Source organism: Psychromarinibacter sp. S121, from assembly GCF_049801035.1.
GTDB lineage: Bacteria > Pseudomonadota > Alphaproteobacteria > Rhodobacterales > Rhodobacteraceae > Psychromarinibacter.
This window is the reverse complement of sequence record NZ_JBNAGE010000004.1, coordinates 337,586-444,160: the sequence shown is the minus strand read 5'-3', so window position 1 is coordinate 444,160 and position 106,575 is coordinate 337,586. Positions and strand designations below refer to the sequence as shown.

At 66.1% G+C, this 106,575-nt stretch carries 105 protein-coding genes and 1 riboswitch (1 of these 106 running past the window's edge); of the genes, 48 read left to right on the top strand and 57 right to left on the bottom strand.

All coding sequences use genetic code 11. The annotated features are described in order from the left end of the window. From tuf to ACP156_RS20630, 4 genes are all read right to left on the bottom strand, one after another. Entirely contained in the window at positions 1-1,176 is a 1,176-nt protein-coding gene (gene tuf, locus ACP156_RS20645; RefSeq protein WP_425051883.1) for an elongation factor Tu, read from the bottom strand. Between the two features lie 118 nt (positions 1,177-1,294). After that, a complete protein-coding gene (locus ACP156_RS20640; protein ID WP_425053269.1) occupies positions 1,295-1,834 on the bottom strand; it encodes a hypothetical protein in 540 nt (179 codons plus the stop codon). 89 nt (positions 1,835-1,923) lie between these two features. Beyond that, positions 1,924-2,643, bottom strand: coding sequence for a hypothetical protein (locus tag ACP156_RS20635; RefSeq protein WP_425053268.1), 720 nt, complete (start codon positions 2,641-2,643; stop codon positions 1,924-1,926). Between the two features lie 9 nt (positions 2,644-2,652). Beyond that, positions 2,653-2,886, bottom strand: coding sequence for a hypothetical protein (locus tag ACP156_RS20630; RefSeq protein WP_425053267.1), 234 nt, complete (start codon positions 2,884-2,886; stop codon positions 2,653-2,655). A gap of 208 nt (positions 2,887-3,094) precedes the next feature. On the opposite strand from ACP156_RS20630, the gene ACP156_RS20625 reads away from it, so the two are divergent. From ACP156_RS20625 to ACP156_RS20615, 3 genes are all read left to right on the top strand, one after another. Further along, the gene (locus ACP156_RS20625; RefSeq protein ID WP_425053266.1) at positions 3,095-3,445 is read left to right on the top strand and encodes a hypothetical protein; all 351 of its coding nucleotides are present in this window, start codon (positions 3,095-3,097) and stop codon (positions 3,443-3,445) included. Positions 3,446-3,591: 146 nt separating this feature from the next. Further along, positions 3,592-4,230, top strand: a complete 639-nt coding sequence (locus tag ACP156_RS20620) for a ribonuclease HII (protein WP_425053265.1) — start codon at positions 3,592-3,594, stop codon at positions 4,228-4,230. A gap of 94 nt (positions 4,231-4,324) precedes the next feature. Further along, entirely contained in the window at positions 4,325-5,422 is a 1,098-nt protein-coding gene (locus tag ACP156_RS20615) for a site-specific DNA-methyltransferase (RefSeq protein ID WP_425053264.1), read from the top strand. A gap of 147 nt (positions 5,423-5,569) precedes the next feature. Here the strand turns inward: ACP156_RS20615 and tyrS are convergent, their stop codons facing one another. Continuing rightward, positions 5,570-6,823 (bottom strand): tyrosine--tRNA ligase, encoded by a 1,254-nt coding sequence (gene tyrS / locus ACP156_RS20610; protein WP_425053263.1) that lies wholly within the window; start codon positions 6,821-6,823, stop codon positions 5,570-5,572. A gap of 65 nt (positions 6,824-6,888) precedes the next feature. Between tyrS and ACP156_RS20605 the strand changes: the two genes are divergently transcribed. Beyond that, a complete protein-coding gene (locus ACP156_RS20605) occupies positions 6,889-7,989 on the top strand; it encodes an anhydro-N-acetylmuramic acid kinase (RefSeq protein WP_425053262.1) in 1,101 nt (366 codons plus the stop codon). A 3-nt stretch (positions 7,990-7,992) separates the two neighbouring features. Here ACP156_RS20605 and ACP156_RS20600 read toward each other — a convergent pair whose 3' ends face one another. Genes ACP156_RS20600 through ACP156_RS20590 form a run of 3 tightly spaced genes read right to left on the bottom strand, consistent with a single transcriptional unit; the run spans position 7,993 to position 10,381 of the window. Further along, entirely contained in the window at positions 7,993-9,132 is a 1,140-nt protein-coding gene (locus tag ACP156_RS20600; RefSeq protein ID WP_425053261.1) for a CaiB/BaiF CoA transferase family protein, read from the bottom strand. Positions 9,133-9,139: 7 nt separating this feature from the next. Then, positions 9,140-9,847 carry a DsbA family protein gene (locus ACP156_RS20595; protein ID WP_425053260.1) on the bottom strand — a complete coding sequence of 236 codons (708 nt, stop codon included), beginning with the start codon at positions 9,845-9,847 and terminating at the stop codon, positions 9,140-9,142. Positions 9,848-9,859: 12 nt separating this feature from the next. Continuing rightward, positions 9,860-10,381 carry a DUF721 domain-containing protein gene (locus ACP156_RS20590; protein WP_425053259.1) on the bottom strand — a complete coding sequence of 174 codons (522 nt, stop codon included), beginning with the start codon at positions 10,379-10,381 and terminating at the stop codon, positions 9,860-9,862. Between the two features lie 85 nt (positions 10,382-10,466). On the opposite strand from ACP156_RS20590, the gene mutY reads away from it, so the two are divergent. Both mutY and ACP156_RS20580 read left to right on the top strand, forming a co-directional pair. Continuing rightward, positions 10,467-11,519, top strand: a complete 1,053-nt coding sequence (mutY, locus tag ACP156_RS20585) for an A/G-specific adenine glycosylase (RefSeq protein ID WP_425053258.1) — start codon at positions 10,467-10,469, stop codon at positions 11,517-11,519. A gap of 175 nt (positions 11,520-11,694) precedes the next feature. Further along, entirely contained in the window at positions 11,695-12,828 is a 1,134-nt protein-coding gene (locus tag ACP156_RS20580) for an alkane 1-monooxygenase (RefSeq protein ID WP_425053257.1), read from the top strand. A 27-nt stretch (positions 12,829-12,855) separates the two neighbouring features. Here ACP156_RS20580 and ACP156_RS20575 read toward each other — a convergent pair whose 3' ends face one another. Both ACP156_RS20575 and mnmD read right to left on the bottom strand, forming a co-directional pair. Further along, complete coding sequence (locus tag ACP156_RS20575; RefSeq protein ID WP_425053256.1) at positions 12,856-13,749, bottom strand: DMT family transporter; 894 nt, start codon at positions 13,747-13,749, stop codon at positions 12,856-12,858. Next, complete coding sequence (gene mnmD / locus ACP156_RS20570) at positions 13,746-14,420, bottom strand: tRNA (5-methylaminomethyl-2-thiouridine)(34)-methyltransferase MnmD (protein WP_425053255.1); 675 nt, start codon at positions 14,418-14,420, stop codon at positions 13,746-13,748. Before mnmD ends, ACP156_RS20575 begins: the two co-directional genes overlap by 4 nt. Before the next feature lie 48 nt (positions 14,421-14,468). On the opposite strand from mnmD, the gene ACP156_RS20565 reads away from it, so the two are divergent. Continuing rightward, the gene (locus ACP156_RS20565) at positions 14,469-15,515 is read left to right on the top strand and encodes an NAD(P)/FAD-dependent oxidoreductase (protein WP_425053254.1); all 1,047 of its coding nucleotides are present in this window, start codon (positions 14,469-14,471) and stop codon (positions 15,513-15,515) included. On the opposite strand, the gene ACP156_RS20560 is transcribed toward ACP156_RS20565, so the two are convergent. Next, positions 15,512-16,360 carry an acyl dehydratase gene (locus ACP156_RS20560; RefSeq protein WP_425053253.1) on the bottom strand — a complete coding sequence of 283 codons (849 nt, stop codon included), beginning with the start codon at positions 16,358-16,360 and terminating at the stop codon, positions 15,512-15,514. The two genes, ACP156_RS20565 and ACP156_RS20560, sit on opposite strands and share 4 nt — an antisense overlap. A gap of 39 nt (positions 16,361-16,399) precedes the next feature. Between ACP156_RS20560 and ACP156_RS20555 the strand changes: the two genes are divergently transcribed. Continuing rightward, on the top strand, positions 16,400-16,792 hold the full coding sequence (locus tag ACP156_RS20555) for a VOC family protein (protein ID WP_425053252.1): 393 nt from the start codon (positions 16,400-16,402) through the stop codon (positions 16,790-16,792). Then, positions 16,785-17,522, top strand: a complete 738-nt coding sequence (locus ACP156_RS20550; RefSeq protein WP_425053251.1) for a TSUP family transporter — start codon at positions 16,785-16,787, stop codon at positions 17,520-17,522. Before ACP156_RS20555 ends, ACP156_RS20550 begins: the two co-directional genes overlap by 8 nt. On the opposite strand, the gene ACP156_RS20545 is transcribed toward ACP156_RS20550, so the two are convergent. Both ACP156_RS20545 and ACP156_RS20540 read right to left on the bottom strand, forming a co-directional pair. Continuing rightward, complete coding sequence (locus tag ACP156_RS20545; protein ID WP_425053250.1) at positions 17,519-17,818, bottom strand: hypothetical protein; 300 nt, start codon at positions 17,816-17,818, stop codon at positions 17,519-17,521. The two genes, ACP156_RS20550 and ACP156_RS20545, sit on opposite strands and share 4 nt — an antisense overlap. A 31-nt stretch (positions 17,819-17,849) precedes the next feature. Beyond that, complete coding sequence (locus ACP156_RS20540; RefSeq protein ID WP_425053249.1) at positions 17,850-18,413, bottom strand: NADPH-dependent FMN reductase; 564 nt, start codon at positions 18,411-18,413, stop codon at positions 17,850-17,852. Between the two features lie 123 nt (positions 18,414-18,536). Here ACP156_RS20540 and ACP156_RS20535 point away from each other — a divergent pair, with 123 nt between their 5' ends. Further along, a complete protein-coding gene (locus ACP156_RS20535; RefSeq protein ID WP_425053248.1) occupies positions 18,537-20,195 on the top strand; it encodes a thiamine pyrophosphate-binding protein in 1,659 nt (552 codons plus the stop codon). Positions 20,196-20,199: 4 nt separating this feature from the next. Here ACP156_RS20535 and ACP156_RS20530 read toward each other — a convergent pair whose 3' ends face one another. From ACP156_RS20530 to cobW, 9 genes are all read right to left on the bottom strand, one after another. Beyond that, positions 20,200-20,811 carry a hypothetical protein gene (locus ACP156_RS20530; protein ID WP_425053247.1) on the bottom strand — a complete coding sequence of 204 codons (612 nt, stop codon included), beginning with the start codon at positions 20,809-20,811 and terminating at the stop codon, positions 20,200-20,202. Next, positions 20,808-21,416 (bottom strand): HupE/UreJ family protein, encoded by a 609-nt coding sequence (locus tag ACP156_RS20525; RefSeq protein WP_425053246.1) that lies wholly within the window; start codon positions 21,414-21,416, stop codon positions 20,808-20,810. Before ACP156_RS20525 ends, ACP156_RS20530 begins: the two co-directional genes overlap by 4 nt. Before the next feature lie 165 nt (positions 21,417-21,581). Next, complete coding sequence (cobO, locus tag ACP156_RS20520; RefSeq protein WP_425053245.1) at positions 21,582-22,217, bottom strand: cob(I)yrinic acid a,c-diamide adenosyltransferase; 636 nt, start codon at positions 22,215-22,217, stop codon at positions 21,582-21,584. After that, positions 22,214-22,696, bottom strand: a complete 483-nt coding sequence (locus ACP156_RS20515) for a GNAT family N-acetyltransferase (protein WP_425053244.1) — start codon at positions 22,694-22,696, stop codon at positions 22,214-22,216. The genes cobO and ACP156_RS20515 overlap by 4 nt, the downstream gene beginning before the upstream one ends. A 55-nt stretch (positions 22,697-22,751) precedes the next feature. After that, entirely contained in the window at positions 22,752-23,966 is a 1,215-nt protein-coding gene (locus tag ACP156_RS20510) for a TsoY family (seleno)protein (RefSeq protein WP_425053243.1), read from the bottom strand. Between the two features lie 99 nt (positions 23,967-24,065). Beyond that, positions 24,066-24,485 carry a GNAT family N-acetyltransferase gene (locus tag ACP156_RS20505; RefSeq protein WP_425053242.1) on the bottom strand — a complete coding sequence of 140 codons (420 nt, stop codon included), beginning with the start codon at positions 24,483-24,485 and terminating at the stop codon, positions 24,066-24,068. Next, positions 24,482-28,207 (bottom strand): cobaltochelatase subunit CobN, encoded by a 3,726-nt coding sequence (gene cobN / locus ACP156_RS20500; RefSeq protein WP_425053241.1) that lies wholly within the window; start codon positions 28,205-28,207, stop codon positions 24,482-24,484. Before cobN ends, ACP156_RS20505 begins: the two co-directional genes overlap by 4 nt. Positions 28,208-28,273: 66 nt before the next feature. Beyond that, a complete protein-coding gene (locus tag ACP156_RS20495; protein ID WP_425053240.1) occupies positions 28,274-28,726 on the bottom strand; it encodes a GNAT family N-acetyltransferase in 453 nt (150 codons plus the stop codon). Continuing rightward, the gene (gene cobW / locus ACP156_RS20490) at positions 28,723-29,811 is read right to left on the bottom strand and encodes a cobalamin biosynthesis protein CobW (protein ID WP_425053239.1); all 1,089 of its coding nucleotides are present in this window, start codon (positions 29,809-29,811) and stop codon (positions 28,723-28,725) included. The genes ACP156_RS20495 and cobW overlap by 4 nt, the downstream gene beginning before the upstream one ends. Before the next feature lie 24 nt (positions 29,812-29,835). On the opposite strand from cobW, the gene ACP156_RS20485 reads away from it, so the two are divergent. Continuing rightward, positions 29,836-30,147 carry a DUF1636 family protein gene (locus ACP156_RS20485; protein ID WP_425053238.1) on the top strand — a complete coding sequence of 104 codons (312 nt, stop codon included), beginning with the start codon at positions 29,836-29,838 and terminating at the stop codon, positions 30,145-30,147. Here the strand turns inward: ACP156_RS20485 and ACP156_RS20480 are convergent. The 4 genes from ACP156_RS20480 to ACP156_RS20465 form a co-directional block, all read right to left on the bottom strand. Beyond that, positions 30,144-30,623 (bottom strand): hypothetical protein, encoded by a 480-nt coding sequence (locus ACP156_RS20480; RefSeq protein ID WP_425053237.1) that lies wholly within the window; start codon positions 30,621-30,623, stop codon positions 30,144-30,146. The genes ACP156_RS20485 and ACP156_RS20480 overlap by 4 nt on opposite strands. 65 nt (positions 30,624-30,688) lie before the next feature. Then, positions 30,689-31,384, bottom strand: a complete 696-nt coding sequence (locus ACP156_RS20475; RefSeq protein WP_425053236.1) for a CbtA family protein — start codon at positions 31,382-31,384, stop codon at positions 30,689-30,691. Positions 31,385-31,387: 3 nt separating this feature from the next. Then, the gene (locus tag ACP156_RS20470; protein WP_425053235.1) at positions 31,388-31,564 is read right to left on the bottom strand and encodes a CbtB domain-containing protein; all 177 of its coding nucleotides are present in this window, start codon (positions 31,562-31,564) and stop codon (positions 31,388-31,390) included. Positions 31,565-31,599: 35 nt separating this feature from the next. After that, positions 31,600-31,831, bottom strand: a riboswitch (cobalamin riboswitch). 17 nt (positions 31,832-31,848) lie between these two features. After that, entirely contained in the window at positions 31,849-32,847 is a 999-nt protein-coding gene (locus ACP156_RS20465; RefSeq protein ID WP_425053234.1) for a Hint domain-containing protein, read from the bottom strand. A gap of 212 nt (positions 32,848-33,059) precedes the next feature. Here ACP156_RS20465 and ACP156_RS20460 point away from each other — a divergent pair, with 212 nt between their 5' ends. The 4 genes from ACP156_RS20460 to ACP156_RS20445 all read left to right on the top strand — a co-directional run bounded on the left by ACP156_RS20460 (position 33,060) and on the right by ACP156_RS20445 (position 37,754). Next, positions 33,060-36,512: an AAA family ATPase gene (locus ACP156_RS20460; protein ID WP_425053233.1), complete on the top strand. Its 3,453-nt coding sequence runs from the start codon at positions 33,060-33,062 to the stop codon at positions 36,510-36,512. Positions 36,513-36,535: 23 nt separating this feature from the next. After that, positions 36,536-36,835 carry a DUF6958 family protein gene (locus ACP156_RS20455; RefSeq protein ID WP_425053232.1) on the top strand — a complete coding sequence of 100 codons (300 nt, stop codon included), beginning with the start codon at positions 36,536-36,538 and terminating at the stop codon, positions 36,833-36,835. A gap of 76 nt (positions 36,836-36,911) precedes the next feature. Then, a complete protein-coding gene (locus ACP156_RS20450; protein ID WP_425053231.1) occupies positions 36,912-37,064 on the top strand; it encodes a hypothetical protein in 153 nt (50 codons plus the stop codon). Positions 37,065-37,232: 168 nt separating this feature from the next. Continuing rightward, positions 37,233-37,754 (top strand): isoprenylcysteine carboxyl methyltransferase family protein, encoded by a 522-nt coding sequence (locus ACP156_RS20445; RefSeq protein WP_425053230.1) that lies wholly within the window; start codon positions 37,233-37,235, stop codon positions 37,752-37,754. A gap of 155 nt (positions 37,755-37,909) precedes the next feature. Here ACP156_RS20445 and ACP156_RS20440 read toward each other — a convergent pair whose 3' ends face one another. From ACP156_RS20440 to ACP156_RS20430, 3 genes are read right to left on the bottom strand one after another with little or no spacing between them, the layout of a single operon-like run. Further along, complete coding sequence (locus ACP156_RS20440; RefSeq protein WP_425053229.1) at positions 37,910-39,115, bottom strand: lytic murein transglycosylase; 1,206 nt, start codon at positions 39,113-39,115, stop codon at positions 37,910-37,912. A gap of 45 nt (positions 39,116-39,160) precedes the next feature. Continuing rightward, positions 39,161-40,075, bottom strand: coding sequence for an adenosylcobinamide-phosphate synthase CbiB (gene cbiB / locus ACP156_RS20435; RefSeq protein WP_425053228.1), 915 nt, complete (start codon positions 40,073-40,075; stop codon positions 39,161-39,163). Positions 40,076-40,091: 16 nt separating this feature from the next. Then, positions 40,092-40,457, bottom strand: a complete 366-nt coding sequence (locus ACP156_RS20430; protein ID WP_425053227.1) for a DUF1636 family protein — start codon at positions 40,455-40,457, stop codon at positions 40,092-40,094. A 184-nt stretch (positions 40,458-40,641) separates the two neighbouring features. Between ACP156_RS20430 and ACP156_RS20425 the strand changes: the two genes are divergently transcribed. Further along, positions 40,642-41,031: a response regulator transcription factor gene (locus ACP156_RS20425; protein WP_425053226.1), complete on the top strand. Its 390-nt coding sequence runs from the start codon at positions 40,642-40,644 to the stop codon at positions 41,029-41,031. A 14-nt stretch (positions 41,032-41,045) separates the two neighbouring features. On the opposite strand, the gene ACP156_RS20420 is transcribed toward ACP156_RS20425, so the two are convergent. Continuing rightward, positions 41,046-42,044, bottom strand: a complete 999-nt coding sequence (locus ACP156_RS20420) for a glutathione S-transferase family protein (RefSeq protein ID WP_425053225.1) — start codon at positions 42,042-42,044, stop codon at positions 41,046-41,048. Positions 42,045-42,366: 322 nt separating this feature from the next. Between ACP156_RS20420 and ACP156_RS20415 the strand changes: the two genes are divergently transcribed. The 8 genes from ACP156_RS20415 (at position 42,367) to ACP156_RS20380 (ending at position 49,627) form a co-directional block, all read left to right on the top strand. Further along, on the top strand, positions 42,367-42,597 hold the full coding sequence (locus ACP156_RS20415; RefSeq protein ID WP_425053224.1) for a DUF6732 family protein: 231 nt from the start codon (positions 42,367-42,369) through the stop codon (positions 42,595-42,597). A 5-nt stretch (positions 42,598-42,602) separates the two neighbouring features. Then, a complete protein-coding gene (locus tag ACP156_RS20410; protein ID WP_425053223.1) occupies positions 42,603-43,841 on the top strand; it encodes a sirohydrochlorin chelatase in 1,239 nt (412 codons plus the stop codon). 72 nt (positions 43,842-43,913) lie between these two features. After that, positions 43,914-44,552, top strand: coding sequence for a precorrin-8X methylmutase (locus ACP156_RS20405; RefSeq protein ID WP_425053278.1), 639 nt, complete (start codon positions 43,914-43,916; stop codon positions 44,550-44,552). Then, positions 44,549-45,748: a precorrin-6y C5,15-methyltransferase (decarboxylating) subunit CbiE gene (gene cbiE, locus ACP156_RS20400; protein ID WP_425053222.1), complete on the top strand. Its 1,200-nt coding sequence runs from the start codon at positions 44,549-44,551 to the stop codon at positions 45,746-45,748. The genes ACP156_RS20405 and cbiE overlap by 4 nt, the downstream gene beginning before the upstream one ends. A 58-nt stretch (positions 45,749-45,806) precedes the next feature. After that, the gene (gene cobI / locus ACP156_RS20395; protein ID WP_425053221.1) at positions 45,807-46,511 is read left to right on the top strand and encodes a precorrin-2 C(20)-methyltransferase; all 705 of its coding nucleotides are present in this window, start codon (positions 45,807-45,809) and stop codon (positions 46,509-46,511) included. Beyond that, a complete protein-coding gene (gene cobJ, locus ACP156_RS20390; RefSeq protein WP_425053219.1) occupies positions 46,502-48,319 on the top strand; it encodes a precorrin-3B C(17)-methyltransferase in 1,818 nt (605 codons plus the stop codon). The genes cobI and cobJ overlap by 10 nt, the downstream gene beginning before the upstream one ends. Positions 48,320-48,409: 90 nt before the next feature. After that, positions 48,410-49,180 (top strand): precorrin-4 C(11)-methyltransferase, encoded by a 771-nt coding sequence (cobM, locus tag ACP156_RS20385; RefSeq protein WP_425053218.1) that lies wholly within the window; start codon positions 48,410-48,412, stop codon positions 49,178-49,180. Positions 49,181-49,270: 90 nt separating this feature from the next. Then, a complete protein-coding gene (locus ACP156_RS20380; protein ID WP_425053217.1) occupies positions 49,271-49,627 on the top strand; it encodes a hypothetical protein in 357 nt (118 codons plus the stop codon). Between the two features lie 24 nt (positions 49,628-49,651). On the opposite strand, the gene ACP156_RS20375 is transcribed toward ACP156_RS20380, so the two are convergent. Further along, the gene (locus ACP156_RS20375) at positions 49,652-50,821 is read right to left on the bottom strand and encodes a MalY/PatB family protein (protein ID WP_425053216.1); all 1,170 of its coding nucleotides are present in this window, start codon (positions 50,819-50,821) and stop codon (positions 49,652-49,654) included. A 100-nt stretch (positions 50,822-50,921) separates the two neighbouring features. Between ACP156_RS20375 and def (ACP156_RS20370) the strand changes: the two genes are divergently transcribed. Genes def (ACP156_RS20370) through def (ACP156_RS20360) form a run of 3 tightly spaced genes read left to right on the top strand, consistent with a single transcriptional unit; the run spans position 50,922 to position 52,461 of the window. After that, a complete protein-coding gene (gene def / locus ACP156_RS20370) occupies positions 50,922-51,443 on the top strand; it encodes a peptide deformylase (RefSeq protein WP_425053215.1) in 522 nt (173 codons plus the stop codon). Next, a complete protein-coding gene (def, locus tag ACP156_RS20365; RefSeq protein WP_425053214.1) occupies positions 51,440-51,970 on the top strand; it encodes a peptide deformylase in 531 nt (176 codons plus the stop codon). The genes def (ACP156_RS20370) and def (ACP156_RS20365) overlap by 4 nt, the downstream gene beginning before the upstream one ends. Then, positions 51,967-52,461 (top strand): peptide deformylase, encoded by a 495-nt coding sequence (gene def, locus ACP156_RS20360; protein ID WP_425053213.1) that lies wholly within the window; start codon positions 51,967-51,969, stop codon positions 52,459-52,461. Before def (ACP156_RS20365) ends, def (ACP156_RS20360) begins: the two co-directional genes overlap by 4 nt. 19 nt (positions 52,462-52,480) lie before the next feature. Here the strand turns inward: def (ACP156_RS20360) and ACP156_RS20355 are convergent, their stop codons facing one another. Continuing rightward, the gene (locus ACP156_RS20355; protein WP_425053212.1) at positions 52,481-52,930 is read right to left on the bottom strand and encodes a DUF6428 family protein; all 450 of its coding nucleotides are present in this window, start codon (positions 52,928-52,930) and stop codon (positions 52,481-52,483) included. Between the two features lie 47 nt (positions 52,931-52,977). On the opposite strand from ACP156_RS20355, the gene ACP156_RS20350 reads away from it, so the two are divergent. From ACP156_RS20350 to ACP156_RS20340, 3 genes are all read left to right on the top strand, one after another. Continuing rightward, a complete protein-coding gene (locus ACP156_RS20350; protein ID WP_425053211.1) occupies positions 52,978-53,310 on the top strand; it encodes an ArsR/SmtB family transcription factor in 333 nt (110 codons plus the stop codon). A 3-nt stretch (positions 53,311-53,313) separates the two neighbouring features. Then, the gene (fmt, locus tag ACP156_RS20345; protein WP_425053210.1) at positions 53,314-54,213 is read left to right on the top strand and encodes a methionyl-tRNA formyltransferase; all 900 of its coding nucleotides are present in this window, start codon (positions 53,314-53,316) and stop codon (positions 54,211-54,213) included. Between the two features lie 259 nt (positions 54,214-54,472). After that, positions 54,473-55,771 carry a type IV secretory system conjugative DNA transfer family protein gene (locus tag ACP156_RS20340; RefSeq protein WP_425053209.1) on the top strand — a complete coding sequence of 433 codons (1,299 nt, stop codon included), beginning with the start codon at positions 54,473-54,475 and terminating at the stop codon, positions 55,769-55,771. A gap of 42 nt (positions 55,772-55,813) precedes the next feature. Here the strand turns inward: ACP156_RS20340 and ACP156_RS20335 are convergent, their stop codons facing one another. From ACP156_RS20335 to ACP156_RS20325, 3 genes are all read right to left on the bottom strand, one after another. Then, on the bottom strand, positions 55,814-58,312 hold the full coding sequence (locus tag ACP156_RS20335; protein ID WP_425053208.1) for a GcvT family protein: 2,499 nt from the start codon (positions 58,310-58,312) through the stop codon (positions 55,814-55,816). Positions 58,313-58,454: 142 nt separating this feature from the next. Then, positions 58,455-59,102, bottom strand: coding sequence for a hypothetical protein (locus ACP156_RS20330; RefSeq protein ID WP_425053207.1), 648 nt, complete (start codon positions 59,100-59,102; stop codon positions 58,455-58,457). Positions 59,103-59,293: 191 nt separating this feature from the next. After that, entirely contained in the window at positions 59,294-60,280 is a 987-nt protein-coding gene (locus ACP156_RS20325; protein ID WP_425053206.1) for a 2-hydroxyacid dehydrogenase, read from the bottom strand. Positions 60,281-60,428: 148 nt separating this feature from the next. On the opposite strand from ACP156_RS20325, the gene ACP156_RS20320 reads away from it, so the two are divergent. The 3 genes from ACP156_RS20320 (at position 60,429) to ACP156_RS20310 (ending at position 62,947) form a co-directional block, all read left to right on the top strand. Beyond that, positions 60,429-60,950 (top strand): SH3 domain-containing protein, encoded by a 522-nt coding sequence (locus ACP156_RS20320; RefSeq protein WP_425053205.1) that lies wholly within the window; start codon positions 60,429-60,431, stop codon positions 60,948-60,950. 3 nt (positions 60,951-60,953) lie between these two features. Then, complete coding sequence (locus ACP156_RS20315; protein WP_425053204.1) at positions 60,954-61,940, top strand: hypothetical protein; 987 nt, start codon at positions 60,954-60,956, stop codon at positions 61,938-61,940. Between the two features lie 86 nt (positions 61,941-62,026). After that, complete coding sequence (locus ACP156_RS20310; protein ID WP_425053203.1) at positions 62,027-62,947, top strand: cation diffusion facilitator family transporter; 921 nt, start codon at positions 62,027-62,029, stop codon at positions 62,945-62,947. 3 nt (positions 62,948-62,950) lie between these two features. Here ACP156_RS20310 and ACP156_RS20305 read toward each other — a convergent pair whose 3' ends face one another. From ACP156_RS20305 to ACP156_RS20295, 3 genes are all read right to left on the bottom strand, one after another. Then, complete coding sequence (locus ACP156_RS20305; protein WP_425053202.1) at positions 62,951-63,967, bottom strand: SH3 domain-containing protein; 1,017 nt, start codon at positions 63,965-63,967, stop codon at positions 62,951-62,953. 273 nt (positions 63,968-64,240) lie between these two features. Further along, positions 64,241-64,675: a hypothetical protein gene (locus ACP156_RS20300; RefSeq protein WP_425053201.1), complete on the bottom strand. Its 435-nt coding sequence runs from the start codon at positions 64,673-64,675 to the stop codon at positions 64,241-64,243. Between the two features lie 4 nt (positions 64,676-64,679). Continuing rightward, the gene (locus ACP156_RS20295) at positions 64,680-64,970 is read right to left on the bottom strand and encodes a hypothetical protein (protein ID WP_425053200.1); all 291 of its coding nucleotides are present in this window, start codon (positions 64,968-64,970) and stop codon (positions 64,680-64,682) included. Between the two features lie 175 nt (positions 64,971-65,145). On the opposite strand from ACP156_RS20295, the gene ACP156_RS20290 reads away from it, so the two are divergent. Next, positions 65,146-65,850: a response regulator gene (locus ACP156_RS20290; protein WP_425053199.1), complete on the top strand. Its 705-nt coding sequence runs from the start codon at positions 65,146-65,148 to the stop codon at positions 65,848-65,850. Next, positions 65,847-67,169 carry an ATP-binding protein gene (locus ACP156_RS20285; protein WP_425053198.1) on the top strand — a complete coding sequence of 441 codons (1,323 nt, stop codon included), beginning with the start codon at positions 65,847-65,849 and terminating at the stop codon, positions 67,167-67,169. The genes ACP156_RS20290 and ACP156_RS20285 overlap by 4 nt, the downstream gene beginning before the upstream one ends. Positions 67,170-67,180: 11 nt before the next feature. Here the strand turns inward: ACP156_RS20285 and ACP156_RS20280 are convergent, their stop codons facing one another. Then, positions 67,181-68,113, bottom strand: coding sequence for an aldo/keto reductase (locus ACP156_RS20280; RefSeq protein ID WP_425053197.1), 933 nt, complete (start codon positions 68,111-68,113; stop codon positions 67,181-67,183). A gap of 108 nt (positions 68,114-68,221) precedes the next feature. Between ACP156_RS20280 and ACP156_RS20275 the strand changes: the two genes are divergently transcribed. Together ACP156_RS20275 and ACP156_RS20270 are read left to right on the top strand one after the other, a co-directional pair. Beyond that, positions 68,222-68,569 carry an ArsR/SmtB family transcription factor gene (locus ACP156_RS20275; RefSeq protein ID WP_425053196.1) on the top strand — a complete coding sequence of 116 codons (348 nt, stop codon included), beginning with the start codon at positions 68,222-68,224 and terminating at the stop codon, positions 68,567-68,569. Beyond that, positions 68,559-68,981 (top strand): SRPBCC family protein, encoded by a 423-nt coding sequence (locus tag ACP156_RS20270; RefSeq protein ID WP_425053195.1) that lies wholly within the window; start codon positions 68,559-68,561, stop codon positions 68,979-68,981. The genes ACP156_RS20275 and ACP156_RS20270 overlap by 11 nt, the downstream gene beginning before the upstream one ends. Positions 68,982-69,062: 81 nt before the next feature. On the opposite strand, the gene ACP156_RS20265 is transcribed toward ACP156_RS20270, so the two are convergent. From ACP156_RS20265 to xdhA, 7 genes are all read right to left on the bottom strand, one after another. After that, a complete protein-coding gene (locus tag ACP156_RS20265) occupies positions 69,063-70,145 on the bottom strand; it encodes a BMP family ABC transporter substrate-binding protein (protein WP_425053194.1) in 1,083 nt (360 codons plus the stop codon). Between the two features lie 53 nt (positions 70,146-70,198). Further along, a complete protein-coding gene (locus tag ACP156_RS20260) occupies positions 70,199-71,131 on the bottom strand; it encodes an ABC transporter permease (RefSeq protein ID WP_425053193.1) in 933 nt (310 codons plus the stop codon). Positions 71,132-71,174: 43 nt separating this feature from the next. Continuing rightward, positions 71,175-72,260, bottom strand: coding sequence for an ABC transporter permease (locus ACP156_RS20255; RefSeq protein ID WP_425053277.1), 1,086 nt, complete (start codon positions 72,258-72,260; stop codon positions 71,175-71,177). A gap of 69 nt (positions 72,261-72,329) precedes the next feature. Then, positions 72,330-73,853: an ABC transporter ATP-binding protein gene (locus ACP156_RS20250; protein ID WP_425053192.1), complete on the bottom strand. Its 1,524-nt coding sequence runs from the start codon at positions 73,851-73,853 to the stop codon at positions 72,330-72,332. After that, positions 73,835-74,803 carry a xanthine dehydrogenase accessory protein XdhC gene (gene xdhC / locus ACP156_RS20245; RefSeq protein ID WP_425053191.1) on the bottom strand — a complete coding sequence of 323 codons (969 nt, stop codon included), beginning with the start codon at positions 74,801-74,803 and terminating at the stop codon, positions 73,835-73,837. The genes ACP156_RS20250 and xdhC overlap by 19 nt, the downstream gene beginning before the upstream one ends. Beyond that, the gene (gene xdhB, locus ACP156_RS20240) at positions 74,800-77,247 is read right to left on the bottom strand and encodes a xanthine dehydrogenase molybdopterin binding subunit (RefSeq protein ID WP_425053190.1); all 2,448 of its coding nucleotides are present in this window, start codon (positions 77,245-77,247) and stop codon (positions 74,800-74,802) included. The genes xdhC and xdhB overlap by 4 nt, the downstream gene beginning before the upstream one ends. Beyond that, positions 77,244-78,638: a xanthine dehydrogenase small subunit gene (gene xdhA, locus ACP156_RS20235; RefSeq protein ID WP_425053189.1), complete on the bottom strand. Its 1,395-nt coding sequence runs from the start codon at positions 78,636-78,638 to the stop codon at positions 77,244-77,246. The genes xdhB and xdhA overlap by 4 nt, the downstream gene beginning before the upstream one ends. A gap of 351 nt (positions 78,639-78,989) precedes the next feature. Here xdhA and ACP156_RS20230 point away from each other — a divergent pair, with 351 nt between their 5' ends. Further along, positions 78,990-79,805 carry a DUF6544 family protein gene (locus ACP156_RS20230; RefSeq protein WP_425053188.1) on the top strand — a complete coding sequence of 272 codons (816 nt, stop codon included), beginning with the start codon at positions 78,990-78,992 and terminating at the stop codon, positions 79,803-79,805. Positions 79,806-80,007: 202 nt separating this feature from the next. After that, a complete protein-coding gene (gene dnaE / locus ACP156_RS20225; protein WP_425053187.1) occupies positions 80,008-83,538 on the top strand; it encodes a DNA polymerase III subunit alpha in 3,531 nt (1,176 codons plus the stop codon). 72 nt (positions 83,539-83,610) lie between these two features. Here dnaE and ACP156_RS20220 read toward each other — a convergent pair whose 3' ends face one another. Continuing rightward, positions 83,611-83,820, bottom strand: coding sequence for a SlyX family protein (locus ACP156_RS20220; RefSeq protein ID WP_425053186.1), 210 nt, complete (start codon positions 83,818-83,820; stop codon positions 83,611-83,613). 112 nt (positions 83,821-83,932) lie between these two features. On the opposite strand from ACP156_RS20220, the gene hisS reads away from it, so the two are divergent. The 4 genes from hisS (at position 83,933) to ACP156_RS20200 (ending at position 88,285) form a co-directional block, all read left to right on the top strand. Further along, entirely contained in the window at positions 83,933-85,420 is a 1,488-nt protein-coding gene (hisS, locus tag ACP156_RS20215) for a histidine--tRNA ligase (RefSeq protein WP_425053185.1), read from the top strand. Continuing rightward, positions 85,420-86,520, top strand: a complete 1,101-nt coding sequence (locus ACP156_RS20210; protein ID WP_425053184.1) for an ATP phosphoribosyltransferase regulatory subunit — start codon at positions 85,420-85,422, stop codon at positions 86,518-86,520. Before hisS ends, ACP156_RS20210 begins: the two co-directional genes overlap by 1 nt. Next, on the top strand, positions 86,517-87,215 hold the full coding sequence (gene hisG / locus ACP156_RS20205; RefSeq protein ID WP_425053183.1) for an ATP phosphoribosyltransferase: 699 nt from the start codon (positions 86,517-86,519) through the stop codon (positions 87,213-87,215). The genes ACP156_RS20210 and hisG overlap by 4 nt, the downstream gene beginning before the upstream one ends. Positions 87,216-87,352: 137 nt before the next feature. After that, positions 87,353-88,285: a hypothetical protein gene (locus ACP156_RS20200; RefSeq protein ID WP_425053182.1), complete on the top strand. Its 933-nt coding sequence runs from the start codon at positions 87,353-87,355 to the stop codon at positions 88,283-88,285. 30 nt (positions 88,286-88,315) lie between these two features. Here ACP156_RS20200 and ACP156_RS20195 read toward each other — a convergent pair whose 3' ends face one another. Continuing rightward, complete coding sequence (locus tag ACP156_RS20195; protein ID WP_425053181.1) at positions 88,316-88,747, bottom strand: DUF1489 family protein; 432 nt, start codon at positions 88,745-88,747, stop codon at positions 88,316-88,318. Between the two features lie 108 nt (positions 88,748-88,855). Here ACP156_RS20195 and ACP156_RS20190 point away from each other — a divergent pair, with 108 nt between their 5' ends. Next, positions 88,856-91,147 (top strand): adenosylcobalamin-dependent ribonucleoside-diphosphate reductase, encoded by a 2,292-nt coding sequence (locus ACP156_RS20190; protein WP_425053180.1) that lies wholly within the window; start codon positions 88,856-88,858, stop codon positions 91,145-91,147. Between the two features lie 168 nt (positions 91,148-91,315). Here the strand turns inward: ACP156_RS20190 and ACP156_RS20185 are convergent, their stop codons facing one another. The 4 genes from ACP156_RS20185 to ACP156_RS20170 form a co-directional block, all read right to left on the bottom strand. Then, a complete protein-coding gene (locus tag ACP156_RS20185) occupies positions 91,316-91,540 on the bottom strand; it encodes a hypothetical protein (RefSeq protein ID WP_425053179.1) in 225 nt (74 codons plus the stop codon). 198 nt (positions 91,541-91,738) lie between these two features. Continuing rightward, on the bottom strand, positions 91,739-93,043 hold the full coding sequence (locus ACP156_RS20180; protein WP_425053178.1) for a hypothetical protein: 1,305 nt from the start codon (positions 93,041-93,043) through the stop codon (positions 91,739-91,741). Between the two features lie 94 nt (positions 93,044-93,137). Beyond that, positions 93,138-93,776, bottom strand: a complete 639-nt coding sequence (locus tag ACP156_RS20175; protein WP_425053177.1) for a polysaccharide biosynthesis/export family protein — start codon at positions 93,774-93,776, stop codon at positions 93,138-93,140. Positions 93,777-93,893: 117 nt separating this feature from the next. Next, positions 93,894-96,329: a tetratricopeptide repeat protein gene (locus ACP156_RS20170; protein WP_425053176.1), complete on the bottom strand. Its 2,436-nt coding sequence runs from the start codon at positions 96,327-96,329 to the stop codon at positions 93,894-93,896. A gap of 848 nt (positions 96,330-97,177) precedes the next feature. Here ACP156_RS20170 and ACP156_RS20165 point away from each other — a divergent pair. The 3 genes from ACP156_RS20165 to ACP156_RS20155 are packed head-to-tail and all read left to right on the top strand — an operon-like array spanning position 97,178 to position 100,481. Next, on the top strand, positions 97,178-98,080 hold the full coding sequence (locus ACP156_RS20165; protein WP_425053175.1) for an ExeA family protein: 903 nt from the start codon (positions 97,178-97,180) through the stop codon (positions 98,078-98,080). Continuing rightward, positions 98,073-99,635 carry a GumC family protein gene (locus tag ACP156_RS20160; RefSeq protein WP_425053174.1) on the top strand — a complete coding sequence of 521 codons (1,563 nt, stop codon included), beginning with the start codon at positions 98,073-98,075 and terminating at the stop codon, positions 99,633-99,635. The genes ACP156_RS20165 and ACP156_RS20160 overlap by 8 nt, the downstream gene beginning before the upstream one ends. A gap of 30 nt (positions 99,636-99,665) precedes the next feature. Then, positions 99,666-100,481, top strand: a complete 816-nt coding sequence (locus ACP156_RS20155) for a CpsD/CapB family tyrosine-protein kinase (RefSeq protein ID WP_425053173.1) — start codon at positions 99,666-99,668, stop codon at positions 100,479-100,481. Between the two features lie 34 nt (positions 100,482-100,515). On the opposite strand, the gene ACP156_RS20150 is transcribed toward ACP156_RS20155, so the two are convergent. From ACP156_RS20150 to ACP156_RS20135, 4 genes are all read right to left on the bottom strand, one after another. Continuing rightward, on the bottom strand, positions 100,516-101,196 hold the full coding sequence (locus tag ACP156_RS20150; protein ID WP_425053172.1) for a rhomboid family intramembrane serine protease: 681 nt from the start codon (positions 101,194-101,196) through the stop codon (positions 100,516-100,518). 87 nt (positions 101,197-101,283) lie between these two features. After that, positions 101,284-101,715, bottom strand: coding sequence for a hypothetical protein (locus ACP156_RS20145; RefSeq protein ID WP_425053171.1), 432 nt, complete (start codon positions 101,713-101,715; stop codon positions 101,284-101,286). Positions 101,716-101,894: 179 nt separating this feature from the next. Then, positions 101,895-102,869, bottom strand: a complete 975-nt coding sequence (locus tag ACP156_RS20140; RefSeq protein ID WP_425053170.1) for a glycosyltransferase family 2 protein — start codon at positions 102,867-102,869, stop codon at positions 101,895-101,897. Between the two features lie 4 nt (positions 102,870-102,873). Beyond that, positions 102,874-103,827, bottom strand: coding sequence for a glycosyltransferase (locus ACP156_RS20135; RefSeq protein ID WP_425053169.1), 954 nt, complete (start codon positions 103,825-103,827; stop codon positions 102,874-102,876). 227 nt (positions 103,828-104,054) lie between these two features. Here ACP156_RS20135 and ACP156_RS20130 point away from each other — a divergent pair, with 227 nt between their 5' ends. Beyond that, the gene (locus ACP156_RS20130) at positions 104,055-104,750 is read left to right on the top strand and encodes a sugar transferase (protein WP_425053168.1); all 696 of its coding nucleotides are present in this window, start codon (positions 104,055-104,057) and stop codon (positions 104,748-104,750) included. A 94-nt stretch (positions 104,751-104,844) separates the two neighbouring features. Here the strand turns inward: ACP156_RS20130 and ACP156_RS20125 are convergent, their stop codons facing one another. Then, positions 104,845-106,575, bottom strand: the final stretch of a protein-coding gene (locus ACP156_RS20125; RefSeq protein WP_425053167.1) for a cadherin-like domain-containing protein. 4,248 nt of this gene lie beyond the right edge of the window; only the last 1,731 of its 5,979 coding nucleotides appear in the window; its start codon lies off the right edge, out of view; its stop codon occupies positions 104,845-104,847.

Genomic DNA, 106,575 nt, shown 5'->3' with positions numbered 1-106,575 from the left:
TTACTCGATGATTTCCGACACGACGCCGGCGCCGACGGTGCGGCCGCCTTCACGGATGGCGAAGCGCAGGCCGTTTTCCATCGCGATCGGCGCGATCAGTTCAACCGTGAACGACACGTTGTCGCCCGGCATCACCATCTCGGTGCCGTCGGCCAGGGTCACGGTGCCGGTCACGTCCGTGGTCCGGAAGTAGAACTGCGGACGGTAGTTCGCGAAGAACGGGGTGTGACGGCCACCTTCCTCTTTGGTGAGGATGTAGGCCTCGGCCTTGAACTTCGTGTGCGGCTTCACCGAACCCGGCTTGCAGAGAACCTGGCCACGCTCGACGCCTTCACGGTCGATACCGCGCAGCAGCGCGCCGATGTTGTCGCCGGCTTCACCGCGATCCAGCAGCTTGCGGAACATTTCCACGCCGGTGCAGGTCGTCTTCTTGGTGTCCTTGATGCCGACGATTTCCAGTTCGTCGCCCACGTTCACCACGCCACGCTCGACACGGCCGGTCACAACGGTACCGCGGCCCGAGATCGAGAACACGTCTTCGATCGGCATCAGGAACGGCTGGTCCACAGCACGCTCGGGGGTCGGGATGTACTCATCGACGGCGGCGAGAAGTTCCTTGATCTTCTCTTCACCGATCTCCGGGTTGTCGCCGTTCATGGCGGCCAGAGCCGAACCCGCGATGATCGGAATGTCGTCGCCCGGGAACTCGTACGAGCTCAGCAGTTCGCGAACTTCCATCTCGACCAGCTCGAGCAGTTCCTCGTCGTCCACCTGGTCGACCTTGTTCAGGAACACGACCAGCGCCGGAACGCCGACCTGACGGGCCAGCAGGATGTGCTCGCGCGTCTGCGGCATCGGGCCGTCAGCGGCGTTCACGACCAGGATCGCGCCGTCCATCTGGGCGGCACCGGTGATCATGTTCTTCACGTAGTCGGCGTGGCCGGGGCAGTCGACGTGTGCGTAGTGACGGTTCTCGGTCTCGTATTCCACGTGAGCGGTCGAGATCGTGATGCCGCGGGCCTTCTCTTCCGGCGCGCCGTCGATCTGGTCATACGCACGGAAGTCACCGAAGTACTTCGTGATGGCCGCCGTCAGCGTCGTCTTGCCATGGTCAACGTGGCCAATCGTGCCGATGTTGACGTGCGGTTTGTTACGTTCAAACTTTTCCTTAGCCATCCTCAGGGCGCCTCGTAGTCAAAGGGGGCACCATGCCCCGGTCCAGTACGCGCGCTGACTTATTGGCTGGACAGCGGAAAATCAAGCGCATCTTCGGTGGAAAGGCGGGCGGGCCGCCTTATTCGTAGGGCGGGCGGAACCAGTCGGGGTTCTCTTCCATCCAGGTTTCGATCTGCTTGGCGGCCTGAGCCGACAGGATCTCGAGCAGACGCTCTTTCGTCGGGAAGGCGCCGGCACCGTTGTAGGCCGAGATCACGCTGATTTCGTGGGCTTCCTCGTTCAGCTTGCGGGCTAGCTGGTCGTCCCACAGCGTCACGGTCATCAGCAGGACCGATTTCAGCGACGGCACCAGCGGTACGCCGGCGTCGAGCGAGGTCAGGAAGTAGGCGTCGACGCTCATGCCAAGGTGGTACAGGCGGTCGCCCTGGTACCGGCCGAACCGGTCGTCGACCGCGCCCTCGATGGCCGCCTGCCATTCCGCCTCGGTCACTTCGATGGAGCCCGGACCGATCGAGGGTTTGCGGGCAACCACGAGATTATGGCCAAGCTTGAAGGCGCCTAGATCGACCGGCTTCTCGTCGAGGTCGCTGCGCGGGTCACAGCCCGCGAGGACAAGCGCCGCCACAAGGAATGCCAGTGTTTTCAAAGCTCGGTGCATGCCGACCCCTCTTGCCTGCGTTCCGACCCGATTATCCCAGCCCGCGGCGCGGTGCAACGCTGCGGCAAGCCCGGACAGGTCGCAGCGGATCAAATCATGCGGATGACCTTGCGGTCGATCGCCAGCATGTAGCCCTTGCGGGCGATGTTCTTCACCAGCATCTCGCTGACCATCTGGTTGCCCAGCGAATCCCGCAGCCGCTTGATCCGCGTGGCGCCGGACGCCTCGTCGCAGTCGGCGGCGTCGCGGCCCGAGATCATCGCCTCGATCTCGGCGCCCGTCAGCACGTCCTCGTCCATCCGGGCCTCGGCCAGCACCGCGAGCGTTTCGATGGCGGCGCCGGTCAGGGTGAACTCGAGGTTATCATTGAGATAGACCTTGTTCTCGTCGCGGCTGATCACCATCGATGATACCTGAAGACCCGAGCGTTCGAACTGGGCAATGCGCCGGTTGAGGGTGGCGATGGTCACAAGAAACACCAGCGCTGCGATCAGCAGCGCGGCGGCGAAGACCAGCAGCACGAACATGATCACCCGGTAGCTCGCCAACACCTCGGAGAAGGCGGCGCCGCTTTCGGCGAGGATGCCCAGAAGCGTGGTCTCGGCGCTCGAATCGGGCGAGGTCAGATCGTATTCAAGAAAAATGCGGTCGACGCGATCCACGAAGGCGGTCGCGGTCGGCAGGTTCATGAAGAGAAGCACCGCGGCGATCGCAAGGATGCCCACGATGGCGGCAAGCCCGAAGGCGACCACCCGGCCGCCGGAGCGCCGGGTGGTTGCGATGTCCTGCCCGTTGTCTGAACGGTTCATAGAGCGAATTTACCCGCCCGGTGTAACCTTGACTATAGCCAAGAGTTGCATGCCCTGGCTGGCCAGGGCGCTCTCGACGATGGGCGTGGCTGCGCCGACGTTGCAGGCATTGTCGGGGACCGACATGCGCGAGTGAACGTATTGGCTGCCCTTCTTCGCCTTGTACTCGACCGTACAGGCCGCCGAGGCGGCGGTGCCGATCAAGGCCAGTGCGAAGGCAAGTATGACGGTGTGCTGTTTCATAGGCTGATCTTTGCCCAGACCCGGCTGGTTATTCAATATCCGCAGGGGTTTCCGGTCTTTGTCATCGGATAACACGGTGGCGGAAAGGCGCTGTCATCGCATAACCGGGAGCCGATATTGCCTGACCGGAACGGGTCGTGGCGAGGTGGTGTTGTCCGCGGGACTGCCGAACGCATTCGGTACCGCAAACACCAGAAAGGACTGTCCGATGACCAAGAAGATTATCGCCACCGCCCTCGCCGCCAGCCTCGCACTGACCGCTGCCACCGTGTCGCCCGCCAGCGCTTTGGACCGCGGCGAAACCACCCGCCTTATCCTTGGCGTGGGTACGCTGTTCGCGCTGGGCCACCTGATTGGCGAAGGCACCAAGAACCGGTCCACCGTGACCCGCAACACCCCGCCGCAGCGCTACACGCCGCCGCGCTACAACAACCCGCCGCAGCGCCACAATCCGCCGCACCAGCGCAACAACGTCGTCCGCGTGCCGTCGCACTGCATCCATGGCCGCGGTGGCAACCGTTGGGTCGACTGGCAGTGCGCCAATCGCGCCGGCTACTGATCAACAGCAATAACCATCGAGCAGAGTGGTCCGGAGCCCCTTCCGGATCATGAAGGGAGAGCGGGTGCCTTTGCGGGGCGCCCGCTCTTTCCTTTTGCGGGGGGCTGGGCCCTTGTTTGCCGCCGCCCGATGGGTTTGATGGGGACATGCCCCGCGCCATTCCAGATTTCTCCCGCGAAGAGGCCGCACTTGCCCGTGGCGCCGTCTTTATCTGTGGTATCGACGAGGTGGGCCGCGGCCCGCTGGCCGGGCCCGTGACCGCCGCCGCCGTGCGGCTGGACCCCGCGCGCATCCCCGACGGCCTGACTGATTCCAAGCAACTGTCTGAGAAAGTGCGGACCCGGCTTGCCGCCGAGCTGGAAGAGTGTGCCGATGTGAGCATCGCGCATGCCTCGGTCGAGGAGATCGATGCGCTGAACATCTTCCATGCCTCGCAACTGGCCATGGTGCGCGCTGCCGAGGGGCTGAGTCGCGCCACGGATCTTGCGCTTGTGGACGGGAAATTCGTGCCGAAGGGCCTGACCTGTCCGGCAGAGGCAATCGTGAAAGGCGACTGCAAATCTCTTTCGATTTCAGCGGCTTCGATTGTGGCAAAAGTTTGTCGAGATCGTGTCATGTGGGATTTGGCGCAACAGCACCCCGGATACGGCTGGGAGCGCAACGCGGGCTACCCGACGAAAGAACACATCGCTGCGCTCCGAAATCTGGGCGTGACCCCACACCATAGGCGTAGTTTCCGACCTGTCCACAATATCTTGTATCAAGAGATTTCTGTAACCCCCTGATTCAATAAAGAATTTGACCGCGATTCGCCTTTGACTCAGACTTGTCCACAACAACATTCAGCGTCGTGGACAAGGCGCGGGGACAGAGGCAGCAATGGTCAAAACGATGAAGGGGGCAGCCGTGGAGTTGCCGCTTAACCAGATAATTGCGGGCGATTGCATCGAGGTGATGCGGTCTTTGCCCGAGGCGTCGGTGGACCTGATCTTTGCGGATCCGCCCTATAACCTGCAGCTCAAGTCAGAGCTGCACCGCCCCGACAACTCTCGTGTGGACGCGGTCGATGACGAGTGGGACCAGTTCTCCAGCTTTGCCGTCTACGACAAGTTCACACGTGACTGGCTTGCCGCCGCCAAGCGGCTGCTGAAGCCGAACGGCGCGATCTGGGTCATCGGCTCCTACCACAACGTGTTCCGTCTGGGTGCCGAGCTTCAGAACCAGGGCTTCTGGATCCTGAACGACGTGGTTTGGCGCAAGTCGAACCCGATGCCGAACTTCCGCGGCAAACGTCTGACCAACGCCCACGAGACGCTGATCTGGGCGTCGAAGGAAGAGGCCAGCAAATACACTTTCAACTACGAGGCGCTGAAGTCGCTGAACGAGGGCATCCAGATGCGCTCGGACTGGGTGCTGCCGATCTGTACCGGACACGAGCGCCTGAAGAACGACAGTGGCGACAAGGCGCATCCGACGCAAAAGCCGGAAAGCCTGCTGCACCGGGTGCTGGTCGGCACGACCAATCCGGGCGACGTGGTGCTTGATCCGTTCTTCGGAACCGGCACCACCGGCGCCGTCGCCAAGATGCTGGGCCGCGAGTTCATCGGCATCGAACGCGAGGCCGCCTATCGCGAGGTCGCGACGAAGCGGCTGGAGAAGGTCCGCAAGTACGACTCTACCGCGCTGGAAGTCAGCCGCGCCAAACGCGCCGAACCGCGTGTTCCCTTCGGCCAGCTGGTCGAGCGCGGCATGCTGCGTCCGGGAGAGGTGCTGGTCAGCCAGAACGGCAAGACGGCCAAGGTGCGCGCCGACGGCACGCTGGTCTCGGCCGAGGCGTCGGGCAGCATCCATCAGGTCGGGGCGGCTTTGGAAGGTGCGCCTTCGTGCAACGGCTGGACCTACTGGAACTTCCGCCGCGAAGGGCAGGTCGTCCCCATCGACGTGCTGCGCCAGCAGATCCGGTCCGAGATGCGCTGACCCGCAAGGTTATCCGAACAACAGAATACACGAACTACCGCCGGTGCCTGTGGCCCACCGCCACGGCACGACTGACCCCGCCGACCTTGTGTCGGCGGGGATTTTTTCTGTTCGGGATGGCTTGTTGGTCAGAAACCGAACGGGCGGTCAGCCGCCCAGTTTCACCAGCGCGTGCCGTTTCTTGCCCGCCGACAGCTTCACCGGAGAGGCCAGCGCGGTTGCATCCAGCATCAGCCCGGCGTCGGTCAGCGGTGCATCGTCGATGCGTGCGCCGTTGTCGGCGATCAGGCGCTTGGCTTCCTTGCCCGACTTCGCGAGGCCCGACTTGACGATCAGTTGCACGATCGAGATGCCGTCCCCGACCTCTTCGGCGGTCAGCGCAAGCGTCGGAAGGTCGTCGCCCACGCCGCCCTTCTCGAACACCTCGCGCGCGGTCGCCTCGGCGGCGGCGGCGGCCTCGGCCCCGTGGCACAGGGTCGTCACAGCGTTCGCCAGCACGATCTTAGCGTCGTTGATCTCGGACCCGCCAAGCGCGGCCAGCCGGTCGCATTCGTCCACCGGGATCTCGGTATAAAGCTTCATGAACCGGCCAACGTCGGCATCGGTGGTGTTGCGCCAGAACTGCCAGAATTCATAGGGTGACAGCATGTCGGCGTTCAGCCACATAGCGCCGCCCTGGCTTTTGCCCATCTTGCGCCCGTCCGAGGTGGTCAGCAGCGGAGTCGTCAGGCCGTAGATCTCGTGATCCAGCACGCGGCGGGTCAGGTCGATGCCGTTGACGATGTTGCCCCACTGGTCCGAGCCGCCCATCTGTAGCAGGCAGCCATACCGGCGGTTCAGCTCAAGAAAGTCGTAGGCCTGCAGGATCATGTAGTTGAATTCGAGGAACGACAGCGATTGCTCGCGGTCGAGGCGCGATTTCACCGACTCGAAAGACAGCATCCGGTTGACCGAGAAATGCCGCCCGATGTCGCGCAGGAACTCGAGGTAGTTCAGATCATCAAGCCACTCGGCGTTGTTCAGCATCAGCGCGTCGCTGTCGGCATCGCCATAGTCGAGGTACTTGGCGAACACCTGCTTCATGCTGGCGATGTTGTCGTCGATCGCCTCGGGCGTCAGCAGCGGGCGCTCGTCCGACCGGAAGGACGGGTCGCCGACCTTCGTGGTGCCGCCGCCCATCAGGGTGATCGGCTTGTGGCCGCATTTCTGGAACCAGCGCAGCAGCATGATGTTCAGCAGGTGACCTACGTGCAGCGACTGCGCGGTGGCGTCATAGCCGATATAAGCGGGGACCGTACCCGAGATCAGGGCCTCGTCGAGGCTTTGAAGATCGGTGCAATCGGCGAGGAAACCCCGCTCGATGATCACACCCAGGAAATCGGATTTCGGGTGGTAGGTCATTGCGTTTCGGTCCAGTGTTTCATGTGCGGCGCACTTGTACGCGCCAAGGGGGCAAAGGGGAAGGCATGAAGATCACCGCTCCGGTCTGGGTGCTTGGCACGATGTCGGGCACCTCGCTTGACGGCGTGGATGCGGCGATGGTCCTGACCGACGGGCAGCGGGTGAAGGCGTTCGGCGAGAGCCGATATCGCGCCTATTCCGACGCCGAGCGCGCCGTCCTGCGCGCCGCGCTGGGGATGTGGCCCGGCACCCCCGAGGTCGAGGCGGCGGCCGAGGTGGTCGAGACGGCGCATGCCGAACTGATGGCGCAGTTTCCGCAGGCCGAGTTGATCGCTTTCCACGGCCAGACGCTGGCGCACGACCCGCGCGGGCGCGGCACGCATCAGGCCGGGAACGGCGCGCTGCTGGCCGAGGTGCTGGGCAAGACCGTCGTTTGGGACTTCCGGTCCACCGATGTCGAGATGGGCGGCGAGGGCGCGCCGCTGGCGCCGTTCTATCACTTCGCCTGCGCCCGCCACATCGGCGCGCGCGAGCCGCTGGCGTTCCTGAACCTCGGGGGCGTGGGCAACGTGACGTGGGTCGACCCGGCGCAGCCCGGCCCCGATGTGCCGGGCGCCTGTCTTGCCTTCGATACCGGCCCCGCCAATGCTCCGCTGAACGACCTGATGCAGGCCCGGCGCGGGCTGGATCGCGACGAGGACGGCGCCTTGTCGGCTTCCGGTACGGTGGACGAGGGCGTCGTGGCTCGGTTCCTCGAACATCGCTATTTCTTGCGGATGCCGCCGAAATCGCTGGACCGGAACGACTTCCCTGACCTCGCGGGCGCTGTCGCGGACCTGTCCGACGCCGATGCCGCAGCGACGCTGGTGGCCTGCACGGTTGCGGCGGTCGCGCGGGGGATGGAGCATTGCCCCTCGCCGCCGTCGCAACTGCTGATCGCCGGTGGCGGACGGTACAACGGCGCGATGATGGCAGGGCTGGCCAAGGCGTTGCCCTGCCCGGTGGAACCGGTCGAGGCCGCAGGGCTGGATGGCGACATGCTGGAGGCGCAGGCGTTCGCCTATCTCGCCGCCCGCGTCGCGCGCGGTATGCCCACCAGCGCGCCCGGCACGACCGGGGTCGCCGCGCCGGTCGGTGGTGGCAAGATCAGCCGGGGCGACGAATAGGCGTCAGCCCTTTTTCAGCGAGGCCCGGATCGCGCTGCCGTGCTGGTCGAGCTTCGGCGAGGGCGCATCCAGCTTCGCCTCGGCGTCGGAGAACCGGAACGGTGGGCGCACCGAGGGCACGCCGTCCAGCGACATCTCAAGTCCGCGCGCCTGCACCTGCGGATCGGCGAAGACCTCGGCCATGTCGTTGATCGGCCCGGCGGGGATGCCTTTCGCCTCGCACCCTGCCAGCAGATCGGCCTTCGTCCACTTCGCCGTCTCTGCCATCAGCAAAGGCACCAGCACGTCGCGGTTCTCCACGCGGCCCGCGTTCGTGGCGTAGGGGGCGCCCGCGAGGTTCGTGACCCCCAGCAACTCGCAGAACCGGACGTATTGCGAGTCGTTGCCGACCGCGATGATGATGAAGCCGTCCGAGCAGTCGAACACCTGATAGGGGACGAGGTTCGGATGCGCGTTCCCCAACCGCACAGGCGCGATGCCCGTGGTCAGGTAGTTCATCGCCTGGTTCGCGGTGACCGCCGTCGCCACGTCCATCAGCGCCATGTCGATCCACTGACCCTTGCCGGTCGCGTGCCGTTGGTGAACGGCGGCGAGGATCGCGGTCGCGGCGTACATGCCGGTGAACACATCGGTGATCGCGACGCCGGTCTTTTGCGGCTGGCCGTCGGGTTCGCCGGTGATCGACATCAGTCCGGACATGCCTTGGATGATATAGTCATAGCCGGCGCGATGGGCATAAGGACCGTCCTGCCCGAAACCGGTGATCGAGCAATAGATCAACCCGGGGTTCAGTGCGGACAGGCTGGCATAGTCCAGACCGTATTTCACCAGCCCGCCGACCTTGAAGTTCTCGATCACCACGTCGGCGTCGGCCACCAGGGCGCGCACGGTTTCCTGACCCTCGGGGGTACGGAAATCGACGGCAATCGACTGTTTGCCCCGGTTGCAGCCATGGAAGTAACTGGCCGTCCGGTCGCCGTCGCGCTCGACGAAGGGCGGGCCCCAGCGGCGGGTATCGTCGCCTTCGGGGCTTTCGACCTTGATGACTTCCGCGCCAAGGTCGGACAGGCATTGGCCGGCCCAGGGGCCGGCCAGGATACGGGCGAGTTCGACGACCCGAAGGCCGTCCAGTGGTGCCGTCATCGCCGGATCATTCCGCCGGCAGCTTCTCGTCCAGCGCCGCGGCGAAGTCGTCGTAGTTCATGTTCGAGTACTTCTGCCCGTCGATGATGAACGACGGCGTCGAAGAGATGTCGTCCGCCTCGCGGTTCTGCTCGTACAGCGTCACCATGGCCTGCGCCATCTCGGCGTCCTGCAGGCATTCGTCGACCATGTCGGCCGACAGACCTGCGGTGCGGCCGATCTTCGACAGGTTGTCCGCGATGCCCGCGGGCGTGTCGGCGTTCAGCCAGTCGGACTGCTGCTCGAACACCATGTCCATGATCGCGAAGTAGCGCTTCTGCGACGCCTCAAGCTGTGCCGGATCGGCATCGGCACCGCGCGGCGCGCCGCAACGTGCCAGCATCCCGGCCCACAGGCCGAAGCGGTCGAAATACACTTCGCGGTAGATGAAGCGGACCTTGCCGGTGTCGATGTAGTTCTCTTTCAACTGGTCCAGCACGGTCAGGTGGAAGTTCTTGCAGTGCGGGCAGGTGGCCGAGGCGTACTCGATCACCGTGACCGGCGCATCGGGATCGCCAAGCGCCATCTCGGTCACGATCGAGGTGTCGACCTCGCCCTCTTGCGCCTGCGCCGCGCCAAAGGCGGTCAGTTCGGAACTGGAATTGCCGGTGGGCCAGAATACGGTGGCGCCGGCGGCCAGCACGAGGGCGGCGGCGAAGGGAAGGATCTTGTTCATCAGGGTCCTCGGTCAGTCTTTCTGTCGGGAGAGTACATTGGCGCCAAGCGCTTCAAGCGCGCGGCGCAGGGAATCGTCGGCGACGCTGGCGCTTGCCTCTGCGGCGCGCTGGCGAAGTTCGGGGGCGGGTTCGGGCTTTGGCTTTGCGGGGGCAGGGGCGAAAGCCGCCTGTCCCTCGGCAAAGCCGGTCGGCGCCGTTTGTGTGATCTTCAGCCGCGAGATCGCTGAATAGCCATAGCAGGCGTTCACCCGCTCGCGGATCTGGTCTTTCTGCATTTCCAGCATCGGGGCCTGCGCGCCGGTGGTCAGAACGGTAAGCGTCGCGCCAAACCCGCCGCGGCCATAGCTTACGTTGACCGGACGGCAGATCGCGGCGACATCCGCGCCCACGATTTCGGCCCAGTGGGTCAGCACACGCGACACGGCAAAGCCGCGTTTCTCGCCGACCTCGCGGATGCGCGTCGACAACAGGCCCGAGGCGCGCTCGAACCCGCGCTTGCGGCGGGGCGCCTTTCCGGACGGTCCTGTGGTCATCTCTGGCACTCCTCGGTCACGGCGCTATCCTAACGGGCGCGCCATGCGTGACGCCAGCCGAAAGCCTGCCGGGGAGCCATAAAGATTGCGTGACGAACAGCTCAGCCGTGTCCTGCTGGATTGGTACGACCGGCATGCCCGCGTGATGCCGTGGCGTGTCGGCCCGGCCGAGCGGCGCGAGGGCGTTCGGCCCGATCCCTATGCGGTCTGGATGTCCGAGGTCATGCTTCAACAGACCACCGTCGCCGCGGTGAGGGATTATTTCCACCGCTTCATGGCGCGCTGGCCCACGGTTCAGGCGCTGGCCGCCGCCGAGGACGGCGACGTGATGGCGGAATGGGCCGGGCTTGGCTATTACGCCCGCGCGCGGAACCTGCTGAAATGCGCCCGCGCGGTTGCGTCCGAGCATGGTGGCCGTTTTCCCGGCACGCGCGAAGGGCTGCTGACGCTGCCGGGCATCGGGCCGTACACCGCCTCGGCCATCGCCGCGATCGCCTTCGACGAACCGGCTGCCGTGGTCGATGGCAACGTCGAGCGGGTGATGGCGCGGCTGCACCTCGTCGAAACGCCGCTGCCCGCCGCGAAGCCGGAACTGACGGAACTGACGGCCAGGCTGACGCCCAGCGACCGGCCCGGCGACTATGCGCAGGCGGTGATGGATCTTGGTGCGACGGTCTGCACGCCCAAGTCGCCCGCCTGCGGTATCTGCCCGTGGATCGAGCCCTGCGCCGCCCGCGCCGAGGGGATGCAGGCCACGCTGCCGCGCAAGTCCCCGAAGAAGGCCAAGCCGACGCGGCTGGGCTATGCCTATCTTGCGCGCCGCACGGACGGGGCGTGGCTGCTGGAGCGGCGGCCGGATCGGGGCCTGCTGGGCGGCATGCTGGGCTGGCCCGGCAGCGAGTGGAACGACGATCCTGCCGAGGCTCCGCCGCTTGACGCCAAATGGCGCGATGTCGGCGCCGAGGTGCGGCACACGTTCACACATTTTCACCTTCGGCTTGCCCTGCGCGTGGCCGAGGTGCCCGAAGGCATTCGCGCCGACCGGGGCGCGTTTGTTCCCCGTGCCGAGTTCCGCCCCGCTGCGCTGCCTACGGTCATGCGCAAGGCCCACGACCTCGCCGTCACGGCGCTGGACTGAGCCCGCCACACCGCACCGCACCGCACACTCGCGGCTCGGGGTAGGCCAACCAAGCACTCCCTCCCCCCAAACAGGGGGGAGGACAGGAGGGGGCCACCACCGAAGCACCCCCCGATTGCCCCCCAATTACACCCCGGATATGCTCCACGGGAACCCGACCCCGGAGCCACCCGGCATGTCCTCTGCCCGCACCATCGGCGACCTACGCAGCGCGCTGCCGTTCTGGCTGTCGCTGGCGCTTGTCCCCCTGATCGCCGTCGCGGCGACGCAGGGCGGCTGGGCGCTGATCCTGCCGCCGCTGGGGACGTGGTGGCTGTACGGTGTCCTTGACGCGGTCATCGGGCTGAACGAGGAAAACCCCGACACCGAAACCGACGAGAGCCAGCTGTTCTGGTATCGGCTGATCACGATGATCTGGTTCCCGATCCAGGCCTGCGTGATCTACGGGGCGATCTGGTACGCCACCCACACCGGCCACCTTGCCACGTGGGAGAAGCTGGTGCTGTTCTTCGACGTGGGCATCATCTCGGGCACCGTCGGGATCGTCTATGCCCACGAGTTGTTGCACCAGAAGAACCGCGTCGAGCGCTGGCTGGGCGACCTGCTTCTGGCGACGGTGCTGTACAGCCATTTCCGAACCGAGCACCTGCTGGTCCATCACCGCCATGTGGGCACCCCGGCGGACGCGGTGACGGCAAAGTACAACGAGGGTTTCCACCGCTTCTTTTTTCGGGTGCTGGCCGAGTGCCCCGGCTCTGCATGGCGGGCCGAGAAACGGATGCTCGCCCGCAAGGGACTTGGGCCGCTGCACCGCTCGAACCCGTTCTGGCGCTATGCCGTCCTGCAACTGGCGGCGCTGGCGCTGGCGGTTGCGATTGGCGGCCTGGCGGGGCTGGGCCTTTTCCTGATGCAGGCGATCTCGGCGATCTGGCAGCTGGAACTGACCAACTACGTCGAACACTACGGGCTGACGCGGAAACACCTTGGCGGCGGTAAATACGAGCACGTGCTGCCCCGCCATTCGTGGAACGCGTCGCACAAGGCGTCGAACTGGCTGCTGATCAACCTGCAACGGCACTCTGACCACCACTACAAACCGTCGCGCCGCTTTCCGCTGTTGCAGACCTATACCGAGGAGGAAGCGCCGCAGCTGCCTTTCGGCTATCCGGTGATGGCGATGGTCGCGATGGTCCCGCCGGTGTGGCGCCGCGTGATGAACCCGAAAGTCCGCGACTGGCGCAGGCGGTTCTATCCCGAGATCGAAGACTGGACGCCCTACAAACAGGGCACCAACCCGGCCCCGGCCTGACCGGACCAGACCAGCCGGGCGCGCTTGTTACCGCGCCACGGCCCGGTCCTGCCGCTTCTTCGACTGATGTTCTCGCCACAGTGCGAACAGACCGGCGCCGACGATCACCGCAGCGCCAAGGGCGGTGGACGGCTCGATGGCCTCTCCGAACACCAGCACCCCCATCGTCGAGGCGAAGACCAGCTGGAAATACGCGAAAGGCTGGACCGAGGACGCCTCGGCCACCTCGTAGACCCGGATCAGCGTCCAGTGCCCCGCAGCGCCGGTGACGCACAGGATCGCCATCCAGACCCAGTCGCCGCCGGTCATCGGCTCCCAGAACCAGATGCCGACGAAGCTCATCAGCACCGCGCCCGCGACGCCGGTCCAGAAGAACGAGGTCGCGGCGCTGTCCTTGCGGGCCACGTAGCGGGTCAGCAGCCCGTACAGCGCGAACATCGCGGCCGAGCAAAGCGCGACCAGCGCCTGCGGCTCGAACACCCGCAGGCCGGGCTTCAGGATGATCAGCATTCCGACAAAGCCCGCGCCGACCGCGGCCCAGCGGCGCCAGCCGACTTTCTCGCCCAGCACCGGCCCCGACAGCGCCGCGATCAACAGCGGGTAGCAGGCGAAGATCGCGTGGCTTTCGACCAGGCCCAGCAGGGTGAAGGCCAGCACCATCACGCAGACCTCGCCCGCCAGCAGGATGCCCCGGAACACCTGCACCACCGGTTGCGTCGTGGCGGCGGCTTTGCGCAGTCCGCCGGCATTGCGCGAGGCGACGGTCATCACGAAGGCCGCGAAGAACCAGTAGCGGATCATCACCACCATGAAGACGTTGTAGTTGTCGGCAAGGTGGCGCGAGATGCCGTCCTGCACCGCGAAGATGAAGGTCGTCAGCACCATCAGCCAGATGCCGAGCTTGGTGTTCTGCACGCTCATGCCAGCCGCGCCACGGTCATGTGACGCTTGCGTCCGAACCCGGGGCGGCGTTCGACGGCAAAGCCCGCGTCGGCAAGGTTGCGCCGGACGAAGCCCGCGGCGGTATAGGTCGCGGCGGTTCCGCCGGGCGCGGTGTGGCGCGCGACCTGTTCCAGCAGCGGCGCTTCCCACAGTTCGGGGTTCTTTGCGGGCGAGAAGCCATCCAGAAACCACGCGTCCGCCGCGCCGTTCCATGCCGAAAGCGTTTCGCGCGCGTCGCCGATGACGACCTCGGCGCGCAGGCCGCCGGTCTCGATCACGGTCTCGCCACGCTCCCAAGCCGTCACCAGCGGCGCTGCGAGTTCGCCCAGTTCCGGAAAAGAGGCCAGCGCGCGCGACAGGTCGGCGGCGGGCAGGGGGAACGCCTCGAAGCTGGTAAAGCGCAGCGGGCCGGTGGCGCCCGACGCGCGCCACGCCTGAAGCGCGGTCAGCATGTTCAGTCCGGTGCCGAACCCCAGTTCGGCGATGTGGAACCCTTCGCGGAACCGCGCCGGAAGGTCGTTGCCGTCCAGAAAGACATGGCGCGTCTCTGCCAGTCCGTTATCCAGCGAATAGTACGGATCGTCGAACCGGGCCGACACGGGCACCGCGCCGTCGCGCCAAAGGGTTGCGGATGGATCGGGGGTCTGCATTTGAAGGGCCTAGCGGATTCGGCGCGACAATGCGGAAGGGAACGGGCAATGGCAATGGCGGACGTGACCGTGATGGGGGCCGGGATCTTCGGCGTCTCGGTGGCCTATGCCTGCGCCCGTCGTGGCGCGAAAGTGCAGGTGATCGAGACGCGCTGCCTTGCCGCCGGTTCCTCGGGCGGCATCGTCGGCGCGCTTGCGCCGCACGTGCCCGAGAACTGGAACCCGAAGAAGCAGTTCCAGCTTGAAAGCCTTCTGATGCAGCCGGCCTTCTGGGCTCGGGTCGAGGCGGAATCGAACGTGTCTTCCGGCTATGCCCGGCTTGGCCGGGTGCAGCCGCTGGCCGACGACCGTGCGGTGGAACTGGCCCGCCAGCGCGAAGTCACGGCGGCCGAGCTTTGGGGCGACGCGGCGGAATGGCGGGTGATCGACGCCGCCGAGGCGGGGGACTGGCGGCCCGAAAGCCCCACCGGCCTGTACGTCTGGGACAGCCTGACCGCCCGCGCCAGCCCGCGCGGCGCCTGCGCCAGCCTGTGGTGGGCCGCCTACAACGCGCATGGTGCGCGGCTGTCCTACGATCCGATGCCCGCGCGGGGCAAAGTCGTCTGGGCCACCGGCTACGAGGGTCTGGCCGAACTGTCGCAGGCGCTGGGCCGTAGCGTGGGAACCGGCGTGAAGGGGCAGGCCGTCGAGTTCAAACTCGATGCCGCCGACCGGCCGCAGATCTTCGCGGACGGCCTTCACATCGTGCCGCATCACAACGGCACGGTTGCAGTCGGGTCGACCAGCGAGCGGGACTTCGACGATCCCGAGTCGACGGACGACCAATGCGACGCGCTGATCGAGAAGGCGCGGGCCGTGTTTCCGCCCCTGCGCGACGCACCCGAGACGTTCCGGTGGGCCGGCGTTCGTCCACGCGCGCGCAGTCGCGCGCCCATGCTCGGGGCGTGGCCGGATCGCGAGGGGCATTTCATCGCCAACGGCGGCTTCAAGATCGGTTTCGGCATGGCGCCCAAGGTGGGCGAGGTCATGGCCGATCTGGTGCTGGAAGGACGCGATACGATCCCCGAGGGATTCCGGGTCGAGGACAGTCTCTAAGCCTCGGCGCCCAGATCCAGCGGGATGTGCCAGTTCACGCGCGTGAACTCGATGTCCATGCAAAGCCGCCCTTCCGCCGTGCGCACCAGCATCTTCCGCTCGCCCGTCAGGCAGAAATACACGGCTTCGTCGACCGTGACCGGCGACCGGGCGCGGAAGCTGAAGGCGCTGAGCGGGCCCAGCAGATCCTCGGCCATCGACAGGGCGCATTGGGCCAAGAGCGGCCCGTGCACCACCAGCCCGGAATAGCCCTCGACGTCCCGGGCATAGTCCGCGTCGTAGTGGATGCGGTGCCCGTTCAGCGTCAGGGCGGAATAGCGGAACAGAAGCACAGGGTCGAAGCGCTGTTCGAGAGCAAGAAATTCGCGCCCCTCGGCTTTAGGTGGCGCCACGTTCGCGCGCTGGTCGGGCGGGTCGCGATAGACAAGGTCCTGCCGCTCGGTGATGCACAGCCTGCCGTCCTGAACGATGTCATGCCGCAGGGTGACGAAACCCAGCCGCCCGGTCCGCCCCTCTTTCACCTCGGCGCGCTCGACGGTGCTGGTCTTCTCGGCCGGGTGCCCAAGCACCGGTGCCGAGTGGAACAAAAGCTGCCCTCCGGCCCACATCCGCATCGGCAGACCAAGGTTCGGGATCAGCCCGGGGCCGGTCGCCGGGTGCCCGTCGCGGCCAAGTGCTGCTGGACTTTGAGGGTCCCAGAAATAAATCTGGTGCCAGAAGGCGGGCATCGGGTCGCCCAGTCCCGGCGGCGCGCCGGGACGACCGAGCGCAAGATGCAGCGCGGTCGCGCGGGCCGGGTCGAGGCCGCACATGAAGGTCTGGGTTCTGCCGATGCTCTCGTGCATGTCGGTGAAAACCTACATGGCATGGAAGGAATTTGACAATTGTCAGTTATAGCGCTCGACCATCTTGTTCTGACCGTCGAGGACATCGACCGGACGGTCACATTCTATCGGGACGTGCTGGGCATGATGCCGGCGCCGTTCCACGACGCCGAAGGCGGCGAGCGCATGGCGCTTTCGTTCGGCGAACAGAAGATCAATTTGCATCAGGCCGGAGCCGAGTTCGAGCCGCGTGCAATCAAGGCCGCGCCGGGGACGGCTGACCTGTGTTTCCTGACCGAAGTGCAGCTTGAAACCTGGGTCGAGCATTTCGACCGACACCGCATTCCGCTTGTCGACGGCCCCGTGGCACGGACCGGCGCGACCGGGCCTTTGACCTCGGTCTACGTGCGTGACCCGGACGGCAACCTGATCGAAATCTCCGTGCGTGGCTGAGGTTGCGGCGCTGGGCCTTGGGGCTTGGCTGGTCTGCGCCTTCGCCGTGTTTTGCGGCACCTTCCTGCAACGGCTGACCGGGCAGGGCTTTGGCATGGTCGCTGCTCCGATCATCGCGCTGGTGGCGCCGGAATTCCTGCCCGCCGCCCTGTTGCTGCTTGGTACGGCGGTAGGGCTCGGCGCGACCGCCTTCGACCGGGGCGCGGTCGCGCGGGACGAATTGCCCGCAGGTTTCGCGGGCCGCGCGGTGGGCGCGGTGCTCGCGACCCTGATCGCGCTGGCGCTGCCCGACGCGGCGGCCTTCTCGGCGGTCGTGGCTCTGGTCGTTTATCTCGGGATCGCCCTGTCGCTTCTGGGTGTGCGGGTCGAGATCCGGCCCGCCACGCTGTTCCCGGCCGGAGTCGTTGCGGGGCTGATGGGAACGCTGACGGCGGTGGGCGCGCCGCCGATGGCGCTGTTGTATCAGCACGAAGAACAGCGCCGGTCGGCGGCGATGCAGAATACCTTTTTTGCGTGGGGCATGGTGGTGTCCATCGCCTCGCTTGCCGTGGCGGGGCTTGTGCGCTGGCCTCACGTCGTTCTGGCGGTGACTCTGCTGCCGGTTTCGCTGGTCGCGATCCGCGCCTCGCGCCCGATTGCGCGACGGGTGGCGCGGGCCAGCATCCGGCCCTACGCGCTGACGTTGGCGGGACTTGCGGCGACGGTGCTGCTGCTGAAGCAGATACTTTAGCGGGTCAGAGCCTCGACCGTGCCCGCCCGGACGGACAGCGGGTGGACGGCCAGCCGAGACGCGCGCGTTTCGGTCGTGGCGGGGCCCGCATAGGCCGCGCCGCCCAAAGCGACGGGCCAGTCGAGAACCAGCGGCGAGAACCCGGCGGGAGAGCGTTCGTTGCCGCTATGGTTCCCGGCAAGGAACAGCGCGCCGAACGCGGCGACTGCAACGATTTCGCGGATAAGGGAAGCGGGGCCGGACCCGGCCTTGGTCGTCATGCCTTCGGTGCCTTTCGAGCCCGTGGGGAAAGGCACGCCGATGCGCGCCCACCTCACGAACGCGCGATCAGGCCTGCGGGTTCCCTCGCAGCATGTCGATCTCCGATTTGAGTGCCTGCATCAGCGTCTCGACCGATTTCGCGTAGCGGTCGGACACCAGCCGGCCATCGTCGTCGAAGGCGTTCGACGAGTCCGCCACCGCGATGAACGGTCCCGGCACGATGCGCGGGCGGAACGGCGTCAGCGCGTGGCGCAGCATGTACTGTCCGACCTCGCCCCCGGCGCGGCCATCGTTGGCGGACATCACCGCGACCGGCTTGTTCGCCCACGGCCCGCCCTTGGTGCGGCTGACCCAGTCGAGCGCGTTCTTGATCACCCCGGTCACGGCACGGTTGTATTCCGGGCTGGAGATCACGACGCCGTCCGCCCCGGCGATCTGGTCCGACAGGGTCTGCGCGGCGGCAGGCACGCCTTCGGCCTCTTCGAGGTCGCCGTCGTAAAGCGGCAGACGCAGGTCGGCGATGGTCACGTCCGCCGCGCCGAACAGGCGAAACGCCTCTGCCAGAAGCTTGCGGTTGGTCGAGCCGGCGCGCAGCGCGCCCGAGATGCCAAGTAGCTTGTAGTCCGCCATGAAGGGTTCCTGTCCGGGCCGGGGTTATGAAGCGGATGATAAGGCGCGCCCGGCGCGGGGCAACTGCTTGCCGTTCCGGCAGGCCGGTGAAATGGTGGCGCCAACCGAGGACAGGAGGACGACATGGGGCAGGAGATCAGACACGGCGGACGGATACTTACGGATGCGCTGGCGGCGCATGGCGTGAGCCGCGTGTTCTCGGTGCCGGGCGAGAGCTTTCTAGCCGCGCTCGATGGGCTGTACGAAAGCGGAATTCAGAACATCGTCTGCCGTCACGAGGGCGGCGCGGCAATGATGGCCGATGCGATGGGCAAGATGACGGGACGGCCCGGCATCGCTTTCGTGACGCGCGGGCCGGGAGCAACGAATGCCTCGGCAGGTGTTCACGTGGCACAGCAGGACTCGACGCCGATGATCCTGTTCGTCGGCCAGATCGCGCGGAACCACCGCGACCGTGGCGCCTTTCAGGAAGTCGATTATCGCGCGATGTTCGGCACGGTTGCCAAGTGGGTGACCGAGATCGACCAGGTCGAGCGCATCCCCGAATACATCAACCGCGCCTTCCATGTCGCGATGTCGGGCCGCCCCGGCCCGGTGGTGCTGGCGCTGCCCGAGGACATGCTGTCCTCGACGGCGGAAGTTCCCGACCTGCCGCCGACCGCGACGCCCTCGGCGGGCGTGTCGGACGCGCAGGTGCAGGCGCTGCTGGATTTCCTCGGCAAGGCGAAGAAGCCGCTGGTGATCGCCGGTGGCCCGGGCTGGTCAGAGCAGGCCGCCCGCGATCTTCGGACCTTCGGCGAGGCGCAGGGCGTGCCGGTTACCGTGGCCTTCCGTCGGCAGGACTTCATCGACAACCGCTCGCCCGTCTACGCGGGCGACCTTGGCGTTGGGGCGAACCCCAAGCTGCTGGCGCGCGCGCGCGAGGCTGACGCGCTTCTGGTGCTGGGCAGCCGGATCGGCGACTGCGTCACGCAAGGGTATGAGCTGTGGGATCCGGCGGGTCCGGTGCCGCCGATCGCGCATGTGCATCCCGACCCGGACACTCCGGGCTCGGTCTATCGCTGCGATCTGGCGGTGACGGCACAGACCGCCGATGTCGTAGCCAAGCTGGCGCAGGCACCCAAGGCCGGGGACTGGGCCGACTGGACCGCCGCCGCTCGCGCCGACTACGAGGCATGGCAGACCCCGAAAGAGACGCCCGGCGCGGTGAAGCTGGAACAGGCGCTGCACTGGATGTCGAACAACCTGCCGGACGACGCGATGGTGACCAACGGGGCGGGGAACTATGCCGCGTTCCTGCATCGCTACTATCGCTTCCGCAGCTATCCAACGCAGGTCGCGCCGACTTCGGGTTCGATGGGCTACGGCTTTCCGGCGGCGGTCGCGGCCTCGTTGCAGTACCCGGACCGCGTCGTGATCTGCATGGCGGGCGACGGCTGTTTCCAGATGACGCTGAACGAAATGTCGACCGCGATGCAGTACGGCGCGAAGCCCATCGTGGTGGTCGCGAACAACGGCAAGTACGGCACAATTCGGATGCATCAGGAAAAGACCTATCCCGGCCGCGTCTCGGGGACCGAATGCCACAGCCCCGACTTCGCCGCCCTGGCTCGGGCCTATGGCGGGTTTGGCGTGACGGTGGAGAGCGACGCAGAGTTTCCGGCCGCGCTTGAGGCCGCAATCGCATCGGGCACCTTGGCGGTGATCGAACTGAAGCTGGACCCCGAGATGCTGACCACCGGCCAGACCGTCAGCGAGGTCCGCGCCGCCGCGATGGCGTAAGGCGTCAGGTAAGCAAGGGCCGCATCTCGAAGGCCAGCACCAATGCGCAAATCGCGGCGAGCCAGCTTGCCGCGACGCGCCAGCCGATGCTCAGCCAGTCGCGGGGCCAGCGTTCGAGCGTGGAAGCGACGAGCGCGGCTGGCGCGGCGACGGCGACGTTTGCGCCGAAGATCAGTCCGGCGTGGACGCCCAGCGGCAGCTCGAACAGGGCGTGGCCCTCGAAGCTGGACATCGTGGCGAGCAGCCCTGTCAGCGCGGCGAAACCCTGCGGAACCGGTGATGGCGGGTCCGGCTTCAGGGCCGCGAGCGCGCCGGTGACAAGGCCGAGCGCCAGTGCGGCGGCGGTTATTTCCGGCGGCATCAGGGGTGCAAGGAAAAGGCCCGCCGCCTGTCCGGCAAGCAACCACGGCCACACCGCGAGCATCCCGTCGCTGCGCCACCCGCCGACGAGTATCCCCAACGGCAGCAGGCACAGAACGATGGACGGCGCCGTAAGCGCCACGGCCACGCCTTGCGTGAACTGGTCGTAGATGCCGGACCCGCCCTCGAACGCATGCGCCGCGCCCGGGTCGGGGCGCAGCGCGAACAGGATCAGAAGTGGCGCGATGCGCCTCATGCGATGCCGGCGAGGAAGGCTCCACCGATGGCCGCGATGACCACGCCGGCCGCGCGGATCGCGTAGGTGCCCCACGGCAGTTTCGTCAGCAGGCCCAGCGCGATGCCGCACAGGTGCAAAAGCCCGGTGCCGATCACGAAGCCCACCGCGTAGGCGAAGGGGTTGGCGGCTTCGGGCAGCTCGGTGCCGTGCGCGTGGCCATGGAAGATCGCGAAGATGGCGACGATCACTGCGGCGATCCACAGCTCGGCCTTCACGGCGAAGGCGATCAGCAGGCCAAGCACGACGCCGGACAGCGCGATACCGGTCTCGACCGCCGGGATCGGAATGCCCATGACGCCAAGCGCGCCGCCGAAGGCCATGACCAGCGGGAAGACGATCGGCAGAAGCCAGATCGCGGGCGCGCCGAGGAAGGCGCCCCACAGGCCAACGGCGACCATGGCGATCACGTGGTCCCAGCCGAGGATCGGATGCGTGAAGCCCGACAGGAAGCCGCCGGTCACGCCTTCGCCGGTATGGGCTGCGGCGGCGCTGGCGACCAAGGCAAGGGCAACGCCAAGGGCGGCCCGGGTCAGTGTAGTGCGTGTGAGCGGACTATGAGGCATGTGGTTCTCCGTTTCATATCGTGGACCGCGCAGACGCCGCCCGGCCCGGTATTTTACCGGCACCATCATAGGGGTTACGCACGGTTCGGGGTTTTGGATCTGCCTCGCCGCCGGAACAGCCCGGCGCTGGGTCGGGTTACCGGTACCCGAGAATAGCGCGATGCGCTAGAACTCGACACCGATCTGCGCCTTGATGCCGGACCGGAACGGGTGCTTGACCAGCTCCATCTCGGTGACGAGATCGGCGATCTCGATCAGCTCGTCCTTGGCATTGCGGCCGGTCAGGACGACATGGGTCATCTCTGGTTTTTCGGTCTGAAGGAACGCCACGACCTCGGCGATGTCGATGTAGTCGTACCGCAGCGCGATGTTGATCTCGTCCAGCAGCACCATCCGGTTCGCCGGATCGCGGATCAGTTCTTTCGCCTTGGCCCACGCGGCCTGCGCCATCTCGATATCGCGGGACCGGTCCTGCGTTTCCCAGGTAAAGCCCTCGCCCATGGTGTGGAACTGGCAGACGTCCGAGAATCGGCTTTCGATCAGGTCGCGCTCGCCGGTGGACATGCCGCCCTTGATGAACTGCACCACGGCGCACGGCATGCCGTGGGCGATACAGCGGAAGATCATTCCGAAGGCGGCGGTCGACTTGCCCTTGCCCTTGCCGGTGTGGACGACGATCAGACCCTTCTCTTCGGTCTTGGTCGACATGATCTTGTCGCGGGCGGCCTTCTTCTTCGCCATCTTGGCGGCGTGGCGGCCATCGTCGCCGGGGGTTCCGTCGGTCTGGGTCTCTTCCGTCATTGCGCCGGTACTTCTCGTTCCATGGTGATGCTTGTCGGGCGGTCAAACCCTTCATGGGACGTGGTGCCGGTGATGGCAAACCCCAATGCGTTGAAAGTGGCGTGGTTTTCCGTCAGTTCGACGCGGGTCTGCAGCATCAGGACGGGCAGCGCCAGTTCCCGGGCGCGGGTTTCGGCCACCGCGACAAGCTTGCGCGCCAGCCCCCGCCCCCGGTGCGAGGCGGCGACGGCCAGCTTGCCGATATACATCGCGCTGGGCTTCGCCGTGAGGAAGGCGCAGGCCACGGGGCGGTTGTTGTCCTCGATTACCCAGACCTCGCCCAGCCGTGCCTGTTCGGCGATCAAAGCCTCGGTCAGGCCGTGCATCGACGAGGGCGGATCGATCCGGCCCTGCATATAGGCGAACTCGTACTGGATCAGCATCAGAATCGCGTGCCAGTCGTAGGGGTCCGCCGCACGGAATGGGGTGCCCTCTGCCATACCAGACAGAGGACACCCGATTTTAACGTTCTTCAAGCCTAAAGAGGGGTTTGCGCTATTCCGCCGGCAAGGCGACGCCGCCGCGCGGCTGGCCGAAGTGCCGCCGGTTCAGGCGGAACACCAGCCAGATCATCGCAAGCTGGAAGGCCAGCGCGATGGCGGTCAGCCCCCAGTACCCGGCCGAGAACTTGGCGACGAGACCATTGGCGACGAGGCCCTTGTTGATCCAGAAGTGCAGCATGACGCTCATCGCGACGCCGGGGCAGACCAGCGCGTAAGAGCCGGGAGACGCCTCGGTGCCGAAGACGAAGGCCGACAGATAGCCCTGACGTTTCATGACCGCGAGCCCCAGCAGCAGGAAGACGACCTGCACCGCCAGCATCCGGGTCAAAAAGACCAGCGTGTCGGCGGGCGTGGTGTGGCCGTCGAACGAAACGTGCAGACCGTGGTCCTGCCGCAGGAACATGATGCCCAGAACGGTCAGCAGCGGCACGATGATCATCAGCGTCGGGCCGGATTCGCGGGCGGTGCCATAGTGCAGCATCGCGTTGAAGCCGGTGATCGCGGCGACGATCGCATAAACGATGCCGGCCATCCCGAAGAAGGTCGAGCCGATCAGGCTGATGCCCTGAACCAGCGGGGTCGTGCTCATTGCGGCGGGCGCGGCGAAACCGACGGCGACCATGGTCAGAGAGAAGGCGGGCAGCAACTGCGCAAAGCTATTGTGCGCGGTCATGTCGAACAGGCCGCCCTTGGCGAGCACGCGGCCAAGGAAATCTCCGATCATCCGCAGCGCAATGACGCCGATGGCGAGGAAGGCGATCATGGCGAAGGGGAAGAGATACTCGACGATCCCCCACAGCCCCGGCACGAAGACCAGCCCAAGGATGAAACCCGCGTTGACGCCCATCGCCAGCGCCAGCGGCATGGCAAGAAGCTGGGTTTCGGCGTTCGAGTTCTTCAGCTTGGCGAAGGCTTCCGTCTTACGCAGCGCGGCATACTGGCGCAGGTTCCAGATCAGCGATTTGAAGTGCAGCACGGCGAAGACGGCGATCCCGGCCATGGCGATCACGATCATGCCCTGGGTGGTCGGACCGCCGGTGGAAAAGGCGGCGGCGATGTCCTCGAAGATCGGGACCGGACGACCGGGATGCGGCACCCAGAACATCAGGTACATGAAAAAGGTGACGGCAAGCCCGCCCGCACCCAGCGCGGCGAGGAAGTAGAGCGGCGAATAGATGTCCGCCGGACGGTGTGACGAGATGGCCATTGGAGCCTCCATATTCATATTCATGAATGTGAATATAGGAAGCCCGGGCCGCGTTACATTGATCTGCGTCAAACTGCCGTGCCACGGGGGGCGCGGCGGTCAGTCGAGCCGTTTGCGGAAGAAGTGGCGGCTGTGCCCGGTGGGCGTGTCATCCAGAGACCCGAATTCCTCGAAGCCAAGCTTGCGATAGAAGTCGGGCGCCTGAAACGAGTAGGTGTCCAGCCAGATGCCGGTGGCGCCGCGATCGCGCACTTCTGCCTCGATGCGCCCGATCAGTTGCTGCCCGATGCCACGGCCGCGGGCGGCCTCGGACACCGCAAGCAGGGTGACATAGGCCCAGCCCTGCGTCATCCGGGCGGTAATCCCGCCGAGGAACACGTCGCCGTCCCAAGCTTCGAACGCCATGTTGTCGATCACGAAGGGCAGGCCTTTCGCATCGGAATCCGCGTCGAGCAGGTTTTCGACGCGCGTGGCGGTCTCGGTCCTTGCAGCGGTGGTGTTCCGGATCTCAAGGCTCATTGGCGCAACCTTTCCAGCAGTCCACGGGCCGAGTTGGACCGGGGGGTCCACAGACCACGATCCATTGCCTCCTGCAACCGGTCGGCAATCTCGCGCAGCGCGGGCGCGTTGTGGTCCGCGATGAAGTCCCGGGTCGCCTCGTCCTCAAGGAATGCCGCATGCACGAGGTCGAAGTGATGGTCGCGCACCGCGCCGGTGGTGGCGGCGAAGGCGAAAAGGTAATCGACCGTCGCCGCGATCTCGAACGCGCCTTTGTAGCCATGGCGCTTGACGCCCTCGATCCACTTCGGGTTCACGACACGCGAGCGCACGACGCGGCCGATTTCTTCGTCCAGCGTGCGGATCACCGGACGTTCCGGGCGGGAATGGTCGTTGTGATAGACCGGACGCGCCTGTCCCTGAAGGTGCTGCACGGCAGCTGCCGCGCCGCCCTCGAACTGGTAATAATCGTCGCTGTCCAGCAGGTCGTGTTCGCGGTTGTCCTGGTTCTGGACGATGGCCTCGGCCTGACCCAGCCGCTTTTCCAGCGCATCGCGGGCAGGCGTGCCCTCGGCGCCCTCGCCGTAGGCGTAGCTGCCCCATGTCAGGTAGGCCTCGGCCAGATCGGCGGTGTCGTTCCAGATCCGTTCGTCGATCAGCGCCTGCAGTCCCGCGCCATAAGCCCCCGGTTTCGAACCGAAGACGCGGTGCTGCCCACCGGCGCCCTCGGTCCGGGCGCGGGCGGCGGCGGGGTTCATGTCGTCGGGTTCGTCCAGCGCCATGACCGCGCGGGCCGCCTTGTCGAACAGCGCGATCTGGTGCGGGAAGGCGTCGCGGAAGAAGCCCGAAACGCGCAGGGTGACGTCGACCCGGGGGCGGCCAAGGGCGGTGTGCGGGATGATCTCGTACCCCGTGACGCGGCGGCTGGCGGCGTCCCACGTGGGCTTTACGCCCATCAGCGCGAGACCTTGGGCGATGTCGTCGCCGCCGGTGCGCATGTTCGCAGTGCCCCACGCGGTCACAAGCATGGCGCGCGGCCAGTCGCCGTTGTCCTGAAGGTGGCGGTCGATCAGCAGGTTCGCGGATTTCCATCCCAGCGCCCAGGCGGCCTGCGTCGGCACCGCGCGGCTGTCGACCGAGAAGAAATTGCGCCCCGTCGGCAGCACGTCGGGCCGCCCGCGCGTCGGCGCGCCGGATGGACCGGGGGCAACGAACCTCCCGGACAATGCGGTCAGCAGCGCCTGACCCTCTGCGTCGCCGCACGCGGCGAGGGCGGGGCGCAGGCGGGTTTCGATTTCCTCAAGAACAAGGGCCGAGGCCGGTCCCGGTGCCTGCGGTCCGGCGTCCTGTCCCTCCTCCCGCAGGAGCGTCTGGGCGAGCAGTTCCAGACGCTCCACCGTATCGCCGTTCGTGCGCCAAGGGTCCGGTGACAGCCGAACCAGCGCCTTTGGAGTTTCGGCGACCGGGGCCGCCATGTCGCAATCGAGCGGATCCACGGTCAAGCCGAGATCCGACGACAACGCGCGCAGCAAAGACGCGTCTGTGCCTTTTCCGTCACCCCGCGGCGTGCGCGCCAGAGCGATGGCCAGATCGCGTTCCTGCTGCCCGGTCGGCGACTGCCCGAAGATATGCAGCCCGTCGCGGATCTGCGCCTCTTTCAGCTCGCACAGGTAGGCGTCGAGTTTCGCAAGGTCGGTCTCTTCGTCATCGCCGGTCATCCCCGCATCGCTGTCGATCCCGGTGGCCGAGGTCAGCGACAGGATCTCGCGCCGCAGATGCGCGATGCGGCGGGGGTCGACGCCGGCGGCTTCGAAATATTCGTCGACGAGCGCTTCAAGGTCCTTCAGCGGCCCGTAGGTCTCGGCGCGGGTCAGCGGCGGGGTCAGGTGGTTGACGATCACCGCCTGCGCGCGGCGCTTGGCCTGGGTGCCCTCGCCGGGGTCGTTGACGATGAACGGGTAGATATGCGGCACCGGGCCAAGCACCGCCTCGGGCAGGCACTGGTCCGACAGCGCCAGCGCCTTGCCGGGCAGCCATTCGAGGTTGCCGTGCTTGCCCATGTGCACGATGGCCTGCGCGCCCCAGTGATCGCGCAGCCAGATGTAGAAGGCGAGGTAGTTGTGTGGCGGGACGAGGTCCGGCGAATGGTAGGTTTCGGTCGGGTCGATGTTGTAGCCGCGCGCGGGCTGAAGGCCTATCACCACGTTGCCGAACCGGTGGATCGAAAGGTGAAAGCCGCCTTCGGCGGCTCGCTGCGCGGCAGGTATTTGGGAAGAGAAGAAGCGGTCGTCTTCCGGTTTGCCCCAACGGCTTTCGATCCGGCTGCGCACCTCCCACGGAAGCTGCTTGTAGTGGTCCAGATAGGTTTCCAGCGGCAGGATCTCGCCCCCATCGCGGTGGGCGCGGTCGGTGAGCCAGTTGGTAGGGCCGTCCATCAGGCGGCGCATCAGCGCGTCGCTGTCGGCAGGGATGCCGTCAAGGTCGTATCCGGCGTCGGCAAGCAGGTTCAGCACATGGACGGTGCCGGCGGGGGTGTCGAGGCCGACGCCGTTGGCAAGGCGGCCGTCCTTGTTGGGGTAGTTGGCAAGGACAAGGGCGGTTTTGCGCTGCGCTTCGGGGGTGCGTCGGAGCGTCGCCCAGTTGGCGGCGAGCCGCGCCACGAAGTCGATCCGGTCACCGCGGGCGCGGTAGGTGGCGATGGGGCATTCGGTGGCGTCGTCGAAGAACGCCTCTCCCTTGAAGGACACGGCGCGGGACAGGATGCGGCCATCGACCTCGGGCAGAGCCACGTTCATCGCGATGTCGCGGGCGGACAGGCCGGTCAGGCCGTCTTCCCACGCTTCCTCGGTCATGGCGGACAGGACCACCTGGAACACGGGCGCGGCGTTGGCGAAGGGTGCGGCAAGCGGGTTGGCCGCGCCGCCGCCTTCCGGCGTGCCGGTGGCGAAGGCGGTGCAGTTCAGGATGACGTCGGGCGGGGCCTCGGTGAACAGGTGTTCCAGCGTGGCGACCGATACCGGGTCTTTCAGGGACGCCACGAAGACCGGCATCGGATTCAGCCCGGCGCGCAGCAGGGACCGCGTCATCCGGTTGATCGGGTTCAGCCCGGCGCCCTGCACCAGTGCACGGTAGAAGATCATCGGCACGACGGGCGCGTCGGGTCGCCATGCGTCGCTGAGGGTGGCGAGGTCGGTCAGACCGGCGCCGGGCCAGTAGAGACCCGCCCGCAGAAGCGGTTTCGCGGGCGGCGGGGCATCGGACCCGTCCAGCATATGTTTCGTGTGGGCGAGGAAGTTGGCCGCGTTCTCCGGCCCGCCTTCGACGAGGTAGGACCAGAGCGCGTCGTAGTCGGCGTTGGACACGGTGGACAGGCGGCGCAGGTCGGCGTCGGGTTGGTCGTCGCCGGGCAGCAGCGCAAGGGGAACGCCTGCGTCATGACAGTGGGCTGCGTATTGTTCCACGCCGTAGCGCCAGTAGCCCATGCCGCCAAGGACGCGGGCGATGACAAGGCTGGACTTCGTTGCGCAGGCCTCGATATGCAGGTCGACCGACATCGGGTGGCGCAGGTGCATGATGCTGGCAAGGCGCAGGGTCGGGGCGTCCGCCATCGACCCGCGCGCTTCGGACAGCGCCGCAAGCTCGGTGTCGGCGGCGGACAGGAAGACGACGTCGGCGGGGGTCTGGTTCAGGTCGACCGGTTCGCTGTCATCGACGGTGCCGGGGGTGGCGGCGAGAAGGTGCATCGGGCGGGCCTTGCGCTTGCCGCAGGGCGCGGGGCCCCGGGCGGGAGTTTTGGCGGTGGGTCGCTGTCAGGGCAGCTTCTTCTGCATGAAGACACTGGAGCTGTTGGCTTCGTAGCCGCCAAACGGCCCGCAGGTTTTGAACCCGTGGCGGGCGTAAAGCTTGTGGGCCGCGTGCAGCAGATCGCCGGTCTCGAGCTTCAGCCACGGCAGACCGGCGGCGCGGGCCTCGTCCTCCAGCATTCGCATCAGGGCGTCGGCGGCGCCGGTGCCGCGCGCGCTTTCGGCAACGAACATCGACTTGATCTCGCCATAGCCGTCGCGCAGCGCCAGCGCGGCGCAACCGACGATGGCGTCGCCATCGCGGGCGGTGAAGAAGCGGATGTCATCGCCGCACAGCTGGTCGACCGAGAGAAAGTGGTTCTCCTCCGGTTCGAACAGCTCCTGCATCAGGGCGTGGCTGGCCTGAAGCAACGCGAGCGCCTGCGGGTGGCGCGGGTCGCCGGGTTCGACCGCGATCATGCCGGGGTGGTTTCCTGAAGCGCGGCTTCGATCGCGACACGGTCCAGACCGGCCTGGCCGATGACCACCAGCTTCGTCTCGCGCGGCTCGCTGGCGGCAAGCGGGCGGTCGAAGTAGGTATCGACGCGGGGGCCCACGGCCTGCAGCGTCAGGCGCATCGGCTTGCCGGCGACGGCGGCGAAGCCCTTGAGGCGCAGGATGTCGTGGGCGCGGATCACCTGAGCCACCTGTTCGGCGAAGGCCTTGGGGTCGGTGATTTCCGGGCGGGTCACCACGAAGCTGTCGAATTCGTCATGGCCGTGCTCGTGTTCGTGGTCGTGATGGTGGTCGTCATCCTCGTCGTCATCATGATGATGGTGGTGATGGTGAACTTCGTGCCGCGCAGAGATATCGGTCTCGGCGGCCTGGCCACGGCCCAGCAGGACATCGACCGGCAGCGCGCCCATCGAGGTCTTCACCACCTGCACCCCGGCGCGCGCATCGGAACCCAGCCGCGTCGCCAGCGCCTCGGCCGAGGCGGTGTCCAGCAGGTCGGTCTTGTTCACCACGATCATGTCGGCACAGGCGATCTGGTCCTCGAACAGCTCCGACAGCGGGGTTTCGTGGTCGAGGTTGTCGTCAATCGCACGCTGACGGTCGACGGCGGCGACGTCATGGGCGAAACGGCCCTCGGTCACGGCCTTGCCATCGACCACGGTGACAACGCCGTCGACGGTGACACGGGTGGAGATCTCGGGCCAGTTGAAGGCGCGGACCAGCGGCTGCGGCAAGGCGAGGCCCGAGGTCTCGATCACGATGTGGTCGGGGGGCGTGTCGCGGTCCAGCAGCTTTTGGAGGGTCGGCACGAAATCCTCGGCCACGGTGCAGCAGATGCAGCCATTCGACAGCTCCATCACGTCGTCGTCGGTGCAGGTCTCGTCACCGCAGCCTTTCAGGATATCGCCGTCGACGCCAAGGTCGCCGAACTCGTTGATGATCAGCGCGATGCGGCGGCCGTTGGCGTTGGCCAGCATGTGGCGGATCAGGGTGGTCTTGCCGGACCCGAGAAAGCCGGTAACGACGGTGGCGGGGATCTTGGCGGGCATTGCGGTCTCCGTTAATGGGATCCGATGGTCAGGTTGACGATCTGTGTAGGCTGCGAGGGTGGCAAGGCGCTTGCCGCCCGGCTGAGGGAAACGATGGACGACGTCGAGGTCGTGCATGCCGGCTGCTTGCAGGTCTGTGCAAGGTCGGCCGGAATGGCGGCGCAGGCCGAAGGGCGCGCGACATATGTCTTCGGCGGGCTGAGCGAGGCGGATGCCGATGATATCGCCAGGTTCGTGGCGGCATATCGTGTCGAACCCAAGGGCTGGATCGCGGACGCCCGGCCGCTGAGGCGGTTGCGACATTGCCTGGTGGCGCGTGTCCCGGCCATGCCCTAGGGCCTCAGCTGCACAGTGGCCGCAACGGGGTTGCCGTCCACGGACAGGGTTTCGTGGCTGTTGGCGTTCAGGGTCACGCGAATTTCCCGGGCATCCTCGGGCAGGCCGGACAGGTGATACCAAGGCCCGTAGACCCGGTTCAGTTTCACACCGTCGACATAGATATGGGCGTGGCCCTCACCCGGTGTATGAACCGCGTTCACGTCTTCCGGGGCAAAGCGGAAATGCTCGGTGACGATGTGAAGGTTCCATGCAGAGTCGCCTTCGGGAACGAGGTCCAGCGTCAGGGTCGGGGCCGGGTCGCCGGCGGGTAGCAGGGCATCGTGGTCGTGCGACATAGAGCTTGAGGTCATGTCGTGCGCCGTGTGGTCGCCGTGGTCGTGGCCGTCCAGGGTAATGCCCTGCGACGCAGCGTACAGAAAGCCGCCGCCGGTGCCGAAGAACAGGCCGATGACAAGCATCAACAGGGGTTTCATGGCGCGTATCCTTGACGAAAAAGCGCCGCCCGGTCGGAACCGGGCAGCGCGGCGTGTTCACGAGGTCAGGCCGGTTGCGGCGCGCCCTGTGTCTCTCGTTGCCAGAAGAAACCGGCAAAGCAGCCCAGCGTGACCCAGGCCGCCAGCCCGACGCCCAGTGCGCGGCCGGCGAACTCGCCGCCAAGCTCTGGCGGCACCGGTCCGGTGAACACCTCGGGCTGTGGCGCGCCGATGACATGCGGCGCCAGCAGCAACACGACGGCGGCGCCCCACGCGGCCCAGTTGCGACCGAAGGCAATCAACGCGACGGCGATGGCCGAGGCGGCAACGGTGCCGAACCACCAGATCTGACGCGCCACCACGTCGGCGGCGGCGACACCGGGCAGCTCCGGCGGCAGGCTGAAGGCCGGCGCAAAATGCACCGCGACGAACCCGCCGAGCCCCCACAGGATGCCGCGCCGCGCGTCGACCGAATGGCCGCGTTCGGAAGCAAGCGCCATGGCGCCGACCATGATGAAGGCATAGCCGGTATAGACCAGCACGGTGAACAACACGCTCAGCCCGTCGCGCATCAGGTCGATGCCGCCCACGTCCTGATGGGCCGGGACGGTGCTTTCGGACCCGAAGTGGATCAGGTCACCGCCCTCGTAAAGCTCTGCATGCAACAGGACCGGCTGGACGAAATACAGTTGCAGCGCGGCGGCAATCAGCCCCGCTGCAAACCCAGCGAACAACGCGCTGGTGAAGACCTTGCCGTACATGGATCAGTGGCAGGGAAAGCCGGTGGCGTGGCGCACGTCGTGAGCCGCGTCATGCAGGGTTTCCGCCTGGACGTGGCCGGTCACGAAGATGATTGCGCCGCCGATCAGCAGCGCGGCGATGAAAGCGCCGATGGCCGAACCGCTGGCTGTCTGGCTGGTCTGTGTCGCAGTCGCGTTCATGTCGTTCCTCCTCTTGCCGTCATCCCCGACGACAGTTTCAGGTTTCATGCACGGCTGGTCTCCTGGCTTCGCGGGTCACTGCGTCTCGCCGCCTTCCCGGGTCCGAATTGAACGGAAACCCAGTGGCATCGTGGCGGGACGCTCGCCGCTTACAGTCGCGGGGGCGGCTTCGGCTTCGGGCCCCGATGTGGGTCACCACGTTCCGAATTCCCAGTTAGGCCCTGCGTGCTTGGCACGACTGCGGGCACCGTACGCAACCTTTCTGCGCATGCGGGAACGGGGCGTCAAGGCGGATTGCGTTCCGTGTGCGTGTCCCGAGGCGGCGTATCGTGGAGAAGACGGCGTGCATCCCGCATCGACAGCAGGGGCCGGGCGGGTTTCGGGTCGGGGCCCATCAGTCGCCGTACCGCCTGCCGCGAGGCGGGGGATAATCCGGCCATGGCCTGAGGGCCGGGCCAGAAGGTTTCGCAGGCCAAACCCTCGGCCACGACCAGCGCATGACGACGCGTGACGAGATGGATCAGCGGGTCTGCCGCAGAAGCAGGCGCAGGGCCGATCCGTGGCCATGCGGTCAGCGCGCGGGCGGGAACCAGCGCGTCTAGGTCGGGAAGCCACACGCGGTGCTGGGCGCTTAGCAGCAAGCCGCGGGCGGGACGCCCCGGGCCCAGTGCGTCGGTCCGGAACCGTATGGGCCGCATCGCGGAATTGGCCGGGCTGCGCAGCACAAAGTCCAGCCGCGCCGTCCCGCCATCGAACAGGCGCAACTGTTCGCCGCCATTCAGCTGTGCGGCCGCGCGCCACCGTCCATCCGCCAACAGAATACGGCTGCGCGGACCGAAGCATGGTGGCCACATGCTGCTATAAGCGTTGATCCCGTAGGACCCGTCATACCGGCCGACCACTGTAAGTGGCACGCCGTCGGGCGGTTTCAGACCCTGCGGGACGAAGCCGTGGATCGTGAACGCGTCATTGGCGAGCGAGATGAATTGCAGGATATAGGTCTGCCCCCCGGCACCCTCGACATTCAGCACGTACTCGGATTCGATGATGGTCCCGGCCGTGTGGAACGCGCCGTCGAGCGTGTAATCTGCCGCCAGCGTCTGTTCCAGCCCGGCATCGTCGTCGAAGTACGTATTGGTGGTGTCTTCGACGAGCACCTCCTGAAAGGTGGCGCCGTTGGTCAGCGTGACGGTATCGGTCCCCAGCGCGAACTGGTACCCGCCGTTGTCGTTGAACCCGCTGACGTTGCTTGTCGAGATCTGGGAGATCTCGAAGAAATTCAAAGCATACTGTGGCATCACCCTTCGCACCCGGCTACGCACCAAGGGATATCCGGTCGCATATAATTCGACGTTAAAGCCGGTTGGGCGCGCGGCAATTTCTCAATATCTTGGGGATAACGGGCCCTTTCCCGCCACATGCAGCGCGTCAGCGTTGACTCATCTGCCACGCCCCGGAGAATGGCGGGAACGAGAATCAACCGGGCAGCAGTTCCTTGCGTTTCACACGAATCCGTCTCAACGGCTTCAAGAGCTTTGTCGATCCGACCGACCTGATGATTCAGGACGGGCTGACAGGGGTGGTCGGTCCGAACGGTTGCGGCAAGTCGAACCTGCTGGAGGCGCTGCGTTGGGTCATGGGGGAAAACCGACCGACCGCGATGCGCGGCGGTGGCATGGAAGACGTGATCTTCGCGGGTGCGGCAACCCGGCCCGCCCGGAACTTTGCCGAAGTGTCGCTGCATCTCGATAACTCGGACCGGCTGGCGCCCGCCGGGTTCAACGACAGCGACCTGCTGGAGATCACGCGCCGGATCACCCGCGACGCCGGTTCGGCGTACAAGGTGAACTCGAAAGACACCCGCGCGCGCGATGTGCAGATGATGTTCGCTGACGCCTCGACGGGGGCGCATTCGCCCGCGCTGGTGCGGCAGGGCCAGATCTCGGAACTGATCAACGCCAAGCCGAAGAACCGCCGGCGGGTGCTGGAGGATGCGGCCGGTATCGGGGGGCTGTACCAGCGGCGGCACGAGGCCGAACTGAAGCTGAACGGCGCCGAGCAGAACCTGCTGCGCGTCGATGACGTGATCGAACAGCTTGCCGGCCAGCTCTCGCAGCTTGCGCGTCAGGCGCGGCAGGCGGCGCGGTACCGCGAGATCGGGACGGCGCTGCGGCAGTCCGAAGGCATGCTGCTGTATCGCCGCTGGCGCGAAGCCGACGAGGCCCGACTGTCCGCCGAATCCGGCCTGCGCGAGCGGATCACTGCTGCAGCCGCCGCCGAGCGCGCCGCCGTGGCCGCGGCACAGGCCCGCGAGACGGCGGACGAGGCGCTGCCGCCGCTGCGCGAGGAAGAAGCCATCGCCGCCGCGATCTTGCAACGCCTTCTGGTGCAGCGCGATGCGCTGTCCGATCAGGAGGCGCGCGCGAAGGCGGCAATCGAAACGCTGACGGCGCGGATTGCGCAGTTGGGCCGCGACCTTGAACGCGAAGTGGCGCTGAACCGCGACGCGGGCGACTCCATCTCGCTGCTGAAGGAGGAGCAGGAGGAACTGGTCGCCGCGGGCGAGGGGCATGACGACGCGGTCGAGGAAGCCGCCGAGGCGGCGAAGGACGCGGCTCGGGTTCTGCAAGAGCGTGAAGACGCCCTGTCGGCGCTGACCGAGGAAGCTGCCCGCCTGTCGGCCCGGCACCAGTCGGCACAGCGCCTGCTGAATGACACGCGCAAGACGTTGGACCGCAACGAGACCGAGGCCGAACGCGCCCGCGAGGCGGTCGAAGCCGCGCGCGAGTCGCTTGAGGGGTCTGACGGAGCCTTCACCGCGGCGCAGGAGGCTTTGGAAGAAGCCACCGCGATGGCCGAAGAGGCCGAGACGCTGTTGACCGAGGCCGACGACGCCCGCGCCGAAGCGCAATCGCGCGAGGCGGACGCCCGCGCCGAATGGTCCGAAGCCGATGGCGAAGTCAGCGCCCTGCGCGCCGAGGCGAACGCGCTGTCGAAGCTGGTGCAGCGCGACACGTCCGAGGGCGGTGTCATCGACGCGCTGCGGGTGCAGTCGGGTTACGAGAAAGCGCTGGGCGCGGCGCTCGCCGACGATCTGCGCGCGCCCGAGATCGGGCCGGAAGGCGTGTCCGGCTGGGCGCATCTGCCCGGCTATCCGGCGCCGCAGGAATTGCCCGCCGGGGTCGCGGCGCTGTCGAACTACGTCACCGTTCCCGCCGTTCTGGCCCGCCGCGTCGGACAGGTCGGCGTGGTCGCGCCCGAGGACGGCGCGCGGTTGCAGGCGGACCTGAAGCCGGGGCAGCGGCTGGTGTCGACCGAGGGCGATCTGTGGCGCTGGGACGGCTTCCGCGCCGGTGCCGAGGACGCGCCCTCTGCCGCCGCGCTGCGGTTGCAGCAGCTGAACCGGCTTGAGGATTTGAAGCAGTCGCTGGAACAGGCCACCGCCCGCGCCGACGGCGCCGCCCGCGCGCACGAGATGCTGAAGAACCAGCTTCGCGACCTGACCGAGGCCGACCGTCGCGCCCGCGAAGCCCGCCGCACCGCGGATGGCCGCGTTGCCGATGCGAACCGCGCGCTGTCCCGCGCCGAGGCCGACCGCAACATCGCGGACGGCAAGCTTGAGACGGCTCAGCTTGCGGTGACCCGGCACGAGGACGAGGCGAACCGTGCCCGTCTGGCGCTGTCCGAGGCAGAGCGCGGAATGGCCGAACTGGGCGATCTCGACGCCGCGCGCGCGCAGGTCGAAGACGTCAAGATGACCGTCGAAGCCGCGCGTATGACGATGATGTCCCGCCGTGCCGCGCATGATGAACTGAAGCGCGAGGGCGAGGCCCGCTCCGGTCGTCTGCGCAGCGTCGAGAAGGACATTGCGGGCTGGCAGAAGCGTCTTGAGACGGCGGATACGCGGATCTCGGAACTTGCGGCGCGGAAGTCCGATTCAGAGGCCGAATTGGAAGAGGCGCAGGAAGTCCCCGCGCAGCTATCCATCGAGCGAGAGACGCTTACAGACGGCATCACCGAGGCAGAGGAGCGCCGCAACGCCGCGGCCGATGCGCTTGCGATAGCAGAGACCACGCAACGCGAAACCATCGCCGCCGAGCGCGACGCCGAGCGCGAGGCCGGTCAGGCCCGCGAGGCGCGCGCCGCCGCCGAAGCCCGCGCCGAGGCCGCGCGCGAGGCGGTTCAGACCGCCGCCGACCGGATCGAGGAAGCGCTTGAACTGACGCCGCAGACCCTTTTGGCGCAGCTGGAGACCGACCCGGACCAGATGCCCTCGGCCGAGAGTATCGAACACGAGGTGAACCGCCTGAAACGGCAGCGTGACGCGCTGGGTGCGGTGAACCTGCGGGCCGAGGAAGACGCCAAGGAAGTTCAGGAAGAGCACGACACGCTGGTCACCGAAAAGGCCGATCTGGAAGCCGCGATCTCGAAGCTGCGGACCGGGATTTCCAGTCTGAACAAAGAGGGTCGTGAACGGCTGCTGACGGCTTTCGAGCAGGTGAACTCGAACTTCTCGATGCTGTTCACTCACCTGTTCGGCGGTGGCGAGGCCAAGCTGGTTCTCGTGGAATCCGACGACCCGCTGGAAGCCGGGCTCGAGATCATGTGCCAGCCGCCGGGCAAGAAGCTGTCGACCCTGTCACTGCTGTCGGGTGGCGAGCAGACGCTGACCGCGCTGGCGCTGATCTTCGGCGTGTTCCTTGCGAACCCGGCGCCGATCTGCGTGCTCGACGAGGTCGACGCGCCGTTGGACGACGCCAACGTGACCCGGTTCTGCGACATGCTGGACGAGATGACGCGACGCGCGTCCACACGGTTCCTTTGCATCACGCACCACGCCGTGACGATGGCCCGGATGGACCGTCTGTTCGGCGTGACGATGCAGGAACAGGGGGTGTCGCAGCTGGTCTCTGTCGACCTGAAAAAGGCAGAGCAGATGGTCGCCTGACCGCGTACGGAGGAGGTGCCGCGTTGAGCGAAGACAAGATCGAGATCGAGAACGTCAACACGCCGGGCAAAACCACTCGTGTCGACCGGGCAAAGTTCGAAGACATGCGCGCGGCGCTTCTGGCGGTGCTTCCCGACGAAGCGCCGGGGATGAAGGTTCCCGACGCAAAGGCCGCTCTTTTGCCGAAGCTGTCGCAAGACCTGTTTCCCGGCGGAGACAAGGCTGGCTGGTGGCTGAAGGCGGTGCAGCTGGACCTCGAAGCGAAGCGGGTGATCGGGCGGGCCGAGAAACCGCCCGTGCGGCTATACCGCCTGCCTGAGTGAGCCGCGCTTGAGCCTTTCTTGAGTGTCCGACCCTTAACCTCCGGTTCACCGCGATACTTCGCGGGGATTGGAGGTGATGGGACTGAACGAAAATGCCTTTCGCAAATGGATGGTCGCGATTGCGTTCCTGACGCTGGTCGTCGCGATCGTCCGGCTCTGGATCGGCTTTGATGGGACCATGAAAGAGAGCCCCCGCAGAGCAGCAACTCTGCGGGGGCAATTTCAGTGACGAGACTGAACGCTTGGTAGCGCCTTTCGATATGCCCTCTTGTACCACAGAGCTTAAGCACCGGTAAATGTCGTGGGGCTGTCTTGGTAAATACAACGGCGGCTCCCACGCTGGATGAAACGCCTGCCACGCAGAAAGCTCAGCAAACCGACTGCGGAGGACGACCTTATGCCCCTTCCTGTTCTTATCTTCGTGCTCGCCGCGATTGCCCTGCGTTTCGCTTCGCTTGCCGTATCGATCCGCAACGAAAAGCACCTCAAGGCGGACGGTGCCGTGGAGTATGGCGCTAGAACAAGCATGGCTCTCGCCGCAGCGCATATTGCGTTCTACCTCGCGGCGATTGCGGAAAGCGTCTGGCGGGCAAAGCCTGTATCGCCGGTCACGTGGTCTGGCGTTGCGCTATACGTCCTGTCGATCTGTGCGCTTTGGTGGGTCATCGCGACCCTTGGGCGGTTCTGGACGGTGAAGCTGATCATCGCCCGCGATCATGCGCTGGTGACGAACCCCGTGTTCCTGAAGCTTCGCCATCCGAACTATTTCCTGAACATCCTGCCGGAACTTCTGGGCTTCGCGCTGGCGCTTCAGGCTTGGACGACTTTGGTCGCGGGGCTGCCGCTGTACGCAATCTTGCTGTGGCGCAGGATCGGGCAGGAAGAGCAGGTAATGCGCGCCCGGTTCGCGGGCTACTGACCTTCAAAAAGAAACCCGCGGAACCTTCTGGCGCCGCGGGTTCGGGACGTTCTCGGAGAGAGAGCGAAAACGTTCGTGTGTTGAGTGCTTTCTACCGACTGCTAGAAGTCGTGTAAAATTCTAACTGGTTTTGTGGTTAAGCCCCGGCATCCTTCCTACAGCCGATTCAGCAGCTCTCGGGTCGGCCATGCGTCGGCAGGCAGGCCCAGCCGCTTCTGTTCCGCCTGTACCGCGGCACGGGTCCCGGCACCGAGGATGCCGTCGATCTTTCCGACGTCATGCCCAAGCGCGGCCAGCTTCTGTTGCAGCGCCTTCATCTCGCCGTCGGACAGGCGCGGATCGGCGTTGCCGGGGTCATAGACCGGCGCACCCATCAGACGGGTCGCGAAATAGGCTGCCGTGGCGACGTAGACATAGCTTTGGTTCCACTCGAACAGCGCCTGGTAGTTCGGATAGATCATGAAGGCCGGGCCCTTGCGCCCCATAGGCATCATTAGCGTGCCATCCAGAGACGGCCCTTCCCACGCGCCAGAGCGGGGCACCACGCCCCAGGCTTCCCACTCGCCGATCGGGCGGTAGTGCTCTGGCTGCACGCCGGTTTCTTCCCACGGCATTTCGGGCGGCAGGACGACTTCCTGCATCCAGGGTTCGTTCGGGCGCCAGCCGAAGCTGCGCAGCATGTTCGCGCCGGAGAACAGCGCGTCGGCGACCGAGTGGTCAAGGTCGACATGCCCGTCGCCGTCACCGTCATAACCACGGTGCATGATGTCGAGCGGCAGCATCTGGACCTGCCCCACTTCGCCGGCCCATGCGCCTTGGGTTTCCAGCGGGAAATCGCCGCGGGCGTAAAGCTCCAGCGCACCGAAGACCTGCGGCTGGAATAGTTCCGGACGGCGGCAGTCGTGCGACAGCGTCATCAGCGTGTCGATGGTGTTGAAATCGCCGGTGAACGCGCCGAAGTCGGTCTCGAAAGCCCAGAACGACAGCAAGATACCGCGCGGCACACCCAGTTCGGCCTCGATCCGCGAAAAGATCGCGTCGTTCTTCTGGGACTCCTGCCGACCCCGGTCGAGCCGGTACTGGGCGATCAGACGGCGCGAGAAGTCGATGAAGTCGGAGTTGAAAATCCCCTGCGCGCGGTCGGCATTGATGGTGCGCTGCAAGTAGTTGGCAGAGCGGAAGAACGGCGTGGTCACTTCCGGCGGATAGCTCATCTCTTCGGCCTTCGCCTTCATGCGGTTGACGAAGTCGCCGAAGCTGCCGCCGCATTCGACATGAAGCTGGCGGGTTTCCTCAGCTTTCAAAGTACCTGCTGAAACCGCAAGAAGGGCGGCCATCGAAACGATTTTTGCGAAACGCATTGGGTCCTCTCACCTGTTTGCCGGCAATGTAACAGCCGGCGGCCTTCAGGCAACGGCGAACAGGATAACAAGGGCAAGGGCTGCGGCCCATGTGCGCCAAAGGCCGCGAGTAGCGGCCTCAATCTCGGCGGGGCCGGGGTGCTTTCGGCCCGACGGGTGAACGAAGGGAAAGTCCCTCATCTCTCCCCCGTACGAGCGGGGACCGGACAGCGCGGTGTCCAGTGCGGGGGCCATGGCGGCCTCGGGCCAGCCTGCGTTCGGGGAACGGTGCAGACGGGCGTCGCGCGCCATGTCGCGCCAACTGGCGGGAGCGCCGTGAACCGCCCAGATCAGCAGCGCGGTCAGACGTGCGGGGATCAGGTTCACAAGGTCGTCGAACCGCGCGGCGGCCCAGCCGAACGCCTCGTGCCTTGGTGTGCGGTAACCAATCATGCTGTCGGCGGTGTTGGTCATCTTGTAGATCATCAGCCCCGGCAGCCCCCCGATCAGGAACCAGAACGCCGGGGCGATGACCCCATCCGACAGGTTCTCGGCCGCGCTTTCGATTGCGCCGCGGGCAATGGCGGGGCCGTCCATCGCCGCCGTGTCCCGGCCGACGATCTTGGCGACGGCGCGGCGTCCGGCGGCTACAGACTGGCGCAATTCGCGCGCGACGTCGGCGACGTGATCGCAAAGACTGCGCTGGGCAAGAAGCATGGCGGCGATCAGCACTTCCCAAAGCGGGCCAAGGGGGAGGGCAGAGATCGCCCAGCCAATCACGCCCGCTCCGGCGCATAGGCAGACAAGGGTCACAATCCCCTTCAGTCGGCGGTTCTCGCCCGCATTGAACCGGCGGTCGGCCCATCCCACAGCGCGGCCCATCAGCACGGCGGGGTGCGGCAACCGCGACCACAGCCAGCGCGGCTCGCCGAACAGCGCGTCCAGCAACATCGCGGCGGCCAGCAGAACGGCGTGGGTCATGCCGGGCGCAGCCGCATCAGTCTTCCGGCAGCGGCGGGTGGCGGGTCACGAAATGCCCCTTCACCCCTTGCGGCCACTGGCGATAGGGCACCTGACCCGTCTCGCTTTCGGCGTGCAGCGCGGCATAGGTCAGGATCGCATCGGCACTTTCATCGTCAGGCGCGAAGTCGCCCAGCGTGTAGCAAAGCTTGTCCTTCGCCTGAACGGTCACGTTGCAGCCCTTGCCGCAGCCCATCAGGCAGGAATGCCGCCGCACCCGAACGCCATCGGGACAGGGCAAAGCCTCGACGAGTGCCGCCAGCCGGTCACCGTCCGTACGGCCCGCGGATTCGTCCCAATCCTCGCGCTTGCAGGTCTCGCAGATCGTCACCCAGGTCGCCATCGTGCCTCCGTATTCGTCGACGGAGTTGAAGCCGATCCCGCGCCGGTGCGCAAGTTGCCGCCGGGCACATTCCGACAGCACACCCGTTAACCACCTGTTAGGGTTTTGGTAGGACTCTGGATACCAATGGCAGAGGCGATTGCGGCTGAAACGCAGTGCCCTGCCGGCGTTTCCGGAGGGCCGAATGCACGTTCTCATCGTCGAAAGCGAGCCGGCGCTGGCCGAGGTCTGGGCCTCTCACCTCAGGCGGCAGGGGGCCGAGGTTATCACCGCGCATTCCGAGGATGCCGCTATTCAGGTGCTTCAGAACGACGACGTGGACGTGATCGTGTTGGACCTGATCCTTGTGGGCGGCAGCGCCTTCGCCGTCGCCGATTTCGCAAGCTATCGCCAGCCAGAGGCACGGGTGGTCTTCGTTACGAACACATCGTTTTTCACCGATGGCTCGATCTTCCGCCACATCCCGAACGCCTGCGCTTTCCTTCCCAGCGCCACCCCGCCCGCAGACCTTGCGGCGGTCGTCGGGCATTATGGCGTCGCGACGCCGCCCTTGACCCATGCCGAGGGCGGCTGACGCGCGGCCGCGGATCAGGTGCCGATGGCGTCGCGACCGTGGGGCGCTTCCCAATCGAGGATCGGGTTGATCGGCAGGATCCGGTGCGGGTTCACCGTCTCGTGGCTGTAGTGGTAGTGCCGCACGATGTGGTCGAAATGGACCGTGTCGGCGACCCGCCCGTTCGGCGTCTCCCACTGGTACAGTTCGCGGGTGAAGCCCCAGAGGTTCGGATAGTCGCGCAGGAAGTTGCGATTGCACTTGAAGTGCGTGTGATAGACGAGGTCGAAGCGGAACAGCGTCGTCACCAGACGCCAATCTGCCTCGGTCACCCGATCTCCCATCAAATAGCGGTTCCGCGACAGCCGGTCTTCCAGCCAGTCGAGCGAGTCGAACAGGGCATGGACCGCGTCATCATAGGCCTCTTGCGAGGTCGCGAAGCCCGATTTGTATACGCCGTTGTTCACCGTGTCGTAGATCCGCGCGTTTACCTCTTCGATGCCGTCGCGCAGATCTTCGGGCCAGTAGTCGTCGGTATTGCCCGTCAGATCGTTGAACGCCGAGTTCAGCATGCGAATGATCTCGGCGGACTCGTTGGACACGATGGTGTTTTGCTGCTTGTCCCACAGCACCGGCACCGTCACGCGGCCGGATACTTCGGGATCGGCCCGGATGTAGACGTCGCGCATGAAAGGCAGGCCGAACAGGCCGTCGCCGGTGGCGCCGTCGAAGTCGGTCTTGAACGTCCAGCCGTCGCCCAGCATGTCGGGGTGAACGACGGACACGTCGATCAGGTCTTCCAGTCCTTTCAGTTTCCGGAAGATCAGCGCCCGGTGGGCCCATGGGCAGGCGTAAGAGACGTAAAGGTGATACCGCCCCGGTTCGGCCTTGAAGCCGCCGTCGCCCGAGGGGCCAGCGCTGCCGTCCGAGGTGACCCAGTTGCGGAACTTGGTCGTGGTGCGGACGAATTTGCCGCCCGTCTTTTCCGTGTCGTACCAGTTGTCCTTCCAGACGCCGTTCACTAGCTCGCCCATCGGGAAGCCTCCTTCCAATCCTGTTCGCGGCAGAACCTAAGCCGATTGCCGCGAGGGAAAACGCCCTCTGTGGCGCAAGTCTGGTGCGTGTGCGCACAGATCGCTTCGTGGCGTCCAATTCTGTGCGGCGAATCCGTTTGCAGGCTGCCGGACCGCCGCCTATACCGGACGGCGACGAACCCGGAGGACCGGGTCGGATTGGAGTGCGGGATGAGGTTGACCCAAACAGGGGACCGGGGCTCGCGTCGTCGCCCGGGGCGTATAGCGCCCGGTCTGTCCCTTTCCGGCCCGAAACAGGCACGCAATTGGAAAGAGACGCACGATGAAGACCACACCGACAATCGCAGCAAGTCTCCTCCCCGGTGCCGCTCTTGCGCATCCCGGCCATCTGGCCGAGGCCGCGGGCCACAACCACTGGATCGGCCTCGCCGCGCTGGGCGCCGCCGTCGCGGTGGCGGGCTGGGCGATCCTGAAGGGCCGCAAGGACAAGGAGGCGGAGACCTCCGAGCACGACGCCGACCCGTCCGAGGACGACGCGCAGCAGGAGGCCTGAGCCCCATGGGCAAGACCGGCGTGATGATCTGCGGTCACGGCTCGCGCAGCCAAGCCGCCGTCGACGAATTCGCGGTGCTGGCGCAGAAGCTTCCGGCCTACCTGCCCGACGACTGGCTGACCGACTATGGCTATCTCGAATTCGCCAACCCTGTGATCCGCGACGGGCTGGACCGTCTGCGCGAGGCGGGCTGTGACCGGATCCTCGCCGTGCCCGGCATGCTGTTCGCCGCCATGCACGCGAAGAACGACATCCCGACGGTGCTGAACACCTACGCCGCCAAGCACGGGCTGGACGTGGCCTATGGCCGCGAGCTTGGCGTCGACCCCAAGATGATCGCCGCCGCCGGCGCGCGGGTACAGGAAGCCGTCGATCGCGCCAACGCCAAGCATGGCGAGGTCTCGCTTCACGACACCTGCCTTGTGGTGATCGGTCGCGGCGCGTCTGATCCGGACGCCAACGCCAACGTTGCCAAGATCGCCCGGATGTTGTGGGAGGGCATGGGCTTCGGCTGGTGCGAGATCGGCTATTCCGGAGTCACATTCCCGCTGGTCGAGCCCTGCCTGACCCACGTGGCGAAGCTGGGCTACAAACGGGTCATCGTGTTTCCGTACTTCCTGTTCACCGGTATCCTGATCGACCGGATCTATGGCTTCACCGACAAGGTCGCGGCCGCGCATCCCGAGATCCAGTTCGTCAAGGCAGGCTACCTGAACGACCACCCAAAGGTGCTGGAAACCTTCGCCGAGCGTGTCCGCGAGATCGCCAGCGGCGTGCCGGTGCCGAACTGCGGTGTCTGCGCCTACCGCGAGCAGGTGCTGGCGCTGGAAAATGGCGAGCATCGCCACATCAAGCCCGAGGACCGCAAGCACCCCGCCTTCGCCGATATGCCGCCGCCCACCTGCGTGCTGTGCAAGTACCGGGTGCAGGTGCTGGGGTTCGAGGCCGAGGTCGGCGCGGTGCAGGAAAGCCACCACCACCATGTCGAAGGGCAGGGGGCCTCGGCGCCCGGCTCGAACGTGGCGGACTGCACGTTGTGCGACACGTTCTGCACCGGCGAGTGCAGGCTGGAAATGGCAGCGCATCACCACCACCACGACCATCACCACCACGATCACGGCCACGGCCATCATCACCATCATGACCATGACCATGATCACGGGCACGACCACCACCACCACGCGCCCTATCCCCACGCGGACCACCCGCACGGCCCGGAAAGCGCGCGTTCGACGCGGAAGTGACGTTGGGCTTCTTCTGACCCAAAATACCCCTGCCGGAGGTGTCCGGCGCTGCCACGAAAGATGCCGCCGAAGATGCGCCCCTACCTGAAGGACCCCGCCGCGATCTACGCGGAAAGCTTCGCCACCGTCCGGCGGGAGGCGCGGCTTGACCGGTTCGACGCCGGGATGGCACGGCTGGTCACGCGGGTGATCCATTCCTGCGGCATGGTCGAGATCGCGGATCGTCTGGCTTTCTCGGAAGGCGCGTTCGAGGCCGGAGAGACCGCTCTGCGCGCGGGCGCGCCTGTGATCTGCGATTGCGAGATGGTTGGCGCGGGCGTGATCCGGCGCAATCTGCCGGTGGAGAACGAGGTGATCGTCACTCTGAACGATCACCGCACCCACGGGCTGGCGCGCGACCTGGGCACCACCCGCTCTGCCGCGGCGGTCGAATTGTGGCGCGATCGGCTGGACGGTGCGGTCGTCGCGATCGGAAATGCGCCCACCGCCCTGTTCCACCTTCTCGAACGGCTGGACGAGGGCTGGCCGAAACCGGCGGTCATCCTCGGCTTCCCGGTGGGCTTCGTCGGTGCGGCTGAATCGAAGGCGGAGCTTGCCGCCAATCCGCGGGGTTGCGACTTCGTCGCGCTGCGCGGCCGGCGCGGCGGTTCCGCGATGGCCTCGGCGGCGGTGAACGCGCTTGCCGCCGGACTGCCGGAGGAGACCCCATGACACCCTGGCTTCATATCGTTGGCATCGGAGAGGACGGTCTCGCCGGCCTGACCCCTGCGACCCGCGCCGTGGTCGAAGCGGCGGACGTTATCGTCGGCGGAGACCGGCACCACGACCTGTCCGGCGCGGTGAAAGCCGAGCGCATCGCGTGGCCCAGCCCGTTCGACGCGATGATCGACACGATCCGGTCTCTGAAGGGGCGGCGTGCGGTGATCCTCGTCACCGGCGATCCGTTGTGGTTCTCGGTCGGCGCCCGCATCGGCCGCGCCATCGACCCGTCCGAGATCACCTATCACCCGCAGTTGTCGGCCTTCCAGCTGGCCGCCGCCCGGATGGGCTGGTCGCTGGCGGATGTCGAGACGCTGACGGTCCATGGCCGTCCGGTCGAGCAGATGATCGCCTTCATCCAGCCCGACGCGCGGCTGCTGATCCTGACCACGGGCGAGGACACCCCAGCCCGGATCGCGGCTTTCCTCGCTGAACGCGGATTCGGTGCGTCGAAAATGACGGTGCTGGCCGCGATGGGCGGCGAACGGGAACAGCGGTTCGATGGCGTGGCCGAAAGCTGGTCGCATCAGGTCCCGGCGTTCAACACGCTTGCGGTCGAATGCATCGCCGCCCCCGATGCCGCCCTGCTGCCGCGCGTGCCGGGCCTGTCCGACGACCTGTTCCGCCACGATGGCACCATGACCAAGCAGGAAATCCGTGCGGCGACGCTGGCGAAGCTGATGCCGATGCGCGGGGCGCTGCTGTGGGACATCGGAACGGGCTGCGGCTCGGTCGCGGTCGAATGGATGCGCGCGGCCCGCTATGCCCGCGCCATCGGCATCGAGCCCCGCGCCGACCGGCGCGAGATGGCGGCGGCCAATGCGCTTGCGCTGGGCGCGCCCCGGCTGGAGCTGATCGCGGGAGACGCGCCGGAGGCATTGACCGGGCTGGAAGCGCCCGACGCGATCTTCATCGGCGGCGGTATGTCGTCCGCGGTGTTTCAGGCGGCTTGGGCGGCGCTGAAGCCGCTGGGCCGGCTGGTCGCCAACGCGGTGACGCTGGAGTCGGAGGCCGAGTTGATCGCGCTGCACAAAGAGCACGGTGGGCAGCTGGTGAAACTGCAGGTCAACCGGGCCGAACCGGTCGGCAGCCTGACCGGCTGGCGCCCGCTGATGCCGGTCACGCAATGGAGCCTCGTCAAGCGATGACGCAGCGCACCGCAATCCCCTCCCCCCACCGGGGGGAGGGTCAGGGAGGGGGACGCCAATGACCAAACCCACCCTCTACGGCGTGGGCCTCGGCCCCGGCGACCCCGACCTGATCACCCGAAAAGCCGCCCGGTTGATCGAAACGGCCGAGGTCATCGCCTACCCCTCGCTTGCTGGCGGCGACAGCCTTGCCCGGTCCATCGCAGCCGACCTGATCCCGGACACCGCCCGCGAGATCGTCATGTCCATTCCCATGACCCGCGACCGCGCCCCGGCGCAGACCGCCTATGACCTCGGCGCGCTGGCGATCCGCGCCGAACTGGAAGCGGGCCGCGGCGTGGTCTGCCTGTGCGAGGGCGACCCGTTCTTCTATGGCTCCTTCATGTACCTTCACGCGCGTCTGAAGGGCGATTTCCCCGTCGAGATCGTGCCCGGCGTCACCTCGCTGACCGCCTGTGCCGCGCGCGCGGGAATGCCGCTGGCCGCCCGCAACGAACGCGTGACGGTGCTGCCCGGGCCGTTGCCCGACGGCGAACTGGAATCGCGGATCGCCGGGGCCGAAAGCCTTGCCATCCTTAAGGTCGGTCGCCACCTGCCGCGCATCCGTTCGGTGCTGGACCGGCTGGGGCTGACCGATCAGGCCGTCTATGTGGAACGCGCGACCATGGCGGCCGAGAAGGTGCTGCCGCTGTCGGATGCCCCCGAAGACGCGCCGTATTTCTCGATGATCCTGCTGACCAAGGGGGCCGATCCGTGGCTGTAACTCCCGTCATCCTTGCCCTGTCCCGGTCCGGCGAAGCTACCGCGCATCGCGTGGCCGATGCGTTGGGCGCGCCGGTCCATGGCCGCGAGGGCCGGGTGGAGAAGGCCGATGCCTTCTTCCCCAACGCGCTGGACCACGCCCGCGACCTGTTCGCCGCCGGAACGCCCGTGATCGGCGTTTGCGCGTCGGGCATCCTGATCCGCGCCGTCGCGCCGCTGCTGTCCGACAAGCGGACCGAGCCGCCGGTGCTGTCGGTGTCGGACGATGGCGCGGTGGTGGTGCCGCTGCTCGGCGGGCATCGCGGCGCGAACCGGCTGGCACGGCGAATCGCCGAAGCGCTGGACGCCACGGCTGCTGTCACGACCGCTGGCGATGTTGTGCTGGGCGTCGCGCTGGATGAGCCGCCCGAGGGCTGGGTGCTGGCCAACCCCGAGGCCGCGAAGGACGCGATGGCGGCGCTGCTGTCCGGGGGCGGGGCCCGCGTGACGGGCGACGAGGCCGCGCGGGCGACATGGCTTGCGGACCTGCCCGAGGGCGACGCGGTTCAGATCGTCTGCACGATGGAGCCGGTGGCACCCGCGACGCCCGAAACGCTGGTCTATCACCCACAGCGCGCGGTGCTGGGCGTCGGGGCTTCGCGCAACTGCCCGCCGGAAGAACTGGCTTCGCTGGTGGACGGGCTTTTGGCCGAGGCCAGTCTTGCACCGGGGGCGCTGGCGGCCGTTGCGACCGCTGGGATCAAGGCCGACGAACCCGCCGTGCTGGCGCTGGCGAAGCGGCTGGGCGTCCCGCTGCGCCTGTTCTCTGCCGAGGAGCTGGAGGCGGAAACGCCACGCAGCGAAACGCCATCCGACGTTGTCTTTGCCGAGATCGGCACCCATGGCGTTGCCGAGAACGCGGCGCTGGCCTGCGGCGATGCCGGGGCCGCGATCTGGTATCCGAAACGCAAGTCGGCGATGTGCACCGCCGCGCTGACCGTTTCGCCGGACCCGGTCGCCCCCGAGGGCCGGACGCGCGGGCGGCTGTCGCTTGTGGGCATCGGCCCGGGGCAGGCGGCCTGGCGCACGCCCGAGGCGTCGCGGCTGGTGGCCGAGGCGGACGAACTGGTCGGCTATGGTCTCTACATCGACCTGCTGGGTCCACTGGCGGCGGGCAAGCCGCGCCACGACTTCCCGCTGGGCGGCGAGGAGGCGCGCTGCCGCTTCGCGCTGGAACGCGCGGCGGAAGGGCGCGACGTGGCGCTGATCTGCTCGGGCGATGCCGGGATCTACGCGATGGGGGCGCTGGTCTTCGAACTGCTGGACCGCGACAGCCACGGCGTGTCCGACGCGGCGCGGCGGGTCGAGGTGATCTCGGCCCCCGGCGTGTCGGCGCTGCAGGGCGCGGCGGCGCGGGCGGGGGCGCCGCTGGGCCACGATTTCTGTGCGATCTCGCTGTCGGACCTGCTGACCCCGCGCGAGGATATCTTGCGGCGGGTGAAGGCAGCGGCAGAGGGGGACTTCGTCATCGCCTTCTACAACCCGGTGTCCAAGCGGCGGCGGGACCTGCTGGCCTTGGCGCGGGACACCCTGTTGCAGCATCGGCCCGCGGATTGCCCGGTGTTGCTGGCGTCGTCGCTGGGGCGGCCGGAGGAAGAGCTGCGCTATCGCCGACTGGAGGATCTGCAGGTTGACGAGGTGGACATGCTGACCGTGGTGCTGGTGGGCTCGTCCCAGTCGCGCCTGTGGCAGTCGGGCGAAGGCGCGCGGATGTATACGCCGCGCGGGTATGCTCGGAAGATTGATGGGGATTTGTCGGATGTGTCGTAGCGCTGTTTCCTCCTCTGTTAATGTCTCCCCCTCCCTAACCCACCCCCGGGGGAGGGGACCTGTTGCGCCTGTGGTGATGGGAGGCCTGACATGACCGTGTTCTTCGTTGGAGCCGGCCCGGGCGATCCGGATCTGCTGACGATCAAGGCCGCGAAGGTGATCGAGGCGTGTCCGGTCTGCCTTTACGCGGGCTCTCTGGTGCCTGCCGAGGTGGTCGCGCGCGCGCCGTCCGACGCTAGGGTGATGGACACCGCACCGATGACGCTGGACGAAACCCATGCCGAGATCGTCGCGGCGCACGAGCGCGGGCAGGATGTCGCGCGGGTGCATTCTGGCGACCCGTCCCTGTATGGCGCGATCGCCGAACAGATCCGGCGGCTGGAAGCCGATGGCATTCCCTACGAGATCGTCCCCGGTGTTCCCGCCTACGCTGCCGCCGCGGCGGCACTGGGGCAGGAACTGACGATCCCGGAAATCGCGCAGTCCATCGTTCTGACGCGGATGTCGATGAAGTCGACCTCGATGCCCGAGGGCGAGACGCTGGAGAATTTCGCGCGCACCGGCGCGACGCTGGCGATCCACCTTGGCGTGCGTGCGCTGCGCGAGATCGAGCGTCAACTTATCCCCTATTACGGTGCGGATTGTCCCGCGGTCGTGGCCTATCGCGTCGGCTGGCCGGACCAGAAACTGATCCGGGGCACGTTGTCCGATCTGCGCGAGAAGGTTCGCGACGAGAAGATAACCAGAACGGCGCTAATCCTTGTGGGGCCGGCTCTTTCACGGGCTCGCGATTTCCGCGATTCTGCGCTGTATGACCCGGATAGGCCGCACGTTCTGCGACCGCGAGCAACCGCCCGTTGAACCGCCCGACGAAGTTCTTCGGTTTTTCCGAAAGTTCACTTGACCGAATCCGAACCAGCGTCGATTCCTGTCGGCAAGGGAGATGCTGCGATGACCGAATACCTGCCGAAAGAAGTGCTTGAGGGGCTGCAAGCGGCCCGCAAGGCGGACCTCAACAAGAAAAGCCGCCTGCGTGTGCAGGTCGGGGACGAGGTCTATCGCGTGCTGCGCTTCTGGGACGGCGGTTTCGCACTGGATGCCGAGAACGCTCCGCACCTGCGCGGGCTGGTCGATCTCTACAATGGCGGCGTGCATCTTTACCAGTGCCTGATCGTGGCCAGTGGCGAGGAAGACGGCGAGATGGTCTATGAGTTCAAGCGCAACACCGCCGCTGTCGACCGCGCACCGCTGGATTTCGTTCGGGACGAGAATGCGCCCGCTGGCCTTCTGGCAAGCCCCGACGCCTGAGCGCCGGGACCGCCGGGTCTGTCATCACTGAAGATCGCCGAAGGCTTTTTCCAGGCGTTCGATCGCTTCGATCAGGCGCGGGCGGGGCATGGCAAGGTTGAACCGGTGAAAGTTCTCGCCCCCCGTGCCGAAGTCGGCGCCGGGGCTTTGCGCGATGCGGGCGTCCTGCCGAATGCGCCGGTCGGTTTCTTCGGGTGACATGCCGGTGTCGGTGAAATCCACCCACGACAGATAGGTCGACTGCATGTCCATCACCTTGATGCCGGGCAGCGCGCCGATCCTGTCGCGCCACAGGGCGAAGTTGTCGGCAAGATACGCGCGCACCGCTTCGCTCCATTCGGCGCCGCCGGTAAGGGCCGCGCGGGTCATCAGCATGCCGAAACGGTTGGGCGTGCCGCCGTATTCCAACTGAACCGGGGCAAGTTTTGCGCGCAGGGCCTCGTCCGGCACGATCATGAACCCGGTCTCGCCGCCCGCAAGGTTGAAGCCCTTGGACGCTGCGGTGATTGTCACCAGACGCGGCACGCTTTCGGGCGCGGCGACGGCTGTGGGCACGTGTTTTGCGCCCGGGAAGACAAGGTCCATGTGGATCTCGTCGGACAACAACAGCAGGTCGTGCTTGTCGCAGAATGCCGCAAGTTCGCGGATCTCGTCCGCATCCCACAGGCGACCGCCCGGGTTGTGGGGCGAACACAGGACGGCGATCTTTTCGCGGCCCGTCAGTTTCCCTTCCAGCGCGGCCAGGTCCATCTCGTACCGACCGTCCTTCACCACCAGTTCCGACTCCAGCACGCCGCGGCGCTTGGCGGCGGCCTTCTTGAAGAACGCATGATAGACCGGGGTGAACAGGATGATATCGTCGCCGGGGTCCGAGAACGCTTCTAGCGCCATGCCGAAGCCCGCGACGACGCCGTGGGTATAGCTGATCCATTCGGGCTTTACGTCCCAGCCGTGGGCGGTCTTCATCCAGCCCGCCACCGCCTCGGACACCAGGGACGCCGGGCCGGGATAGCCGAGATACCCGTGCTCTGCCTGTTCGCGCAGAACATCGAGAACGCAGTCCGCGGCGCTGAAGTCCATGTCCGCGACCCACATCGGGATGCCGTCCTCGGGCGAGACGCCTGCAAAGGTCTCCATCACGTCGAACTTGGCGCTGAAGGTGCCAGCGCGCTGCTTGATCTCGTCGAAATTCATGGGATTGGTGCCTTCGTTTTCTTTCGCGGGCAGGCTAGCCTTTGTGACTGCGGCTGCAAGGGACATTGCACGCATGGCAGGCATCCCCTAAATCAGCGGCATGACGATCCGGACCATCCTAATCCACCCCGACCCGCGCCTGAAAAAGGTCGTTCCGCCCGTGGCGGAGATCACGCCCGACATCCGGACGCTGGCCGATGACATGCTGCAGACCATGTATGACGCCCCCGGCATCGGCCTTGCCGCGCCGCAGGTGGGCGAGATGGTGCGGATGATCACGATGGACTGCGTGAAAGAGGAAGGCGCCGAACCTCGGCCGCTGGTGCTGATCAACCCCGAGGTCACGTGGTCCTCGGACGCGACCAGCGTCTACGAGGAAGGCTGCCTGTCGATCCCCGAGCAATATGCCGACGTCGAACGCCCCGCCGAGGTGAAGGTGTCCTGGCTTGACGTGGACGGGACCGCGCAGGAAGAGCATTTCAAAGGGCTGTGGGCGACCTGTGTGCAGCACGAGATCGACCACCTCGACGGCAAGCTGTTCATCGACTACCTCAAGCCGTTGAAGCGCCAGATGATCACGCGGAAGATGCAGAAGCTGAAACGCGAGCGGGCGCGGGCGTGAGCCGCCTGCCGATCCGCCTGTGGGGCGACCCGGTGCTGCGCAGCAAGGCGCAGCCGGTCGGGGAGATCACCGAAGAGATCCGGACGCTCGCCGCCGACATGGCCGAGACGATGTACGACGCGCCGGGCCGAGGGCTGGCCGCGCCGCAGGTCGGCGTCTCGCTGCGGATGTTCGTGATGGATTGCCACTGGAAGGACGATGGCGAACGCGCGCCCGTGGTGGTGATCGACCCCGAGATCCTCGACGCCTCGGAGGAAACAGCGATGCACGAGGAAGGCTGCCTGTCGATCCCTGACGTCCCGGTCGAGGTCACGCGCCCCGCCGAAATCACGATGCGCTGGCGCGGTCTGGATGGCGCGGTGATCGAACAACGGCTGACGGGGATGGAAGCGATCTGTGCGCAGCACGAGTTCGATCATCTGGAAGGCCGGTTGATCCCGGACGTGCTGGAGACGGACGCGCGGGCAAAGGCCGAAACGGTGCTTGCCGCGCTCGAAGACCGCGCCGCGCAGGGAGAGACCGCATGACCGCCCGTCCGATCCTGAAGTGGCCCGACAAGCGCCTGCGCACCGCCGCCGCGCCGGTCGAGGAAATCACCGACGAGATCTGCGCCATCTGGGACGACATGGTCGACACGATGGAAGCGATGCCCGGCGTCGGCCTTGCCGCGCCGCAGATCGGCGTGATGCTGCGATTGGCGGTGGTCGACGCCTCGGAGGAGCGCGGGCAAGCGATCCGCATGGCGAACCCGGAAATCCTGCACGCCTCGGCCCAGCCGCGCGACCATGAGGAAGCGAGCCCCTGCCTTCCCGGCATCTCGGCCAAGATCACCCGGCCCCGTGCGGTGACCGTCCGTTTCCTGAACGAACAGGGCGAGACCGAGGAACGCGACCTTGTTCATCTGTGGTCGACGAGCGTGCAGCATCAGATCGACCATCTGAATGGGCGGATGTATTTCGACAACCTCAGCGGGCTGAAGCGTCAGATGCTGCTGAAGAAGGCCGCCAAGCTGCGGTAGCCGCCGACCTCGCCGTCCGTCAGGCGCAGCAGGCGCTTTTCGCCGGGGCGCAGCACCCGGTGGCTGACGGCTTGCACAAGGCATATTCGGCTTCAAGTGACAGCATCACCTGCCCGGCCGCCAGGTCGGCGGCCCCGATGGTGTAGCGCGACAGCCCGATGTTGCCCGGTGCGCATTCGACCGACAGCGGCGCTGCTTCCAACCCGGGGATCGCTTCGATGCTTTGGCGCAGGATGCCGGCGAGCTTTCGCGCTGTAAGTGGCGCGGTACCCTGACCGTCGAGAACCTGCATCAGCGTTTCCGGCCAATCGTTGCGACGGCCTCCGCAATCGATGCCCTTGATCTGCGCCAGTTTCAGTTCGGTCACGTGATAGCCGTCGCCAAGCTGTGTCGCATCGACGCGAAACCTGACAGCCGCGTTGCGCGGGGCCGTGTCCAGCAGATCGCCAAGTTCGGAAAGGGTCTTCATGCCAAGGTCCTCCTTGTATGAATCAATAATTCATGAAATGTTGAGATATGGAAGAGAGTCAAGCCCTCAAGGCCCTTGCGGCGCTGTCCGATGCGACCCGTCTTCGGGTGCTTCGGTACCTGGTGTCTGTCGGAGAGGACGGCGCCGCCGCCGGTGTGATCGGCGCCGAGGTCGGCGCACAACCTTCGCGACTGTCCTTCCATCTGGCGGGGCTGGCGCAGGCGGGCCTTATCACGTCCGAACGGGTGTCGCGGCAGGTGATCTATCGGGTGGACTTTGATGCGCTTGGCGGGCTTATGGGATACCTGATCGAAGACTGCTGCGGCGGGCACCCCTCTGTCAGGGCGTGCTGTGCGCCAAGCGACGCCGAAGGGGCCTGACAGATGCGCATCGTATTCATGGGAACACCGGACTTTTCTGTCACGGTGCTGAACGCCTTGGTGGATGCCGGGCACGAGATCGTCTGTGTCTATTGTCAGCCGCCGCGCCCGGCGGGCCGTGGGAAGAAGGACAGGCCGACCCCGGTCCATGCGCGGGCCGAGGCGCTGGGCCTGCCGGTGCGCCATCCCCGCACGCTGCGCGACGCCGAGGCGCAGGCAGAGTTCGCGGCGCTGAATGCCGACATCGCGGTGGTCGTGGCTTATGGGCTGATCCTGCCGCAGCCGGTGCTGGATGCTCCGAAGTACGGGTGCCTGAACATCCACGCCTCGCTTTTGCCGCGCTGGCGTGGGGCCGCGCCGATCCAGCGCGCGATCATGGCGGGCGATGCGCAGACCGGCGTTTGCATCATGCAGATGGAAGCGGGGCTCGACACCGGGCCGGTGCTGTTGCGCGAGGCGCTGGATATCGCGCCGGACGAGACCGCGGCGACGCTGCACGACAGGCTTGCCAGAATGGGTGCGCGGCTGATCACCGCGACGCTCGACAAGCTTGATACACTGACGCCAGAGGTGCAGCCGGACGCGGGCGTGACCTATGCCGAGAAGATCGACAAGGCCGAGGCGCGGATCGACTGGACCCGTCCCGCCGTGGAAATCGACAGGCAGATCAGGGGCTTGTCGCCTTTCCCCGGCGCGTGGTGCGAGATGGGTGGCGAGCGTGTGAAGCTGCTGCTGTCGCGGGTCGCTGAAGGGTCGGGTGCGCCCGGGCAGGTGCTTGGCGGAATGACGATCGCCTGCGGCGAGGGCGCGGTGGAGATCCTGAGCGCCCAGCGTCCCGGCAAGCGCGCGATGGAATCGGCAGAGTTCCTGCGCGGGTTCCAGATGCCGGACATTCTCGCCTGACGAGAGCGGCGCGCACCATGTCAGCGCAAAATCCGGCCCGCGTGAGCTAGCCTGAAAAACAGGCGCCGGAATTCTGCCAGCCGAATCCGGGGGGTCGTTCCGGTCAAGCGCAAAATCCGACACGGGCGGGCAAAGATTTCTGGCCAGACCCGGTGCCTCTGACCATTCTGGCCAGACACTCAAAACCTGCTTTGCACCAACCTGCTTCGGCTTCGGGTCCCCGCCCGGGTACAGCCGGAGTCCGTCCAGGAGTCTGTCCATGTCCCTGCTGCTCGGCTGGCCTCACCGCACCAGTCCAAAGACCGTTTTCGGCTTTGCTCCCACCCCCTCGCAGCCGCCGGAACCGCCCGAAACGTCGAAGCCGACTGCCGCCAGCCCCGTTCGCGACCCGAAGAACGAAGGGCACTGGCTGGTCGTCGCCCCCACCGGGTCGGGCAAATCCGCCTCTTTCGCGATTCCGCAACTGCTAAGCTATCCCGGCGCGATCATCGCGGTCGACGTGAAGGGAGAACTGGCCAACGTCACGGCCCGCTACCGCCGCTCGCTGGGCGAGGTGTTGATCATCGACCCGTTCCGGCAGGTCTCGGATGGGCGCGGCCAGTTCAACCCGCTGGCACACCTGTCGGTCGGCAGCCCCGAGTTGATCGACGACGCCTATTCCATCGCCCACCTGTTCTCGAACATGGCGCGCGGCGCGATGCCGAAAGACCCGTTCTGGGACGAGTCCGGGCAAGACATCATCGCGGCGCTGATCGTGCAGGCGTTGCACGAATACCATCCCGAAGACCGGACGCTGGCGGGGGTGTACGAGGCGTTCTCGATGCCCGACCAGTTGCAGTATTTCTGGCGGTTGCTGGATTCCGGCGTGCATCCCTTCGTCGAGCAGAAGATCGGCGCCTACCTGCGGCTGGCCGATGTGACCCGCACGGGGATCGAGGCGACCGCGGCGCAACAGCTTCGCATGCTGGCGGGCGAGGGCGTGCGCCGTTGCATCCGTGGCGATTCCATGAAGCCGGGCATGCTGACCGAGGGGCGTCCGCTGACGATCTACCTTGTGATCCCGCCCGAGCGGCTGGCCTCTCATGCGTCGCTGGTGCGCATCCTTCTGACTGCGATGCTGCAGCGGATGCTGCGCAGAAAAAACAAGCCGGAGACGCCGACGCTACTGCTGGTGGACGAGGCGGCGCAGCTGGGAAAGATGCCGGCGCTGACCTCTGCGATCACGCTGGGGCGCGGCTATGGGATTCGCGCCGCGCTGCTGGTGCAAAGCCTGTCGCAACTGCGCGGCTCGTATCAGGACGACTACGAGTCGATCCTCGAAAACTGCTCGCTGGTGACGATGAGCCGGCACACCGCGTTCTCGATGGCGAAGCAACTGGCGAAACAAGGGTTCGGCGACGTGTCGGCAGACGCGGTTTATGCGCTGAATGAGACCGAGGCGATGATGCGCGCCACCGGGCAGGCGACGCGGCGGCTGCGCAAGCTGGATTACCGGTCCGACAAGATGTTCGCGGGGCGGTACGACGACAATCCGCTGTACGAGCGCGCGAAGACCTGAAGAAAAGCGGGCCCGCCGGGGTGGCGGCGGGCCCGATGCGCGTCATCCGTCGATGCGGATGCGCTCGTTCTTCGGATCGAAGGGGCTGTCCTCGGTCACCTCTACGTCCCACAGCTTGTCGAACATCTTCACTTTCAGCTTCTGGCCGGTCTCGGCGAGGTCCGGGCGGACATAGCCCATGCCGACCGATTTGCCGAAAGCCACCGAGTAGCCGCCCGACGTCAGACGACCCACCTTGGTGTCGCCGTCGTACAGCGCCTCGCGGCCCCACGGATCGGCGTCTTCCGGGCCGTCGATCAGCACCGTCACGCATTTCGACCGGATGCCCTTGTCGGTCATCGCCTGCTTGCCGTGGAAGTCCTTGGACAGATCGACGAAGCGGTCCAGCCCGGCCTCCAGCGGTGTCGCGTCGCGGCCCAGTTCGTTGCCGAAGGCGCGATAGGATTTTTCCTGCCGCAGCCAGTTCTGCGCCCGCGCGCCGACCAGCTTCATGCCGTGCTTCGCGCCGGCCTCGACCAGCAGGTCCCACAGGTAGTTCTGGAATTCGATCGGGTGGTGCAACTCCCAGCCCAGCTCGCCGGTATAGGCGACGCGGACGGCGACAACGGGACACATGCCCAGCTCGATGTTGCGGCACGACAGCCACGGGAACCGCTTGTTCGACAGCGCGGTGTCGGGGTCGGCGTCCTTGATGATCTCTTTCAGGATGTCGCGCGCCTTGGGTCCGGCCAGCGCGAAGGCGCCGTAACGGGTCGTCCAGTCCTCGACATTGATGCGGCCGAACTCGGGTTCCTTGTCCTCGACCGCCTTCAGAAGGAAGTCGCGGTCATAGGCGTGCTGCGCCCCGGACGAGATCAGCACCCAGTGCTCTGGCGTCTCACGGATGATCGTGTATTCGGCCCGCGTGGTGCCCGCCTCGGTCAGCGCGTAGGTCAGGTTGATGCGGCCCGGTTTCGGCAGCTTGTTGGTGGTGAACCAGTCAAGGAACGCCTCGGCGCCCGGACCGGTGATCACGTGCTTGGCGAAGGCGGTGGCGTCGATCAGGCCCGCCGTCTCGCGGATCGCCTGCGCCTCGTCCTTCGCGTATTGCCACCATCCGCCCCGGCGGAAGCTGCGCGCGTCGTGATCGAATCCGGCGGGCGCGTCCTTCGGGCCATAGTAGTTCGGCCGCTCGAACCCGTTCACCTGCCCGAACTGGGCTCCCTCGGCCTTTTGCCGGTCATAGGCGGGGCCAGTGCGCAGCGGGCGGCAGGCTTCGCGTTCCTCGTCCGGGTGGTGCAGCACGAAGACGTGGGCGTAGCACTCCTCGTTCTTCCGCGCCGCGTATTCGGTGGTGATCCAGCTGCCGTACCGCTTGGGATCCAGCGAGGCCATGTCGATCTCGGCTTCGCCCTCGACCATCATCTGGGCAAGGTAATAGCCGGTGCCGCCGGCGGCGGTGATGCCAAAGGAAAAGCCCTCGGCCAGCCACATGTTGCGCAGCCCCGGCGCCGGGCCGACCAGCGGGTTGCCGTCGGGGGTATAGCAGATCGGGCCGTTGAAATCGTCCTTCAGACCCAGCGGTTCGGTCGTCGGAATCCGGTGGATCATCGACATGTATTCTTCCTCGATCCGTTCGAGGTCCAGCGGGAACAGGTCGGCGCGGAAGCTGTCCGGAACGCCATACTCGAACCGCGCCGGCGCGCCTTCCTCGTAGGGGCCAAGGATCCAGCCGCCGCGTTCCTCGCGGACGTACCACTTGGCATCCGCATCCCGCAGCACGGGGTGTTCGCCATAGGTCTTGCGGTACTCGACCAGCGCCGGGTCGGGTTCGGTCACGATGAACTGGTGTTCGACCGGGATCGCGGGGATCTTGATGCCCAGAAGCTTCGCGGTGCGCTGCGCGTGGTTGCCGGTGGCGGTCACGACATGCTCGGCGGTGATCACTGCGGTCTCTTCGGACGGGACAAGGTTGCCGCCCTTCTCGACCATCTTGGTGACCGACACCTTCCATTCGGACCCGGTCCATTCGTAACCATCGACCTGCCACTTGCGCTCGATCGTCACGCCGCGCTGCCGGGCGCCCTTGGCCATCGCCTGCGTCACGTCCGCGGGGTTAATGTAGCCATCGGTCGGGTGGTAGATCGCGCCCAGCAGGTCGTCGGTGTGAACCAGCGGCCACCGTTCCTTGATCTGCGCGGGCGACATCCATTCATAGGGCACGCCCACTGTCTCGGCGGTCGAGGCGTACAGCATGTACTCGTCCATGCGGGCCTGCGACTGCGCCATCCGCAGGTTGCCCACCACCGAGAAACCCGCGTTCAGGCCGGTCTCTTCCTCGAGCGTCTTGTAGAACTTCACCGAGTAGTCGTGGATGTGGCTGGTCGCATAGCTCATGTTGAACAGCGGCAGCAGGCCCGCGGCATGCCAGGTCGAGCCGGACGTCAGCTCGTCGCGCTCCAGCAGCATGACATCGGACCAGCCAGCGCGGGCAAGGTGATAGGCGATCCCGGCGCCGACGGCGCCACCGCCGACGACGAGGGCTTTGACATGGGTTTTCATCTGGCTGGGCTCCGCTGTGATTCCGGCACAATTTGCAGAATTTCAGGCGCGCAGGGCAGGGGGAGCCGACCGATAGAGGAAGAAAAGCGACATGGGCCCACGGCATGTCGCAACGGTGCCTTCCATGGCTGGAATTATAGCGTCAACGGCCCATCGCCTTCTCAAGCCGGTCGAGCGTGAAATAAGGGGCGAGGATCTTGCGGATCTCGGCCCGGCGCGGGGCTTCGGGATCGAAGATCAGATAGCACATGTAATCCTCGAACAGCGCGGCCTGCTGTTCGAACCCGTAGGCGAGCAGGTCGCTGCCGTCGTCCGGGATGTAAAAATAGGGGTCCTGGTTGAACACGCTTTCCAACGCCGCGCGGGCGGGGCGATAGCCGGTGCGCGCGCGGTTCTGCCATTGCCAGACGTGGACGAGTTCATGGGCGAACACGACTGCCTCGGGCAGACGCAGACGGTGCGGCCAGTCGGGCATGACCTCGGCGTGGTAGAACTCGGGCATCATGTGAATGCGGTTGTAGACGGCGAAGGCGGGCGGCGGCTCGGGCGGGCCGGTGTTCGGCGCGGTGCGGTCGCATAGGCCGGGACGCAGCTCGATCTTGCCGCTTGCGGGCGGCAAGGGCTTTGCGGGCGAAAGCGGCGACAGGCCCAGACCTTCGGTCACGCGAATCCGCGAGGTGTCGATGGTCGGGCCGAACATATCCTCGGCCAGCGCCTTTTCGCCGGGCGCCAACGGGCGCGAGCAGGCGGCGAGCACAAGCAGCATCAGCAGGATGGGACGCCGCAGCATGGATCAGCAGCGGTCCGGGGCGATCAGGAGGGCGGGCAAAGGCATCGGGACGAACGGGAATTGCTGAAACACTGACCCCAAAGTGGCGCGGGACCGGGTGCCTGTCCAGTGCATCGGGTAGGTTCGGCGACACGATCCTCTGAAAGATCGTGCCGCGCAGACCTGCAGAGTGCTTGGCCCTCGGGCGGTCCTTAGACCATCGAGGGCAGGACAAGGTCCGGTGGCCGGTGTCCGTCGGCGAAGGTCTTGATGTTGATGATCACCTTCTCGCCGGTCTCGGCCCGACCTTCGCGCGTCGCCGAGCCCATGTGCGGCAGCAGCACCACGTTGTTCAGCTCGCGCAGGCGCGGGTTCACCTCGACCCCGCGTTGGAACACGTCCAGCCCGGCGCCCGCCAGTTCACCGGCGCGCAGCATCCGGGTCAGGGCGTTCTCGTCGATCACCTCGCCGCGCGAGGTATTCACGATCACGGCCGAGGGTTTCATCAGCTTCAGCCGCCGCGCGTTCATCAGGTGGAAGGTCGAGGGCGTGTGCGGGCAGTTGACCGAGATCACGTCCATCCGGCTGACCATCTGGTCGAGGCTGTCCCAGTAGGTCGCTTCCAGTTCTTCCTCGATGTCCTCATGCAGGCGGCGGCGGTTGTGGTAGTGGATCTGCATCCCGAAGGCCCGCGCGCGTCGCGCGACCGCCTGCCCGATGCGGCCCATCCCAAGGATGCCCAGCCGCCGGCCACCTACGCGGCCGCCAAGGAAGGCTGTCGGCGACCAGCCGCCCCAGGTGCCGGCCTGCATCACCGCAAGCCCTTCCGGGATGCGGCGGGTGACGGCGAGAATCAGCGCCATCGTCATGTCGGCGGTATCCTCGGTCAGCACCCCCGGCGTGTTGGACACGAGGATGCCGCGCTGTCGGGCGGTCTGGACGTCGATATGATCCACCCCGGCGCCGAAGTTGGCGATCAGCTTCAGCTTGTCGCCCGCCTGCGCCAACAGCGCCTGGTCGATGATATCGGTGATCGTGGGCACCAGCACGTCGCTGCGCCGCATGGCGTCCGCCAATTCCTCGCGGGTGAAGGGCCGGTCATCGTCGCGCAGTTCGACATTGAACAACTCGGTCATCCGGGTTTCCACCACCTCGGGCAACCGTCGCGTAACGACAACACTCAGGCGCTCTCGGACCATCGGCGTGTCTCCCGTGCTTTCCTTTGAACTGCGCTGCGATCAGAGTTACAGCAACCGTCGCAGGGCACAACCGCTTGAACGATAAAGGCCCGCGGCGAAATGGGCGGCAAACGCCCGCGAGCAGGACATGGTTTCGGGTAGGGCACCGATGAAACGCATCAGAACAGGTGTGACCGCAATGGCGTTGGCCTTTGCGTTGACGTTCGCGTTGGCCATCACGGCGATGACCGCAACGGCGGAAGAGCGGGGGCCGGTGACGAACCTGCCGATGCCGCGTTTCGTTTCTTTGAAGGCGAGCGAGGGCAACGTGCGGCGCGGGCCGTCGCTGAGCCATCGGATCGACTGGGTGCTGAAGCGCCGCCACATGCCCTTGCAGGTGGTCGCCGAATTCGGCCATTGGCGCCGGGTCGTCGACCGAGACGGCGCGGGCGGCTGGGTGCATTATTCGCTGCTGTCCGGCACGCGTACGGTGCTGGTCGAGCGCGACATGCTGCCACTGCTGATGAAGCCCGATCCCAAGGCGCCGGTGAACGCCCAGCTTGAACTGGGCGTGGTCGCGCGGCTGGACGAATGCACGGCGGGCTGGTGCCGGATTTCCGCCGGCGGGTATCGCGGCTGGGTCGAGGCGGCCTCGCTGTGGGGCGTGTACTCCGAAGATCTCGGGGAATAGCCCGTGGAGGCATTCCGCACCGCTGGATACACGCGGCTTGGATCCGACGGGCCGCACGCGCTGGTGATCCACGCCGAGGGTGACTGGGCACGCTCGATCGAGTCGGGAACGCATCCGTTCTTCACCAAGCTCATGCGGCAGGCGACCACGCGCGGCTTGACCACGCGGGTGGTCAGCGCAGGCGGGGCGACGTCTCAGCTGCTGCTGGGGCAGGACCACGTGCATGTCATGGTCGGGGGCCAGCCGGGCTATGGGCCGAACCGCCTGCACGCCGCGCCGGGGCATGTCTGGGGCTTCTGGTATCTCGACGAGGTCGGTTGCGGCGCGCATTCCTCTGTACGGTTCGCGCGCTTCTCGACCGACGAGGTGGACGGCGAGAAGGCCGAGTATTTCTTCAACGGCGTCACCGGCTACATGCTGCGCGAGAACGTGTCGAAGCGACCGCAGCCCCCGCGCGGCGCGGCCTTGCCAGAGCCCGCGGCCGCAGTTGTGTTCTGCCAGCTTATCGAAACGCAGGGCGACCGCCTGCATTATCTGACAACCGAACAGATGGTCCGGGTGGCCGCGACCACGGCGGGCGGGCGCCGGGTCTATGTGAAGCCGCACCCGGATACCCCAAGAATGCTGCGGCGCGGGCTGGAGGATCTTGCAGCGGCGCATCGCAACGTGGTGGTGACGGACGAGTCGGTTCACGATCTTGCCGCCGTCAGCAACGTTGTGGTGACGCAGAACTCGTCCGCCGGGTTCGAGGCTTTGATGCAGAAGAAATGCGTGGTGACTTGCGGCAAGTCCGATTTCTGGCATGCGACCCTGACACCGAAGACCGAGGACGAGCTGCGCGAGGCGCTGCTGCACGGGCGCGAGACCATGGCGGAGTTTCCGTTCGAGAAATACCTGTACTGGCACCTCGACCGGATGTGCCTTGAGCCTGAAAAGCCGGAATTCGCGGGCCGGGCGTGGGCCCGTATTCGCGACAAGGCGATGCTTTAGGCGCCGGGGCCGCGCGGATCGAAGCTTGGCGCGGCGGACGGGTTCTGACATTCAGGGGCCCACGCTTCCCGAATCCGAGCCCGGCGATGACCGACAAGACCTCTCTCAAGCTGAACCTCTCGGCCGGCCTTCTGTCGTCGTCGGTCGCGTTCATTCTGGTGCTTGCGAAGCTCTGGGCGCTGGGGGCGACGTCTTCGCTGGCCATTGCCGCAAGCCTCGCCGACAGCGCGTTGGATCTCATGGTGTCGCTTGGCGGGCTGGCCGCCATCGCCTATGCCGCGCGGCCGCCGGACGAGGATCACGCCTTCGGCCACAGCTCTGCCGAGGACCTTGCCGCGCTGGGTCAGTCGATAGTGATCCTTGCCTCTGCCGCCCTGATCGCGTGGGGCGCGATCAGCCGGCTGGTCGCGGGGCCGCCGGGCCCGATCGAGCAGGAAGGCTGGGGCATGGCGGTGATGGTGCTGTCCATCGTTCTGACTGTCGCGCTGGTGGCGTGGCAACGCTGGGTGATCCGCAAAACGGGCAACCGCGTGGTGACGGCGGACAGTCTGCACTATCTCGGCGACCTTATTCCCAGCATCGGTGCGATCCTTGCTCTGCTGGCCTCGAAATGGTTCGGCATGGGGCAGGTCGACAGCGTTGTTGCGCTGGGCGCGGCGGCGATGCTTGCGGTTGGCGCGACGCGCATCGGCAAGGGGGCATGGGATGCCCTGATGGACCGCTCGGCAGAGCCGGACATGGTGGCGGGGATCGAGAAGATCGCGGGCAACTTTCCCGGCGTGCGCGGATACCACGACCTGAAGACCCGGACCGCGGGGTCCGTTGTCTTCGTGAACCTGCATATCGAGCTGGACGGCGATCAGACGCTGGATGCCGCCCACGCAATCGGCGCGGCGCTTCGGCGGGACATCATCGCGGCCTATCCGCAGACGGATGTGATGATCCACAAGGACCCGGTGGGGGTAGAGCCTCACCCGGACGATCCGGGCAAGGCGCCGCGTCACTGACGCTTACTGATCCGCCCAGGTGACGAAGTCGAGCGTCAGCGTCGACGTGTCGGCGGTATCGACCGAGAACCGAGCGACGCGCCCGAGGTTCGTCTTCAGGCAGACAACCGCGCCATCCGTCAGCGAGGCCGCGTCAATCGGCGTCGCATCGAAACGTTCGGCCCGGCAGTCGTGCAGACCACGGTCGTCGCCGTCCCCCAGCGACATCTGCGCGCCGTTCACCGGAACGATGACCTGGCTGCCGCCGCCCTGCGGCCGCCACCAGATATCGGCCCCGGCTGCGCCCGAGTCGCCCTGATCGAGATCGACGCGACCGTTCAGCGACAGCTCGACCGATCCTTCCGACTGCACCACCGGCGGCGGCGGAGGCGGCGGCGGCAGATAGCCGACGTAGACCTTGGCGGACATCGACTTGTCGTCCAGTCGCGGGTCCAGCGACAGCGCGCTTTCCAGCCAATCCATGCAGGTGCCGCCAAGGTCGGCTTCGGTGCACAGGCGGACCCGCGCCTCGCCCGAAATCTGGACAGAGCTGAAGGTGCCCGACAGTTCCGGATCAAGCTGCGCGTAGTCTCCGACATCAAGGCAGGTGCGGGTGCCGCCAAAGCTCGGTTCGGCGAAGAAGCAGGCCAGATCGCCCGGCGGCGGCGGCGGCGGGGGCGGTTCGACGCCCGGCGGGCAGGTGGCGCGGAACTGGGGTTCCGGCAGGTTGACGTCCAGCGACCAGGTGCAGCCGGGGTTCAGGGCCGGGTACTCTGGCCCGGCGGTCAGATAGCGCGAGGCGACCCATCCTTCCATTCCGACCCCGGCGATCTGGCACCAGCCGTCGGCGTTGCAGCGCAGGATCTCGACGACGTCGCCGGGGTTCAGCCCGCCAACGACCGCGTTGCCGGCGCCCGGTCCGGATCGGACGTTCAGGTAAGTCGTCGATGCGCCTTGGCCCGCGAAGGCCGCCGGCGCCGAGGTCAATGTCGCGGCAAGCGCGGCGGCAAGGGCCAGGACCGAAAATCTGGTCGCGTTCATGGAAATGCTCCCGGTTCGCCGGGACGCGATGGCGCCCCGATGGAAATTCGTCGCGCAAAGGTGTGACGGAGAAATGGTCTGCGGGCAAGCAACGAGGCCAAGGGCATCCGGACAGGTGATGTTGCTGCAACGCTGATGGGCGCGCCCGGGGTGAGGCGCGCCGTCCGAGTGGGTGAAAAGCTCTGGACGGCCGGCCCGACTGGGGGTGCGGGCCGGCCGTGGGTGCCGGGCGTCCGGGGTGAACGGGACGACGCCCGACGGGGAACTGTCGTGTCAGGGAAACAGGCCCAAAGCGCCCATCTCGGGAAGTCCCTTGGCCTCGATCCGGCGGTCGATCCGGATTTCGCGGCCCTTCTCGCTGGTCAGCGTCGCCGTCAGATGGCTGGTGTCACCGTCAAACGTCAGCGTGCCGGTTCCGCGCCAGCCGATTCCCATGGGTCCGGTACCGCCGCCTTCCAGAACGCAGTTCGACCGGCCCGCATCGCAGGTGGCGGTGACGCGGTACACGCCAAGCGACTGGTTCGGAAACCCAAGCGTTCCATTGCGAACGGCGGTTCCGGTGGCGCTGTCGATCTCGGTGACAAAGCTGTGCTGGATCGTGCCGCGCCGGGTCTCGATCGTGCTTGTGCCCGAAATCGACTCGGCCCCGGCGGCGGTGGTGATCGTGGCAAGCGCCACGGTCACCGTCAGGATTTTGCGGATCTGCATCGGTTTACCGCGAGACCGAGACCGTGCGGCCGCGGTTCGAGTTGTCGAAGCCGGTGGAGCGGGTGCAGACGCCGTTCTCGCAGGTGGTCGTGTTGTTCTTGGTCTGGGTGGAGCCGTTCGGGCCGACGCGGGTGGTGGTGCGGTTGCAGGTCTGGTCGTTGGGGTCGCAGTTGTGCGTCGATGTGGCGGTCGAGGATTTCCCGTTCGGGCCGGTCCAGACGCGGGTGCTGTCGGCAAAGGCGGGCGCGGCGGCAAGCGAGGCGGTGGCGAGAGCGGCGAGGATCAGGGTTTTCATCGTGTGTCCTTTCAGGGTTGCAGGAGGTCCGGGGTTGCCTCCGATGACCCTGAAGATGGCCGCGCCATGCCACTGCCGTATCACCGTCACGCAAGGCTTTGTAACGGAGTGTAACTGCGGTGCGGTGTCCGCTTGCCAGTGGCGGCGGACCCGTCAGAGTGGGCGCATGAACGCGATGAAGTCCTTACTGATCGTCGAGGATGATCCCGAGATCCGCCGCCTTGTCGCAGGAATGCTGCGCGGCGAAGGGTTCGAGGTGGCCGAGGCCGCCGACGCCGCCGCGATGGATGCGGCGCTGGCCAAGACGCGGCCCGACCTCGTGATCCTCGATCTGATGCTACCGGGAGAGGACGGGCTGTCGATCTGTCGCCGCCTGCGCGCCGGCGGTGGCATCGCGATCCTGATGCTGACCGCGCGCGGAGAGGACATCGACAAGATTGTCGGGCTGGAAATGGGGGCGGACGACTATCTGTCAAAACCGTTCAACCCGCGTGAACTGCTGGCCCGGATCCGTGCGCTGCTGCGCCGCTCGGCGGACGGTGCCGATGGCGCGGCGCGACGGCGGCTGGCGTTCGGAGGCTTCGTCGCCGACCTCGATGCACGACGGCTGGAACAGGCGGGTGCGGCGGTTGACCTGACCGCTGCCGAGTTCGACCTGTTGGTCTGCTTCCTGCAACGGCCCGGCCGGGTGCTGTCGCGCGACCAGCTTCTTGACTGGGTCCATGGCCGCGAAACGGGTGTCTTCGACCGGTCGATTGACATGGCTGTCTCCCGTCTGCGCCGCAAGCTGGGCGATGACGCGGGCGGGCAGGCCGAGCGTCTGATCGCCACGATCCGGAACGGCGGCTACCTGTTCACCGCGCGGGTGACCCGGCTGTGAAGGCGCCGGGGATCGTCGGGCGGACCGTGCTGATGGTTCTGCTGGCCCTGTCGCTGGCGTGGCTTGCGATCTCGGGGGCCGTCTACCTTGGCCGTGGCGGGGACGAGGGGCTGACGCCGCCGCGCCTTGCCGCGGTCGTACTGGCGGTCGAGGCGGCCGGTGACGGCGAGGATGCCGTGCTTGCGGGCCTGTCCGCGCCGGGGCTTCGGCTTCGTCTGGGAGAGACCCCGCCCGAGCGTGACATGCGGCCTTTCCCGCCCGAGGCGCTGGAGGCCTACAGGGCCGAACTCGCCCCCCGCGCCGTCGAGGCCGATTGGGTTCCCGCCGTCGCGATCGGGCGGCTGATCGGGCGCGGCTATGCCGCCGGTCTGCCGCACCGGTCGATCTTTCACATCCAGCTGACCGACGGGCGGACCCTGAGCGTTTCGCGCTCTGCCGCAGGCGTGAACCGGGCGGGGCTTCCGTTCGGGTTCGTCGCCGGTCTGGCCGGCAGCGTCATCGCGCTGGGGCTTCTGCTGCTGCTTCTGCGCGAGGCGCGGCCCGTGGCCCGCTTGGCGCAGGCGGCGGATCGAATGGCGCCGGGGCAGGTTGTCGATCTGCCCGATGTCCGCCGCGCCTCGGCCGAGGTGCGGGCGCTTGCCGGAGCGTTCGACCGGTTGCAGCACCGGCTGCAAGCCGCGATGGCCGCGCGCAGCACGCTGTTCGCGGGTATCTCGCACGACGTTCGCACCTTCGCCACGCGTCTGCGGCTGCGGGTGGACTCGATCCCGGACGGCGACGAACGGGCACGGGCCGAGGCCGAGATCGCGGACATGATCCGCCTGCTGGACGACGCGCTGTTGCTGGGCCGGGCCGAAACCGGCGAAGTGGGTGAGGAACTGGTGCGCCCCGGCGCGCTGGCCGCTGACGAGGTCGAACGGTTTCGCAGCACGGGCGCGCAGGTCTCTTTCGCCGGAGACCGAAAGGCCGCGATGCTGGGCGATCCGCTGGCGCTGCGCCGCTGGCTGGCGAACGGGATCGGCAACGCGCTTTCCTACGCAGGGCAGGCGCGGGTGTCGGTACGCCAAGACGGCGCGACGGTGCGCGTCACGGTCGAGGACGACGGCCCCGGCATCCCCGAACCCCGCCGTGCCGAGTTGCTGGAGCCGTTCACCCGTGGCGATCCCTCGCGCAATCGCGCCACCGGCGGCGCCGGACTTGGCCTTGCCATCATGCGCAGCCTCGCCGAAGCGATGGGTGGCCGCATGGACATCGGCGAAAGCCCCAGCGGCGGCGCCCGCGTGTCCGCCGAGTTTCCGGCGCTCGACCTCGGCGACTGACCGCGGCCGGACTACGCCTCTTCCAGCCGGTCGGTCGCCGGCGGGGGCGTGGGCGTCAGAGACGCCAGTTGGGCATACAGCGCCTCGTCCATCTCGAAGGTCATGGCGTCAAGCGACGGGCGCAGCTGTTCCACCGTGCGGCCCGAGATGATGGGCGCGGTGATACCCGGATTGCGCGCGACCCAGGCCACCGCCAGCGTGATCGGCGAGACGCCGACATCGGCGGCCATCTCCTGCAGCGCGATGGCGGCGTCGTGCATCCAGTCCTGCGCATAGCGCGCCTTGTACATCGGGTCGTCGACCAGCCGTCCGCCATCGCCCTTGCCGTACTTGCCGGTCAGCAGCCCGCCGCCCAGCGGAGAGTAGGGGAAAACCGAGAAGCCTTCGGACAGCGCCATCGGCAGGATCTCGACCTCGGCCTGCCGCTTCACGAGGTTGTACATCGGTTGAAGCGCAGCGATCGACAGGCTGAAGCTGCGCGCGACGGCCTGCGCCTTCATCGTCTGCCATGCCGAGAAGTTCGAGATGCCGATGTGGCGGACCCGGCCGGAGTCGACCAGTTGCGCCAGCGTCTCGAACGTGTCTTCCAGCGGCGTGCCGTCGTCCCAGCGGTGCAGGTACAGCAGGTCGACATAGCCCATGTTCAGCCGGTCCATGCTCTCCTCGAACTGCGCCGTGATGTTCGCGGGCGTCGACGGCGCGGGGTGGGCGCATTTGGTGGCGAGAAACAGGCTTTCCCGTTCGGACGCGGCCAGTTTGCCAAGGTAACGTTCCGATTTGCCATCGGTGTAGCCAAAGGCGGTGTCGAAGAAGTTGATGCCCGCCTCGCGGCAGGCGGCGAACATCTCGCCCGACTGTGCCTCGTCGGCCTTGCCGCCGAACTGCATGGTGCCGAAGCAGAATTTCGAGATCGATGTGCCGTCGTTGGTCGCAAGACTGGTCATGTTGTCCTCCCTTTGTCGCAAGGCGTAGCGCGGTGTCGTTCGGGCGGCAAGTTGCCGTCATTCACCCAGAGAGTTGATTGATGCCTGCGAATCGTGTTATTCACCCATATGGTTGAACGAGCAGAGGAAGACCGGCTGACAGAGGTGCTGAAGGCGGCGTCGGACCCCAACAGGAGGCGCATCCTGACGATCCTCGTGCAGGAGGGCCCGGTGCGGGTCACCGACCTGGCGTCGCGTTTCGACATGAGCCTTAATTCCGTCTCCAAGCACATCAAGGCGCTGGAGCGGGCGGGGCTGGTCAGCCGGAAGACAGAGTGGCGCGAACATCTGATCGCGCCGGAAATGGCGCCGCTGAGGCTGATCGACGACTGGTTCGGGCAACTCCGCTCGACATGGGAGATGCGGCGGGAGCGGCTGGCTCAAGTTATTGAAGAGGAAGTGAGTGATGATGACTGATCTTTCGCTGAAAGTGACCCAGTTCGTAAACGCCGCGCCCGAACGAGTGTTCGACGCGTGGCTGAACCCGGACATGATCCGCAAGTTCATGCTGACCGGCCCCGGAACCGGGGTTGCGTCGGCCTCGACCGACCCGCGCGTGGGCGGCCGCTATGACATCGTGATGACCAACGAGATGGGAGAGATCCCGCATTGGGGCGAATACCGCGAAATCTCGCGGCCCTCGAAGCTGGTCTTCACATGGAACTCGCCGCACGCCGCACCGGACAGCCTTGTGACGCTGACCTTCGATGCGAAGGACGGCGGGACGCAGGTCACGCTGGTACACGAGACGTTCCCCAGCGAAGGCTCGCGCGATGGGCACGAAAAGGGCTGGACCGGCATCCTTGCCACCTTGGCCGATACGCTCTGATCCGGACCACGGCGATGCCCTGAAACGAAATGCGCCCCCGCGGTGTCCCGCGGAGGCGCGCTACCTCGGATCCGGATCGGATCAGCTCGGGATCGAGCCGTCGATGCCCTCGACGTAGAAGTTCATGCCGGCCAGCGTGCCATCGTCGGCAACCTCGCCCTCGGCCAGCCACGCCGATCCGTCCTGCTTGTTCAGCGGGCCGGTGAACGGGTGATAGGACCCGGCGGCGATGTCGTCGCGCATCTTCTCGGCTTCGGCCTTCACCTCGGCGGGAACCGGACCGGTGATCTCGCCGATGCCGACCATGCCGTCACCGATGCCCCACCAGTTGTTCTGGCTTTCCCATGCCTCGTCCATGACCGCCTGAACGCGCTCGATGTAGTAGGGCGCCCAGTTGTCGATGATCGACGAAATGCGCGGCTCGGGCGCGTATTCGTACATGTCGGCGGCCTGCCCGAAGCCAAGCGCGCCGGCCTTCTCCAGCACCGCCAGCGGCGCGGTCGAGTCGGTGTGCGCCAGAACCACGTCGACGCCCTGATCAAGCAGCGCCTGCGTGGCATCGGCTTCTTTCGCCGGGTCGAACCAGGTCGACACCCAGACCACGTTCATCTCGACTTCGGGGTTCGCCTTGCGGGCGTGGATGAAGGACGAGTTGATGCCGCGGATGACTTCCGGGATCGGGAACGAGCCGATGTAGCCGATCTTGTTGGACTTGGTCATCGCGCCGGCAAGATAGCCGGTCACGGCGCGGCCCTCGTAGAAGCGGGCCGAGTAGACGCCCACGTTGTCGGCGGTCTTGTAGCCGGTGCAGTGCTCGAACTTCACGTTCGGGAACTTGGCGGCGACGTTCACGGTCGGGTCCATGAAGCCGAAAGAGGTGGTGAAGATGATGTTCGCGCCACCCAGCGCCATTTGCGTCATCGCGCGTTCGGCGTCGGCGCCTTCCGGAACGTTCTCCTGGTACACCAGCTCGATGGCGTCGCCGAAATGTTCCTTCATCTTCAGCGCCGAGGTGTGGTGGTGCTGGGTCCAGCCGCCGTCGTTGATCGGGCCGACGTAGATGAAGCCGACCTTCAGCGGCGCGTGGCTTGCGGCAAAGCCGGGCCGAACAAGGCCCAGCGTGGCGGCAGCGGCGCCGCCGGCCAGAAGTGATCTGCGTTTCATGGATATTTCTCCCCTGTCGTCTGCGGGCCTTTCGCGGCCCGCCGTTTAGGCCCCTAGCTCGAGGCGTGGAATGTGCGTCCCAGCGAAGCGGGCGCGTTCAGTGCCGCGCGGCCGCGTCCCGAGGACATGATGACCAGCACCAGAATCGTTATCAGATACGGCGACATCGACAAGTATTCGACCGGAACCTCGACGCCTGCGGCCTGCAGGTTGAGCTGCAGTACGGTGACGCCGCCGAAGAGGTAGGCACCGATCAGGACGCGCCACGGTTTCCAGCTGCCGAACACCACGATCGCCAGCGCGATCCAGCCCGCGCCGGCGGTCATGCCCTCGGTCCATTGCGGCACGCGGACAAGGCTGAGGTAAGCGCCGCCAAGCCCCGCGCAGGCGCCGCCGAACGCGATGGCGGCCAGCCGCACGGCGACCACCTTGTAGCCAAGCGCGTGCGCCGCTCCGTGGCTTTCGCCGACGGCGCGCAGGATCAGACCGGCACGGGTGAATTTCAGGAAGGCCCAGACAGCGGCGACGATCAGGATCGAAACGTAAACCATCGCGTCATGCTGGAACAGGACGCGGCCTAGGAAGGGGATATCGGCCAGCGGTCCGAAATTGATGTCACCCACGGGCGGCGGTTTCAGCCCGACATAGCTTTGGCCCATCAATGACGACAGCCCCAGCCCGAACAACGTCAGCGCGAGACCCGTCGCCACCTGATTGGACAGGAAGAACTGCGTCAGGATGCCGAAGGTCATCGACAGCACCGCACCCCCGACCGCAGCCGCAAGGAAACCCATCGTCGGAGATCCCGTTTCGACCGCCGCGATGAAACCGCAGATCGCACCGGTGATCATCATCCCCTCGACCCCAAGGTTCAGCACACCCGACTTCTCGGCCACCAACTCGCCAATCGCGGCCAGCAGGATCGGGGTAGAGGCGATCATCAGCGAGGCCAGAAGGATCGCGGGGTTGATCGTGGACAGGTCCATCAGACGACTCCTTCCACGGCAACATGCAAACCGACACGTCCCATCACGCCATCTCTCCCTTGCCGATACGCACCCGGAAATTCGTCAGCACGTCCACCGCCAGCAGGAAGAACAGCAGCATCCCCTGGAACGCCTGGATCGCCGCCGCGGGCAGGCCGAGGTTCGCCTGCGCCGCCTCGCCGCCAATGTAGGTCAGCGCCAGCAGCAGGCCGGCCAGCAGGATGCCGACCGGATGCAGCCGTCCGAGGAACGCGACGATGATCGCGGTGAACCCGTAGCCCGAGTTGAAGTCGATCGAAATCTGCCCCGCGGGGCCCGCCACCTCGAACAGGCCCGCCAGCCCGGCCAGTCCGCCCGAGATACCCATGCAGACCACGACCAGCAGGTTCGGCTTGACGCCCGCGAAGCGCGCCGCGCGCGGGCTTTCACCGGTCACCCGGATCTGAAAGCCCAGCATGTGCCGGTTCAGCAGGATATAGGCGAGGATCACCGCGATCAGCGCTGCGACACCGCCCCAGTGCAGACCGGTCCCCGCGATCAGTTCGCCATTCGCCGCCGCCGGATACTGCTGCAGGTTCCGGCTGCCCGGAAAGCCCGACCCCTCGGGGTTCCGCAACAGCCCCAGCGCCATCGAGGCAAGGAATTGTTCGGCCACGTAGACCAGCAACAGCGACACGAGGATCTCGTTGGTGTTGAACTTCGTCTTCAGCAGCGCCGGGATCATCGCCCAGACAAAGCCGCCGAACGCCCCTGCGATGATCATCAGCGGGAAGATCAGCCAGCGCGCCTCCATCGGATAGAAGGCCAGCCCCACAGCGGCGCCGAAGATCGCGCCCATGATGTACTGCCCCTCGGCGCCGATGTTCCAGATCCCGGCCCGGAACCCCAGCGACAGGCCGATGGCGATCAGCACCAGCGGCCCCGCCTTGATCAGCAGCTGCCCGCGATAGTACCATGCGAACTCGCCGAACAGCGGCTCCCAGAAGATCGTGCGGATCGCCAGCAGCGGATCTTTCCCGAGGATCGCGAACAGCGCGCCGCCCGCCACCATGGTAAGCAGAACCGCCAGCAAGGGCGTCGCATAGCTCCACGCCTTCGACGGCTGCGGTCGTTTCTCCAGCCGGATCACCCGCGGCACTCCTGCTTCTTTGGTCCGGAAATATCCCGGGGGCCCGGGGGCAGAGCCCCCGGCGTGGTCCTAGCCATCCACATGCGCCACCTCCATGTCATGCGCCCCGCCCATCATCAGGCCGATCTCGTCCACCGTCAGTCCTTTCGCGGGCCGCGGCTCGGACAGGCGTCCCTCGTTCAGCGCCGCGAACCGGTCCGAGATTTCCATCAACTCGTCGAGGTCCTGGCTGATCACCACCAGCGCCGCGCCGTTCTCGGCAAGATCCAGCAGCGCCTGCCGGATCGCTGCCGCCGCGCTGGCGTCGACGCCCCATGTCGGCTGGTTCACCACAAGGCAGACCGGCCGCTGAAGGATCTCGCGCCCGATCACGAATTTCTGCAGGTTGCCCCCCGACAGCGACCGCGCCGCGTTTTCCGGTCCCGGCGTGCGGACGTCGAATTTCTCGATGATCGTCTCGGCAAAGCTCTTCGCGTCGGCCCATTTCAGGAACCCGTTCGACACCAGTCCTTCGCGCACCGCCCCGGTCAGCAGGGCATTTTCGGTCAGCGACATATCCGGCGCCGCGGCGTGGCCCAGCCGTTCCTCGGGCGCCGCCAGCAATCCCAGCTTGCGCCGCGCGTTGGGGCCAAGCGCGCCGATGGGCTGGCCGTTCAGCGTCACCGCGGCATCGGCCACGCGCGCCTCGCCCGACAGAGCCGCCAGCAACTCGTCCTGCCCGTTGCCCGCGACACCGCCGATGCCCACGACTTCGCCCGCCTGCACGGTCAGGTTCACGTTCTTAAGCGAGGTCCCGAAGGGGTTCGCCGATTTCACCGACAGGTCGGTCATCTTCAGCACGACTTCGCCCGGCGCCTTCTCTTCGCGCGAGGGCGTGTGCAGCGCCGTGCCGACCATCAACTCCGCCATCTCGCGGGCAGAGGTCGCCTTGGGGTCGCAGGTGCCCACCACCTTACCCAGCCGCAAGATCGTCGCCCCGTCGCACAGCGCGCGGATCTCTTCCAGCTTGTGGCTGATGTACAGGATCGACGTGCCCTCGGACTGGAGCTTGCGCAGCGTTTCGAACAGGATCTCGACCTCTTGCGGCGTCAGCACAGAGGTCGGCTCGTCCATGATCAGAAGCTTCGGGTCCTGCAGCAGACAGCGGATGATCTCGACCCGCTGCCGCTCGCCCGCCGACAGGTCGCCGACAAGGCGGTCGGGGTCCAGCGGCAGGCCGTAGGTCTCGGACACCTCGCGGATGCGGCGCGCCAGCTGGCGCGGCTTCGGCGGGTTCTCCATCCCCAGCGCCACGTTCTCGGCGACGTTCAGCGCATCGAACAGCGAGAAATGCTGGAACACCATCGCCACGCCCGAGGCGCGGGCGGCATGCGGGGTGGCGGGCTCGTAGGTCGCGCCGCGCATCGACATCTTACCGGCGTCGGGCTTCACCAGACCGTAAATCATCTTCACCAGCGTGGACTTGCCCGCGCCGTTCTCGCCCAGCAGGGCATGCACCTCGCCGGGCATGATCTGGAACGACACGCCGTCATTCGCCACCACGCCGGGATAGGCCTTGGTCAGGCCGTCGAGTTTCAGAAGCGGGTCTGCCACGCGGTGTCCTCCCTGTCTTGGGGCGTCTCTTCAGCCAAATGCCCGGCAGTCAGGAACTCTGCCGCCACGCCGACCGCGATCGCCTGCGGATGTTTGCCCAGCGCCGGGTTTCCGATCGGGCAGCGGATGCGCGCGATCTGCTCCGGCGCATGCCCCAGCGCTGCCAGCCGCGACCGGAACCGCGCCCACTTGGTCGCCGATCCGATCAGCCCCGCCGCACGAAAGCCGTGGCCCAGCAGGCGGTGGCAGATCTCCAGATCCAGCGCGTGAGAATAGGTCAGCACAAGGTGCTCGGCCGCTGAAGGCGCCAGCCGCACCGCGTCGGCAGGGTTCGCGGCAGGCAGCACCGTCACGCCCTCGGGCACATCCTCGGGGAACCGCTCCGGCCCGGTATCGACCCAGGTCACCGCCACGTCCGGCAACGGCGCCAGAACGCCGACCAGCGCGCGGCCGACATGGCCCGCGCCGTAGATCCAGATCGCCCGTGTCGCGCGGGCCACCGGCTCCAGCAGCCAGCCGCCGCGGAACATGGTCTCGACCGGCGCGCCCGCGTTCCGCGCTTTCACGGCCGCGCGCTTCAGCGGCAACGGTGCGTCGGCCTTGCCCTCAACCCGCCGAAGCACGAAGTCACCCGCGACGGTTTCCAGCCGCGCCGCGTCCCAGCACTCGCAGACCAGCACCACCGCTCCGCCGCAGCACTGACCCAGCGCCGGTCCCAGCGGCTTGCGCGCGACTGCGTCCCGCTCCGCAGTCAGCGCCGCCCGCGCCTCTGCCGCCGCCTCGTACTCCAAAGCGCCGCCGCCGATGGTGCCCGACTGTCCGTCGCCCCAGACCAGCATCGCAGCGCCGGCCTCGCGCGGGGTCGAGCCTTCGACACCGGCGACCACGACGCGCGCGACCCGCCCGTGACGGGCGATGGCATCGGACAAGGCGGCGCGGTCGAAGCTCATGCGCGCACCCGGTTCACCGCGGCCAGCACCCGCTCTGCCGTGGCCGGTGCGTCAAGCGACGGATAGTCCGAGCCGCAGGACGCCACCGCGTCCGACAAGGCCATCAGCGCCGAGATGCCCAGCATGAACGGCGGCTCTCCCACCGCTTTCGAGCGATAGATCGACTCTTCGCGGTTCGCGCCGTCCCACAGCGCCACGTTGAACACGTCGGGACGGTCGGAACAGGCGGGGATCTTGTAGGTCGAGGGCGCATGCGTGGTCAGCCGGCCCTTGTCGTTCCACACCAGTTCCTCGGTCGTCAGCCAGCCCGCGCCCTGAACATAGCCGCCCTCGATCTGCCCCACGTCCAGCGCCGGGTTCAGCGAGGCGCCGACGTCATGCAGGATGTCGGTGCGCAGGATACGGTTTTCGCCGGTCAGCGTGTCGATCACCACCTCGGTCACCGCCGCTCCGTATGCGAAATAGAAGAACGGTCGCCCACGCCCCTGCGCCCGGTCCCAGTTGACCTTCGGTGTCTTGTAAAAGCCGGTGGCCGACAGACCGACCCGCCCGGCGTAGCACTTCTGCGCGGCCTCGGCGAAACTGTAGCTTGCGCCGCCCACCGTGACCTGCCCGTCGGAAAACAGCACGTCCGCAGCCTCGGCCTGGTGCTCGCCGGCCAGAAACTCCTTCATCCTGTCGCGGATCGTGTCGCAGGCAATCTTCACGGCCATGCCGTTCAGATCCGACCCGGACGACGCAGCGGTGGCCGAGGTGTTCGGCACCTTGCCGGTGTCCGTCGCGGTGATCTTCACCATCTCAAGCGGCACGCCGAACCGCGCCGCCGCCACCTGCGCGACCTTCTGGAACAGCCCCTGTCCCATCTCGGTGCCGCCGTGGTTCATGTGGATCGAGCCGTCCTGGTAGACATGCACCAGCGCGCCCGCCTGGTTCAGGTGCGTCAGGGTGAACGAGATCCCGAATTTCACCGGCGCGAAGGCGATGCCGCGCTTCAGCACCGGGTTCTTCGCATTCCACTCCGCCACCGCAGCGCGCCGCGCGTGATAGTCCGAGGACTCGATCAGTGCGTCGGTCATTTCGTGCAGGATGAAATCCTCGACCGGCATATGGTAGGGCGTGACCTGCACCCCGGCCGGGTCCGGCGCCACGCCGCCCGACGCCTCGTCCACCGCGCCCGCCGAGCCTCGGGACGCCATGTCGCGATGCGCATCGGGCCCGTCCAGTTCCGGCTCCTTCTTTGGTCCGGAAATATCCCGGGGGGGCGCCGCAGGCGCGGGGGCAGAGCCCCCGTCGACGTCAGCCATCCCGCGATAATAGTTGACGCGGCGCACCTCCAACGGGTCCTTGCCCAATGCGTGCGCAACGTGATCCACGACCCGCTCGATCCCCAGCATCCCCTGCGGTCCGCCGAAGCCGCGATAGGCGGTGGCGGACTGGGTGTTGGTTTTCAGCCGGTGGCTGACGATCCGGCAGGCAGGCAGGAAATACGCGTTGTCCGAGTGCAGCATCGCCCGGTCCGCCACCGGCAGCGACAGATCCATCGACCAGCCGCAGCGGACGTAGTGGGTGAAATCCACCCCGGCGATCCGGCCTTCGTCGTCGAAGCCCACGCGATAGCCGATACGGAAGTCGTGCCGCTTGCCGGTGATCGTCATGTCGTCGTCGCGGTCGTAACGCATCTTGCAGGGTCGCCCCGTCATGGCGGCTGCCACGGCGCAGATGCAGGCCAGCGCGTTGCCCTGGCTTTCCTTGCCGCCGAACCCGCCGCCCATCCGGCGCGTCTCGACCCGGACCGCGTGCATCGGCACGCTCAGCGTTTCGGCCACCTTGTGCTGGATCTCGGTCGGGTGCTGGGTCGAACTGTGCACCAGCATGTCGCCGTCTTCCTGCGGCAGGGCCAGCGCGGCCTGTCCCTCGAGGTAGAAATGCTCTTGCCCGCCCATTTCAAGCGTGCCCTCGATGGTATGCGCCGCGCCGGACAAGGCAGTCTCGACATCGCCGATGGCCCATGTCACCGGGCCGCCTTCGAAATAGCTCTCGGCGGCCATGGCGTCATCGACGGTCAGGACCGGCGTCAGTTCCTGGTACTCGACCTTTGCCAACCGCGCCGCCTTGCGGGCGGCAAGGTGAGTTTCGGCGACCACCGCGAACAGCGCCTGCCCTAGGTAGAAAACCTCGCCTTCGGCCAGCAGCGGTTCGTCGTGGATCGAGGGCGATACATCGTTCGCGCCGGGGATGTCCTCTGCCGTCAGAACGGCGACGACGCCCGGGGACGCGCGCACGGGCTCCAGGTCCATCGACAGGACGCGCCCCCGCGCGATGGCCGAAAGGCCGAAGGCCAGCGACAGGCAGGTCGCGGGAACCGGGATGTCGTCGACATAGCGCGCCGCGCCGGTGACGTGCAGATGAGCGGTGTCGTGCGGAAGCGGTTTCGCGACACTCATGCCGACACCTCCAGAACGCTGGTGGCGCCCGCGCCGGTGTCTTCGAGGAAATAGCGCGTCAGCATGTTGCGCGCGGTCTCCAGCCGATAGGCGGCGGACGCCCGCATGTCCGACAACGGGGTATAGTCCTGCGCCCATGCGTCGGCGGCGGCATCGACGGTTTCCTGCGTCCACGGCTTGCCGGTGATCGCGGCCTCGACGGCGGCGGCGCGTTTGGGCGTTCCCGCCATGCCGCCGAAGGCGATGCGCGCGGCGGTCACCATGCCATCCTCGACGGTGATGTTGAAACAGCCGCAGACGGCGGAAATATCCTGATCGAACCGTTTCGAAAGCTTGTAACAGCGCAGCCGGTCGGGCTGGCGCGGGAAGCTGACCGCTTCCACGAATTCCCCCTTGGCGCGGTTCTGCTTGCCATATTCGATGAAGAACTCTTCCAGCGGCAGGCTGCGGCTGGCGTCGCCCTTGCGCAGATGCAGCGTGGCTCCCAGCGCGATCAGCGCGGGCGGGCTGTCTCCGATGGGCGAGCCGTTGGCGATGTTGCCGCCGATGGTCGCGGCGTTGCGCACCTGCGTCGAGCCGTAGCGGCGGATCATCTCGGCGAAGGACGGATGCACGTCGGCCATCGCCGCGCCCACGTCGGTCAGCGAGGTGACGGCGCCGATCTTCACCGCGTCTTCGCCGATGTCCACGTACTTCAGGTCGGCCACGCCGTTCAGGAACGCCAGTTCCTTGAGGTCGCGCAGCGCTTTCGTGACCCACAGCCCCACGTCGGTCGCACCGCCCACAAGGGTCGCGTCGGGATGCGCCGCGTACCATTCGGCCAGGTCGTCCGAGGATCTCGGCAGGGCCACGTCGCCCTCGGGCGCGGCCAGCGCGCCAAGCTTCGACAGGTCCTCGGTCATCCAGCCCGGCACCGGTTCCGATGCCGCGGCCTCGGCGGCGCGGACGATCGGGGCGTACCCGGTGCAGCGGCACAGGTTGCCCGCAAGAACGTCGTCGTGATCGGTGCGCCCGTTCAGATGGGCGCAGGCCATCGAGACGACGAAGCCCGGCGTGCAAAAGCCGCATTGGCTGCCGTGCAGGTCGACCATCGCCTGCTGTACCGGATGCAGCGCGCCATCGGGTCCGGCGATGCCCTCGACCGTACGGATGGCCTTGCCGTGAAGCTGCGGCAGGAACAGGATACAGGCGTTCACCGCTCGCGCGCCCTCGGCGTCGGTGACCATCACCGTGCAGGCGCCGCAGTCGCCCTCGTTGCAGCCTTCCTTGGTGCCCTTCAGGCCGCGCCCCTCGCGCAGCCAGTCAAGAAGTGTCGTGGTCGGAGAGATGTCACTGGCAATGACCGGGTCTCCGTTCAGGAGAAACGTGATCTGGCCCGTCTGCTGGCCCATTCGTGTACCATGGCCGCTTTCTCTTCGCGCAGGGTCGTTGCCCCGCGTTGCGCCAGACCCGATGCGGCGGAAAGCCGGGCGCCCCCTGATTGCATTGGCCAGCAAAGCCGCCGAATGCTCAAATGGCAAGCACTTGCGCAGGAAAAAGCCGGTGCGCGGCTGCGATAAATGACGTTATTCGGCGCGTTTGCCGCGCAAATGGGCGGCGGCTGACGCCGTTCGGCGCCTGAGACGGGCTTGTATTACCTCGGGTTGCGCGAGAAGTTGCCCACGCGCGCGGCAAGCCTTGTTTCGGACCCGGCCGCGCGCCACGGAATGCAGGCACGGGGTCAGCGGGAGAGACCGGGCAGAATGGAAGTCCTGACGATTGTCGGCATCTGCGCTGCGGCGCTTGTCCTTGCGCTGCTGATCGCGCGGGCGCGTTTCGGCGCGTTCGTCGCGGGGCTGGAGGCAAAGCTGGGACGGAACCCGCCGGTGCCCGTCGCCGACCGCCTGCCGCCGCGCGTGCGCGAATTCGCCCAGCGATGCGATGCCTCGGCAGACGACATCGCGGTGCGGGTCCGGCTGACCCAACTGGCCGAGTTGCAGCGAGAGGCGGGAGGGCCGTGGTACTGGCTCGAGGCCCGGCAGACCATCGTGACGGGCGAGCCCGGTTTCGTCTGGGAAGGCTGGCGCCCGTTCTGCGGCACGACGAAAGTGCGCGTGGTGGACAGCCTTGTGAATGGTGTCGGGCGTCTGCGGGTGCAGATCGTCGGGCTGATCCGGATCATCGAGGCGAAGGGCGTCGAGGTCGATCGCGGTGAGGCGATGCGCTATCTGGCGGAACTGCCTTGGGCGCCGGACGCGATCCTCGGCAATCCCGCGGTGTCATGGGCGATGGACGGCGACGACTGGGCCGTGGCGTCGACAGTTACGACGGGCGGGCCGGTTTCGGTTCGGTTCCGCTTCGATGGGGCCGGCGACATCGTCGAGTTCTTCGCCAAGGACCGCCCGGCGCTTCAGCCCGGAGGCGGGGTGAAGTTGTGTGACTGGCGCGGCTATTTCCGCAACTACCGCATGATCGGCACCCGCCGCATCCCGTCGGAAGGCGAGGTCGGTTATGTCGAGGACGGCACCTATCGCGCGTATTTCCAAGGCCGCGTGACCGGCTACGACACCGACCACTGAGCGCGGAATTCAGCACGGCGCGGATGGGCGCGATCGCGCTGGTCCGCCGCGTGGAAAGGGGGCGCTGCCCCCGCGCGCTTTGCGCGCTCCCCCGGGATATTTGAGGGCCGAAGAAGCAAGGGCGTCGGGTCACGCCGATCAGAAGGTGCAAGGACGCGATTTGCGGATTCCACACCGGCCGGTCGTGGGGTAGCGTGGCGCCATGACTCAGTCCCCCAGCTTCGTTCATCTTCGTCTGCATACCGAATATTCGCTTCTCGAAGGGGCCGTCCCCGTGAAGAAGCTGTCCGGCCTCTGCGCCAGTGCCGGGATGCCGGCGGTGGCGGTCACCGACACCAACAACATGTTCTGCGCGCTGGAATTTTCCGTGATGGCGAGCGGTTCGGGCGTGCAGCCGATCATCGGCTGTCAGGTGGACGTGGACTATGACCCGGTGCAGCCGGGCGAGAAGCCGCGCGCGCCCGCTGCGGTGGTTCTGCTGGCGCAGAACGAAGCCGGCTACATGAACCTGATGAAGCTGAACTCGTGCCTTTACCTCGACAGCCACGGCGAGTTGCCGAAAGTGTCGGTAGAGGAGTTGTGCACCCATGCCGAGGGCGTCATCTGCCTGACCGGTGGCCCCGAGGGCGCGCTGGGCCAGTTGATCGCCGCCGGGCAGATGCCGAAGGCCGAGGCGTTGGTGAAGAAGCTGTCGGGCGCGTTCGGCGACCGGCTGTACATCGAGCTTCAGCGGCACCCCGGCGAGAACGGCGCGCTGACCGAGGCCGAGCGGGCGACCGAACGGGGCCATGTCGAGATGGCCTATGCGATGGGCCTGCCGCTGGTGGCCACGAACGATGTCTATTTCCCGAAGGCCGCGATGTACGAGGCCCACGATGCGCTGATCTGCATCTCGGAAGGTGCCTATGTCGACCAGCAGGACCCGCGCCGGCGTCTGACGCCGCAGCACTATTTCAAGACCCCACAGGAAATGGCCGCGCTGTTTGCAGACTTGCCTGAAGCGTTGGAGAACACCGTCGAGATCGCCAGGCGCTGCGCCTACAAGGCCGAGAAACGCGCGCCGATCCTGCCGAAGTTCGCCGACGACGAGGTCGAGGAATTGCGGCGGCAGGCGAATGAAGGTCTGCAGGCCCGTCTCGCCGTCATCCCGCACGCGGTCACCCCCGAGGAATACCAGGAGCGGCTGGATTTCGAACTGGGCATCATCGAAGGCATGGGTTTCCCCGGCTACTTCCTGATCGTTGCCGACTTCATCAAATGGTCGAAGGACAACGGCATTCCGATCGGCCCGGGCCGGGGCTCGGGCGCGGGTTCGCTGGTGGCGTACGCCCTGACCATCACCGACCTCGACCCGCTGCGGTATTCGTTGCTGTTCGAACGCTTCCTGAACCCGGAACGGGTTTCGATGCCGGACTTCGACATCGACTTCTGCATGGACCGGCGGGAAGAGACGATCCGCTACGTGCAAGAGAAATACGGCCGCGACAAGGTGGGCCAGATCATCACCTTCGGCGCGTTGCTGTCGAAAGCCGCCGTGCGCGACGTCGGCCGGGTGCTGCAACTGCCCTATGGCCAGGTGGACCGGCTGTCCAAGATGATCCCGGTCGAGGGCGTGAAGCCCGTGTCGATCGAGAAGGCGCTGATCGACGAGCCGCGCCTGCGCGAGGCGGCGCGCGAGGAAGAGGTCGTGGACCGGCTTCTGACCTACGGCCAGCAGATCGAGGGGCTGTTGCGCAACGCCTCGACCCACGCGGCGGGCGTTGTGATCGGCGACCGGCCGCTGGATGCGCTTGTGCCGCTGTACCAGGACCCTCGGTCCGACATGCCGGCCACGCAGTTCAACATGAAATGGGTGGAACAGGCGGGGCTGGTGAAGTTCGACTTCCTCGGCCTGAAGACGCTGACGGTGATCCAAAACGCCATCGACCTGATCCACGGGCAGGGCCGCGACCTGCACACCGGACCGGACGGGTCGCCGATCTATGAGCCGTTCGAGGGGGCCGAGAACCAGATCAACGCGATCCCGCTGGACGACAAGAAGACGTATGACCTGTATTCCAGCGCCAAGACGGTCGCCGTGTTCCAGGTTGAAAGCTCGGGCATGATGGACGCGCTGCGGCGCATGAAACCCACCTGTATCGAGGACATCGTCGCCCTGGTGGCGCTGTACCGGCCGGGCCCGATGGAAAACATCCCGGTCTATTGCGAGGTCAAGAACGGCCTGCGCGAGATCACCTCGGTCCACCCGTCGATCGACCACATCCTCGCCGAGACGCAGGGCATCATCGTCTACCAGGAGCAGGTGATGCAGATCGCGCAGGTCATGGCGGGCTATTCGCTTGGCGGCGCCGACCTGCTGCGCCGCGCGATGGGCAAGAAGATCAAAGAGGCGATGGACGCCGAGCGGCCGAAGTTCGAGAAGGGCGCGGCGGCCAACGGCGTCGACAAGAAGAAGGCCAGCGAGGTCTTCGACCTGCTGGAGAAGTTCGCCAACTACGGTTTCAACAAATCGCACGCCGCCGCCTACGCGGTGGTCAGCTATCAGACGGCATGGCTCAAGGCGAACCACCCGGTCGAGTTCATGGCCGGTGTCATGAACTGCGATATCCACCTGACCGACAAACTGGCGGTCTATGCCGAGGAAGTCCGCCGCAACCTCGACATCGAGATCGTGCCGCCCTGCGTGAACCGTTCGCTGGCGACGTTCAGCGTATCGGAAGGCCGCGTGGTCTACGGTCTGGGCGCGCTGAAGAACGTCGGCTCGGATGCGATGCAGATGATCGTCGACGCGCGGCGCGTCGATCCGGAAGCGCCCGGGAAGGGCGAGAAGCCCTTCGTGAACCTTTACGACGTTGCGCGGCGCGTCGACCTCAAGCGGATCGGCAAGCGCCCGATGGAGATGCTGGCGCGGGCCGGCGCCTTCGACCAGCTCGACCCGAACCGGCGGCGCGTGTTCGAGTCGCTCGACGGGCTGGTCGCCTATTCGGCGGCGGTGCACGAGCAGAAGAACTCGAACCAGGTGTCGCTGTTCGGCGAGGCCGGTGACGACCTGCCCGAGCCGCGCCTGTCGCCGGTCACCGACTGGCTGCCGAACGAGCGGCTGGCCGAGGAACACAAGGCGATCGGCTTCTACCTGTCGGGTCATCCGCTGGACGATTACATGGGTCCGCTGAAACGTCAGGGCGTGATGACACTGGCAGAGGTCGCGGCAAAGGCCGAGCGCGGGCCGCTGGTCGCCAAGCTGGCGGGCGCGGTGGCCGGACGGCAGGAACGCAAGTCGGCGCGCGGCAACCGCTTCGCCTTCGTGCAGCTCTCCGACCCCTCGGGGCTGTACGAGGTCACCGTGTTTTCGGACACGCTGGAAGCCGCGCGCGAACATCTCGAGACCGGCAACAACGTGGTGCTGACGGTCGAGGCGACGATGGAATCGGATCAGCTGAAACTCTTGGCCCGTGGCGCACAGCCGGTGGACGCGGTCGCGGCGGGCGCGGGCGGCATGGGGCTGAAGGTTTTCGTCGACGAGGCGGCGGCGGTCGCGGCGGTCGCGGCCCTGCTGGAAAAGGCGACGGCAGAGGCCAAAACCCGCGCGCGCGGGCCGGTGCAGCTGTGCCTGATGGCGCCCGACCTGCCCGGCGAGGTCGAGATCGCGCTGGGCGACCGGTTCCACATCAACCCGCAGATCAAGGGCGCGCTGAAATCGCTCGGCGGCGTGGTGACGGTGGAAGATGCCTGAGCTTCTTCTCTTGTCCAATACCTCGGGGGAGTCACCGAAGGTGACGGGGGCAGAGCCCCCGCGCCCGGCCCGTTACCAGTGCGGCGGCTTCTGGTCGGCCAGTGCGATGGAGCCTTCGCCGTCGGCTTCGCGTTCCGCCTCGCGCTCCATCAGCAGTCCGACACGGCGCTGAAGGCGCTCGATCTCGCGGGCCTGGCCTGCGACCACGTCCGACAGTTCGTCCGTCACCCGTTGCAGGTGGGACAGCTTTTCCTCCAGGGCGTCCAGTCGCGTATCCGTCATGCGTTTCCCTTACTCCCGCACCGGGGGCGATGTCGAGCCGCCGCGGCCGTCCTTGCCCCCAATGCGGCCTTCCGCTAGACCGCGCCGCGAACCCAACCGGATGGATACGACCATGGCCAAGCAGAAGAAACAGCCGCGCCCCAAGGCAGAGACGCCCAAAGGATTCCGCGACTATTTCGGCCATGAGGTCACCGAGCGGCAAGAGATGCTGAACCGGATCGCCGAGGTCTACCGGCGCTACGGCTTCGACGCGCTGGAAAGCTCGGGGGTCGAGACGGTCGAGGCGCTGGGCAAGTTCCTTCCCGACGTCGACCGCCCGAACGAGGGCGTGTTCGCGTGGCAGGAGGATGACGACAAGACGTGGCTGGCGCTGCGCTATGACCTGACGGCGCCCTTGGCCCGCGTCTATGCGCAGCACCGCAACGATCTGCCGACGCCTTACCGCCGCTATGCGATGGGGCCGGTCTGGCGCAACGAGAAGCCGGGGCCGGGGCGGTTCCGCCAGTTCTACCAGTGCGACGCGGACACCGTGGGGGCGCCCACCGTCGCGGCGGATGCCGAGATCTGCGGGATGCTGGCCGACGCGCTAGAGACCGTCGGCATTCCGCGCGGCGACTACATCGTGCGGGTGAACAACCGGAAGGTCCTGAACGGCGTGATGGAAGTCGCGGGCGTGCTGGACCCAAGCGATCCCGACAAGTTCGTGACCGAGCGCGGCATCGTGCTGCGCGCCATCGACAAGCTGGACCGGCTGGGCGAGGACGGCGTGCGCGCGCTGCTGGGCGAGGGGCGCAAGGACGAGTCGGGCGATTTCACCAAGGGTGCGGGGCTTGGGCCCGAGCAGGCCGAGATCGTCATGGGCTTCATGGCGGCCCGCCGCGAGGATGGTCCGGCCACCGTCGCCGCGCTGCGGGGGCTGGTTCAGGGGTCAACCACCGGCGAGAGTGGCGTTCAGGAACTGGAAATCATCGCCGAACTGCTGGACGGGCAGGGCCTTGGCCCGGAGCAGATCATCATCGACCCCTCCGTCGTGCGCGGGCTTGGCTATTACACCGGACCGGTGTTCGAGGCGGAACTCACCTTCGAGATCCTCGACGAGAAGGGCCGCCCGCGTCAGTTCGGCTCGGTTGCAGGGGGCGGGCGCTATGACGATCTGGTCAAGCGGTTCACCGGGCAGGAAGTTCCGGCGACGGGCATCTCGATTGGGGTCGACCGGCTGCTGGCCGCGCTGCGCGCTAAGGGCCGGGTCGACGGGTCTTCGCAGGGGCCGGTGCTGATCACCGTGATGGATCGCGACCGCATGGGCGATTATCAGAAGATGGCCGCTGAATTGCGCGGTGCGGGCATCCGGGCCGAGGTCTATCTGGGCAACCCCAAGAACTTCGGCAATCAGCTGAAATATGCGGACAAGCGCGACTGCCCGCTGGCGATCATCGAAGGCGAGGACGAGAAGGCGCGCGGCGTCGTGACCGTCAAGGATCTGGTTCTGGGCAAGAAGCTGGCCGAAGGGCTAAGCCACGAAGAATGGAAGGAACAGCCCGCGCAGGAAGAGATCGCGCGCGGAAATCTTCTGGCCTACGTCCAAGAGAAGCTGGGCTGATGAGCGGCAATCTGGCGCTGGACGCCGAGATCGCCCGGCTGACCGACCTGTTCCAACAGGCGGGCGGGCAATTGGTGGACCTGCCGGTTTTGCAGCCCGCCGAGACGTTGCTGGACCTGTATGGCGAGGACATCCGCGCCCGCGCCTACGTCACCCACGACCCGCTGGCGGGCGAGATGATGCTGCGGCCGGACTTCACCGTGCCGGTGGTGCAGATGCACATGCAGGGCGGTCCGTCGCCCGCGCGCTATGCCTATGCGGGCAAGGTGTTCCGGATTCAGGAGCTCGATAGCGACCGGCCGCCAGAATACGATCAGGTCGGGTTCGAGTTGTTCGACGGCGCCGATCCGGCGGCTGCGGATGCCGAGGTGTTCGCTTTGTTCTCGGCGGCGATGGCGCATATGAACCTGCGCGCCGTGATCGGCGACATCGGCATTCTGCTGGCCGCCGTGCGGGGGCTGTCGACGCCCGATTTCCGCAAGGGGGCTTTGCTGCGTCACGTCTGGCGGCCGCGCCGGTTCCGGGCGCTGGTCGACCGCTACTCGGGCCGCGCCGCGAAGCCTGCGGGCCGGGCGGAGTTGCTGAAGGCGTTTTCCGAGGGCCGCGATGTGCTGGCCAAGGCAGGTCCGCTGATCGGCCTGCGGTCGCAGGACGAGATCGAGGCGCGGCTAAAGGTGCTGGTCGCCGATGCCGCCGAGCCGCCCCTGTCGGCGGCCGAGACGGACCTGCTGGACCAGATCGTCACCTTGCGGGAAAGCGCGCCGATGGCGTTGGAACGTCTGCGCGACATTGCGGTGGACATGCCCGCCATCGCCCCCGCCGTCGCGAAGGTCGAGGCGCGGCTGGACGCGATGGCGCAGCGCGGCGTCGATGTCGAGGCGCTGGAGTTCGAGGGCGGCTATGGCCGGACCTCGATGGAATATTACGACGGTTTCGTCTTCGGCCTGTCGTCGATGGCGCGGCCCGATCTGCCGCCGGTGGCCACGGGCGGGCGCTATGACGCGCTGACCCGCGCGCTGGGCGGTGGCGCGGCGATCCCCGCCGTGGGCGGCGTGGTGCGCCCGTCGCTGGCGCTGCAACTGGCGGAGGCGGGGCAATGACCGTGAAGCTGGGCGTGCCGTCCAAGGGACGGCTGATGGAGAAGACCTTCGACTGGTTCGGCTCGCGCGGCGTGACCCTGTCGAAAGCCGGGTCAGAGCGCGAGTACTCTGGCGTGGTCGAGGGTGTCGGGGGCGTCGAACTGGTGCTGCTGTCGGCGGGCGAGATCCCGCGCGAACTGCACCGCGGACGCATCCACCTTGGCGTCACCGGAACCGACCTTGTGCGCGAGAAGCTGGCGCACTGGGACCAGTCGGTGAAAGAACTGGCGCCGCTTGGGTTCGGCCACGCGGACCTGATCATCGCGGTGCCGCGGGCTTGGGTGGATGTCGAAACGCTGGACGATCTTGACGCCGTCGCCTCGAACTTCCGCCGCCTGCACGGTCACCGGATGCGGATCGCCACCAAGTACCACCGCATGGTCCGCGAGTTCCTGCGCGAGCACGGGGTCGCCGACTATCTGTTGGTCGACAGTCAGGGCGCGACCGAGGGGACGGTGAAGAACCTGACCGCAGAGGCGATTGCCGACATCACCTCTACGGGCGAGACGCTGCGGGCCAATCACCTGAAGATCATTGGCGGCGAGCCGGTGCACCGCAGTCAGGCCACGCTGTTCAAGTCGCGCAACGCCCACTGGGCGGACGGCGAGCGGGACGCATACCGGGCGATGATGCGGATGCTTGATCTGGACGGCTGACGCTTTTGGCGCGCGGCGCACGTTGTGGTTGTGCTGCAACGTGCGGGAGACGCCTTGAACCGTTCCGAGAAACTCATTCTCCGCCGCCGTTTTGAGTGCTATGTGAAGCACATAACAAAACGGCAACGAGCAGTTTCATGACTTACCCGGTACACGTTGCGGCGCTTTGCGTCGCGGCTTCGGTTTCCGTAACGGCGGCGCAGGCACAGGACTGGACGGCGGCGGCGACCGTTGGTCTTGGCTTTGGCGAATTCTCTGACACGGACACAAGCGTCACCACCTATTCGATCGATGTCAGCGGGCGGGTGAAGTTCACCAACGGCCTGAGCGTCGGGCTGGACCTTGGCTATGCGAACCTCGAGTCGGACGACGTGGCCGGCAGTTCGTCTGTCACGTCCTTCGCCGTCGCCCCGCGCTATCGCTTCGCGACCGTGCCCTACGCGGTCGGCGGCTACGTCGAGTACGCATCGCTGGACGACACCGGCTTTACCACCAGTCTCGACGCCACCTCGGTCGGCCTGACCGGTGGCTACGTCGGCACCAACTGGCGGACCGAGGTGTTCTGGGGCATCACCGACACCGATCCCGAGATCGGCGCGGATACCGATATCCAGGACTACGGCATCAGCGTGGGCGTCCTGTCCAGCGACCGCCTGTCCTTTGCCGGCAACCTTGTGCGGACCTCGATCGAGGACTCGGGCGTCACCGTGAATGCCGACCTGTTCGAGATCGCCAGCACCTACCAGTTCGGCAACGGGTTCGGGCTGTTCGGCAGCGTCAGCCACACCACCATCAGTTCGCTGGGGGACAGCGTCGACGTCAACACCGTGGGTATCGGCGGCAGCTATTACCTTGGCGACAGGATCCAGTTGCCCCTGACCGTCAGCCTCGAACTGGCGCAGTCCGAGATCGACTACGGCGGCTATACCGGTGACATGAGCACGGTGCGCTTCGGGCTGACCATGCCCATCGGCGGCAAGGGCGGGAAGCTGCCGCTGAACTCCACCGCCGGCGCGGTCCAGAACGGCCGCCACAGTGCGATCACCTCGACGGTGCTAAGCGCCTTCTGATCCGGGATGCGCCGCTTTCGGGCGGCGCGCCTACAGCACTCCGATCTCTGCCAGTGCCGCGCTTAGCGCGGCGGGCAGCGGGTCTTCGTTCTTCCGGCTCGCCGTCAGATCCGGCGGCGCGTCGGACGGCGCGAGATAGCGCCAGCCCTGAAACGGCCGTTTGGGCGTGGCCGCGACGCGGTGTACCTTGCGGTCCAGCACGATGGCGCAGCGGCGGATGCCGTCCTCGCGCGTCACCTCGTCCAGCCGCAGGATCTTCTGGCGGCACAGGATGACGCCCTTGATCACCCAGTAGATCGACCCGCCGTTCAGCACCTCGGCCTCGCGCTTGGGCCACATGCGCGTGACATGGCGGGGCAAGCCATCGGACGTGACCGAGCGACCGCTGCGCTGCCAGCCTTCAAGATCCTCGACGGATTCGGTGCCGACGGAGAGCTTCACGAGGTGTGTGTACTTATCCACAGAATCTTCCCCATTAACCACATCATATCGTAGCCCACAGCGTGCGGGGTTCAACCGGTTGTGGAAAACCGCTATATTCAGGCTTCCTTGCCCTAAAGGAATCAGCCCATGACACGCTTCGCTGCCCCGATTGCCGAACAGATCTGGGACATGAAATACCGTCTGAAAGAGGCGGACGGCACTCCGATCGATCAAAGCGTCGAGGATACGTGGCGTCGGATCGCGCGGGCGACCGCTGCGGTCGAGGCCGATCCGGGCAAGTGGGAAGACAGGTTCTACAGCGCGCTGGAGGACTTCCGCTTTCTGCCCGCCGGGCGGATCACGGCCGGGGCCGGCACCGACCGCAGCGTGACGCTGTTCAACTGCTTCGTCATGGGCACGATCCCGGACACGATGGCCGGCATCTTCGACGGTCTGAAGGAAGCCGCGCTGACGATGCAGCAGGGCGGGGGGATCGGGTACGACTTCTCGACCATCCGGCCCAAGGGGGCGGGGGTGAAGGGCGTGGCCGCGGACGCCTCGGGGCCGCTGTCGTTCATGGACGTCTGGGACGCGATGTGCCGCACGATCATGTCCGCCGGGTCGCGCCGTGGGGCCATGATGGCGACGATGCGCTGCGACCATCCGGACATCGAGGATTTCATCACCGCCAAATCCGACGCCGCGCGGCTGCGGAATTTCAACGTCTCGGTGCTGGTCACCGACGCGTTCATGGAAGCGGTGAAGGCGGATGGCCCGTGGGAGCTGACCTTCGGCGACAAGGTCTATCACACGGTCGAAGCGCGTGACCTGTGGAACCGCATCATGCGGTCGACCTACGATTATGCCGAGCCGGGCGTGATCTTCATCGACCGCATCAACCAGATGAACAACCTGTCCTACTGCGAGACCATCGCGGCGACGAACCCCTGTGGCGAGCAGCCCCTGCCGCCCTATGGCGCCTGCCTTCTGGGGTCGATCAACCTTGCTCGGCTGGTGACCGGGCCGTTCACCGAGGACGCCGGCATCGACGAGGCGGAACTGGAGGATCTGGTCGCGACGGCGGTGCGGATGATGGACAACGTGGTCGATGCCTCGCGCTTCCCCCTGCCGCAGCAGGAAGCCGAGGCACAGGCCAAGCGCCGCATCGGACTGGGCGTCACCGGGCTGGCCGACGCGCTGCTGATGACCGGTCTGCGCTATGGTTCGGACGAGGCGGCGCGTCAGACCGAGCACTGGCTGCACCGCATCGCCCGCGCCGCCTATCTGGCGTCGGCGCGGATCGCCGCAGAGAAGGGATCTTTCCCGCTGTACGACGCGGACAAGTTCCTTGCGAGCGGGTCGCTGACGCATATGGACGATGACGTGAAGGACGCGATCCGCGCGCACGGCATCCGCAATGCGCTGCTGACCTCGATCGCGCCGACCGGGACGATCTCGCTGTATGCCGGCAACGTGTCCTCGGGGATCGAGCCTGTCTTCGCCTATGCCTACACCCGCAAGGTGCTGCAGAAGGACGGGACCAAGACCGAGGAAGAGGTCGTCGACTACGCGGTGCAGATGTGGCGCGAGACCTTCGGCGATGCGGACCTGCCCGACTATTTCGTCAACGCGCAGACGTTGCAGCCGATGGATCACGTGAAGATGCAGGCCGCGGCGCAGAAGTGGGTGGATTCGTCGATCTCGAAGACGATCAACTGCCCGGAGGACATCGGCTTCGAGGCGTTCAAGGACGTCTACATGGAAGCCTACGAGACCGGCTGCAAAGGCTGCACCACCTACCGCCCGAACGAGGTGACGGGGTCGGTGCTGACGGTCGCGGAGGAGAAGCCGAAGGCGGCCCCTGAAGTCGTGTCCATGACCGGCGCAGAGCCGCAGACGCCGCACGGCGACGTCGTCTATATCAGCGAACCGCTGGACCGGCCCCAGCAGCTTGAAGGACAGACCTACAAGCTGAAATGGCCCGACAGCGACCACGCGATCTATCTGACGATCAACGACATCGTGCTGAACGGCCACAGACGACCCTTCGAGATCTTCATCAACTCGAAGAACATGGAACATTTCGCGTGGACCGTGGCGCTGACCCGGATGATCTCGGCGGTGTTCCGGCGCGGCGGCGACGTGTCTTTCGTGGTCGAGGAACTGAAGGCGGTCTTCGACCCCCGCGGCGGGGCGTGGATGCAGGGCAAGTACATCCCCTCGATCCTCGCGGCCATCGGCGGCGTGATCGAACGCCACCTGATCTCGATCGGCTTCATCGAAGGTGAGGGACTTGGCCTGAAATCCGACCCCACGGCCGACGTGGTCAACCTGAACGGCAACCGGGGCAAGGCCTGCGTCTCGTGCGGCGCCTTCGAGATGCGCATGGTCGAAGGCTGCATGACCTGCATGAACTGCGGCTATTCGAAGTGTGGGTAGGGGGAGCTGGGACCGCGCGACGCCGGCGAGGGCCGAGACGGTTTACGAGCGCCGCCGCTTAGATGCACCGGTAGCGTCAGCCATATTTAGGTGATGTCAGGAAACAGCCGCGCGTACGGCTTAGAACCAAAGTCACATTTGGTGCGTGGAATACGCGAACCCGTCCGGTCAGCCGGAAAAGTTGACGCGGGCCGTTTGTTCGGTGGCGCCGGTGGGGCGGTCGGAGAAGGTGCGTTGGAGCAGTAGGGCGACAATGCAGGTGCCGATGGTCCCGGCGCAACCGCCGAGAGCGTAGGCTCCGAGTGCCGCAAGAACGCCTGCGCCGCCGATCACGGACATGATGAGCGAGGCAAAGGCTGTTCCCAAGCCGACGATGAGTGCTCCCACGATCATTATCAGTCTGCCTTCCCGTTCGTGTCGAACTACGTACCACGGTTATCGGCGCGAACCCAACGCAGGTAGCGCCAATGAGTTCAGCCTAGATAACTGTCGCGTTCCAATGTCGGCGAGAATCTGCGCAAAATGTGGCAAATCGCGGAAAACTGCCGGTTGGAGTAATTTTTTTAGGGAAGTCGTGGTCTGGCGGCGCGATTACGGCCGCCAGTTGAAGCTGCTCTGAAGCGTCAGGAACAGGGTATTCGATTCGGCCTCGTCGGTGCCTTCCTCGCGGCGGAGCCGGTAGGTGTAGCCCGTTTCAACCGACCAGTCCTCCGTCAGGTCGCGGCGGTAGACCGCGGTCGCGCTGGCGCTGGTGCTGTCGGTGACGGGTGCGCCGCCGATGCCTTCGATCCAGGCATAGCTGACCGAGAAGCCGACGCTGTCGACGTTGCTGATCTGGTAGTCATAGCCGACGTTCGCGGTGGTGTTCCGCTGGATCGCGCTGTCAGAGGTGACGACGATCTCAGAGGCCAGCGACAGGCGGAAGGCCTGATCGTTGAACACGCGGTCATAGGTGACGCGGCCGACCGGTTCATAGTCGCCGTTCTCTGGCTTTGCGACCCCGACTGCGACGCCGAAGGTGCCAAGCGGGTAATCGTAGGCGCGTGAGATCCAAAGGTCGGTGCGCTGACCCGCGTTGGTCACGTCGTGCGACAGGTCGATGCCGAAGTCGCCCGACGGCAGTTCGCGCATGTAGGAGAGCGAGGCGATCAGGCCGCGTTCGTCCTCTGGGTCGAATGCGACGTTCCGCCAGTCCTCCTCGATCTCTTTCCAGCCGATCTCGCCGCTGATCACGGTGATCGTGTCCAGTTCGCGGATTGCGCCGAAAGTCAGCTCACGCGTCGTCCGCAGGGTGCCCTGCGGGTCCTCGGCGTCGTATTCCGACTGGCCGTAGCCAAGGCGGAACTCGGTGACGGTGTCCGGACGCAGCAGCAGGGCGGCCTCGCCGGTCAGGGTCCGGCTGTCCACCAGATCGGGGTTCGTGGTGTCGGTGTAGTTGCGGCGAACGTCCGACAGGAAGATCTCGGCGCCGACGGGGCCTGTAAGACCGGTCTGGAAGCCAAGGCTGATGTTGGTCGTTTGCAGCGTGCCGCGGTCCAGTGCCGGGTTCTCGATGTCTTCGTCGTCAAGCGCGGCAGTAAGGTCGATGGTCCGAAGCCGGGCGTCGAACACGAGGCGCGAGTTCACCCACAGCTTTTCATAGTACAGCGCGGCGTTGATACCTTCGAAACCGGCTTCCGCAGGCGCGCCCGGTCCGTCGCCGAACCGGAAGTTGTCCGAGAAGTTGAACCGGAAGGTCTGGGTGCGGCCGACGCTTTCGAACCCGAAGCCAAGGCGCGTCTCGGACAGGATCGTGTCGCCCGCCGGATTGACCTCGAGATCGTAGTTGTCGCTGGCGCTGACGGTCGTCGACAGGTCGAACGTGAATTCGGGCCCGCCGACGTTGTCTTGCGCCATCAACGGCAGACCGGCGGCGGATGCGGATAGCACCGCAGCCGCTGCGACCGTAAGTCTCAGCCGGGTCCGCCGCCTGCAAAGCATGGGTAAGTCCTTATTCGAACAGGCGCCGGGACGGCACGATCACGACATCGCCAGGGGCGAGACGCGTGGCCGGGCTGATCCGGGTGCCGTTGCCTTTGCCGGAGTAGCTGAACAGATACACGCGGGTTGTGCCCGACTTGCGGTCGGTCCGGTGCAGCTGGATGCGCGATTCGGCAGCGAACGGGGTCAGACCGCCTGCTTCGGCGATGAACTGAAGGATGGTCGTGCCGGGCTTCACCTCGACGCGGCCTGCATTGGCGACCTCGCCCGTGATGTACACGTCGATCGTCCGCGTCCGGGCCGGGCCGGTGTAGGCCGGCGGCGTTGCTTCGGCGACGGAAGCGACCGAGACGACGACGGTCGGCTGGCTTGCGAAGTTCGGCGACAGGCCAGCGGCCAGCGAATTGCGAACGTCACCAACGCCAAGCCCGCCAGCGCGTACGGAACCGACGAAGGGGAAGCTGATCGAGCCATCGGGCAGCACAAGAACCGAACGGTTCAGGCTGGGATCCTCGATGACTTCGATCTGAAGCGTGTCCCCAGAACGAATGCGATAGTCGCCTTGTGCCGTGGCAGCGGTACCGGCGATGAGCAGCAGCAGGCCGAAAACGGCAGCAGCAGCCCGGTGGAATGTAGATCTAGCAAACATCGGAAACCTTTGTATCTCCGCCCTCTCGGACGCACTATGCAGTTTTTGCATCGGGAACAAAATCCGGCAAGGCAAGGTTTCCGCGGGGTGCGGCAGATTTGCCGGTTTTTGCGGCGATCAGTTGTCGACAGACGATTCTGATTCCTCCAAACGGGAAATCTCGGCCACGACTTCCTCGCGGAATGGCAGCTGTCGGCGATTGGTGTCGAGAATCTCCAGCGTCCGGCGATAGACCTCCAGCGCATCCGAATCCCGGCCCGCCATCACGTAGGTGCGGGCAAGGTGGTACTGGGCGGTCGCGTCGTCCGGCAGACCGGCTGCGGACGATTCGAGATATTCCAGCGCCTCGTCCAGATTGCCCAGCCGGGCCGCGATCCAGCCGTAGGTGTCCTGGAAGGCGGGCACGTCAGAACCGCGAAGGCGGCGTGCGATGGCATAGGCGCGCTGAAGGCTTTCGTCGTCCTCGCGGTAGGACGAAATCAGGCTGGCAAGGTTGTTGGCGACGACCAGCGATCCCGAGTTGTTCTCGTAAAGCGCCTCGTACACGGCGATGGCGTCCTCGATCTCGCCCTGACGTTCGGCCTCGACCGCGCTGGTGAATTTCAGCACGACACCGTCGGGCACCTCGTCCAGCGCTTCCTGCAACACGGTTTCGGCCTCTTCAGGCGCGCCGGCGGCAAGGTTGACGTTGTACAGAGCCATCCAAAGCTGCTGGTTTTCGGGGAATTCCTCCAGCAGGTCGCGCAGCGTGGTGCGGGCTTCGTCGTACCGCTCTTCGCGCGAAAGAAGGGCCGCCGAAATCAGGCGCAGCCCCGGATCGTCGGGTGTTTCGGCAAGACGCTCGTTCAGGTATTCCATCGCGCCGTCAAGATCGCCCTGCGCGACGCGAAGCCGGATGGCGGCGGCGATTGCCTGACCGTTGCTGCCCTGTGCGCCGGCGAGTTGTTCAAGGAAGCTTTGCAGTTCCGACTGACGGTTCTGGCCGGCAAGCAATTGTCCGGTGAGTTCGTTAAGGACCTGCGCGGCTTCTTCGTTGTCCAGGCGCTTGAGGGCGTCGATCACACCCTGAGTGCGCCCCCAGTCCTCGAGCCGGACGTAGACGTTGCCAAGCGCGGACAGGATCAGGATGTTGTCCGGCTGAAGGCGAAGCGCGTCGATCAGCACCGACTCGGCGGGCAGAAGGCTGTCTTCCTGCACCAGGAACGTCGCGTAGCGCAGCGTTTCTTCGGGCGCGGCGCCCGACGCCTCGACCGCAAGCGCCAGCATCTCGCCGGACAATTCGTGGCTGCCAAGGCGTTCCTGCGCCAGCGCCATAAGGGTCAGAACCTCGGAATCGCGCGGCGCCTGATCCAGCGCACGGCGCAGTTCGACCAGCGCCTCGTCCGGACGGTCGTCGCTGATCATCCAGTCGGCGCGCATCTTCAGCGCCTCGACGTTGCTGGTGTCTTCTTCCAGCACCTCTTCGACAAGCGCGCGGGCGCCAACGGCGTTGCCGGTGCTGTTCAGCATCTTGGCATAGGTAATCTTGATGCGGCGGGTCTGGTCCGACGGCTCGGAGCCGGCGATGATGTCTTCCATCTCGGTAAGCGCGGCGTCGCGGTTGCCGAGATCGAAATCGAGACTGGCCGCGACAGAGCGGTACAACGCGCGATCGGGGCTGTCGGCAGGAGTGGACGACAGGATCGCGTCAATCTCTGCGCGTGCGGTCTCGGCCCCGCGAAGCTGGGTCAGGAAGGTCACCAGAACCATGCGGTCGATCGCGTCCGGGTTCTCGGGGTCGATCTGTTCGCGAAGATAGGCTTCGGCGTCGTCGGCGCGGTCCTGCGCCATGTACCATGTCACTAGAACGCGGCGCATGTCGTCTTCGGGGAAGCGGTCGACCATGTCGCGCAGTTGCGCCTCGATCTCGTCGTCTCGGCCAAGCTGATCCAGCGCGGTCAGGCGCATCAGGTAGAAGGACCGGTCGTTCGGGGTGTCCGCAATGACGCCGTCGATCTCGGTCAGGGCACCTTCCCAGTCCTGCGCGGAGAAACGGTCGTCGACGCGGATCCGGCGCAGCATCAGCAGTTCGGGATTGTCTTCTAGAAGCGTTGCCGCCTCTTCCGCGATCGCGCGGGCCGCGGGCAGGTCGTTGGCCTCGCGGGCGGTGCGATAGGCGGCGCCCAGTTCGACCGAGCGGACCACGGGATCGATCTGACCTTCATCCAGCAGACCGGCGGCCGCGGTGGCATGCATCGTCGCCGCATCCCAGTCGTTCAGTTCGGCCGCGATCTCGGCGGCGGCGCGCTGGGCTTCGAAATCGTCGGGGAATTGTTCGACAAGCGCGCGATAGTGCCCATAAGCGCCAGGCGGGTTGTCACGCTCCAGCTCGATCCGGGCCATCAGAAGGCGTGCTTCGCGGTGGGTGCTGTCGATGCGGAAGACGTTGCGCATTTCCACGATGGCGCGGGCCACGTCCCCGGCTTCGTAAAGCTCAAGACCGTCCTGAAAGTGCTTCTCGGCCCGTTCTTCCGCTGAATCGCAGGCTGCGAGCAGGGCCAGGGAAAGGATCAAAAAAAGACGCGCAAACATGTCATACCCGGAATCTGAAAACCCCCAATGGCGTGGTCGGGCAGCTTTCGCAGCCGTGTCCGAACGCCGGGCGGAACCTACGCCGGATGGTATTGGCCTCACAAGGGCGGGGCTTGCGATTCAGGGGTCTCAAGCGCCGAGAACCGGGCAATTCTCCGCGAGAAGCCCCGACTGTCGCCGTTGCCGGGAAGGAAACGGAAACCGAACCCGATTTTGATTCGGCTCGAGCCGGTTTCACCGTTTCTGGCTTCGCACCGGGGCGGTGGCTTTCGTCAGGGTTGATGCGGCGACAGCAACAATTTGTGACAGATATGGCACCCGGGCCCAAGGATGGCATCGATACACGTATAGGGCGATCTTATGCAAGTGCTGCCCGCTTTGAGTGCAGATGTATGCCGCAGTGCAGCTAACAGGTCCTCCATTGCCCTAAACCGCGCAACATTGTTCACGCCCGGGCCACTTTGACGCGGTTCGGCACGGCTGCATTCACCCGCTCGATGCGCTTCAGGTGCCGCGCCACAATTTCGCTGCAATCAACTTTGCGCTGTGACCCTTGTGCTGACCCGGCGTTTTGTCGTCTTTATTGACGGAACGAGCCGGAACGATAGGAAAGGCCGGTCAAACAAGTGGCCGGACAGGCCAAGAGCAGGCCGGTACTACGCCATGAAATTAACACAGTTTGCCCCCACAGAACCTGATCGCGTCGTCGGCGCGATACTGGCGGAAGGGCACCCGATATCATCATTCCGGTCCGCGGCCTGTGCCCGTGATCGTTACGCCATTGGAAACAATGATAATTCTCTTAGGAAATTAGGGCGCGCCTGACCGACATGTCATCCAACGCACTATACGTCGATTTCTACGGGTTCCGCGAACGGCCGTTCACGCTCGTTCCGGACCCGGAGTTTCTGTACTGGTCTCAGCAGCACAAGCGCGCCTTCGCGATCCTCGAATTCGGCATCATGTCGAGCGCCCCGATCACGCTGATCACCGGCGAGGTCGGCGCGGGCAAGACGACGCTGGTTCAGGCGCTGTTGTCCCGGATCGGCGACGACGTGACCATTGGCCTGATCTCGAACGCTCAGGGCGGCCGGGGCGAGCTTTTGCAGTGGATTCTGCATGCCTTGGACGTGAAATACGATCCCACGACCAGCTACGTGCAGACCTTCCAGATCCTGCAGGATTTCCTTCTGGAAGAATACGCGATGGGTCGGCGCGTGGTGCTGATCATCGACGAGGCGCAGAACCTGTCCCGCGAGGGCTTGGAAGAACTGCGGATGCTGACGAACGTCAACTCGAACAAGGACGTGCTGATCCAGCTGATGCTGGTGGGCCAGCCCGAGTTGCGCGACATCGTGCAAGCGCCGGACATGCGGCAATTGACCCAGCGCATCGCGGCCAGCTTCCACCTGAAATCTATGGACGCAGAGACCGTGCCGAAGTACATCCGGCACCGGCTTCAGATGGTTGGTGGCACGGGCGAGGAATTTACCGACGACGCCTGCCAGCGGATCTTTGAAGCGACGGGGGGTGTGCCGCGTCTTGTGAACCAGTTGTGCGAATTCGCGCTTCTCTACGCCTGGGGCGGCGACGTGCCTGTCATCGATGCGACCACGGTCGACGAGGTGCTGGCAGACGGAGTCTTTCTTGGCGGTGCCGTCCCCGGTGATGCCGAGCCTGTTGATGAGGAACCAGTGATCCAGTTCAAGAAGAATGGTGGCCGAGATGGATGACCTGAAGTTCTATTTCTCGATTTTCCTGCGACGCCTCCCCTGGTTCGTGGTGCTGGCCACCGTCATCACGGCGGTTGCCGTGGCTGTCGCCATTTCGCTGCCGCCGGCCTACGTCAGCCAGATGCGGCTGGTCGTGGAGTCGCCGCAGATCCCCGATGAACTGGCCGCGTCGACGGTGCGGACCCCCGCGCTGGAACAGCTGCAGATCATCGAACAGCGTCTGCTGACCCGCGCCAACCTGCTGGACATCTCGCGCCGGCTCGAAGTGCTGCCCGATATCGAGCAGATGAACCCGGACGAGATCGTGCGGGCCATGCGGGCGCGTACCCAGATCTACACCCAGTCGGGCCGCGATGCCGCGACGATGATGGTCGTTTCGTTCGAGGCCGCCGATCCCAACAAGGCTGCCGGCGTTTTGAACGAGTACCTGAACATCATTCAGGAAGCCGACGCAGAGTTCCGCCGCGGCCGGGCCGGTGACACGCTGGAGTTCTTCCAGCAGGAAGTGCAGCGGCTGGATGGCGAACTGAGCGCGCAGAGCGCCCGGATCATTGCGTTCAAACAGCAAAACAGCGACGCGCTGCCTGACACGCTGGAATTCCGCATGTCGAAGCGCGCCGACTTCCAAGAGCGTATCGCCGGCATCGACCGCGACATCGAGCGGCTGGAACGCCAGCGCCTTCGCCTGCGCGAATTGTACGAAACGACCGGCCGTACCGAGCTGAACCCGGAACAGAACCCGCCGACCCTGGCCGAGCAGCAGCTGCGCGATCTGCGCGGCGAACTGGCCGAGGCGCGGCTGGTGTTCTCGGACCAGAACCCGAAAGTCCGCCTGCTTCAGCGCCGCATCGAACGGCTGGAAGTGGAAATCGCCGAAGCCGCCGCCGCGCGCATCGACGAGATCGACGATGAACCGACCGATCCCAACGCTGCTCCGCCGACGATCCTCGACCTGCAGATCGCGGAAATCGACGGCGAGATCGCGGGACTGGAAGAGCAGAAGACGCTTATCCTGACCGAGTTGGAAGCACTGAACGAGACGATCGAGCGGACGCCGGAAGTGTCTATCTCGCTCGACGAACTGGAGCGCACCTACTCGATCATCGAAACCCAGTACAATCTGGCCGAGGACCGTCTGTCTCAGGCCCAGACGGGTGACATGATCGAAAGCCGGTCGCGGGGTCAGCGGATCTCGGTTATCGAACAGCCGAACACGCCGAATGCGCCGACCAAGCCCAACCGTGCGCTGATCGCCGGTGGTGGCGGTTTGCTGGGCATCGGTGCGGGCATCGCCTTGATCGTGCTGCTTGAGCTGTTGAACAGCTCGGTCCGCCGTCCCGAAGACCTTGTGAAGCGGTTCGGCATCTCGCCTCTGGCGACCGTGCCCTACGTCCGCTCGCGCCGGCAGCTGTTCTTCCAGCGCGGTTTCAAGGTTCTCATCATCCTCGGCATCCTGATCGGGGTGCCCGCCGCGATCTATGCCGTGCACGTGTTCTATCTGCCGATCGACCTTGTGGCCGAAAAGGTGATGAACCGGCTTGGAGTCAGGTGGTAGCATGTTTGTGACAACGAAAGAGTCGGTCTGATGGAACGTCTACAGGCAGCGATCGAACGAGCGCGCGAACAGCGCGACACACGCGGACCGGCCCGCCCCCAGCGTGGCCCCGCTCCGGACAAGACCGGTGTCGACGAGGCTTGGGCGGCATTGCCCGAGATCAAGCTTCAGCGCCGGCTGATGCTGCGCAACCGGATCATGACGTTCCGCAGCAGCAAGGAATCGACGCCCTACGACATCCTGCGCACGCGGCTTGTGCAGCAGGCGCAGACGAACGGGTGGCGCCGCATCGCGATCACCTCGCCGCACAGCGCCTGCGGCAAGACGACGACCTGCGCCAACCTTGCCTTCGGGCTTGGCCGGCAGACGGGTACGCGCGCCGTGGTTCTGGACTTTGACCTGCGTCGCAGCGGTCTGGGCCGCATCCTTGGCCAGAAGGGCGAAATTCCGATGGAAGACGTCCTGTCCGGTCGGGTGCCGTTCAAGGACGTCGCCATGCGCCATGGTCCGAACCTTGCGTTCGGTCTTGGCTTCGGCACGTCGCACCGGTCCGCCGAGACGCTGCAAAGCGAACAGACCCGCCGCGTTCTGGAAGAGATCGAGGCCGAGTATCAGCCCGATCTCATGCTGATCGACCTGCCGCCGATGTCGGCCAGTGACGACAACTTCGGGTTCCTGAACCGGATCGACGCCGCGATCATCGTGGCAGAGGCCGAGCAGACCACTATGACGCAGATCGACGTGGCCGAGCGGCAAGTGGCCGAACTGACGAATGTCGCGGGGGTCGTGCTGAACAAGTGCCGATATGTGAACGGTGCGTACGGCTACGAAGACGGCTATTACTGACAATCCGGCGGCGCGCGGGTGACGCGCGCCCCGTTTATCGCTCTTTGCGGCCCAGACGATCCAGCGCCATGGCGGCAAGCCAGCCTGCGATGAAGCCACCAAGGTGGGTTTCCCACGCCAGCAGCCCGTCCAGCAGAACCCACAGCAACGCGTTCAGCACGATCATCGACCCGATGGCGCCCGCAAGGCGACGCATCCGGCCGGCGCGGTGGGTTGGGGTGACGAAGTTCCAATAGACCAACGCGCCCGCAAGGCCGAACAGTGCGCCCGAAGCGCCGACCATCGGGCGCGGGCTGGTGGCGAGAAGGCCGAACAGACCGGCGCCGCCAAGCGCGGCCACCGAATAGATCAGCAGGAACCCCCGCTGGCCGACGCGACGGACGACCGTTTCTCCCAGCGCCAGCAGGGTGAACATATTGCCGACAAGGTGCCCGATGCCGCCGTGCAGCATCGCGTAGGTCAGGAACATCGCGTAGGGCTGGGCGCCATAGTTGGGGCGCCAGCCGTGCAGCAGACCGGGCCAGAACGCGCCGTACTGGTAGGCCCGGCTGCGCCACAGCGGCGATCCGAACAGCTTCATGTCGGCGGCCTGCAGCACCAGTTCGATCAGGATGCACACAGCCGCGATGACCAGCAGCACCCGGCTGATGCGACCGGACGCGTCGGACGCGGTTCCTGTCGAGCCAGAGATATCGTGCGTTGCCGGATCGGTCATGTCTCTGGCCTGCCGCCAGCGGTGGGGAAAGGCAAGAGAACTCTGTGCGAGGTCAGTCTTTTGCGGCACGGCGGTGCGGTCTGCGGGTCAGCCGAAGGTCCAGCGATCCGGAGTGCCGGGAAAATGGCCGGGCTCGTCTTCGTCGTCACGCGGCAAGAACTCGTCCATCGGCAGGTGGTCCTCGCATCGCGGCGCGGATGCGGGGATGCGGATCTTTCCAAGGCGGAACCGATACTGGGTCGGATGTTCCTGAACATGAACCGACGGGGACGGGACGCGAGCCGCGTCGGGAACCGGGGGATGCACTGGGGGATGCGCCGGGCGGGGCTCGGCGTCCCGTGTCGTGGTTTGCGTCGGCAGGCCGGGTCCATCGGACGGGGTTTCCTCGTCGATGCAGCCGTGCTGACGGAGGAGGAAGAAGATAGCGTCGCGCGTGCCCCTGATGTTCTCGGGCATTTCGTGCGGCGTGATCGCCGTATCGTCAAAATCGGTCCGAAGATTCATTTCCCAAAGCCCCATGCGCGGCTGTTCCCAAATCCGGTTCGATTTGTCTAATTCGATATTTTGTCAATTTAGCGGAAACAAGGAGCGTCGAATCGGGCGCTGCCGGATTTGTGCGGATTCCGTCCGTCGCCGCTGCGGCAAGCAGCGGGAGTTCGCCTAGAACTGCGGAAAAATTGTCGGCAGGGGCCGGCCCGTCACTCGGGCCAGCCGTCCTTCCATTCGTCGCGCCGGGCCCAGATCTCGGCCCATGTGTCCGCGCCGCCGGTGCGCAGCAAGCGGGTGCCCCACGCGCGGCTCCACGGCCAGAGGCGGAACATGGCAAGACCAAGCGGGCGCTTCCACGCCGGGAAGTGACGCTTGATCAGAAGCACCTTCGCGCGCAGCAGGCGTACCATCTTGTCGGACCGGACCTTTTCGGATGCGCCGGCATAGTGAACGATGGTGGCCTCGGGCGTCATGCGCGGGCGTGCTCCCAGCGCGCGGGCCCGCAGGCACAGATCGGTCTCTTCGCCATACATGACGTAGGTCGTATCGAAGCCGTCGAGTTCGTCCCAGAACGCGCGCTTGATCAGCAGAAAGCACCCGGTGACGATATCCACCTCGCGCTCGCTGTCGCGTTGCCAGCCGCCGTAGCGCTCGGAGTTGAAGATCGGGCTTTGCCGGAACAGGCTGCTGAGGCCCAGCGTCTGGCTTGTGACGTTCCACAGGGACATCTTGCGATAGCAGCTTGTCGGATTCAGGCTGCGGTCCCCGTACAGCGTTCGACCGCCCCAGATCCCGGCATCGGGATGCGCTTTGGCGAAGTCCATCAGCCGGTCGATCGCGCCGTCCAGAACGATGGTGTCCGGGTTCAGCAGAAGGACGTATTCGCCGCGGGCGTGACGGATCGCGATGTTGTTGCCCTTGGCGAAGCCGTGGTTGTCGGTCTCGGCCATCAGCATCATGTCGGGGAATTCGGCGGCGATGGCCTCGGCAGAGCCGTCGGACGATGCGTTGTCCAGCACGATCACCTCGTAGGGGGTCCGCGTCTCGGCCACGACCGACCGCAGGCATTCCAGCGTCATCTCGCGGGTGTTGTAGCTGATGACGATGATCGAGACTGTCGGGTCGACGGTCTGGCCGGGCGCCGTGCCGTTGGCGGTGGGCAGGTCGGTTGCGTCGAGTGTCATACCATCATCCTTCGTTTCGCCAGGCGGCAGCGCTGCTGCGACCGAACCCTGCGAGAAGCGCCAGCATCTTTCGGCAGCGATATAGCCGGATGCGGGTCACACAGGTCAATGCGAGCCATCGCTCGTTCGGGCCGCCAAGCCGGTCCGAGCGCATGATCCGCGCCGTCTCTGCCAGCGGCGAAGCGGCAACGGCAAGTGCGCGTGCGATCCACCGCAGGTGATCCTTGCCGGACCGGACCTCGGAAAAGTCGTGGCCGATGTGTCGGTCCCACTTGCGCGCCAGTTCCGCGAAGGTCGCCCGCGCCGGTGTCTCGATCAGCATCTCGGGGACATAGTCGATGCGATAGCCCATCGCCGTCGCGCGGCGTCCCCAGTCGAGGTCTTCCGCCAACTGGATGCCGGCGAAGTCACCGACCTTCAGGAATGCCTCGCGCCGGACGGCCATGTTGCACGTCGCGGTGTAGTGGTCGCGCTCGACGTAAAGTTTCATGCGGTAGCCGTAGGCGCTTTCGTAGGCCTCGATCGACGTGGGGCGGGCAGGGTCCACCCGAGCGATGCGGACGTCGCCGCCGATGACGGCGGTGTCCGGATGCGCATCGAAATGCGCGAGGATCGCCGACAGCCAACCGGGCTGCGCGATACAGTCTGCGTCGATGAAGGCAAGCAGGGGCGTATCCGCCAGTCGGGCGCCGTGGCTTCGGGCCGGTCCGGGGCCGGGTTCGCGTTCCTCGACCAGCCGGACGAAGGGATATCGGGCGCATTCCGCAGCGGGCAAACGCGTCGATCCGTTGTCCACCACGATGACGGAAATCGGCTTTCCGAAGCGATGGCGATCGGCATCCAGAGAGCCCAGGCACCGGGCCAGCGCGTCGAACCCGTTGAGGTGCGGAATGACCACAGTCAGCCTAGATGTGCCGACAATATCTGGGGTCGCCGAATTCTCGGGTGCCAAAGTCATGTGCGCTTTCTACTCGACGTCAGTTTCATCAATTCGAATGTAAAGGCCGATTTTTCGTGTTAAGAGTGCAGTATTCATTGTATCTAACAACGCTAAGTTGCATCACGGCGAGTTGCTGCCCTCGTTCCGCCACAAATGGTTGACCCTGTACATTAACCTCTGACATATCCCGGCCATCGATAGAATTCATGTCGCAGAACTGACTAATCCTGGCTTGGGGTGATTTTATGACGTTTCCCTTGGAAGGCGTGCCGACCTCTGCCCCATATGGCACGCGCAACCGGGTCGGTCGGTACTATGGACCGAGGCCCCGGAAAAGACCCTACGAGCGTCTGTTCAAGCGCGTGTTCGACATAGCCGCCGTTCTGGTGACGTTGCCCTTCACCGTGCCGCTTGTCGTGATCATGGCGCTGCTTGTCGCTCTGGACGGGAAATCTCCGTTCTACGGCCAACTGCGGGTCGGTCGCGCGGGGCATGCGTTCCGGATGGTGAAGATCCGGACGATGGTGCCGAACGCCGATGAATTGCTGACGGCGCATCTTGCCGCCAATCCCGATGCGCGACGCGAATGGGAGCGGACGCAAAAGCTGAAGGACGACCCGAGGATCACGTCGCTTGGACGTTTCCTGCGCAAGACCTCGCTGGACGAGCTGCCGCAGCTTTGGAACGTGCTGCGGGGGGATATGTCGCTGGTCGGTCCCCGGCCGATGATGGTGCATCAGAAACCGATGTACACGGGCCGCGCCTATTACATCCTGCGCCCGGGCATCACCGGGTCTTGGCAGGTGTCTGACCGGAACGAGACGTCCTTCGCCGACCGAGCGCGGTATGACCGCGAGTATCACGCAGGTCTCTCGCTGCGCGGCGATCTGTCGATCCTTGGACGGACCGTCGCCGTGGTGCTGCGCGGCACCGGGTACTGACGAACGGTTCATTCCAAGCCTGTTCCCGCAATTCCGGAAATGAAAAAGGCCGAAGCGCAAACCGCGCTCCGGCCTTTGTTGATTGCGTGGCCGATCAGACGAACATGCCCGAGTCGGTGAAGATGAAGCTGTCGCTGCCGAGCGACAGGCCGTAGGTGTCGTTGAGCACGCCGATCAGTTCGTCCTCTTGCCCGTCGAGGCTTAGCCAGATCGCGGTGCCTTCCGGCAGGCCCGAGGCGTTCTCGGTCAGGGTGTAGTCCGACGCGTCGCCCCACAGCTGGACCTTGTCGGTGCCCGCGGTGAAGTCCCAGACGAAGCCATAGTCCTCGGTCCCCGTCGCCGACGCGTTGTTGTCGTCGTAGTAGGTGCCGTAGACGTCGCCGAACACGAAGGTGTCCGCCCCGCCCGCGCCGACGAAGACGTCGATTTCGCCGATGCCCGGATCGGTGGAACCGTTGGTTACAGCCACCTGCACGTCGTCACCGTCGGTGCCCTGAACGATGTCGCGGCCGGTGATCTCGGTGACGGTGATGTCGCCGAAGGACAGATCGTTATAGTGCGCGTTCAGGTACAGGCTGCCCGTTGCCGGAGCCTGGTCGATGCTGAAGGTCTGCACACCTTGCAGCGTCCAGTCCTGAGGCTCGGCGGTGCCGGCTTCCCAGATCTTGATGCTGTAAAGACGGTCGTACAGCCCCACCATCTCAACCCGCATGTCGATGTTGTAGGTGGTGTTCGCGTTGATCGTGATCGCCTGCGTGCCCAGCGTGTTGAAGAAGTTCAGCGACGGGTGAAGCTTGATCACGCCGCTGCCGTCTCCGTTCTCGTCGTGGAAGAAGAACGCCGCGCCGGGTTCCCAGCCGACATGGGGCTGGGCGTTGGCGATGGGCGTGTCGGTGTGACCGTTCCACAGCATGCCAAGGGCGAACCCGCCGCCGTCGCGGCCGCGCGGGTCGACGTTCGTCAGATCGTAGGGCGTGACCTGCAGCGAGACCTCGTAGTTGTCCCAGCTGATGTCGCCCAGCGTCAGCAGGCGGTCATAGCCAAGGTCGACCGGGGTCACCCCGTTCGCGTCGATCGCCCAGGTGCCGTCGACAACCTGCACCACGTCGGTGATGTCGCTGACGGTCGACCAGTCGATGCTGTAGTTCGCATCCCAGACATTGCCGTCTTCATACTCGACGATGACGTTCTTCGAGTAGGTCTGGCCGTTCGTCATCACGGCGGTGATCGTCACGACGTCATCCGTGGCCGAGCCATTCAGGTCGGAATAGGCGATCTCGACGTTGAAGTCGCCGGTATCCTGCAGGCGGCGGGTGTCGGAACCGACGGCAAGGTACTGCGCCGCACCGCCGTTAAGCGAGTAGCTCAGCGACGAGATCTGCCCGGACACGTTGCCAAGGATGTTGATCCAGACCTGCGTTTCGCCCTGCGCCGCGAAGGTCTGCGTGTCGCCGTACCAGACGTCGATCGGGCCGCCGCTGCTGACGGTGGAGGTGCTGACAGAGACGTTGCCGACGCTCGACTTGTTACCGTCAGAGATGGTGTAGGTGAACGTGTCGACACCATTGTAGCCGGAGTTCGGGGTGTAGGTCCACGTGCCGTTTCCGTTGTCGATCAGCGCGCCGTTGGTCGGCTGGCCAAGCGAGGTGACGGACAGGGTGTCGTTCTCTGGGTCGCTGTCGTTCGCCAGCAGGTCGTCCGCCGAGAAGGTGACCGTCGTGCCTTCCGTCGTCGCGAAGCTGTCGGCGACGGCGGTCGGGCCCTCGTTCTGCGGCACGAAGGTGCCGTCCTCGTCGGTCAGCGGGTCGGTGGACACCTCGAAGTA

Bases quoted from the DNA above. Each gene is read 5' to 3' on its own strand.
- ACP156_RS20230 (WP_425053188.1), top strand. From the start codon at position 78,990: ATGGAAGTCCTGACGATTGTCGGCATCTGCGCTGCGGCGCTTGTCCTT.
- ACP156_RS20575 (WP_425053256.1), bottom strand. From the start codon at position 13,749: ATGAGCGTGCAGAACACCAAGCTCGGCATCTGGCTGATGGTGCTGACG.
- ACP156_RS20630 (WP_425053267.1), bottom strand. From the start codon at position 2,886: ATGAAACAGCACACCGTCATACTTGCCTTCGCACTGGCCTTGATCGGC.
- ACP156_RS20300 (WP_425053201.1), bottom strand. From the start codon at position 64,675: ATGCAGATCCGCAAAATCCTGACGGTGACCGTGGCGCTTGCCACGATC.
- ACP156_RS20380 (WP_425053217.1), top strand. From the start codon at position 49,271: ATGACCGAATACCTGCCGAAAGAAGTGCTTGAGGGGCTGCAAGCGGCC.
- ACP156_RS20175 (WP_425053177.1), bottom strand. From the start codon at position 93,776: ATGTTTGCTAGATCTACATTCCACCGGGCTGCTGCTGCCGTTTTCGGC.
- dnaE (WP_425053187.1), top strand. From the start codon at position 80,008: ATGACTCAGTCCCCCAGCTTCGTTCATCTTCGTCTGCATACCGAATAT.
- ACP156_RS20265 (WP_425053194.1), bottom strand. From the start codon at position 70,145: ATGAAACGCAGATCACTTCTGGCCGGCGGCGCCGCTGCCGCCACGCTG.
- ACP156_RS20185 (WP_425053179.1), bottom strand. From the start codon at position 91,540: ATGATCGTGGGAGCACTCATCGTCGGCTTGGGAACAGCCTTTGCCTCG.
- ACP156_RS20635 (WP_425053268.1), bottom strand. From the start codon at position 2,643: ATGAACCGTTCAGACAACGGGCAGGACATCGCAACCACCCGGCGCTCC.
- ACP156_RS20560 (WP_425053253.1), bottom strand. From the start codon at position 16,360: ATGCACGAGAGCATCGGCAGAACCCAGACCTTCATGTGCGGCCTCGAC.
- ACP156_RS20440 (WP_425053229.1), bottom strand. From the start codon at position 39,115: ATGCGTTTCGCAAAAATCGTTTCGATGGCCGCCCTTCTTGCGGTTTCA.
- ACP156_RS20605 (WP_425053262.1), top strand. From the start codon at position 6,889: ATGAAGATCACCGCTCCGGTCTGGGTGCTTGGCACGATGTCGGGCACC.
- def (WP_425053213.1), top strand. From the start codon at position 51,967: ATGACCGCCCGTCCGATCCTGAAGTGGCCCGACAAGCGCCTGCGCACC.
- ACP156_RS20190 (WP_425053180.1), top strand. From the start codon at position 88,856: ATGACACGCTTCGCTGCCCCGATTGCCGAACAGATCTGGGACATGAAA.
- ACP156_RS20625 (WP_425053266.1), top strand. From the start codon at position 3,095: ATGACCAAGAAGATTATCGCCACCGCCCTCGCCGCCAGCCTCGCACTG.
- ACP156_RS20530 (WP_425053247.1), bottom strand. From the start codon at position 20,811: ATGAGGCGCATCGCGCCACTTCTGATCCTGTTCGCGCTGCGCCCCGAC.
- ACP156_RS20540 (WP_425053249.1), bottom strand. From the start codon at position 18,413: ATGGCGGACTACAAGCTACTTGGCATCTCGGGCGCGCTGCGCGCCGGC.
- ACP156_RS20180 (WP_425053178.1), bottom strand. From the start codon at position 93,043: ATGGCGCAAGACAACGTCGGCGGGCCCGAATTCACGTTCGACCTGTCG.
- ACP156_RS20600 (WP_425053261.1), bottom strand. From the start codon at position 9,132: ATGACGGCACCACTGGACGGCCTTCGGGTCGTCGAACTCGCCCGTATC.
- ACP156_RS20470 (WP_425053235.1), bottom strand. From the start codon at position 31,564: ATGAACGCGACTGCGACACAGACCAGCCAGACAGCCAGCGGTTCGGCC.
- hisS (WP_425053185.1), top strand. From the start codon at position 83,933: ATGGCCAAGCAGAAGAAACAGCCGCGCCCCAAGGCAGAGACGCCCAAA.
- tuf (WP_425051883.1), bottom strand. From the start codon at position 1,176: ATGGCTAAGGAAAAGTTTGAACGTAACAAACCGCACGTCAACATCGGC.
- cbiB (WP_425053228.1), bottom strand. From the start codon at position 40,075: ATGACCCACGCCGTTCTGCTGGCCGCCGCGATGTTGCTGGACGCGCTG.
- tyrS (WP_425053263.1), bottom strand. From the start codon at position 6,823: ATGACCTACCACCCGAAATCCGATTTCCTGGGTGTGATCATCGAGCGG.
- cobI (WP_425053221.1), top strand. From the start codon at position 45,807: ATGACCAAACCCACCCTCTACGGCGTGGGCCTCGGCCCCGGCGACCCC.
- cbiE (WP_425053222.1), top strand. From the start codon at position 44,549: ATGACACCCTGGCTTCATATCGTTGGCATCGGAGAGGACGGTCTCGCC.
- xdhC (WP_425053191.1), bottom strand. From the start codon at position 74,803: ATGAGCTTCGACCGCGCCGCCTTGTCCGATGCCATCGCCCGTCACGGG.
- ACP156_RS20375 (WP_425053216.1), bottom strand. From the start codon at position 50,821: ATGAATTTCGACGAGATCAAGCAGCGCGCTGGCACCTTCAGCGCCAAG.
- def (WP_425053215.1), top strand. From the start codon at position 50,922: ATGACGATCCGGACCATCCTAATCCACCCCGACCCGCGCCTGAAAAAG.
- ACP156_RS20450 (WP_425053231.1), top strand. From the start codon at position 36,912: ATGGGACTGAACGAAAATGCCTTTCGCAAATGGATGGTCGCGATTGCG.
- ACP156_RS20140 (WP_425053170.1), bottom strand. From the start codon at position 102,869: ATGACACTCGACGCAACCGACCTGCCCACCGCCAACGGCACGGCGCCC.
- ACP156_RS20335 (WP_425053208.1), bottom strand. From the start codon at position 58,312: ATGAAAACCCATGTCAAAGCCCTCGTCGTCGGCGGTGGCGCCGTCGGC.
- ACP156_RS20505 (WP_425053242.1), bottom strand. From the start codon at position 24,485: ATGAGCCTTGAGATCCGGAACACCACCGCTGCAAGGACCGAGACCGCC.
- ACP156_RS20430 (WP_425053227.1), bottom strand. From the start codon at position 40,457: ATGGCGACCTGGGTGACGATCTGCGAGACCTGCAAGCGCGAGGATTGG.
- ACP156_RS20320 (WP_425053205.1), top strand. From the start codon at position 60,429: ATGAAACGCATCAGAACAGGTGTGACCGCAATGGCGTTGGCCTTTGCG.
- ACP156_RS20290 (WP_425053199.1), top strand. From the start codon at position 65,146: ATGAAGTCCTTACTGATCGTCGAGGATGATCCCGAGATCCGCCGCCTT.
- ACP156_RS20350 (WP_425053211.1), top strand. From the start codon at position 52,978: ATGGAAGAGAGTCAAGCCCTCAAGGCCCTTGCGGCGCTGTCCGATGCG.
- ACP156_RS20325 (WP_425053206.1), bottom strand. From the start codon at position 60,280: ATGGTCCGAGAGCGCCTGAGTGTTGTCGTTACGCGACGGTTGCCCGAG.
- ACP156_RS20340 (WP_425053209.1), top strand. From the start codon at position 54,473: ATGTCCCTGCTGCTCGGCTGGCCTCACCGCACCAGTCCAAAGACCGTT.
- cobO (WP_425053245.1), bottom strand. From the start codon at position 22,217: ATGACGGAAGAGACCCAGACCGACGGAACCCCCGGCGACGATGGCCGC.
- ACP156_RS20270 (WP_425053195.1), top strand. From the start codon at position 68,559: ATGATGACTGATCTTTCGCTGAAAGTGACCCAGTTCGTAAACGCCGCG.
- ACP156_RS20355 (WP_425053212.1), bottom strand. From the start codon at position 52,930: ATGAAGACCCTTTCCGAACTTGGCGATCTGCTGGACACGGCCCCGCGC.
- ACP156_RS20410 (WP_425053223.1), top strand. From the start codon at position 42,603: ATGGGCAAGACCGGCGTGATGATCTGCGGTCACGGCTCGCGCAGCCAA.
- ACP156_RS20210 (WP_425053184.1), top strand. From the start codon at position 85,420: ATGAGCGGCAATCTGGCGCTGGACGCCGAGATCGCCCGGCTGACCGAC.
- ACP156_RS20445 (WP_425053230.1), top strand. From the start codon at position 37,233: ATGCCCCTTCCTGTTCTTATCTTCGTGCTCGCCGCGATTGCCCTGCGT.
- ACP156_RS20495 (WP_425053240.1), bottom strand. From the start codon at position 28,726: ATGATCGCGGTCGAACCCGGCGACCCGCGCCACCCGCAGGCGCTCGCG.
- ACP156_RS20425 (WP_425053226.1), top strand. From the start codon at position 40,642: ATGCACGTTCTCATCGTCGAAAGCGAGCCGGCGCTGGCCGAGGTCTGG.
- xdhB (WP_425053190.1), bottom strand. From the start codon at position 77,247: ATGAGTGTCGCGAAACCGCTTCCGCACGACACCGCTCATCTGCACGTC.
- ACP156_RS20145 (WP_425053171.1), bottom strand. From the start codon at position 101,715: ATGGGGCTTTGGGAAATGAATCTTCGGACCGATTTTGACGATACGGCG.
- ACP156_RS20155 (WP_425053173.1), top strand. From the start codon at position 99,666: ATGGAACGTCTACAGGCAGCGATCGAACGAGCGCGCGAACAGCGCGAC.
- ACP156_RS20330 (WP_425053207.1), bottom strand. From the start codon at position 59,102: ATGCTGCGGCGTCCCATCCTGCTGATGCTGCTTGTGCTCGCCGCCTGC.
- ACP156_RS20480 (WP_425053237.1), bottom strand. From the start codon at position 30,623: ATGAAACCCCTGTTGATGCTTGTCATCGGCCTGTTCTTCGGCACCGGC.
- ACP156_RS20485 (WP_425053238.1), top strand. From the start codon at position 29,836: ATGGTCAGGTTGACGATCTGTGTAGGCTGCGAGGGTGGCAAGGCGCTT.
- ACP156_RS20220 (WP_425053186.1), bottom strand. From the start codon at position 83,820: ATGACGGATACGCGACTGGACGCCCTGGAGGAAAAGCTGTCCCACCTG.
- ACP156_RS20640 (WP_425053269.1), bottom strand. From the start codon at position 1,834: ATGCACCGAGCTTTGAAAACACTGGCATTCCTTGTGGCGGCGCTTGTC.
- ACP156_RS20305 (WP_425053202.1), bottom strand. From the start codon at position 63,967: ATGAACGCGACCAGATTTTCGGTCCTGGCCCTTGCCGCCGCGCTTGCC.
- ACP156_RS20595 (WP_425053260.1), bottom strand. From the start codon at position 9,847: ATGAACAAGATCCTTCCCTTCGCCGCCGCCCTCGTGCTGGCCGCCGGC.
- ACP156_RS20565 (WP_425053254.1), top strand. From the start codon at position 14,469: ATGGCAATGGCGGACGTGACCGTGATGGGGGCCGGGATCTTCGGCGTC.
- ACP156_RS20515 (WP_425053244.1), bottom strand. From the start codon at position 22,696: ATGGCAGAGGGCACCCCATTCCGTGCGGCGGACCCCTACGACTGGCAC.
- ACP156_RS20580 (WP_425053257.1), top strand. From the start codon at position 11,695: ATGTCCTCTGCCCGCACCATCGGCGACCTACGCAGCGCGCTGCCGTTC.
- ACP156_RS20200 (WP_425053182.1), top strand. From the start codon at position 87,353: ATGACTTACCCGGTACACGTTGCGGCGCTTTGCGTCGCGGCTTCGGTT.
- ACP156_RS20535 (WP_425053248.1), top strand. From the start codon at position 18,537: ATGGGGCAGGAGATCAGACACGGCGGACGGATACTTACGGATGCGCTG.
- ACP156_RS20525 (WP_425053246.1), bottom strand. From the start codon at position 21,416: ATGCCTCATAGTCCGCTCACACGCACTACACTGACCCGGGCCGCCCTT.
- cobW (WP_425053239.1), bottom strand. From the start codon at position 29,811: ATGCCCGCCAAGATCCCCGCCACCGTCGTTACCGGCTTTCTCGGGTCC.
- fmt (WP_425053210.1), top strand. From the start codon at position 53,314: ATGCGCATCGTATTCATGGGAACACCGGACTTTTCTGTCACGGTGCTG.
- ACP156_RS20295 (WP_425053200.1), bottom strand. From the start codon at position 64,970: ATGAAAACCCTGATCCTCGCCGCTCTCGCCACCGCCTCGCTTGCCGCC.
- ACP156_RS20260 (WP_425053193.1), bottom strand. From the start codon at position 71,131: ATGGACCTGTCCACGATCAACCCCGCGATCCTTCTGGCCTCGCTGATG.
- mnmD (WP_425053255.1), bottom strand. From the start codon at position 14,420: ATGCAGACCCCCGATCCATCCGCAACCCTTTGGCGCGACGGCGCGGTG.
- ACP156_RS20150 (WP_425053172.1), bottom strand. From the start codon at position 101,196: ATGACCGATCCGGCAACGCACGATATCTCTGGCTCGACAGGAACCGCG.
- xdhA (WP_425053189.1), bottom strand. From the start codon at position 78,638: ATGGGCCAGCAGACGGGCCAGATCACGTTTCTCCTGAACGGAGACCCG.
- ACP156_RS20160 (WP_425053174.1), top strand. From the start codon at position 98,073: ATGGATGACCTGAAGTTCTATTTCTCGATTTTCCTGCGACGCCTCCCC.
- ACP156_RS20615 (WP_425053264.1), top strand. From the start codon at position 4,325: ATGGTCAAAACGATGAAGGGGGCAGCCGTGGAGTTGCCGCTTAACCAG.
- ACP156_RS20135 (WP_425053169.1), bottom strand. From the start codon at position 103,827: ATGACTTTGGCACCCGAGAATTCGGCGACCCCAGATATTGTCGGCACA.
- ACP156_RS20275 (WP_425053196.1), top strand. From the start codon at position 68,222: ATGGTTGAACGAGCAGAGGAAGACCGGCTGACAGAGGTGCTGAAGGCG.
- ACP156_RS20280 (WP_425053197.1), bottom strand. From the start codon at position 68,113: ATGACCAGTCTTGCGACCAACGACGGCACATCGATCTCGAAATTCTGC.
- cobM (WP_425053218.1), top strand. From the start codon at position 48,410: ATGACCGTGTTCTTCGTTGGAGCCGGCCCGGGCGATCCGGATCTGCTG.
- ACP156_RS20620 (WP_425053265.1), top strand. From the start codon at position 3,592: ATGCCCCGCGCCATTCCAGATTTCTCCCGCGAAGAGGCCGCACTTGCC.
- ACP156_RS20475 (WP_425053236.1), bottom strand. From the start codon at position 31,384: ATGTACGGCAAGGTCTTCACCAGCGCGTTGTTCGCTGGGTTTGCAGCG.
- hisG (WP_425053183.1), top strand. From the start codon at position 86,517: ATGACCGTGAAGCTGGGCGTGCCGTCCAAGGGACGGCTGATGGAGAAG.
- ACP156_RS20510 (WP_425053243.1), bottom strand. From the start codon at position 23,966: ATGGCCATCTCGTCACACCGTCCGGCGGACATCTATTCGCCGCTCTAC.
- ACP156_RS20310 (WP_425053203.1), top strand. From the start codon at position 62,027: ATGACCGACAAGACCTCTCTCAAGCTGAACCTCTCGGCCGGCCTTCTG.
- ACP156_RS20415 (WP_425053224.1), top strand. From the start codon at position 42,367: ATGAAGACCACACCGACAATCGCAGCAAGTCTCCTCCCCGGTGCCGCT.
- ACP156_RS20590 (WP_425053259.1), bottom strand. From the start codon at position 10,381: ATGACCACAGGACCGTCCGGAAAGGCGCCCCGCCGCAAGCGCGGGTTC.
- ACP156_RS20405 (WP_425053278.1), top strand. From the start codon at position 43,914: ATGCGCCCCTACCTGAAGGACCCCGCCGCGATCTACGCGGAAAGCTTC.
- ACP156_RS20420 (WP_425053225.1), bottom strand. From the start codon at position 42,044: ATGGGCGAGCTAGTGAACGGCGTCTGGAAGGACAACTGGTACGACACG.
- cobN (WP_425053241.1), bottom strand. From the start codon at position 28,207: ATGCACCTTCTCGCCGCCACCCCCGGCACCGTCGATGACAGCGAACCG.
- ACP156_RS20165 (WP_425053175.1), top strand. From the start codon at position 97,178: ATGTCATCCAACGCACTATACGTCGATTTCTACGGGTTCCGCGAACGG.
- ACP156_RS20130 (WP_425053168.1), top strand. From the start codon at position 104,055: ATGACGTTTCCCTTGGAAGGCGTGCCGACCTCTGCCCCATATGGCACG.